The organism is Nonomuraea soli (assembly GCF_013761175.1).
GTDB classification, from domain to species: domain Bacteria; phylum Actinomycetota; class Actinomycetes; order Streptosporangiales; family Streptosporangiaceae; genus Nonomuraea; species Nonomuraea soli.
This window is the reverse complement of sequence record NZ_JACDUR010000003.1, coordinates 765,417-879,279: the sequence shown is the minus strand read 5'-3', so window position 1 is coordinate 879,279 and position 113,863 is coordinate 765,417. Positions and strand designations below refer to the sequence as shown.

At 70.4% G+C, this 113,863-nt stretch carries 100 protein-coding genes and 1 tRNA gene (2 of these 101 only partly in view); 35 read left to right on the top strand and 66 right to left on the bottom strand.

The genetic code is table 11. From position 1 onward, the window contains the following. The 3 genes from HNR30_RS17040 to HNR30_RS17030 form a co-directional block, all read right to left on the bottom strand. Positions 1-594 carry the start of a chaplin family protein gene (locus HNR30_RS17040; protein ID WP_181610814.1) on the bottom strand. 1,353 nt of this gene lie to the left of the window's left edge, so 594 of the gene's 1,947 nt are visible here — the first part of the coding sequence; its start codon is at positions 592-594; its stop codon lies beyond the left edge, outside the window. Between the two features lie 228 nt (positions 595-822). Beyond that, complete coding sequence (locus HNR30_RS17035; protein ID WP_181610813.1) at positions 823-1,275, bottom strand: hypothetical protein; 453 nt, start codon at positions 1,273-1,275, stop codon at positions 823-825. 203 nt (positions 1,276-1,478) lie between these two features. Beyond that, a complete protein-coding gene (locus HNR30_RS17030; protein WP_246378629.1) occupies positions 1,479-2,744 on the bottom strand; it encodes a M20/M25/M40 family metallo-hydrolase in 1,266 nt (421 codons plus the stop codon). Between the two features lie 122 nt (positions 2,745-2,866). Between HNR30_RS17030 and HNR30_RS17025 the strand changes: the two genes are divergently transcribed. Continuing rightward, positions 2,867-2,951 (top strand) — tRNA-Leu (locus HNR30_RS17025). Positions 2,952-3,388: 437 nt separating this feature from the next. Further along, a complete protein-coding gene (locus HNR30_RS17020; protein WP_181610811.1) occupies positions 3,389-4,498 on the top strand; it encodes a DUF2267 domain-containing protein in 1,110 nt (369 codons plus the stop codon). A gap of 873 nt (positions 4,499-5,371) precedes the next feature. On the opposite strand, the gene HNR30_RS50795 is transcribed toward HNR30_RS17020, so the two are convergent. The 7 genes from HNR30_RS50795 to HNR30_RS16985 form a co-directional block, all read right to left on the bottom strand. Further along, positions 5,372-5,803, bottom strand: a complete 432-nt coding sequence (locus HNR30_RS50795; protein ID WP_181611139.1) for a glutaminase — start codon at positions 5,801-5,803, stop codon at positions 5,372-5,374. 15 nt (positions 5,804-5,818) lie between these two features. Next, positions 5,819-7,213, bottom strand: a complete 1,395-nt coding sequence (gad, locus tag HNR30_RS17010; protein ID WP_181610810.1) for a glutamate decarboxylase — start codon at positions 7,211-7,213, stop codon at positions 5,819-5,821. A 102-nt stretch (positions 7,214-7,315) separates the two neighbouring features. Beyond that, positions 7,316-8,710 carry a lectin gene (locus HNR30_RS47800; RefSeq protein ID WP_181610809.1) on the bottom strand — a complete coding sequence of 465 codons (1,395 nt, stop codon included), beginning with the start codon at positions 8,708-8,710 and terminating at the stop codon, positions 7,316-7,318. Continuing rightward, positions 8,659-9,624, bottom strand: a complete 966-nt coding sequence (locus HNR30_RS17000; protein WP_181610808.1) for an ROK family protein — start codon at positions 9,622-9,624, stop codon at positions 8,659-8,661. Before HNR30_RS17000 ends, HNR30_RS47800 begins: the two co-directional genes overlap by 52 nt. Beyond that, entirely contained in the window at positions 9,621-10,445 is an 825-nt protein-coding gene (locus HNR30_RS16995; protein ID WP_181610807.1) for a carbohydrate ABC transporter permease, read from the bottom strand. Before HNR30_RS16995 ends, HNR30_RS17000 begins: the two co-directional genes overlap by 4 nt. Further along, positions 10,442-11,380, bottom strand: a complete 939-nt coding sequence (locus tag HNR30_RS16990) for a carbohydrate ABC transporter permease (protein ID WP_220133615.1) — start codon at positions 11,378-11,380, stop codon at positions 10,442-10,444. The genes HNR30_RS16995 and HNR30_RS16990 overlap by 4 nt, the downstream gene beginning before the upstream one ends. Continuing rightward, a complete protein-coding gene (locus HNR30_RS16985; RefSeq protein WP_181610806.1) occupies positions 11,370-12,689 on the bottom strand; it encodes an extracellular solute-binding protein in 1,320 nt (439 codons plus the stop codon). Before HNR30_RS16985 ends, HNR30_RS16990 begins: the two co-directional genes overlap by 11 nt. A gap of 343 nt (positions 12,690-13,032) precedes the next feature. On the opposite strand from HNR30_RS16985, the gene HNR30_RS16980 reads away from it, so the two are divergent. From HNR30_RS16980 to HNR30_RS16940, 9 genes are all read left to right on the top strand, one after another. Then, positions 13,033-14,049, top strand: a complete 1,017-nt coding sequence (locus tag HNR30_RS16980; protein ID WP_181610805.1) for a LacI family DNA-binding transcriptional regulator — start codon at positions 13,033-13,035, stop codon at positions 14,047-14,049. 84 nt (positions 14,050-14,133) lie between these two features. After that, positions 14,134-14,997, top strand: a complete 864-nt coding sequence (locus HNR30_RS16975) for an aldo/keto reductase (RefSeq protein ID WP_181610804.1) — start codon at positions 14,134-14,136, stop codon at positions 14,995-14,997. A gap of 131 nt (positions 14,998-15,128) precedes the next feature. Then, positions 15,129-15,611 (top strand): Asp23/Gls24 family envelope stress response protein, encoded by a 483-nt coding sequence (locus HNR30_RS16970; protein ID WP_246378627.1) that lies wholly within the window; start codon positions 15,129-15,131, stop codon positions 15,609-15,611. After that, positions 15,608-15,874: an Asp23/Gls24 family envelope stress response protein gene (locus tag HNR30_RS16965; RefSeq protein WP_181610803.1), complete on the top strand. Its 267-nt coding sequence runs from the start codon at positions 15,608-15,610 to the stop codon at positions 15,872-15,874. Before HNR30_RS16970 ends, HNR30_RS16965 begins: the two co-directional genes overlap by 4 nt. A 9-nt stretch (positions 15,875-15,883) precedes the next feature. Continuing rightward, the gene (locus tag HNR30_RS16960) at positions 15,884-16,072 is read left to right on the top strand and encodes a hypothetical protein (RefSeq protein ID WP_181610802.1); all 189 of its coding nucleotides are present in this window, start codon (positions 15,884-15,886) and stop codon (positions 16,070-16,072) included. After that, complete coding sequence (locus HNR30_RS16955; RefSeq protein ID WP_181610801.1) at positions 16,069-16,446, top strand: Asp23/Gls24 family envelope stress response protein; 378 nt, start codon at positions 16,069-16,071, stop codon at positions 16,444-16,446. Before HNR30_RS16960 ends, HNR30_RS16955 begins: the two co-directional genes overlap by 4 nt. A 5-nt stretch (positions 16,447-16,451) precedes the next feature. After that, on the top strand, positions 16,452-17,003 hold the full coding sequence (locus tag HNR30_RS50150; RefSeq protein WP_181610800.1) for a DUF6286 domain-containing protein: 552 nt from the start codon (positions 16,452-16,454) through the stop codon (positions 17,001-17,003). Then, positions 17,000-17,578, top strand: coding sequence for an alkaline shock response membrane anchor protein AmaP (gene amaP, locus HNR30_RS16945; protein ID WP_181610799.1), 579 nt, complete (start codon positions 17,000-17,002; stop codon positions 17,576-17,578). Before HNR30_RS50150 ends, amaP begins: the two co-directional genes overlap by 4 nt. A gap of 82 nt (positions 17,579-17,660) precedes the next feature. Continuing rightward, positions 17,661-18,344, top strand: a complete 684-nt coding sequence (locus HNR30_RS16940; RefSeq protein ID WP_181610798.1) for a DUF981 family protein — start codon at positions 17,661-17,663, stop codon at positions 18,342-18,344. Between the two features lie 132 nt (positions 18,345-18,476). Here the strand turns inward: HNR30_RS16940 and HNR30_RS16935 are convergent, their stop codons facing one another. Next, on the bottom strand, positions 18,477-19,733 hold the full coding sequence (locus tag HNR30_RS16935) for an MFS transporter (protein WP_181610797.1): 1,257 nt from the start codon (positions 19,731-19,733) through the stop codon (positions 18,477-18,479). Between the two features lie 116 nt (positions 19,734-19,849). On the opposite strand from HNR30_RS16935, the gene HNR30_RS16930 reads away from it, so the two are divergent. Continuing rightward, positions 19,850-22,552: a tetratricopeptide repeat protein gene (locus HNR30_RS16930; RefSeq protein WP_181610796.1), complete on the top strand. Its 2,703-nt coding sequence runs from the start codon at positions 19,850-19,852 to the stop codon at positions 22,550-22,552. A gap of 111 nt (positions 22,553-22,663) precedes the next feature. On the opposite strand, the gene HNR30_RS16925 is transcribed toward HNR30_RS16930, so the two are convergent. From HNR30_RS16925 to HNR30_RS16915, 3 genes are read right to left on the bottom strand one after another with little or no spacing between them, the layout of a single operon-like run. Beyond that, complete coding sequence (locus HNR30_RS16925) at positions 22,664-23,290, bottom strand: dihydrofolate reductase family protein (RefSeq protein ID WP_181610795.1); 627 nt, start codon at positions 23,288-23,290, stop codon at positions 22,664-22,666. After that, complete coding sequence (locus HNR30_RS16920; RefSeq protein WP_181610794.1) at positions 23,287-23,763, bottom strand: SRPBCC domain-containing protein; 477 nt, start codon at positions 23,761-23,763, stop codon at positions 23,287-23,289. The genes HNR30_RS16925 and HNR30_RS16920 overlap by 4 nt, the downstream gene beginning before the upstream one ends. Then, complete coding sequence (locus HNR30_RS16915) at positions 23,760-24,095, bottom strand: ArsR/SmtB family transcription factor (RefSeq protein ID WP_181610793.1); 336 nt, start codon at positions 24,093-24,095, stop codon at positions 23,760-23,762. Before HNR30_RS16915 ends, HNR30_RS16920 begins: the two co-directional genes overlap by 4 nt. A 161-nt stretch (positions 24,096-24,256) precedes the next feature. Here HNR30_RS16915 and HNR30_RS16910 point away from each other — a divergent pair, with 161 nt between their 5' ends. The 5 genes from HNR30_RS16910 (at position 24,257) to HNR30_RS16890 (ending at position 28,650) form a co-directional block, all read left to right on the top strand. Further along, positions 24,257-24,682: a hypothetical protein gene (locus HNR30_RS16910; RefSeq protein ID WP_181610792.1), complete on the top strand. Its 426-nt coding sequence runs from the start codon at positions 24,257-24,259 to the stop codon at positions 24,680-24,682. A 9-nt stretch (positions 24,683-24,691) separates the two neighbouring features. Then, complete coding sequence (locus HNR30_RS16905) at positions 24,692-25,072, top strand: DUF5655 domain-containing protein (protein WP_181610791.1); 381 nt, start codon at positions 24,692-24,694, stop codon at positions 25,070-25,072. Positions 25,073-25,147: 75 nt separating this feature from the next. Continuing rightward, positions 25,148-25,939 carry a GNAT family N-acetyltransferase gene (locus tag HNR30_RS16900; RefSeq protein WP_181610790.1) on the top strand — a complete coding sequence of 264 codons (792 nt, stop codon included), beginning with the start codon at positions 25,148-25,150 and terminating at the stop codon, positions 25,937-25,939. Next, positions 25,936-27,033 carry an o-succinylbenzoate synthase gene (menC, locus tag HNR30_RS16895; RefSeq protein ID WP_181610789.1) on the top strand — a complete coding sequence of 366 codons (1,098 nt, stop codon included), beginning with the start codon at positions 25,936-25,938 and terminating at the stop codon, positions 27,031-27,033. The genes HNR30_RS16900 and menC overlap by 4 nt, the downstream gene beginning before the upstream one ends. A 21-nt stretch (positions 27,034-27,054) precedes the next feature. Beyond that, positions 27,055-28,650: a PucR family transcriptional regulator gene (locus HNR30_RS16890; protein WP_181610788.1), complete on the top strand. Its 1,596-nt coding sequence runs from the start codon at positions 27,055-27,057 to the stop codon at positions 28,648-28,650. Here the strand turns inward: HNR30_RS16890 and HNR30_RS16885 are convergent. The 11 genes from HNR30_RS16885 to HNR30_RS16835 form a co-directional block, all read right to left on the bottom strand. Then, the gene (locus tag HNR30_RS16885; RefSeq protein ID WP_181610787.1) at positions 28,625-30,580 is read right to left on the bottom strand and encodes a prolyl oligopeptidase family serine peptidase; all 1,956 of its coding nucleotides are present in this window, start codon (positions 30,578-30,580) and stop codon (positions 28,625-28,627) included. The genes HNR30_RS16890 and HNR30_RS16885 overlap by 26 nt on opposite strands. Then, positions 30,577-31,557 carry an erythromycin esterase family protein gene (locus HNR30_RS16880; protein WP_181610786.1) on the bottom strand — a complete coding sequence of 327 codons (981 nt, stop codon included), beginning with the start codon at positions 31,555-31,557 and terminating at the stop codon, positions 30,577-30,579. Before HNR30_RS16880 ends, HNR30_RS16885 begins: the two co-directional genes overlap by 4 nt. Then, positions 31,539-33,353, bottom strand: coding sequence for an ABC transporter substrate-binding protein (locus tag HNR30_RS16875; RefSeq protein ID WP_181610785.1), 1,815 nt, complete (start codon positions 33,351-33,353; stop codon positions 31,539-31,541). The genes HNR30_RS16880 and HNR30_RS16875 overlap by 19 nt, the downstream gene beginning before the upstream one ends. A 4-nt stretch (positions 33,354-33,357) precedes the next feature. After that, positions 33,358-34,176, bottom strand: coding sequence for an ABC transporter permease (locus HNR30_RS16870; RefSeq protein WP_181610784.1), 819 nt, complete (start codon positions 34,174-34,176; stop codon positions 33,358-33,360). Continuing rightward, complete coding sequence (locus tag HNR30_RS16865) at positions 34,173-35,123, bottom strand: ABC transporter permease (protein ID WP_181610783.1); 951 nt, start codon at positions 35,121-35,123, stop codon at positions 34,173-34,175. Before HNR30_RS16865 ends, HNR30_RS16870 begins: the two co-directional genes overlap by 4 nt. Next, a complete protein-coding gene (locus tag HNR30_RS16860; RefSeq protein WP_181611136.1) occupies positions 35,116-37,008 on the bottom strand; it encodes a dipeptide ABC transporter ATP-binding protein in 1,893 nt (630 codons plus the stop codon). The genes HNR30_RS16865 and HNR30_RS16860 overlap by 8 nt, the downstream gene beginning before the upstream one ends. A gap of 60 nt (positions 37,009-37,068) precedes the next feature. After that, positions 37,069-38,343 (bottom strand): serine hydrolase domain-containing protein, encoded by a 1,275-nt coding sequence (locus HNR30_RS16855; protein ID WP_220133613.1) that lies wholly within the window; start codon positions 38,341-38,343, stop codon positions 37,069-37,071. A gap of 125 nt (positions 38,344-38,468) precedes the next feature. Continuing rightward, a complete protein-coding gene (locus HNR30_RS16850; protein ID WP_181610781.1) occupies positions 38,469-38,660 on the bottom strand; it encodes a ferredoxin in 192 nt (63 codons plus the stop codon). Positions 38,661-38,663: 3 nt separating this feature from the next. After that, positions 38,664-39,872: a cytochrome P450 gene (locus tag HNR30_RS16845; RefSeq protein WP_181610780.1), complete on the bottom strand. Its 1,209-nt coding sequence runs from the start codon at positions 39,870-39,872 to the stop codon at positions 38,664-38,666. Positions 39,873-39,904: 32 nt separating this feature from the next. Then, positions 39,905-40,309 carry a hypothetical protein gene (locus tag HNR30_RS16840; protein WP_181610779.1) on the bottom strand — a complete coding sequence of 135 codons (405 nt, stop codon included), beginning with the start codon at positions 40,307-40,309 and terminating at the stop codon, positions 39,905-39,907. A 127-nt stretch (positions 40,310-40,436) separates the two neighbouring features. Further along, positions 40,437-43,589, bottom strand: a complete 3,153-nt coding sequence (locus tag HNR30_RS16835; protein ID WP_220133612.1) for an AfsR/SARP family transcriptional regulator — start codon at positions 43,587-43,589, stop codon at positions 40,437-40,439. 176 nt (positions 43,590-43,765) lie between these two features. Here HNR30_RS16835 and HNR30_RS16830 point away from each other — a divergent pair, with 176 nt between their 5' ends. The 3 genes from HNR30_RS16830 to HNR30_RS16820 all read left to right on the top strand — a co-directional run bounded on the left by HNR30_RS16830 (position 43,766) and on the right by HNR30_RS16820 (position 46,439). Continuing rightward, entirely contained in the window at positions 43,766-44,248 is a 483-nt protein-coding gene (locus tag HNR30_RS16830) for a GNAT family N-acetyltransferase (RefSeq protein ID WP_181610778.1), read from the top strand. Between the two features lie 121 nt (positions 44,249-44,369). Next, positions 44,370-45,380: an alpha/beta hydrolase gene (locus tag HNR30_RS16825; protein WP_181610777.1), complete on the top strand. Its 1,011-nt coding sequence runs from the start codon at positions 44,370-44,372 to the stop codon at positions 45,378-45,380. Between the two features lie 36 nt (positions 45,381-45,416). Beyond that, positions 45,417-46,439 carry a helix-turn-helix domain-containing protein gene (locus tag HNR30_RS16820; protein ID WP_181610776.1) on the top strand — a complete coding sequence of 341 codons (1,023 nt, stop codon included), beginning with the start codon at positions 45,417-45,419 and terminating at the stop codon, positions 46,437-46,439. Between the two features lie 52 nt (positions 46,440-46,491). Here the strand turns inward: HNR30_RS16820 and HNR30_RS16815 are convergent, their stop codons facing one another. The 13 genes from HNR30_RS16815 to HNR30_RS16755 all read right to left on the bottom strand — a co-directional run bounded on the left by HNR30_RS16815 (position 46,492) and on the right by HNR30_RS16755 (position 67,631). After that, positions 46,492-51,537: a DUF5979 domain-containing protein gene (locus tag HNR30_RS16815; protein ID WP_220133611.1), complete on the bottom strand. Its 5,046-nt coding sequence runs from the start codon at positions 51,535-51,537 to the stop codon at positions 46,492-46,494. A 165-nt stretch (positions 51,538-51,702) separates the two neighbouring features. Further along, on the bottom strand, positions 51,703-52,692 hold the full coding sequence (locus tag HNR30_RS16810) for a DUF389 domain-containing protein (protein ID WP_181610775.1): 990 nt from the start codon (positions 52,690-52,692) through the stop codon (positions 51,703-51,705). Next, positions 52,689-54,488 (bottom strand): alkyl/aryl-sulfatase, encoded by a 1,800-nt coding sequence (locus HNR30_RS16805; protein ID WP_181610774.1) that lies wholly within the window; start codon positions 54,486-54,488, stop codon positions 52,689-52,691. Before HNR30_RS16805 ends, HNR30_RS16810 begins: the two co-directional genes overlap by 4 nt. A gap of 83 nt (positions 54,489-54,571) precedes the next feature. Beyond that, positions 54,572-55,660, bottom strand: coding sequence for a GDSL-type esterase/lipase family protein (locus HNR30_RS16800; RefSeq protein ID WP_181610773.1), 1,089 nt, complete (start codon positions 55,658-55,660; stop codon positions 54,572-54,574). A gap of 117 nt (positions 55,661-55,777) precedes the next feature. Continuing rightward, a complete protein-coding gene (locus tag HNR30_RS16795) occupies positions 55,778-56,131 on the bottom strand; it encodes an SHOCT domain-containing protein (protein WP_181610772.1) in 354 nt (117 codons plus the stop codon). Then, positions 56,128-56,577 (bottom strand): DUF6325 family protein, encoded by a 450-nt coding sequence (locus HNR30_RS16790; RefSeq protein ID WP_181610771.1) that lies wholly within the window; start codon positions 56,575-56,577, stop codon positions 56,128-56,130. The genes HNR30_RS16795 and HNR30_RS16790 overlap by 4 nt, the downstream gene beginning before the upstream one ends. A 30-nt stretch (positions 56,578-56,607) precedes the next feature. Continuing rightward, the gene (locus tag HNR30_RS16785) at positions 56,608-57,003 is read right to left on the bottom strand and encodes an SHOCT domain-containing protein (RefSeq protein WP_181610770.1); all 396 of its coding nucleotides are present in this window, start codon (positions 57,001-57,003) and stop codon (positions 56,608-56,610) included. Between the two features lie 142 nt (positions 57,004-57,145). Continuing rightward, positions 57,146-59,110 (bottom strand): DUF7927 domain-containing protein, encoded by a 1,965-nt coding sequence (locus tag HNR30_RS16780; RefSeq protein WP_181610769.1) that lies wholly within the window; start codon positions 59,108-59,110, stop codon positions 57,146-57,148. A gap of 104 nt (positions 59,111-59,214) precedes the next feature. Beyond that, a complete protein-coding gene (locus HNR30_RS16775) occupies positions 59,215-60,141 on the bottom strand; it encodes a DUF7927 domain-containing protein (protein ID WP_181610768.1) in 927 nt (308 codons plus the stop codon). Positions 60,142-60,248: 107 nt separating this feature from the next. Next, a complete protein-coding gene (locus tag HNR30_RS16770; protein ID WP_181610767.1) occupies positions 60,249-63,245 on the bottom strand; it encodes a DUF7927 domain-containing protein in 2,997 nt (998 codons plus the stop codon). A 171-nt stretch (positions 63,246-63,416) separates the two neighbouring features. Continuing rightward, on the bottom strand, positions 63,417-64,670 hold the full coding sequence (locus HNR30_RS16765; RefSeq protein ID WP_181610766.1) for a hypothetical protein: 1,254 nt from the start codon (positions 64,668-64,670) through the stop codon (positions 63,417-63,419). A gap of 25 nt (positions 64,671-64,695) precedes the next feature. Then, positions 64,696-65,589 carry a YhjD/YihY/BrkB family envelope integrity protein gene (locus HNR30_RS16760; RefSeq protein ID WP_181610765.1) on the bottom strand — a complete coding sequence of 298 codons (894 nt, stop codon included), beginning with the start codon at positions 65,587-65,589 and terminating at the stop codon, positions 64,696-64,698. After that, a complete protein-coding gene (locus HNR30_RS16755; protein WP_181610764.1) occupies positions 65,586-67,631 on the bottom strand; it encodes a prealbumin-like fold domain-containing protein in 2,046 nt (681 codons plus the stop codon). Before HNR30_RS16755 ends, HNR30_RS16760 begins: the two co-directional genes overlap by 4 nt. Positions 67,632-67,878: 247 nt before the next feature. On the opposite strand from HNR30_RS16755, the gene HNR30_RS16750 reads away from it, so the two are divergent. Then, positions 67,879-69,414 (top strand): long-chain-fatty-acid--CoA ligase, encoded by a 1,536-nt coding sequence (locus HNR30_RS16750; protein WP_181610763.1) that lies wholly within the window; start codon positions 67,879-67,881, stop codon positions 69,412-69,414. On the opposite strand, the gene HNR30_RS50145 is transcribed toward HNR30_RS16750, so the two are convergent. Beyond that, a complete protein-coding gene (locus tag HNR30_RS50145) occupies positions 69,411-70,208 on the bottom strand; it encodes a helix-turn-helix transcriptional regulator (protein WP_220133610.1) in 798 nt (265 codons plus the stop codon). The two genes, HNR30_RS16750 and HNR30_RS50145, sit on opposite strands and share 4 nt — an antisense overlap. Positions 70,209-70,297: 89 nt before the next feature. On the opposite strand from HNR30_RS50145, the gene HNR30_RS16740 reads away from it, so the two are divergent. After that, positions 70,298-71,500, top strand: coding sequence for a PP2C family protein-serine/threonine phosphatase (locus HNR30_RS16740; RefSeq protein ID WP_220133609.1), 1,203 nt, complete (start codon positions 70,298-70,300; stop codon positions 71,498-71,500). A gap of 62 nt (positions 71,501-71,562) precedes the next feature. On the opposite strand, the gene HNR30_RS16735 is transcribed toward HNR30_RS16740, so the two are convergent. The 5 genes from HNR30_RS16735 to HNR30_RS16715 form a co-directional block, all read right to left on the bottom strand. Continuing rightward, complete coding sequence (locus HNR30_RS16735; RefSeq protein ID WP_181610761.1) at positions 71,563-73,383, bottom strand: pectate lyase-like domain-containing protein; 1,821 nt, start codon at positions 73,381-73,383, stop codon at positions 71,563-71,565. Positions 73,384-73,457: 74 nt separating this feature from the next. Continuing rightward, positions 73,458-74,087: a CE1759 family FMN reductase gene (locus HNR30_RS16730; protein WP_181610760.1), complete on the bottom strand. Its 630-nt coding sequence runs from the start codon at positions 74,085-74,087 to the stop codon at positions 73,458-73,460. Further along, on the bottom strand, positions 74,053-74,499 hold the full coding sequence (locus tag HNR30_RS16725; RefSeq protein WP_181610759.1) for a MarR family winged helix-turn-helix transcriptional regulator: 447 nt from the start codon (positions 74,497-74,499) through the stop codon (positions 74,053-74,055). The genes HNR30_RS16730 and HNR30_RS16725 overlap by 35 nt, the downstream gene beginning before the upstream one ends. Then, positions 74,496-75,653: an LLM class flavin-dependent oxidoreductase gene (locus HNR30_RS16720; protein ID WP_181610758.1), complete on the bottom strand. Its 1,158-nt coding sequence runs from the start codon at positions 75,651-75,653 to the stop codon at positions 74,496-74,498. The genes HNR30_RS16725 and HNR30_RS16720 overlap by 4 nt, the downstream gene beginning before the upstream one ends. An 85-nt stretch (positions 75,654-75,738) precedes the next feature. Beyond that, complete coding sequence (locus HNR30_RS16715; protein ID WP_181610757.1) at positions 75,739-76,905, bottom strand: cysteine--tRNA ligase; 1,167 nt, start codon at positions 76,903-76,905, stop codon at positions 75,739-75,741. Between the two features lie 116 nt (positions 76,906-77,021). On the opposite strand from HNR30_RS16715, the gene HNR30_RS16710 reads away from it, so the two are divergent. Continuing rightward, on the top strand, positions 77,022-77,537 hold the full coding sequence (locus HNR30_RS16710) for a hypothetical protein (RefSeq protein WP_181610756.1): 516 nt from the start codon (positions 77,022-77,024) through the stop codon (positions 77,535-77,537). On the opposite strand, the gene HNR30_RS16705 is transcribed toward HNR30_RS16710, so the two are convergent. Genes HNR30_RS16705 through HNR30_RS16695 form a run of 3 tightly spaced genes read right to left on the bottom strand, consistent with a single transcriptional unit; the run spans position 77,462 to position 80,075 of the window. After that, a complete protein-coding gene (locus HNR30_RS16705) occupies positions 77,462-77,848 on the bottom strand; it encodes a pyridoxamine 5'-phosphate oxidase family protein (RefSeq protein ID WP_181610755.1) in 387 nt (128 codons plus the stop codon). The genes HNR30_RS16710 and HNR30_RS16705 overlap by 76 nt on opposite strands. Next, complete coding sequence (gene def / locus HNR30_RS16700; RefSeq protein WP_181610754.1) at positions 77,845-78,375, bottom strand: peptide deformylase; 531 nt, start codon at positions 78,373-78,375, stop codon at positions 77,845-77,847. Before def ends, HNR30_RS16705 begins: the two co-directional genes overlap by 4 nt. A 56-nt stretch (positions 78,376-78,431) precedes the next feature. Beyond that, on the bottom strand, positions 78,432-80,075 hold the full coding sequence (locus HNR30_RS16695; protein ID WP_181610753.1) for an ABC-F family ATP-binding cassette domain-containing protein: 1,644 nt from the start codon (positions 80,073-80,075) through the stop codon (positions 78,432-78,434). 306 nt (positions 80,076-80,381) lie between these two features. On the opposite strand from HNR30_RS16695, the gene HNR30_RS16690 reads away from it, so the two are divergent. Further along, positions 80,382-81,923 carry an MDR family MFS transporter gene (locus HNR30_RS16690; RefSeq protein ID WP_181610752.1) on the top strand — a complete coding sequence of 514 codons (1,542 nt, stop codon included), beginning with the start codon at positions 80,382-80,384 and terminating at the stop codon, positions 81,921-81,923. A 113-nt stretch (positions 81,924-82,036) separates the two neighbouring features. On the opposite strand, the gene HNR30_RS16685 is transcribed toward HNR30_RS16690, so the two are convergent. Beyond that, on the bottom strand, positions 82,037-82,852 hold the full coding sequence (locus HNR30_RS16685; RefSeq protein ID WP_181610751.1) for an SAM-dependent methyltransferase: 816 nt from the start codon (positions 82,850-82,852) through the stop codon (positions 82,037-82,039). 163 nt (positions 82,853-83,015) lie between these two features. Between HNR30_RS16685 and HNR30_RS16680 the strand changes: the two genes are divergently transcribed. Then, positions 83,016-84,944 carry an APC family permease gene (locus HNR30_RS16680; protein ID WP_181610750.1) on the top strand — a complete coding sequence of 643 codons (1,929 nt, stop codon included), beginning with the start codon at positions 83,016-83,018 and terminating at the stop codon, positions 84,942-84,944. A 39-nt stretch (positions 84,945-84,983) separates the two neighbouring features. Here the strand turns inward: HNR30_RS16680 and HNR30_RS16675 are convergent, their stop codons facing one another. From HNR30_RS16675 to HNR30_RS16665, 3 genes are all read right to left on the bottom strand, one after another. Beyond that, complete coding sequence (locus tag HNR30_RS16675) at positions 84,984-85,949, bottom strand: sporulation protein (RefSeq protein ID WP_220133608.1); 966 nt, start codon at positions 85,947-85,949, stop codon at positions 84,984-84,986. A 32-nt stretch (positions 85,950-85,981) separates the two neighbouring features. Further along, entirely contained in the window at positions 85,982-87,295 is a 1,314-nt protein-coding gene (locus tag HNR30_RS47785; RefSeq protein WP_181610749.1) for a cellulose binding domain-containing protein, read from the bottom strand. 109 nt (positions 87,296-87,404) lie between these two features. Next, the gene (locus HNR30_RS16665) at positions 87,405-87,695 is read right to left on the bottom strand and encodes a hypothetical protein (RefSeq protein ID WP_181610748.1); all 291 of its coding nucleotides are present in this window, start codon (positions 87,693-87,695) and stop codon (positions 87,405-87,407) included. A gap of 98 nt (positions 87,696-87,793) precedes the next feature. Here HNR30_RS16665 and HNR30_RS16660 point away from each other — a divergent pair, with 98 nt between their 5' ends. After that, positions 87,794-90,601 (top strand): AfsR/SARP family transcriptional regulator, encoded by a 2,808-nt coding sequence (locus HNR30_RS16660; protein ID WP_220133607.1) that lies wholly within the window; start codon positions 87,794-87,796, stop codon positions 90,599-90,601. Here the strand turns inward: HNR30_RS16660 and HNR30_RS16655 are convergent. The 4 genes from HNR30_RS16655 to HNR30_RS16640 all read right to left on the bottom strand — a co-directional run bounded on the left by HNR30_RS16655 (position 90,598) and on the right by HNR30_RS16640 (position 94,055). Next, complete coding sequence (locus HNR30_RS16655; RefSeq protein WP_181610747.1) at positions 90,598-91,752, bottom strand: NAD(P)/FAD-dependent oxidoreductase; 1,155 nt, start codon at positions 91,750-91,752, stop codon at positions 90,598-90,600. The genes HNR30_RS16660 and HNR30_RS16655 overlap by 4 nt on opposite strands. An 80-nt stretch (positions 91,753-91,832) precedes the next feature. After that, a complete protein-coding gene (locus HNR30_RS16650) occupies positions 91,833-92,678 on the bottom strand; it encodes an NAD-dependent epimerase/dehydratase family protein (protein WP_181610746.1) in 846 nt (281 codons plus the stop codon). Positions 92,679-92,698: 20 nt separating this feature from the next. Beyond that, complete coding sequence (locus HNR30_RS16645) at positions 92,699-93,250, bottom strand: hypothetical protein (RefSeq protein WP_181610745.1); 552 nt, start codon at positions 93,248-93,250, stop codon at positions 92,699-92,701. Between the two features lie 70 nt (positions 93,251-93,320). Continuing rightward, positions 93,321-94,055 carry a helix-turn-helix transcriptional regulator gene (locus HNR30_RS16640; protein WP_312894453.1) on the bottom strand — a complete coding sequence of 245 codons (735 nt, stop codon included), beginning with the start codon at positions 94,053-94,055 and terminating at the stop codon, positions 93,321-93,323. A 36-nt stretch (positions 94,056-94,091) separates the two neighbouring features. Between HNR30_RS16640 and HNR30_RS16635 the strand changes: the two genes are divergently transcribed. Next, on the top strand, positions 94,092-97,079 hold the full coding sequence (locus HNR30_RS16635; protein ID WP_181610744.1) for an AfsR/SARP family transcriptional regulator: 2,988 nt from the start codon (positions 94,092-94,094) through the stop codon (positions 97,077-97,079). A 3-nt stretch (positions 97,080-97,082) separates the two neighbouring features. Here the strand turns inward: HNR30_RS16635 and HNR30_RS16630 are convergent, their stop codons facing one another. Then, on the bottom strand, positions 97,083-97,916 hold the full coding sequence (locus tag HNR30_RS16630) for an ABC transporter permease (RefSeq protein WP_181610743.1): 834 nt from the start codon (positions 97,914-97,916) through the stop codon (positions 97,083-97,085). Further along, on the bottom strand, positions 97,913-98,860 hold the full coding sequence (locus HNR30_RS16625) for an ATP-binding cassette domain-containing protein (protein ID WP_181610742.1): 948 nt from the start codon (positions 98,858-98,860) through the stop codon (positions 97,913-97,915). Before HNR30_RS16625 ends, HNR30_RS16630 begins: the two co-directional genes overlap by 4 nt. A gap of 166 nt (positions 98,861-99,026) precedes the next feature. Here HNR30_RS16625 and HNR30_RS16620 point away from each other — a divergent pair, with 166 nt between their 5' ends. Next, a complete protein-coding gene (locus HNR30_RS16620) occupies positions 99,027-100,595 on the top strand; it encodes an ABC-F family ATP-binding cassette domain-containing protein (RefSeq protein WP_181610741.1) in 1,569 nt (522 codons plus the stop codon). Here the strand turns inward: HNR30_RS16620 and HNR30_RS16615 are convergent. Together HNR30_RS16615 and HNR30_RS16610 are read right to left on the bottom strand one after the other, a co-directional pair. After that, positions 100,568-101,563 (bottom strand): M56 family metallopeptidase, encoded by a 996-nt coding sequence (locus tag HNR30_RS16615; protein ID WP_181610740.1) that lies wholly within the window; start codon positions 101,561-101,563, stop codon positions 100,568-100,570. The genes HNR30_RS16620 and HNR30_RS16615 overlap by 28 nt on opposite strands. After that, entirely contained in the window at positions 101,560-101,925 is a 366-nt protein-coding gene (locus HNR30_RS16610; protein ID WP_181610739.1) for a BlaI/MecI/CopY family transcriptional regulator, read from the bottom strand. Before HNR30_RS16610 ends, HNR30_RS16615 begins: the two co-directional genes overlap by 4 nt. Positions 101,926-101,974: 49 nt before the next feature. On the opposite strand from HNR30_RS16610, the gene HNR30_RS16605 reads away from it, so the two are divergent. From HNR30_RS16605 to HNR30_RS16590, 4 genes are all read left to right on the top strand, one after another. Continuing rightward, the gene (locus tag HNR30_RS16605) at positions 101,975-102,670 is read left to right on the top strand and encodes a DsbA family protein (protein WP_220133605.1); all 696 of its coding nucleotides are present in this window, start codon (positions 101,975-101,977) and stop codon (positions 102,668-102,670) included. Then, positions 102,651-103,208, top strand: coding sequence for a vitamin K epoxide reductase family protein (locus tag HNR30_RS16600; RefSeq protein WP_181610738.1), 558 nt, complete (start codon positions 102,651-102,653; stop codon positions 103,206-103,208). The genes HNR30_RS16605 and HNR30_RS16600 overlap by 20 nt, the downstream gene beginning before the upstream one ends. 137 nt (positions 103,209-103,345) lie before the next feature. After that, positions 103,346-104,503 (top strand): glycosyltransferase, encoded by a 1,158-nt coding sequence (locus HNR30_RS16595; RefSeq protein ID WP_181610737.1) that lies wholly within the window; start codon positions 103,346-103,348, stop codon positions 104,501-104,503. A 138-nt stretch (positions 104,504-104,641) separates the two neighbouring features. After that, a complete protein-coding gene (locus HNR30_RS16590; RefSeq protein ID WP_281389651.1) occupies positions 104,642-105,502 on the top strand; it encodes a glycosyltransferase family 2 protein in 861 nt (286 codons plus the stop codon). Between the two features lie 22 nt (positions 105,503-105,524). On the opposite strand, the gene HNR30_RS16585 is transcribed toward HNR30_RS16590, so the two are convergent. From HNR30_RS16585 to HNR30_RS16570, 4 genes are all read right to left on the bottom strand, one after another. Beyond that, on the bottom strand, positions 105,525-105,917 hold the full coding sequence (locus HNR30_RS16585; protein ID WP_181610735.1) for an arsenate reductase/protein-tyrosine-phosphatase family protein: 393 nt from the start codon (positions 105,915-105,917) through the stop codon (positions 105,525-105,527). Further along, on the bottom strand, positions 105,914-106,492 hold the full coding sequence (locus tag HNR30_RS16580; RefSeq protein ID WP_181610734.1) for a TOPRIM nucleotidyl transferase/hydrolase domain-containing protein: 579 nt from the start codon (positions 106,490-106,492) through the stop codon (positions 105,914-105,916). The genes HNR30_RS16585 and HNR30_RS16580 overlap by 4 nt, the downstream gene beginning before the upstream one ends. A 47-nt stretch (positions 106,493-106,539) precedes the next feature. Further along, positions 106,540-107,526 (bottom strand): agmatine deiminase family protein, encoded by a 987-nt coding sequence (locus HNR30_RS16575; protein ID WP_220133604.1) that lies wholly within the window; start codon positions 107,524-107,526, stop codon positions 106,540-106,542. 333 nt (positions 107,527-107,859) lie between these two features. Then, positions 107,860-108,603: an SDR family oxidoreductase gene (locus HNR30_RS16570; RefSeq protein ID WP_181610733.1), complete on the bottom strand. Its 744-nt coding sequence runs from the start codon at positions 108,601-108,603 to the stop codon at positions 107,860-107,862. Positions 108,604-108,684: 81 nt separating this feature from the next. Between HNR30_RS16570 and HNR30_RS16565 the strand changes: the two genes are divergently transcribed. Next, complete coding sequence (locus HNR30_RS16565; RefSeq protein WP_246378625.1) at positions 108,685-109,290, top strand: TetR/AcrR family transcriptional regulator; 606 nt, start codon at positions 108,685-108,687, stop codon at positions 109,288-109,290. 95 nt (positions 109,291-109,385) lie between these two features. Here HNR30_RS16565 and HNR30_RS16560 read toward each other — a convergent pair whose 3' ends face one another. From HNR30_RS16560 to HNR30_RS16550, 3 genes are read right to left on the bottom strand one after another with little or no spacing between them, the layout of a single operon-like run. After that, positions 109,386-110,702, bottom strand: coding sequence for an ABC transporter substrate-binding protein (locus HNR30_RS16560; RefSeq protein WP_181610731.1), 1,317 nt, complete (start codon positions 110,700-110,702; stop codon positions 109,386-109,388). Between the two features lie 3 nt (positions 110,703-110,705). Beyond that, complete coding sequence (locus HNR30_RS16555) at positions 110,706-111,563, bottom strand: carbohydrate ABC transporter permease (RefSeq protein WP_181610730.1); 858 nt, start codon at positions 111,561-111,563, stop codon at positions 110,706-110,708. Continuing rightward, complete coding sequence (locus HNR30_RS16550; RefSeq protein WP_181610729.1) at positions 111,560-112,450, bottom strand: carbohydrate ABC transporter permease; 891 nt, start codon at positions 112,448-112,450, stop codon at positions 111,560-111,562. Before HNR30_RS16550 ends, HNR30_RS16555 begins: the two co-directional genes overlap by 4 nt. 115 nt (positions 112,451-112,565) lie before the next feature. On the opposite strand from HNR30_RS16550, the gene HNR30_RS16545 reads away from it, so the two are divergent. Next, positions 112,566-113,465 carry a carbohydrate kinase family protein gene (locus tag HNR30_RS16545; protein WP_181610728.1) on the top strand — a complete coding sequence of 300 codons (900 nt, stop codon included), beginning with the start codon at positions 112,566-112,568 and terminating at the stop codon, positions 113,463-113,465. After that, positions 113,462-113,863, top strand: the 5' end (the start) of a protein-coding gene (locus HNR30_RS16540; RefSeq protein ID WP_181610727.1) for an alpha-glucosidase/alpha-galactosidase. It continues 867 nt past the right edge of the window; the window shows 402 of its 1,269 coding nt (coding positions 1-402); it begins with the start codon at positions 113,462-113,464; its stop codon lies off the right edge, out of view. Before HNR30_RS16545 ends, HNR30_RS16540 begins: the two co-directional genes overlap by 4 nt.

The window sequence follows — 113,863 nt, the reverse complement described above, 5'->3', positions numbered from 1 at the left end:
GCCCGAGGTGGTGTTGCCGCCGGCGCCGAAGCCGTTGTTCTTGACGGACGAGCCGCCCTTGCAGCCCGCGGTCGCGTCGCCGAAGATGGCCAGCGCGTTACCGCAGGCGTTGATCGGAGCGCTGATCGGCGCGGTGATCTGGTTGCCGCCGAGGAGGCTGCTGTCGCCGGAGGTCTTGTTGCCGCCCGCTCCGCCCTTGCCCGAGGTCTTGACCTCGGCGCCGCCCTTGCAGCCGGCGTCGGAGTTGCCGAACAGCGAGACCGCGTTGCCACAGGCGTTGACCGGCGCGCTGATCGGCGCGTTGACCTGGTTGCCGCCCAGGACGCTGCTGTTGCCGGAGGTCTTGTTGGCGATCCCGCCGGGACCGGAGTTCTCGACCGAGGCGCCGCCCTGCGAGGAGGCGGTCGACTCGCCGGCGACGCCGACGGCGTTGCCGCTGATGTCGATCGGCAGGGAGATGGGGAGGTTGACCTGGTTGCCGCCACCCACGGAGGAGTTACCGGAGGTGTCGGCGACAGCGGTACCGCTGCCGAACGACATGACCGCTGCGGCGAGAAGAGCCGCCGGGGCCGATGCCTTCGCCCACGTACGCATGATGAATGCTCCTAGTGGTTCTTGGGGGGATTACCTGACTGGTCGCGGGCAGGCCGAGGTCATGCTTCCTGTCCAGAAGCACAGCGGTGACCCATGGGCTTGTCGCGAACCGAGATGACTGACATGACGGACGGGAGGGCCTGCAGACGGCCACGCTCCGCTTGTCCGGGAAGGCGCTCAGAAGGCGCTCTGGTGGGAGGCACGCGTGGAAGGCGCGCTCAGGGTGTGTCAGTCAGGTGAGAAAGAAGGGTCGTCCGCCGCTGTGCGGACGACGGGGGGAAGCACGCACGCCAGGGGGGCGCGCTGTGCGAGCAGCCGCGGGTCGGAAGCGGACCTCGCGACGTCCCCCATGCCAGGCCCGAAGGGGCCACTGCCGCCGCCGTTGGGCACGAGTCCGTTGGGACCGTGCGAGTCACCGGCGGTGGAAGGAACTGGGGTGCCGGGCTTCGACTGGCTGGTGAGCCCGTCGACGTTGAGCCCGGCCATGGCCTCGGCATTCACCGAGGAGCTGTCAGCCGCGGGGAAGATGTCCATCGCGGACGCGGTGACGGCCTGTGTTGTCTCGGCGGTGGCGGGAGACGCTCCGAAGAGCATGGCGAGCAGCCAACCGGCGATCATCAGACCGCCTACCGTGAGCGCTCGCACCAGGATCCGACGGGCGCCGGCCGCGAACCGCGCCATCCGGCCATCCCTGGCGGACCTGGTGTCGGCAGCCACGGGCACGCAGGGAGCAGCCGGGGACTGGGTCCCCTTCTGCTGCTCCGCAGTGCGTGCCACGTGACCTCCCGAGATCCAGAACCGGCCCCATTACTGGGGCCGGTCCTTGGACTCACCCCTCAACGATCCGTAACCGTAGCAGCACCCAACGTAGGCGCAAGTGTTTTTCAGCAGAGATCCAGGAACCGGTCAAGAACCCGGGTCCCAAAGTGGAGCGAATCCACCGGCACTCGCTCGTCCACCCCATGAAACATCCCGGCGAAGTCCAGGTCGGCCGGCAGCCGCAGCGGCGCGAAGCCGTACCCCTTGATGCCCAGCGAGCTGAACGCCTTCAGGTCCGTCCCGCCACTCAGCGTGTACGGCACGGCGGTCCCCTCCGGGTCCTCCTGGACGAGAGCGTCGGCCATCGCCCTGACGATCGGCGTGTCGAAGCCGAACTCCAGAGCCGTCTGGTGCTGGATGAACTCCCTGGAGACGTCCGGGCCGAGCAGTTCGTCGATCGTGGCGAAGAACTCCTCCTCGAACCCGGGCAGGAACCTGCCGTCGATCACCGCCTCGGCCGTCTGCGGGATGACGTTGGCCTTGTAGCCGCCGGTGAGCATCGTCGGGTTCGCCGTGTTGCGCAGCACCGCGCCGATCATCTTCTGCAGCGCGCCGAGCTGGTCGAGGTTGGTGTGGTCCAGCTCGATCGCCCGGAAGAAGGCCTCCATCGTCGGCGTCAGCCGCGTCGGCCATTCGTACCGCCCGATGCGCGCCACCGCCTCCGCGATCGCGGTCACCGCGTTGTCGTCGTTGAGCATGCTCCCGTGCCCGGCCCTGCCCCTGGCCGTCAGCCGCATCCAGGCCATGCCCTTCTCGGCCGCCTCGATCAGGTAGAACCGCCGCCCGCCCGCCGTGACGCTGAACCCGCCGACCTCGCCGATGGCCTCCGTGACGCCCTCGAAGACCTCGGGATGCTTGTCGACGAGGAACTTCGCCCCGTAGTCGCCACCCGCCTCCTCGTCGGCCGTGAACACCAGCACGACGTCGCGAGCCGGCCTCCTGCCCTCCCTGAGGCGCGCCCTGACCGTGGCCAGGATCATCGCGTCCATGTCCTTCATGTCGACCGCGCCACGACCCCAGACGCAGTCGTCCTGGATCTCCCCGGACAGCGGATGCACCCGCCAGTCGCCCGCGTCGAACGGGACCACGTCGAGGTGCCCGTGAAGCAGCAGCGCATCGGCCCTGTTCGCATCCGTGCCCTCGATGCGCGCCACGAGGCTGGCTCTTTTCGTGTCGCTTTCCAGGATCGTGCTCTGGAGGCCCACCTCCGAGAGCTTCTCGGCGACGTACTCGGCCGCAGCCCTCTCACCTGGGCCTGCGTTGTCTCCGGCGTTCCTGGAGTCGATTCTGATCAGGTCTCGGCACAGGTCCACGACCTCGTTTTCTGGCATTCCCGGCTCCTTCCGTCTACCGCCCATCCTGCCGTCGTGGAATCTCGGTATGACTCACCCCCGAGAGTTTGCTAACCTTGGCATCGCCGACGCGGGATGACGGTCCCGCGTGCAGGCACCAAGTCCGGGTGGCGGAATAGGCAGACGCGCTAGCTTGAGGTGCTAGTGCCCGTTAAGGGCATGGGGGTTCAAGTCCCCCCTCGGACACACACTCTGGTACATGTTGGGCCTCGCCTCGACTACGACCTTCCTCTCTGAGGGGTGGTAGACGAGGTAGAGGCCCAGTTTGTTGTAGAGGTCGTTCCTGGTGGCGGTGTCAGCCCTCTCCAGAACACCAATCGCGTTGCTCAACTGCGGGACCATCTCCCTTTCTGTGGTCTCTTGCCTTCTCGTGATCGTCGCGATGCGACCATCGGCCTTCATGCGCTCCGCGCGGGAGCCGGCCATCCAGCGGCCGATCTCGTGAGGGTCTCCCCCGGCATCCAGGGTTGAGCGGTAGCTCTTCATCCTGCGGTCGCAGTCGTCGATCGCCTTCCACGCGGCCTCGGCCATGAGGATCATGATCACCCGATACACGATGCATGCGCCGCGCGACTGTGGGTATTCGGTCCGGGGAGCCACCCGGCTACCGGCGAGGAGCGCCCATGGCCGTCAGTGAGCAGCACCGGCCAGAGATCATCGTCGGACTCGTGGCGACCCCGCCGGATTATCCAGCGCAGGTGGTCGCGCGGCTCGCCGTCGAACTGGCCGACCAGCTAGCCGAGCAGGTGGACCCGCACGTGCGGTGGACCATCCGGGCAGGCTGGGGTGAAGTGGCTCCGCGCCGCGATGGCGGCGTTGAGGCGCTGCTCGACGATCTCGCTCGCCGACGCGCCGACGCCCGGTGGGACGTCGCGATCTGCCTGACCGACTTGCCGCTGCATACCGAGCGGGTGCCGCTGGTCGCCCGGATGTCCGCCAGGCGCCGCGCCGCGGCGGTGTCCCTGCCCGCGCTGGGGCTGCGCCAGCTGCGAGCGCTTCGCGCCGCCATCCCAGGTCTCGTGGGCCGACTGCTCACTGACACGTCAGACATGCGGGTACAGCCGGTCGGCCGTGCGCCGGCCGAACTGGCCGGCCGGGTCGCCGCCATTCACCGAGTGATCGGCGAGGCCGACGTCGGGGAACTGGGCTACCTCGCCTCGCGGCTGGTCGGCCGGGTGCGGCTGCTGACCGGGATGGTCCGGGCCAACCGTCCGGGGCGCGCCCTGCTGGGCCTGTCCAAACTCCTGGTCGGGGCCTTCGCCACGGCCGCGTTCGCGCTCACCACCAACACCATCTGGGAGATGGGTGATGCCCTCGGCGGGCTCCGCCTCGCCGTGATCATGCTTCTTGGGCTGACCGCGCTGGTGACCTGGTTGATCATCGCGCACGACCTGTGGGAGAAACCGGACCGGGAGACACCAGCTGAGCTGGCCCGGCTGTTCAACCTGGGCACGGTCCTCACCCTCACCCTGGCCGCCGCGGTGTCCTATCTGGTGCTGTTCGCCGGAACGACGCTCGCCGCGGCGCTGCTGATCGACACCTCCGTGCTGGAACAGACCCTGGAGCGGCCGGTCGATCTCACCGACTATCTGACCCTGGCCTGGATCATCAGCTCGCTGGCCACTGTCGGGGGCACGATCGGTTCCGGGCTGGAGGACGAGGAGACGGTGCGGGCCGCAGCTTACGGCTACCATCCCGAACCCGGCGGCTGGCGGGACGAGCGGGACGCGTGATTCCCGCCTTGGGCCAGGGCTTGTCCGCACTGCCGGGCGGGCACCGCGGGCCAGCGCCGCCGAAGATGTGAGATCACCTCTGGATCCAGGCAGGACATTGCATCCTCAGTCGTCGGACGCCGGGCGTCCCTCACCCGCGGATGTTGAGCGATCGTCGACCGGCGGAGCAGGTGCTGGTGCCGTGAACGGCACGGGCCGGCCGGGCAGCAGCAGAGGCCCGTTATGCGTGCCGGTGAGCATCCATTCGGTCATCGCGGGATTGGCGCAGTACACCGTGTGCCAGACCCGTCATGCGCAGGTCCGGACACCCTTGGCGTAGAGCGATGCGATCTGGTCGTGTCCTTCCGCAGGGCACTCAAGGGTCACCCAGGACCCCTCTGGCGATGCGGACGCGTCATCCTCCCTGTCGATTCCCGGTCTTGGTGAACCATTCGTGCACAAGGCGTACCGCCATGGCGCCCTCCCCGACCGCGGACGCGACCCGTTTGATCGACCCGCTGCGAACGTCTCCCACGGCGAACACGCCCGGCCGCCCCGTCTCCAGGGGGAGGGCCTCCCCGTGCCACGAGCCGTTGTCCGTGATGACGAAGCCCCGGTCGTCCAGCGCGACGGCACCCGCCGTGGAACATGATCTCGATGCTCGGCGTCCGGCCGATCGCGTCGACGAGGTAGCGGGACATGCTCTCGCTGAGATCTGCGCCGCGGACGAGCATGCGCACCGACGAGGCGTACCTGGCCAGGTAGAGTGCAGCCTGGCCCGCGGAGTTGCCGCCGCCGACGATGACCACCGGCGCCTGCCGGCACATGCGCAGCTCGAACGGCGTCGCCGCGTAGTAGACGCCACAGCCTTCGTACTCCTCCAGGTAGGCGAAGTCACCCGCCCCGCCGTAGGTGCCGCAGGTCAGCATGATGGCGTCGATCCTGCGGGGATCGTCCTCGCTGATCAGGCGGGTGCCGGCGGCCCTGACGCCGTGGTGGGCGAGCAGCCGGCGCCCGGTTGCGGTTGCCGGTCCTGGCCTCCGAACGGGCGGTCACGCCGTCTTCGTGCGGTTGCGGGTTGCCGGTCTCCTCGCGCAACAGGACCCGGATCCCCTCGTGGGCGGCGCCGGTCTGGGTCAGCAGGTGGTCGGTGACCACGATGGCGCCCGGATCGCTGAACGGATTGCGCGGGATGTCCTTCCCCAGCTCCAGCAGCTTCAGGTCGTTGAACGGCTCCCGCCGTACTCTCTTCCAGAGCGAGCCGTCGTCGCGACGGCGAAGCCGAACTGGTGCGGGGCGACGGCGGCCATCCCCCCGCTGGAACAGCTCGTCAGAAGTCCATCAGTGGTGGAAACCGATCCGCGACACGTCGTCGGGCAGGACGGCGGGTGTGCCGGCGGTCAGCCTGTGCAGGGCGCGGTGGATGTCGTCGGCCAGCAGCGAGATCTCGTCCCTGCCGATGCCGTGCCGGATGAGGATGCGCTGGATGACGGTCTCCTGACGGTTGGCCGGCAGCGGGTAGGACGGTACCTGCCATCCGCGCATGCGCAGCTGGTCGGTCAGGTCGTAGAGCGTGAAGCCCGCGTTCTCCGGGTCCTTGAGCTTGTAGGAGATGGCGGGCAGCGCGCCGCGCCCGTCGTAGAGCAGCTCGAACGGGCCCATGGAGGCGATCTGCTCGCCCAGGTACCGGGCCGTGGCAGCGCAGGCCTCGTACACCTCGCGGTAGCCCTGCTTGCCCAGCCGCTGGAACAGGTAGTACTGCGCGATGACCTCCCCGCCGGGGCGGGAGAAGTTCAGCGCGAACGTCGGCATGTCCCCGCCGAGGTAGTTCACCCGGAAGATCAGCTCTTCGGGCAGCAGCTCCGGTTCGCGCCACACCACCCAGCCGACGCCGAGCGGGGCCATGCCGTACTTGTGGCCGGAGGCGTTGATCGAGGCGACGCGCTCCACCCGGAAGTCCCACACCAGCTCCGGGTAGAGGAACGGGGCGATGAAGCCGCCGCTGGCGGCGTCGACGTGGATCGGGATGTCGAGTCCGGTCTCGGCCTGGATGCGGTCCAGCTCGGCCGACAGCTCCTTCACCGGCTCGAAGTCGCAGGTGAAGGTGACGCCGAGGATGGCGACGACGCCGATGGTGTTCTCGTCGACGTAATCGGCGAGCTGGTGCGGCCGCAGCCCGGTCGCTCCGGGTTCGAGAGGAACCTGCCGGATCTCGACGTCGAAGTAGCGGGCGAACTTGTCCCAGCAGATCTGCACGGGACCGGCCACGATGTTCGGCTTGTCGGCGGGCTTGCCCTCGGCGAGGCGCTTGTGCCGCCAGCGCCACTTCAGCGCCAGCCCGCCGAGCATCGCGGCCTCGCTGGAGCCGGTGGTCGAGCAGCCCATCGCCGTGGCGCCCGCCGGGGCGTTCCACAGATCGGCCAGGATGTTGACGCACCGGGATTCGATCTCGGCCGTCTGCGGATACTCATCCTTGTCGATCATGTTCTTGTCGAGGCACTCGTTCATGAGCCTGTGCACCTGATCCTCCGACCAGGTGGTGCAGAAGGTCGCCAGGTTCTGCGAGGCGTTGCCGTCCAGGAGCAGCTCGTTGTGGAGCAGCTGGTAGACGGCTTCCGGCCGGGAGGCGTTCTCCGGCATCCGGTTCTTGGCGGCCACGCTTGTCGCGACGGTGCCGGCGAAGAGATCCGTGGTGTCGTCGACCTGCTTGTGGTCAGTGGCCTTGTGCAGTGCCATGAGCTCCCCGTCCTGCGCCTGGGCAATCCCGACCGTCGGAGGTCTCCCCTATCGCGGCTCAAGATAGGGACGCGGCACCTCACAAATCCGCAAAAGGAGGCGCTAGGCGGGCAGGGTCCAGCGTTGCCAGGCGTTGGCGTTGCAGTCCCAGATCTGCAGCCGCGTGCCGTTGGCGGTGTTGCCGCCCGGCACGTCCAGGCAGCGCCCCGACTGCGGGTTGCGCAGCTGGCCCGCCGTGGTGGCCGACCACTGCTGGGCGCCGCTGCCGTTGCAGTCCCAGATCTGCACCGGTGTGCCGTTGGCGGTGCCCTGGCCGGTCACGTCCAGGCACTTGCCCAGCGCTCGGACGGTGCCGTCGGTGCCGACGCTCCAGCGTTGCGCGCCGGTGCCGTTGCAGTCGTAGAGCTGCACCGCGGTGCCGTTGGCCGTGGCGGACCCGGCGACGTCGACGCATTTGCCGCCCGCACCGGTGATCTGCCCCGTTCTGGGCTGGGCGGAGAGGGTGACCTCGTCCTGGTTGAGGACGCGGGGATGGAAGTAGGCGTTCTGGATCTCGGCGTTGGTGTTGCTGCCGCGCAGCTGCTCGGACCAGATCATGAAATAGCTCCATCGGGTCTGGCTGTCGAGCAGGCTCGCGTTGGGGACCTTGCCCATCTCGGCCAGCGCGATCGGCTTGGAGCCCGCGATGCTCTGCATCTGCTGGTAGTCACCCTGGCTGGGGTGCGACTTGTACCAGACGTCCAGCGACACGACGTCGACGTAGGACGCGCCCGGGTAGTAGGCCGCCCAGTTGCCGGCGGGGTTGTCCTGCACGTTCCAGACCCAGATGAGGTTGGTCAGGCCCTTGCTCATCAGGTGGTCGCGGGTGATCTGGTAGAGGCGGGCGCCGCCGTTGGGTCCCGGGCGGTTGCCCCACCAGTTCCACGACTCGTTCATCTCGTGCAGCGGGCGGAACAGCACCGGCACGCCCGCGTCCTTGAGCTGCTGGAGGTAGGGGACGACTTCGTCCAGCCGCCGTTTCCACGCGGTGTTGAGCGCCGTGCCGTTCGTGATGATCTGGTTGAACTGGTCGTTGGAGATGCCGGTCTTCACACCGCCCTCGAACTGGCAGGTGCCGGGGCCGGTGGGTGTGCACACGTGCCAGGTCAGCGCCACGAGCGAGCCGTTGGCCCATTCGAGCTTGGCCTGGTCGACGACGCGCTGGCGGTTGGCGACGTCCTCGGGGCGGAACATCAGGTCGCCGCCCCACAGGCCGGGGTACTGGCCGGTGATGTCCCTGACCTGCTGGGTGTACTGGCCCGGCAGGTCGGCGGGCTCCTTGTTGTGCTGGCCGGAGACGATGTTCCTGCCGGTGATGGAGGTCAGGTAGGTGATGACGTCCTGGCGGGAGGCCGCCGGGAAGGCCCGCGCCGCGGGGGCGGCGACGGTGGTCAGGCCCGCGGTGGTCAGCAGTGCGAGCAGGATGGTGGCGAGTCGGCGGGACGGGGGGTGTAACACGCTGCTCCTCCTGGGGCTGTGATGAGGCTCAGGGCCTCGGGGTGCGCGTAGGCCAGGGCGGCGGCGCCGTACAGGCCGGCTTCCCGCCCCTGGGTGGTCAGGCCGACCCGCACCCGCTGGGCGAAGGCGAACCCGGAGCGGGCCGTGATGGCCTGGCGAAGTGGATCGAGCAACAGGTGTCCGGCGGCGGCGACGCCGCCGCCGATGACGACCTCGTCGAGGTCGAGCAGGGTCGCCGTGGTGTGGATCCCTCGGGCGAGGGCTTGCGCGGCGCGCCGGAACGCGCCGAGTGCGACGGGTGCGCCCTTTCCGGCGTCGGTCGCGAGCTCGCGTGCGTCGTGACCGGTCCAGCCGTTGGCCCGCGCCCAGCGGACCATGCTCGGGCCGCTCGCCACCGTCTCCAGGCAGCCGGTCGCTCCGCATGGGCACGGCTCGCCCGCCGGGTCGACGACGATGTGACCGATGTGCCCGGCGTTGCCGGTCGGTCCCGTGTACGGCCGGCCGTCGAGGATCAGCCCGCCGCCGATGCCGGTGGAGACGACCACGTCCAGCAGGCTCCGGGAGCCCGCGTCGCGGCCGCCCTTCCACCACTCGCCGAGCGCCATGCACTGCGCGTCGCCCGCCAACGCCACGGGCAGGCCGGGCAGCAGGCCGGCGACCATGTCGGTGAGCGGGAAGCCGCGCCAGGCCGGGATGTTGACCGGGCTGACCGTACCGGCCTCGATCGGCCCGGCAGAGCCGATGCCGACCGCGACCACTCCAGGCTCGGCGATGTCGGCGATCAGCCCGCCCAGAGTCGCGGTCGGGTCGGGCCCGACGGGCCGTTCCGCACGGCTGAGCATGGCGCCACGGGGATCGACGAGAGCGGCGGCGAACTTCGTGCCGCCGATGTCGATGGCCAGAACCGTCGTCATTTGAGTGCCCCCGAGGTGAAGCCCCGGTAGATGAAGCGCTGAAGCAGCAAGAAGACGATCAGCGAGGGGACGATCACCAGCACGGTGCCGGCCGAGATCACTTCCCAGTGCGCGCCGTACGGGCCCTTGAAGCGGAACAGGGAGGTGGAGATCGTGCCGAGGTCACGCGAGGGCATGTAGAGGAAGGGGATGTAGAAGTCGTTGTAGATCACGACGCCCTTGACGATCACCACGGTGGCGATGGCGGGCTTGAGCAGCGGAAGGATGATGCGGCGGTAGACAGTGAACGAATTGGCGCCGTCCAGGCGCGCCGACTCGTCCAGCGAGGTCGGGATGCTCCGCATGAACTGGATGAAGATGTAGATCGACACGATGTCCGTGCCCATGTAGAGCAGGATCGGCGCCCACCGGGTGTTGAAGGCGCCCATGCCCTCGATGATCTGGAAGGTCGCCACCTGGGTGGTGATGCCGGGCACCAGCGCCGCGACCAGGAATCCCGCCAGCACCAGCTTCTTCAGCCGGAACTGGAAACGGTCGATCGCGTAGGCCGTCATGGAGCCGATGACGACGGTCGCCAGGACGGAGAAGAACAGGATGAACGTCGTGTTCCCCAGCGCCGGCAACATCTTGCCGTCGACGAAGGCGGTGGCGAAGTTGTCGAAGTTGAACCAGTCGCCCGGCATCGACAACGGCCCGCCGGTCGCCATTTCCCGTTCGGTCCGCAGCGAGGTCAGCAGGATCGTGACGAGCGGAACGATCACGACGGCGGTGGCCAGCACCAGCGACAGGTACTTCAGGAAGACGGCCAGAGCTCTTCTCATGACATCTCCACCCGCTCATCGGGGACCAGGACGCGCTGCAGCCAGGTCACCAGCAGCACCAGGCCGAGCAGCACGATGGCCGCTGCGGAGGCCAGGCCGACCTTGTCGAACTGGAAGGCCAGCTTCAGCGTCTGGATTACGAAGGTGGTGCTGTTGTTGGAGCCGCCGGTCATGATCAGCGGGATCTCGAAGACCGACAACGAACCGGACACGGCCAGGATCGTGGTGATGCTGATGATCGGCTTGAGGGCGGGCAGGGTGATGTGCCGGAACTGCTGCCACGTGGTGGCTCCGTCAAGCGCGGCGGCCTCGTACAGGTGGGTCGGGATGGCCTGGATGGCTCCGAAGAACAGCACGAAGTTGACGCCGAGGAAACGCCAGACCGAGACCCCTGCCAGCGAGGTGTTGACCAGGTCTGGGTCGCCCAGCCACAACTTCGGCGTGGCGCCGAACAGGCCGAGGACCGTGTCGAGCGTCCCGCCGGGCTGGAAGAAGTAGAGGAAGACGAATCCGATCGCCACCCCGTTGATCAGATAGGGGAAGAACAGGATGCCCTTGAAGAAGGTGCGGAAGCGCACGCCGGCGCCGAGGATCGCGGCGAAGTAGAGGGCGAGCACGATCTGTACGACCGCGCCGGCCAGGTAGAACAGGCTGACGAAGAAGACCTGGAAGAGCTTGGGGCGCGTGAACAGCTCGGTGTAGTTGTCCAGGCCCACGAACTGGCTGGTCTTCGACAGGCCGTCCCAGTCGGTGAAGCTGTAGGAGACGAGGTTGGCCACCGGCACGTAGGTGAAGACGACCAGCAGCACCAGCGGCGCGGCCAGATACAGCCAGTGCGTGTATCTCCAGGACCGCCGGACGCGGCGGTGGCGTGTGGGTGGCTGCGGCGGGCCGTCGTGGAGCCGGCCCGCCACCACCGTCCGGTTACTCGCCAACGGTCGCCCTGGCCTCGGCCCACCTCTTGTTCAGGTCGGCGAAGATGCCGTTCAGGTCGCCCTTGGCCGCGCCGCGCGCCACGTCGACGATGTTCTGCCGGTAGTCGGGCGAGCCCAGGCCGATCTCCGACGCCTTGTCGATCGTGTCGACCTGCTCGGCGCGCTTGTCGTCCATGCGGACGAAGGTCACCCCGGCCTCCTCGAACGGGGTCAGGCTCGACGGCAGGGCGGCGCCCTTGACCGACGAGATCGACAACGCGGCCTGGGCGTCGCCCGACTTGGTGATGAACCACTCGATCCAGGCCTTGGCGGCAGGCTTGTTCTTGGAGTGCACGTTGACGGCGTACTGGTAGTCGGGGCGCACCGACGTGCAGAACCGGCCGCCGGTCTGGCTCGGGAAGGGCATGTAGGCGATGTCGTCGGGGTTCTGGCCCGCCTTGGTCGCCGCCTCCTTCATCTGCACGACCGCCCAGGAGCCCAGCGCCATCGTGGCGATCTTGCCGTTGGCGATGAGGTTCTTGGACTCCTCCCAGTTCGTCGTGTTCGGGTCGTCCTCGGTGAGCTTGTTCGCCACCACGTCGAACAGCAGCTTGTCGGCGACGTGCAGCGGCTGGCCGGGAGCCCACGGGTTGTCGGTGTCGGCGAGCTTGTCGCCCGCGGTCGCGTCGCAGCCGATCGAGCCCAGCGCGTGGCCCCACATCGTCAGCGGCCACATGTCCTTGTAGTTGGTGTAGTACGGCGTGGCGTCGGTCTTGTCCTTGATCGCCTGGAGGCCGGCGAGGAACTCCTCCGGCGTCTTCGGCCACTCCTTGACGCCCGCCTTCTCCCAGACGGCCTTGTTGTAGACGAAGCCCTGGGCCGTGCCGATGTTGGCGATGCCGTAGACCTGGCCGTCGACGGTGGCCCGGTCGGTGAAGTCGTACTTCTTCGACAGCTCCTCGGCCGGGCCGAGCGGCTCGAAGAAGGTGGGGTACTGGCTGACCTTCACGGTGTTGGGGATCGACAGGACGTCTCCGTACTCCTCGGAGCTCATCCGGATCTTGACCTCGCCCTCGTAGTCGGTCAGTCCCTCGAACTTGACCTGGACGTTGGGGTAGATCTTGTTGAACTCCGCGGCGTACTTGTCGGCCTGCCCGCTCTCCACCTGGTCGGTGCGGTTGGTCAGCACCGTGATGGTGCCGGTGATCTGGTTGGGGGCTGTCTGCGCGGTTGGTGCGGCCCCCGTCGCCGCTGGTTGGTTCTGCCCGCCGCAACCCGCGACGGCCACCAAGCATGCGGCCAGTACGGCGGTCGCCACGCGATGAGCCACGGCTCCTCCTGTTGATGCTCCTTAACCGGGAAAGTGATGTGACCATACGATCGCTACGACAACGATGTCAATGAATCGCCAGAAACATGGATTTAACCTGCTGAAACAGGTGATCACGGCCCATGATTTAACGGTTCATCTCAACCCTGTTCCAGGGGAGAAAGAGACAGCGAGAGCCAGCCGTTCGGCGGCGGCGACGGCACTGGCGCACACGCCCGGTGGCGGAGAGCACGTGTCCTAGCTTAACCGAGCAAGCCCGACGGTAAGCCGGTGACATCAAGCTGTCAACACGCACTCCGCCAGGGTGGATTAGGATCCACTTATCGGTTAAGTAAGGAGTTCGATGAAGCGGCCGACCATTGCGGACATCGCTCAGCGTGCAGGTGTGTCGAAGGTGGCGGTTTCTTACGCGCTCAACGGGCGGCCCGGAGTGTCGGCCTCCACCCGGTCCGCCATCATCGCGATCGCCGAGGAGATCGGCTGGCGGCCCAACAACGCCGCCCGTGCCCTCAACAGCGCGCAGGCTCGCTGTTTCGGGCTGGCCCTGTGCCGCCCGGCCCGGACCCTGGGCATGGAGCCCTTCTTCATGGAGCTGATCAGCGGCATCGAAGGCGAGCTGGCCGCGCGCGGCTACTCCCTGATGCTCCAGGTGGTCGGCGATCACGGCGCCGAGATCGAGGTCTACCGCCGCTGGTGGGGCGAGGGCCGCATCGACGGCGTGTTCGTGGTCGACCTGCGGTTCAACGACCAGCGGGTGCTCGCGCTCGAAGAGATGCGCATGCCCGCCGTGGTGATCGGGCATCCGTCGGAATCCCGCTCCCTGGCGTCGATCTGGTCCGACGACGGCGAGGCCACGCGCGAGACCGTCGACTACCTGATCGCGTTGGGACACCGGCGCATCGCCCGGGTGGCCGGGCTGCCGAAACTCGTGCACACGGCGCACCGCGACGCCGCCTTCCGCGAGGCGTGCGGCACGCTCGTCGAGCACACGATCGTCCACACCGACTACTCAGGAGAAGAGGGTGCTCACGCCACCCGCCGGCTCCTCAGCTCCGGCTCCAGTCCCACGGCGATCATCTATGACAACGACATCATGGCCGTGGCGGGACTGTCGGTCGCGCAGGAGATGTCCGTCGCCGTCCCCCGCGAACTGTCCATCGTGGCCTGGGACGACTCCCCGCTGTCCCAGGTGGTGCACCCGCCGCTGACCGCGCTGAGCCGCGACATCCCCGCCTACGGCGCACATGCGGCCCAGCGGCTGCTGGCACTCACCGCGGGCGAGCACGTTCCGGCGTTCGAGGATCAGACGGCGCGTCTGACGCCCCGCGGAAGCACGGCGGCGCACCGCCAGGGTTCCTGAGCCGTTGACCCGCCTCGCCTTCACCCTCTCCGGGCCGGTGCGGTAAGCACGCTCCCCGTTCAACAGGCGTGCCATGCTGGATCCATGCGGACTAGGCGAATCGGCGAAACCATGGTCGGCGCGATCGGGCTGGGCGCCATGCAGCTCGACGACCCCGCCGCGAACACGGAGCGGGCCGAGGCGACCATGCGGGCGGCGCTGGACGCCGGGGTGACGCTGATCGACACCGCGATCGCGTACGGCCCGGCCGACCGGGGCGCCGACATCATGGGCTCCAACGAGCAACTGGTGGCGGCGCTGCTGGATCGGCTCGGCGTCAGGGACGAGGTGCTGGTCGCGACCAAGGGCGGGCACACCCGCGACACCGGCGGCGGCTGGGGGCTCGACAGTTCCGCCGCAGGTCTGCGCAGAGCCGTCGACGCGAGCCTGAAGAACCTCGGCGTGGATCAGATCGACCTCTACCAGCACCACCGGCCCGACCCGAAGGTCGACTACGCCGAGGTGATGGGGACGCTCAAGGAGATCCACGACGCGGGCAAGGCTCGCATGATCGGGTTGTCGAACGCCGACCCGGGCCAGATCAGGCTGGCGCGGAGCATCCTCGGCGAGGCCCTGGTCAGCGTTCAGAACGAGTTCTCGCCCCGGTTCCGTTCGAGCGAGCCCGAGCTGCTGCTCTGCGATGAGCTGGGACTGGCGTTCCTGCCCTGGAGCCCCCTCGGCGGGGCTCGTCAGGCGGCCGGGCTGGGCGGGCGGCACACCGCGTTCGAGGAGGTGGCCGCCGAGGTGGGGGTCAGCCCGCAGCGGGTGTGCCTGGCCTGGATGCTCGCCAAGTCGCCGGTGGTCATCCCGATCCCGGGCGCCAGCCGGCCTGAATCGATCACCGATTCCGCCGCCGCGGCAGAACTGCAGCTCAGCGCAGATCAGCTGGCGCGGCTCGACGTCGCCTGACCGGAAGCCTCGTCGAGGGGGCGCGCTTTCCCATTAAGCGACCCATATCTTTCTAAAACTGCATATAAAGGGCGATTTGTCGCATTGGTTCGGGCATCTGAGCTAGCACACCCACAAAGTGGAGGCTTCTCATGACCGACACGACCGACACGATGGCCACCAAGGCCGACCAGGCGTCCAGCGCCGTCCCGCGGGCACGGGCCAGGGACGGCGAGGGGCTCGTCACCGGCAAGGGCACGACCAGCATCGAGGACGCCGTCGTGGCCAAGATCGTCGGCTTGGCGGCGCGCGAGGTCGCGGGCGTGTACGACATGGGCGGCGGCACCGCCCGGGCGCTCAACGCCGTCCGTGGCATGGTCGGCGCCGACAAGAACGTCACCCAGGGCGTGTCCGTCGAGGTCGGGGAAAAGCAGGCCGCCATCGACATCGACCTGGTCATCGAGTACGGCACCGCCATACCCGACCTCGCCGCCGCCGTACGCCAGAACGTGATCGGCGCCGTCGAGCGTATGTGCGGGCTCGAGGTGACCGAGGTCAACATCAAGGTCGACGACGTCCGCCTGCCTTCCGACGACACCGGCGACGAGCCCGAGCCGGAGCCCAGGGTCCAGTGACGGAGGCCAGGGCCATCGCCGAGCGGGTCCTGGCCTGTCCCGGTGTGGCAGGCCTGTCGGGCGGGCCGTTCGGCACCGTGGCCACCTATCTGCCCGGAGAGCGGCTCACCGGCGTCGCCGTACGCAACCACGGGGTCGACATCGCCATCGTGGCCCGCTTCGGCGACCCGTTGCCGGCCATCGCCGACGAGATCCGGTTGCTCGTCGGCGACCTGGCGGACGGCCGCCCGGTGAACGTCACCATCGACGACCTCGACATCTAGGAGGCTCCCATGAACTCGTTCCCAACCCTGCCGCTCATCGGCATGGCGACCGGCATCATCCTCGGTCTGGCCGGCGCGTTCGGAGGGCTCGGCGCCTTCCTGCTCGTGCTCGTGCTGGGCGCGGTCGGATTCTTCGTCGGCCGCATCGCCGAGGGCGGAGAGGTGGACCTGTCGTCGCTGATGGCGAGGCGGCGATGACCACTCTCGCAGTCGCTCCAGCCCAGGTCAGAGGACGCACAGACGTCAGTGACCGGGTGGTGTCGAAGCTCGCCCGCCAGGTGGCGGGCGAGGTGGCCGGGGTGAGCGTGGTGAGCCAGGCGGGTGGGCTGCCCTGGGGCGGCTCCTCCGGCGGCTCGGTCGAGGGCGAGCTCGCCACGATCCGGCTGACGGTGGCGATCACCTACCCCGCCCCGATCCGCGCGACCACCGAGCGGCTGCGACAGCACGTCGCGGACCGCATCACCGAGCTGACCGGGCTCGGCGTGTCCCGGATCGACCTGAAGGTGGCGAGCCTGACGGTGACCTCTCCAGAGTCGGGGCCGCCCAAGGCTGGGCCGGGGGCGATCTCATGAGTGCCGTGAGCGAGCGCACCGCGCGCAACGCCTTCCGCCCGCGCCGCACGGTGCCCGCCATCATCGTCGCGCTCCTGCTCACCGCCCTGGGGATCGTGGTCGCCATCGAGGTGATCTCGTCCCTGCTGGGCCGGCCCGCGCGGCTGGTCAACTACGACGGCGTGTACGGCTGGGCCACCACGACGCCGTGGTCCGACCCGATGGTGCTGATCGCCTTCGGGCTCGTGGCCCTGCTCGGCCTGGTACTCCTGGTGACCGCCCTGCGGCCGGGACAACCGCGCCTGATGCCGGTCCGCACCGACGATCCCGATCTGGTCATCGGCATTCCGCCCAAGAGCTTCACCCGCGCCCTGGCCCACGCAGCGCAGGAGGTGGCCGGAGTCCATGCGGCGACCGCCTCGGTGCGCGGCAACACGGTCACCGTCACCGCCCGCACCTCCGGCTGGAACGACGCGGCGTTGTCGGAGACGGTACGGCAGGCCGTCCAGGCCCGGGTCGCCGCGCTCCGTCCGGTGGAGCCCTACCGGGTGACGGTCACCACCAAGGAGGAGAAGTGACAGGCAAGACGCGCCGCGGCAACCGGTGGGGCCTGGCCCTCGTCGGCCTGCTGCTGATGGTGCTCGGCGGGCTGGGACTGGCTCGCGGCCTGCGGGCGATGCCGCAGGACTGGGCGCCCGCCGACACGCCGCTCATCAACGAGCCGGTGCGCGCCGCCTTCTCCCACCCGTGGGTGTGGGCGCTGGTCGCGGCGGCGGCCATCGTGCTGGCGGTGCTCTGTGTGCGCTGGCTCCTGGTCCAGACCCGCCGCGAGACGGTGCGGACGCTCCGGATGGAGTCGCCCGGCGGGACGACCGAGGTCGCCGCGTCAAGCGTGACCCAGGCGGCCGCCGCCGAGCTGGCCGCCAGTCCGCTGGTCCTGAACGCCAGCGCCGACCTGGCGGGCGACGCCGAGCATCCCGAGGTACGGCTGCGCGTGGTGGCCGACGAGCGGGCGCCGATCGGCGAGGTGATCGACCGGCTGGCCACGGTGGCCATCCCGCACATGCGCACCGCGTTGGAGGCCGAGCACCTGCCGGCCGTGGCCACGGTCAGCCTCGCCCCCGCCCCGCCTCCGGAACGCGTCGTCCTTTGACCGGAGGACGTACAAGTCAAGATTCTTCCTAGCATCAGCGTCATAGCTGGTCACAGCCGCCGAACTGCACCACCTTGGTCGCATGAAGATCGACTGGACCCAGATGCCCACGTACAACACGATCATGGCGGTCGCAGCGGGCATCGGGCTGCTCCTCATGGTCGCGCTGGGACGTGACCTGCTGCGGGGCCGCACCGACGGGCTCACGGGATACGCGCTGGCCTTCGGCGTGCTCGGCACCGTCCTGACCACGACCGGACTGCACATGACGCTCACCTGGCCGCTGGCCGGGCAGGGCTTCCCGTTCGACAACATCATCTTCGGCGAGCCGTCGCTGGCCTTCGGCGTGATGCTCCTGGCCGCCGCGCTCTACCTGTGGAAGCGCGGGCTCGACCTGCGCGAGAGCGCCGATCTGGCCGAGCACGTCGTCGCCGTCGCCCGGCCCGTGTCGTGGTTCGCGGCGGCGATGGGGCTGGCGTGCTTCGGCATAGCCGCCGCCGGCTGGACCTACACCCTCTTCGCGGCGCCGCCGCAGGAGCCCATCTCCGGGCTGCTCGCGGACTACCCGCTGGTGGAGGCCACCTTCATCTCCGGGCTGTACGTCCTGGTGGGCGTCGGCGCGGTGCTCCTGCCCTTCGCGCTGGTACGGCGGGGCGGCCTGGCCAAGATCATCGCATGGTGCTGGGGGCTGGCGGGGCTGGCCTTCACGCTCTTCGGGGCGCTCAACTACTTCACCCACATCGGCCTGATCGTGAACACCATGTAGGCCCCCGGGGCCGCGGCAGTCTGCGCAGTCAGCGGTCGGGGATGACAAATCTCATCCCCGACCGCATCGCTCTCCGGCCGCGGCTAATGCCAGTCGCTGTCGCGCAAGTGGTTGTCGCGCCCGTACTCACGATCACGCATGCCGATCCCTCCCCCCTGACATCTCGACGGCGGAAGGCGGCGGCTCTCCGTCCGCCGCCCGTCCAATGCGGCACATCGCGCCGATCACCAGCGCCCCGGCCGACCCCGCCGCGGCGCACACGCCTATCGCCGCCGAGGCCGGCACCACCTCGGCCAGGCCTCCGGCCGCCGCGATGCCGAGCCCTTGCGCGGTCTGCAGGCCCGCGGCGGCGAACCCGATCGCGCGGGCCCGCATCCCGTCGGGCACGAGCTGCGTGAACTCGACCTGGGCCATAACCACGTAGCTGGCCAGCAGTCCCGACAGCGCCCACATGGCGAGCGTCACGGGCAGGCCGGGCCCGGTCACCGTCGCGATCAGCGGCAAGCCGGACGCGACCGCCAGCGGGACCGTCAGCCGCCGCCTGAGCACCGCCCCGAACTTGGCCACGATCACCGCGCCGACGGCACCGCCGACCACGTCCGCGGCCATCAGTGACCCGACCGCGGCCTCACCGGCCCCGATCTGGGCGGCGTACGGCGCGGCCAGCGCCTCGGGGACGACGTAGCAGCCGAACAACCACACCAGCGCGGCCAGCCCGAACAGCCGCCGGTCCCCGGTGACGTAGCGGATTCCGGCCAGGGCGAACCCTCCGGCCGGTCGGCCGAGGTCATCGGGTTGCGGCCGGTGGGCGCGGATGCCCCAGCGCAGCATCGCCGCGGAGGCCGCGAACGTGGCCGCGTTGATCGCCAGGGCCAGGTGCGGGCTGCCGGAGGCGCCGATCACCACGCCGCCGAGCGTGAACCCGGCGATCTGCGCGATGCCGTCCGTGGCGGTCATGATGCTCACCCCCACCGGGAACCGTTCGCCGGGCAGCACCCTGGGCATGGTGGCCGTGCGGGCGGCCGAGAACAGCGGCTGCGGACAGGTCACGGCGAACACCAGGGCGGCGAGTACCGGCAGGGGCAGCGAGGGGATGGCCATGAGCGCCATCAGGGCCGCCCGCGCCACGTCGACGGTCACCATGACCGCCCGGCGCGAGTACCGGTCGGCGAGCCCGGCCAGCAGCGGCGCGGTGAGCAGTGGCGGCAGCAGCGTCATGGCGTACACCAGGGCCGTCAGCGCCGCCGACGAGGTCCGGTCGAAGACCAGCAGCGCCAGCGCCACGCGCGCGAACTGGTCGCCGACGCGTGACTGCACCTGCGCGATCCACAACACCCTGAACTCGCCGACGGCGAGCACGTCGCGGAACCTCGCTGTGCGCTCTGTCATGGGACTCCCTGGGGCGGCGGATGGTGGTGGCCATTGAACTGAGCCGCCGCGTTGCCGGGAACCAAGCGTTGGAATACCTTGGAATCCGCCCCCATCCCCGTGGAGTCCGCGTTTCCGTGACCGATGCGCCCGGTTCCGACCTCGTGAGCAGTCTCGCCACATGGCTGGCGGCGCACCTGGCGGCCACCGGCCTGGGCCTGGAAGCCGCCGCCCGCGACCTCGGCGTCAGCGAGGTGACCGTGCGCTCCTGGCTGGCCGGGCGCAGGGCGGACGAGGAGGCCGGCGAGTTCGCGCACCTCGACACGCCCGCCAAGCTCGGGGCCTGGCTGCGAGAGCGCATCGCCGCCGCCGGTTGCTCGGTACGGCAGATCGCCGACGACACCGACGGGGTGAGCATGAGCACGATCTACTACTGGTTACGCGGCGACCACCTGCCCCGGCCCCCGGTCGAGGACGAACCCGACCGGTTCGACCTGCTGCTCAGCAATCCCCGACTGGGGCTGCACCTGCGCCAGCGGCTCCAGCTCGACCACATCCGCCGCCGGCTGACCGGAACCGCCCTGGATCGCAGGGAGCCCGACCGCGACTGGCCGGCCAGGGCCCTGCCGGCCGGCAACCGCTCCTTCACCGGCCGGGGCGCCGAGCTCAGGCGGCTCGACCGGCTCCTGCGCGACCACGCCCGGGGCCGGTCCGCCGTCATCGCCGCGCTCACCGGACCCGGCGGCGTCGGCAAGACGGCCCTGGCCGTGCACTGGGCCCGCACCCGGCACGTCCAGACGACGTTCACCGACGGATGCCTGTACCTGAACCTGAACGGCTACGCCGACACCGCGCCCACCCGTCCGGCGGAGGCGATGACCAGGACGCTCGTCCAGCTCGGCGTCCAGCCGCGTGACCTCCCCGACGACCACGAGGCGCTCGCGGCGCTCTACCAGCAGACCCTGGCCGCCAGGCGGCTCCTGCTCGTCCTTGACAACACCCACGACGAGGCCCAGGCCCGTCCGCTGCTGCCGACCGGCTCGGCCTGCCTGACCATCGTCACCAGCCGCCACCGGCTGCCGGGGCTGGCGGCCACCCACCCCGGCATCGACCAGCTGGAGCTGGCGAATCTCACCATCGCGGAAGCCGCCTCGCTGCTGCGCCGTCTCCTGGGACGGCTCGCCACCAGGGACGCCGGCGAGGACGACCTCGCCGCGCTCGCCGCCGCGTGCGGCCGGCTGCCGCTGGCCCTTCACATCGCCGCGGCCGGCTACCTGACGCATCACCACCCGCGGCACACGTCGGTCGCCGCCTACACCCGGTCGCTGACCGAGGACCCGCTGCGGCGCCTTGCCACCTCTCCGGCCGATCCCGCCACCACGGTGGCGGTCGCCATGGACCACTCCTACCGGCACCTGACCGGCGAGGCCGCCCGTGCCTACCGGCTGCTGGGTCTCCACCCCGGCCCCGATTTCACCGCCGCCGTCACCGCGAGCCTCACGGCCCGCCCGCTCGCGCGGGCGCGGGCGCTGCTGCTGGAGCTGGCCCAGGCCAACCTGCTGACCGGCACCGGCACCGGCACCGGCACCGCCACCGCCACCGGCCGCCACGCCTTCCACGACCTCGTCCGCGACCACGCGGCCGCGCGCTGCGCCGACACCGACCCCGACGAGGAGCGCCGCGCCGCCGTCGACCGGATCCTCGACCACTACCTCCGCACCGCGCACGGCGCGGCGCTGCTGCTGAACCCTTACTGGGAGCCGACGGGGTCGGCCGAGACAGAGGCGCGGACAGGGACGGAGTCAGAGGCCGAGGCAGGGGCAAAGGCCAAGGCGGGGGCAGAGGCGGGGGCAGGGGTCGGAGTCGAGTCAGAGGCCGAGGCAGGGGCGGCGCGTGAGGTCTTCGCCGACCACGGGCAGGCGGCGGCCTGGTTCGCGGACGAGCACCCCGTGCTCCTGGCCGCCATCGAACTGGCCGGCGACACCGGACGAGACGCCCACGCCTGGCGGCTGGCGTGGAGCATGACCGAGTACCTGGACCGGCTCGGGCTCTGGCACGAACTGGCCGCCGCAGGGTCGGCCGCGTCGGCCGCCGCCGAACGGCTCGGCGACGACACCGCGCGCTATCTCACGCACCGGATCCTCGCCCGCGCCACGATGCGGCTCGGCCGTCTCGACGACAGCGATGCGCATCTGCGTCACGTCCTCGACCTGGCGACCCGGCTCCGCGGCGAGCGCGGGCAGGCCCACGCCCACCTGAAACTCGCCGACCTGCGCGAGCTCCAGGGCCGTTTCGCCGAGGCCCTCGAACACGCCGGCCGAGCCAACGACCTGTGGCAGGCGGCCGGGTACGGGCTCGGGCAGGCCAGGGCGCTCAACGCGATCGGCCGCTACCAGGCGCTCCTCGGGGACTACGACCGGGCGCTCGCGCTCAGCCGTAGGTCCCTGGAATTGTGCGAGACCCTCGGATTCGGGTACGGCGAGGCGAGCGTGTGGGGCACCTTCGGCTACATCCGCGGGCGGCTCGGCCAGCATGACGAGGCGATCGCCGCCCACCGGCGCGCGCTGGGGCTGTACCGCGAGCTCGGCGACCGGTACGAGATGGCCGAGTCGCTCGGCTTCCTCGGCGATCTGCACCAGGCCGCGGGCGACCTCGCCGCCGCCCGCGAAGCCTGGCACGAGGCGCTGGCGATCTTCACCGACCTCGACCATCCCGACGCCGGCCCGATCAGGGCCAAGCTCGGCGCTCTCCCCGGAGATGGCGGATCGCACGCCGTACACCCGCGGCCCGCCGATCGCCCCCGCGAGATCACCGGCGAGACCACGCAGCGCCACGATTAGACCCCGCGTCATGATCCGGTGGGTAGGAGCGGTTGGAATCCGGTGCAATCACGGCGACGGACCTGCCCCGGCGCGCAGCGGACCGCTAGACGAACACGGCGAAGCCGATCGCTAGACGAACGCGGCGACGCCTTCGTACTCGCCGCGCGGCGCCTGTCCCGTGACCTCGTATTCGAGCAACAGCAACCCGCTCGGCGTGGTCTCCTGCCCGATCACCCGCAGCCCTGACGTGGCGCCCGGTCCGGACAGCAGGCGCCGGCCGGCGTGGAGCACGGTGGGGGCGACCACGAGGCGCAGCGTGTCGACCAGGCCGGCGGCGAGCAGCGAGTCGCCGAGGCGGGCGCTGCCGTGGATCTGGATCTCGCGCCCGGGCCGCGATCTGAGCTCGGCGACCGTCTCGGCCGGGTCGCCGCTGAGCACGGTCGTGGGGTTCCAGTCGCCCTCGCTCAGGGTGTTCGTCACGACGTACTTCGGCAGGGAGTTCATGCGCTCGGCGAACGGATCGGCGGGGTCGGTGATCTTCGGCCAGTCTCGCGCGAACGCCTCGTACGTGCGCCGCCCGAGCAGCAGTCCGTCGGCGAGATCGAGCCAGCCCGAGACCCGCCGCACGAAGGCCGCGTCGATGTACGGCACCAGCCAGCCGCCCTGGGTGAAGCCGTCGCTGGTGTCCTCGTCGGCCGAGCCGGGCCCCTGGCAGACCCCGTCGAGCGTGACGAACTCGGTGAGAGTGATCTTCATGACCTGTCCCCGCCTTCCACGAGTGCGGCGAGCTGGCCCGCGACGGTGCCCCACCCGTCGGCGAAGCCGAGCTTCTCGTGGCGGGCGCGGGATTCGGGGTCGCCGTGCCGTACGAGCACGCGGTAGTCGGTGCCGTCCGGGTGATCGCTCATGGTGATGGTGGCCGTCATCGAGACCGGGTCGGGAGCCGCGGGACGCCAGGTGCTGTCGACGGCGTTGGTGAACACGATCCGCTCGAGCTCGTCGACGGCGAGGAAACACGCGTCCATGTGCGGGACGAACGTGGTCCCCTCCTCGCTGAACCGTGTCACGAACGCCCCGCCGGGCCGCAGCTCCAGGTGGTCCACCAGGCAGAGGGCCGGCGCGGGTGTCCACCACTTGGCGAGCCGCGAGGGGTCGGTCCAGGCACGCCAGACGGTTGCGCGCGGGGCGCGGATGACGCGCTGGAGCGCCAGGTCGAGATCGGGATTCACGGCTCGTTCCTTTCATCGGTGACGAACTCTTCGAGGCGGTCCGTGCGCTCCTCCCAGATGCGGCGCTGGTCGGCGAGCCAGTCGTCGACGAGGCTGAGCCGCTCGCGGTTGAGGACGCAGGTGCGCACCCGCCCGTGCTTGACCGTGCGGATGAGCCCGCTCGATTCGAGCGTGCGCACGTGCTTCATGAACGACGGGAGGGTCATCGGGAACTCGCGGGCGAGGTCGCCGACGCTGGTGGGCGCGTGGCCGAGCCGCCGGACGACGGCCCGGCGGGTCGGATCGGCGAGGGCGACGAACACGTCGTCCAGCTGGGCCGAATACTGTGCCATAAGGCTAAGTATCAACGATTCCCAACAGTTAGCGCAAGGGCTAACTATTGGCCGCCGGTTCGTATCAGCGGGCGTGTCAGCCCGGCGACAGCCCGCTGTCAGTTCGGCGCGCGATTGTTGACCCATCGAGAAGCGCACCACCGAACACAGGAGCTCACACCATGTCTGTCACCCTCACCGCCCAGGACAAGCTCACCCTCCGCTCGGCCGCCTACGGCGCCGTCGCCCTGCTGGCCGCCGCCGACGTGGCCGGCGCTCCCCACAAGGCCGCCACCGCCGGCTCCCTGTCCCTGTACGCCGCGACCGGGCCGATCGGGCACGTGCTCGCCGAGAAGAAGCCGGGCGTCCGCATCGAGGGCAAGACCGCGGCGGCCATGGCCGACCACGTGCTGCCCGCCCTGTCCGCCTCCGTCGCCCTGCTCAAGCAGCAGGACCCGGCCGCCGCCGACGACTTCCGCCACACCGTCCTGGTCGCCGTCGACTCCGCCGCCCGGGCCCACAAGGGTGAGCCCAGCCCCACCGCCGCCGTGATGGCCGGCAAGATCGCCGCCGCGCTGGACGCCGATTCTGTCGGTGGTGGCCGCTAGGTTCCGACCATGGAGCAGAGGATCTGGACGGTCGACGACCACCTCGCCGGGAAGCCCGACGCCTCCGTTGACCTCTACCACCGCCTTGTGCGCCTGGTGGAGGCCTGCGGCCCCTTCACCTACGCGGTGGCCAAGTCGGCGATCACCTTCAAGGGCTCCCGGCGAGGGTTCGCCGGCGCCAAGCTCGACGCGCGCGGGCTCCGCGGCTACTTCGACCTGCAGCGGGCGGTCGAGGACCCGCGCGTCACCAACGTGAGCCCCTACACCAAACGCCTCTACGTCCACGCGTTCCGCGTCTCCGACCCGGCCGAGCTCGACGAGACCTTCGCCGGGTGGATCCGCGAGGCCTACGACGTGGGCCAGGGGCGTCACCTCTCCAACGACTCCTAGTTGTCCGAGCGGACGGAACCAACCACCCCCGTTTCGTCCGGCTCGACCAGCTGACCCACGCCACCTGCTGAAACCATGACCGGCGTGATCGAAGACATCCGCCTCCTCGACAGCGTCAGCGACCTGGAAGCCGTGCGACGCCTGTACGAACAGATCTGGCGGACGGGGGCGAGCAACCCGCCGGTGACCGCCGACTTCCTGCGCGCGCTCGCGAAGGCGGGCGGCTACGTCAGCGGCGCCTTCGACGGGGGCGAGCTGGTCGGGGCGTGCTTCGGCTTCTTCGCACCGCCCGCCTGCGAGGCGCTGCACAGCCACATCGCCGGAGTGGCGTCGCGGGCGCGGGGACGCAGCGTGGGCTTCGCGCTGAAGCTGCACCAGCGCGAGTGGGCGCTGGCGCGCGGCGCGGGCGAGATCTGGTGGACCTTCGACCCGCTGGTCCGCCGCAACGCCTACTTCAACCTGGCCAAGCTGGCGGCCGAGCCGACGGAGTACCTTCCCGACTTCTACGGCCCGATGGACGACGACATCAACCGGGACGACCCCACCGACCGGCTGTTCGTGCGATGGCGGCTCGAATCGCACGACGTGGAGGCCGCGTGTGCGGGCAAGATCCGTCACACCGGCGCCGGGCCGGTTCCCGCCCTGCTGGCGACGGGACACCACGGCGGCCCCGAGGAGCGTCGCACCACCGCGCGCACGGTGAAGGTCGCCGTCCCCGCCGACATCGAGACCATGCGCGAGCACACCCCCGACCTCGCCGCCGACTGGCGCACGGCCCTCCGGGACGTGCTCGGCGGCCTTCTCGCCGACGGCGGCAGGATCACCGGATTCGACCGCAACGGCTGGTACACCGTGGAGCGAGCATGAAGATCACCGCAGTCGAGGTCCGCACCGTCCGCATGCCGCTGGTCACCCCCTTCCGCACCAGCTTCGGCACCGAGACCGTGCGCGAGGCCGTACTTCTGCGTGCCGTCACCGACGAGGCCGAGGGCTGGGGCGAATGCGGCGCGGGCACCGCGCCCCTCTACTCCTCGGAGTACACCCACGCCGCCGCCGACGTCCTGGCACGCCACCTGATCCCGGCGATCAGGCATGTGCGCAGCGCGCACCACGTCGCCCCGGCGCTCGCGGAGTTCAAGGGCCACCGCACGGCCAAGGCCGCCCTGGAGATGGCGATCCTCGACGCCGACCTGCGCGCCCACGGCCAGCCGCTGAGCCACGCCCTCGGCGCGACGAGGACCGAGGTCCCGTGCGGCGTCTCGGTGGGCATCACGAACACCGTCCCCGAGCTCCTCGACACGGTCGGCGGCTACCTGGAGGCGGGCTACAGGCGCATCAAGCTGAAGATCGAACCCGGCTGGGACATCGAGCCGGTCAGGGCCGTGCGCGAGCGTTTCGGTGACATCCCGCTCCAGGTCGACGCGAACGCGTCCTACAGCCCGCACCACGCGGGCCACCTGGCCGGTCTCGACGCCTTCGACCTGCTGCTCCTGGAGCAGCCCCTGGCCGAGGACGACCTGCCGGGCCACGCCGAACTCGCCAGGCGGCTGAGGACCCCGATCTGCCTCGACGAGTCCATCGTCGACGCCAGGGCCGCCGCCGCCGCGATCACGATGAAGGCCTGCCAGATCGTCAACATCAAGCCGGGACGCGTCGGCGGGTATCTGGAGGCCAGGCGCATCCACGACGTGTGCGCGGCCCACGGCGTGCCCGTCTGGTGCGGCGGCATGCTGGAGACCGGCCTGGGCCGGGCGGCGAACGTCGCGCTCGCGGCGCTGCCGAACTTCCTCCTGCCCGGCGACACCTCGGCCTCCGACCGGTACTTCCACACCGACATCACGCCGCCGTTCGAGCTCGCCGACGGCCACCTGGCCGTGCCGACCGGCCCGGGGCTGGGCGTCTCCCCCGTTCCCGAGCTGCTCGACGAGGTGACGGTCTCGACGACCTGGGTGGCCGTATAGCCCAACTACCATGAAGTCGACATGCGGAAAGCACCCTTGACCCACCTGCTGGAGGAGCTCGGCTCGACCATCCTCGACGTGGTCTGCGGCGACGTGAGACCGGCCGAGATCGGCGGCGTGGTGATCTACGACCCGCTCGACGAGCCCGAGTTGCCCGGCGACGCCCTGGTTCTCGGGGTGGGTCTGCACGGTGACCTCGCCGACGTGGTCGCCCGGCTCGGCAGGAAGGGCGCCGTGGGCCTGGTGGTCAGGGCGCCGGTCGAACCCGACGAGGACCTCGTCGCGGCGGCGAAGGAGTCGGGCGTCGTCGTCCTGGCCTTCGCCCGCGGCGCGTCGTGGAACGACCTGACCGGCATGCTCCGCACGCTGACCGGCGCCGGTGATCCGTACGACACGGGTGGCCGGACCCGCGCGGGTGATCTGTTCGCCGTGGCCAACGCCATCGCGGCCCTGCTCGACGCGCCCGTCACCATCGAGGATCGCCATTCGCGGCTGCTGGCCTTCTCCGGGCGCCAGGACGAGGCGGACCCCTCGCGGGTCCAGACGATCCTGGGCCGCCAGGTCCCTCCGCATTTCACCCGCATCCTGGAGGAGCGCGGGGTGTTCCAGGCGATCTACCGCAGCGATCGGCCGGTGTTCGTGGCGCCGCTGCCCGAGACGGGCGAGCTGCCGAGGGCCGCGATCGCCGTGCGTGCCGGCGACGAGATCCTCGGCACGATCTGGGTCGTCGTGCCGGAACCTCTGAGCGAGGAGCGCGGCCAGGCGCTCCACGAGGCCTCCAAACTCGTCGCGATGCACATGGTGTGGCAGCGTGCCGACGCCGACAGCGAACGCCGGCTGCGCGCCGACCTGCTGGCGACCGCGCTGGAGAGCGGTCCTGAAGGCCGCGAGGCCGTGCGGCGGCTCGGGCTGAAGGACGAGCCCACGGTGGTCCTCGCCCTCACCGTCGCGCCGTCGGCGACCGAGACGCCCGCCCAGGTGGGCGCCGAGCGCAAGCGTCTGGCCGACGCCTTCGCGATGCACCTCACCGCGATCCACCCGCGCGCCGTCGCCGCGCTGATCGGTGACGTGGCGTACGGCATCCTGCCGCTGGCCCGCGATGACGCGGAGGAGCGCGCCACCCTGATCGCGACGGAGTTCCTGGGCCGGGTCGGTTCCCGCCTGCGCCCGCTGATCGGCGTCGGCCGGCCGGCCAGGGACAGCTCCGCCCTGGCCAGGTCGCGCTCCGGCGCGGAGCAGGCCCTGCGGGTCCTGCGTGCCGGGGTGCTCGACCAGCAGGTGGCCCTGCTCGACGACGTCCATGTGGAGGCGCTGCTGCTGGAGCTGGCCGACCTGGTCCCGCGGGCCGACCTGCCGAGCGGAGCGATCGCCAGGATCGTGGCCTACGACAGGGAACACCAGGCCAGCCTGGTCGAGACGCTGCGCGCGTGGCTCGACGCCTTCGGCGACGTGGCGGTCGCCGCCGCGGCCATGTACGTGCACCCGAACACGTTCCGCTACCGGCTCCGGCGGGCCGCCGAGGTCGGCAGGATCGACCTCGCCGACCCGGCCGCCCGGCTGGCGGCCATGCTGCAGCTGCGCCTGATGTCGATCAGATCCGCAGGCCAAGACTCCTGATCAGGAACGCCAGCCACTCGGTGTCCTGCTCCACCGCGACGTCGTGGCCGGTCGCCGCACCGTGCCCGGCGTTCTCGAAGACGTGCACGAGGATCGGGGCCTCGCCCTCCTGCGCGGCCTGCAGGCGGGCGGCGAACTTGCGCGCGTGCCAGGGACGGCACCGCGGGTCGGTGGCGCCCGCCTGCAGGTAGACCGCGGGGAAGACGCCGGGGCGGATCAGCTCGTAGGGCGACAACCGCAGGAAACGCCGCACATCCTCGGGATCGTCCGGGTCTCCCCAGGCCTTCCTGATGACGAAGTCCAGGTACGGGTCGCGGGTGCCGCCGATCAGGTCGAGCAGGGGCGCGCGCGGCAGGACGGCACGCCACAGGTCGGGGCGGGTGGTGGCGGCGACGCCGCACATCAGGCCGCCGTCGGACCCGCCGGTCAGGGCGAGCCGGTCGGGAGCGGCCAGACCGGTGGCGATCAGGTGCTCGGCGACCGCGACGAGGTCGGCGTCGCGCACGTGCTTGCGTTCGCGGTGCGCGGCCAGCCACCAGTCGCGGCCGAACTCGCCGCCTCCGCGCGGGTAGGCCTGGACCAGGGTGCCGCCCGCGGCGACGAAGGCGGCCAGATCAGGCTGGTAGGCGGGCAGCAGGGGCACGTTGGCGGCGCCGTACGCGGACACCAGCACGGGGGCGCCGGTCGAACCGCCCGAGACCACGTGGTACGGCACGGCCACGCCGTCGGGGGCGATCGCCCTGCCCTCCCCGATCGTGGCGTCGAGGGTCACCGAGGGGGCGGCGAGCGTTTCGAGGTCGCCGCCTGGCCGGTGGCTGTACACCCCCCACGAGCTGGTCAGCGTCGAGAACGCGAAGACGAAGCAGGGCGCCGGGTTGCCCACGGCCAGCCCGGTCAGCGGGAAGAACGGCGCGGACAGCGCCCCGCGTGCGGGCAGCGGCACCTCACCGACCATCGTCCCCGCCCGGTCGAGGATCCGCACCCGGGCGAAGACCTGGTCGAACTCGCTCAGATACAGCCGATCCCCCACGGGCGTGAGCGAGCGGAGCACCGTGTCGCCTTCCGGGACGAGCTCGGTCCAGTCGTCGGGATCGTCGAGCGCGATCGCGACGACCCTCCCGCGCGGGGCGCCGACGTCCGTCACGGCGAGATAGTGGTCGCCGACGATGTGGCCGGCGATAGTGCCCGGGCAGTCGGTGATGAACGGCCGCCACTCCTGCCCCGGCCGCCTGACCGCGACGGGGATCGGGCTGCCCACCCGGTGACTGGCGACCTCCCATGACGTGCTCGCCTGGATGAGGGTGTACTCCTTCGATGTTCCCACCGGCACCGGCTCCAGCGCGGTGCCCGTCCCCAGCCTGTGGACGAACACCGCCTGCTGGAACTCCTCCGGCGAGCCGGTGAGCGCGAAGAAGTAGAACCCGCTGCTGTCGGGCAGCCACGACACCCCGCCCGCCCAGGCGCTGTGCAGGACCTGCACGGGACCGTCGAGCGGGCGCCCGCTGCCGACCTCGACGAGCCGGATCGTGTTGTGCTCGCTGCCGTCGTCGCAGATCCCCGCGGCCAGGACCTGACCGTCGGGCGAGGGAGCCAGCCACGACAACACGCCTTCGTCCAGCGAGAGGACCTCACGTCCTTCCCCGTACGGCAGGCGGGAGGCGACGACGCCCGAGCCGGAGGCGCGGAACCAGAGCCCAGCCGCATACCGGGGCAGAGCGGGCCGGGACCCGGCGTCGTAGGCCAGGACGAGGTCACGGACGGCATCCACGTCGACGCCGTCGAAGATCACGGAGGTGGCCAGCGCGGCCTGCTCCCGCTGCCACGCCCGTACCTCCGGCGTCTCCTCCTCCAGCCATCGGTACGGATCGGGTACCGCGATCCCGGCGACGTCCTCGACGACGCCGACGGTCCTGGCGGGCGGGTAGTTCATCGGTACTCCTCGAACTCGGCGCGCAGCCTTTCGTACGCGCCGGGGATCAGTGTGGCCCGCTCCAGATGCACGACCGCGTCGTACTCCTGTCCCGCCTCGGGCGGCACGCCGGGCTCGCGCTCCTCCAGCAGGACATCGCAGTCGAAGGGGCGCGGCGAGCGCTCCACGAAACGGATCACCGGGCCGGAGCCGTACGTCAGGCCGACGACGGCGAGCCGGTCGCCCAGGGCGCGATGCAGCAGCTCGCCCATCATCGGCCTGCCCTCGAACGGCGTGCGCCGCACGTGCACGTTGTGGGCGCTGACCACCACTCGCTCCTCACGTTCCAGGACCCAGCGCACGGTGTCGGCCATGAAGACCTCCCGAGGGTACGGCTCCCCGTCGGGGACCGGCCGCAGCTCCTGGAGGAAGGCGCGCAGCGAGGCGGCCGCCTGCCGTACGACCGGGTCCGGATCGGCGAGCGCCCGTTCCGCCAGCGCCCGCAGGCCCGACAGCAGCCGGTCGCGGTCAGGGCCGGGAAGGGCCGCGAAGCGGACAGCCGCCTCGGTCCTGCCGCCGAGGTCGCTCAGGCGCACCAGCTCCGGGTCCACGCCCGGCATGCGATCGGTGACGACCCGCACGGCAGGGCCGGGCGAGGTGGAGGAACCGGGCAGGTCCATCCCGTAGAAGCCGACCCCGGCCGAGCGCATCCACGCGAGCTGCCGCCGCATGGCGTCGTTCTCACCGAACCGGTAGGTGATGCCGTCGCGGGAGACGTCGGTGACGTCGCCGGGGCCGCCCCGGACCCAGGCGTCGACCGCCAGGCCCTCGGCGAACCCGGATTCCATCACGAAGGCCGTGAACCCGTGCTCCTCTGCCAGATAGCGCAGGATCCGGTCCTTCAGCTCGTAGAACTCGGTGATGTTGTGCGCGCTCTCGCCCAGGGCCACGACCCTGACCGCGGGCGAGAGCTCGGTGATCAGCTGTGGAAATACCATTGTTCCGGCGAGTAGAGGAAGCTGAGCAGCGCCCTGAACGACGCGTCGGGTCCCGAGAGCGTGTTCTTCCAGACCACCAGCGTGTGCGGGGTCGGGAAGAAGAGCACGGGAAGGTCGGTGGCGAGCGCGGTGACCTCCGCCGACAGCGCCTTCTCGTCGGCGCCGAACGTCGAGGCCTCGATCAGCTTGTCGGCGTCGGCGCTGGCGTAGGAACCCAGGTTGAAGCTGCCCTCGGTGTTGAACACCGTGTTGCCGCTGGGATATCCGGCCGCGAGGTAGAGCGGGCCGTAGTCCTGCATCGCCCACTCGTTCGCCTTGGCGGGGGCGAAGGAGTTGCCGTAGTTGGCGTACATGTAGTTGAGCGACTTGGTCACGAGCTTGACCTCGATGCCCAGCTTCTTGGCCGCCGACACGAACGCGACGTCACGGGCGCCGACGTACTCAGGGGTGTTGGCCGAGGCGATGGTGAAGCTGATCTTCTGCCCCTGCTCGATCCCGACGCCGCACAGGCTGGGCTGCTCGCAGGTGGTGGCGCCGTCGGGCACGACCTTCCAGCCGTGGTCGGTGAGCAGCTTCTGCGCGGCCGCAGGGTCGTACGGGTAGGGCGGATTGTCGCCGAAGGCCGGCGGGTAAGGCGAGCCGCTGCCCGCCGTGCTGTAGTTGACCGACCCTGCGCCGTTGTAGATGCCCCGGCCGGCCACGTACCCCTTCTGGTCGATCAGCCGCTGCAGCGCCTGCCGGATGTACGGCTGGGCGATGACCTTGTCGAACCCGTCGACCGTGTGCTTGAAGTTGATGGTCAGCGAGTCGAACCGGGCAGGCGCGGGCCCGCCGTAGACGTTGTAGCCCTTGGCCTTGAGCGCCTCGATCTGGGAGATGAAGCTGGAGTCGAGCGTGCCGACGGTCAGGTTGCCGGCCTTGAACTGGTTGAGCACCGCCGAGGCCGAGGTGAACGCCTTGAAGTCGACCTGGTCGAGCCGCTTCTCGCCCGGCCCGCTGTAGGAGGTGTTGGGGACGAGCGAGAAGGAGCCCGTCGTCGGGTCGAAGCTCTTGAGCTTGTACGGCCCGTTGACCACCTGCCAGAGCGGGTTGGTGGCGAAGGTCGACTGGTCGCTCGACTCCCCGGTGAGGTAGTCGTAGATCGCCCCGGCGTTCTTGGGCTGGGTGAAGTCCAGGTGGGGCCCGCCGTCGCGGGCGATGTTCCACTCGGCCGACGGCATGACGTACAGCAGCGTCAGCATCGACATCAGGTACGACGGGTTGTAGGCGGTCTCCAGCCGGAGCGTGAGCGTGTCGGGCGCGCTCGCCGTGGCGGTGAGCCCGTCGGGGAACTGGCCCGGGGTGTAGAAGCTCCAGTTGGCGGGACTCTTGGCCAGCGCCGCCTTGAGCAGGGCGACGGAGAAGACCACGTCGTCGGCGGTGACCGGCTTGCCGGTCGACCACTGGTAGTCCTTCATCTTGATCGTCACGGTCTTGCGGTCGGCGCTGTAGGTGGGCGGCTCGGCCAGGCTCAGCGCGGCGTCGGCGACCTGGTCGCCCTCGCCGCTCGGCCGGTAGAGCGAGCGCCACAGCTGCCCGCGGGCGATCACGGTGCCGTTGGCCGCGGCCGGTGGATAGGGGTAGATGTAGTTCGGGCTGAGCCCGGGCGTCAGCGCCACGACGGCGGTGCCGCCGTCCTTGGGGGTGCCGGTCTGCTTCGGCGGCTCTTTCGCGATGTCCTTCGCCGGTGCGCCGCCGCCGGCGCACGCCGAGGCGGCGAGCAGGGCGACGAGCGCGAGCGAGAGTCGTCCACGCATGGTGCTAACTCCTGACTGAGGTGGGTCGCCCGATCGCGTCCCTGAGCGCGTCCGCGAGCAGGTTGAGGGCGAGGACGGTGAGGATGATGCAGCCGCCGACGGGATAGACCAGCCACCAGTAGTCGGCGGAGATGTAGGTGACGCCGCTGGCGAGCTGGCTGCCCCAGTCGGCGGCCGGGTAGGTCAGGCCGAAGCCCAGGAAGCCCAGCGCGGAGACGACCAGGATCGCGTCAGCCACCTGGAAGGTGACGTTGACGATGATCACGCCGAGGGCGTTGGGGATGAGGTGGGTGAGGATGACCCTGCTCCTGGAGGCGCCCATCACCTTGGCGGCCAGCACGAACTCCCTGACCCTCAGCGTCAGCACCTCCCCGCGCACCAGCCGCGCCGAGAGCAGCCACGAGAAGCAGCCGATGACCAGGGCCAGCGTGACCGCGTTCGCGTGGAAGCGCGCCGAGAGGATCAGGACGAAGAACAGGAAGGGGATCGACAGCATGACGTCGACCAGCCGCATGAGGAAGGCGTCGACCACGCCACCGGCCAGGCCGGCGACGGCTCCGTAGATCGTGCCGATCGTGGTGGCGAACAGCGCGGCCAGCAGGCCGATCTGCAGCGACACCTGTCCGCCCGCCATCAGCCGGCCGAGCACGTCGAACCCGTTGGTGTCGGTGCCCAGCGGGAAGCCGGGACCCGGTGGCAGGGCCGCGTTGACCAGGTCCACGTCGGTCTGGTTGGTCGGGTACACCAGCGGGCCCAGAAAGCAGAACCCGGCGATGAGCACCAGGAGCACGCCCCCGGCGAGCGCGAGCGGATGCCGCCTCATTTTCTCAGCTCGATTCGGCGGTCGGCGGCGGCGACCAGGAGGTCGGCGACGAAGTTGCCGGCCACGGTGAGGACGCCGCCGATGAGGGTGTAGGCGAGCAGCACGGGATAGTCCTCGCGGTGCAGGCTGTTCAGGAAGAGCAGGCCGAGGCCCGGGTAGTTGAAGAGGGACTCGACGATCAGGTTGCCCGCCAGCAACGTGGGGACGAGCGTGCCGACGAGGGTGATCAGCGGCAGGCAGGCGTTGCGGAGCAGGTGGCGGAGCAGGATCAGCCGCTCCGGCAGGCCCTTGGCCCGCGCGACCCGGATGTAGTCCTGGCCGAGCTGGTCGAGGGCGGACGAGCGCTGGTACTGCGCGAAGACCGTGATGCTCCCGGCGGCCAGCGTGGTCACGGGCAGCGCCATGGCCCATGGGTCGGTGAAGACCACCCAGGGCGAGTGCGACTGGGAGGCCTCGGCGGGGAACAGGCCGAGCGCCTGGCTGAAGATCGCGATCAGCAGGAGCCCGAGCAGGAACGACGGCGTGGCGTACAGCACGTACGACACGGCCGTGGTGGCCCGGTCGACGAGGCTGTTGCGCCTGACCGCCTGCAGGATGCCGAGCGGGATCGCGACCGCCAGCGCCACGACCAGCCCGGCCAGCGACAACATCGCGCTGCGGCCGGCGTACTGGGCGAGCAGGGTCGCGACGTCCTCGTTCAGCTTGTAGGACCGGCCGAGGTCGAGGCGCAGCAACTGGCCCAGGTAGGCGAGGTACTGCGTGATCACCGAGCGGTCGAAGCCGTGCTCCCTGTTGAACGCGGCGACCGCCTCGGGCGAGGCACGCTGGCCCAGCACCACCCGGCCGGGGCTCTCCGACACCAGGTGCAGCATGAAGAAGACGGCCGCGGAGATCCCGAGCAGGACGAACGCCGAGACCACCAGGCGGCGCAGCACGTACCTAGCCATTGCGGCCCCCCTGGAGCGGGTAGTGACAGGCCACCCGGTGGGTGCCGCCGAGCGACGTCATGGGCGGCTCGACCCGCGCGCAGGTCTCCGTCGCCAGGGCGCAGCGGGTGCGGAACCTGCAACCGCTGGGCGGGTCGATGGAGCTGGGCAGCTCGCCGCGCACCCGCGTCCCGCTCTTCTCGCCCTCGGGAACGGCCGCGAGCAGGCCGGCCGTGTAGGGGTGGGCGGTGGAGCCGTACACCTCGTCCGTGGTGCCGCTCTCCACGAGCTTGCCGAGGTACATGACGCCGACCCGGTCGGCGAGGTAGCGCACGACCGCGAGGTCGTGCGAGATGACCACGCTGCTCAGGCCGCGTTCGAGCTGGATGCGGCGCATCAGGTTGAGCACCTGGGAGCGGATGGAGACGTCGAGCGCGCTGACCGGCTCGTCGGCGATCAGGACCTTCGGGTCGAGGGCGAGCGCGCGGGCCAGGCCGACCCGCTGGCGCTGGCCGCCGGACAGCTCGTACGGGTAGCGGTCGAGGACGCCTTCGGGCAGGCCCACGTCGCCGAGCAGCCGTCTCACGCGCTCGTCGCGGTCGCCGATGCCCTGGATGACGAGGGGTTCGCGCAGGATACGGCCGATGCGCATCCGCGGGTCGAGCGCGGCGCCGGAGTCCTGGAACATCATCTGTACGGCGGGCCGCGGCCGGGTGACCTTCTCGCCCTCGAAGAGGATCTCGCCGCTGTCGGCCCTGTCGAGGCCCACGAGCATCCTGCCCAGGCTCGACTTGCCGCAGCCCGACTCTCCCACCAGGCCGAACGTCTCGCCCGCCGCCACCTCGAAGCTGACGCCCGAGACGGCCTTGACGGTGCGGCGCCCCGCAGGATGCTCGCGGACCAGGCCGTCGACCTTGAGCAGGGTGTCGCCGCTCTTCCCTCGGGCGATCCGCTCCCGCGTCACCGTTCGCGCCGGTCCGCCGGCCGGGTGCCAGCAGGCGTAGGTGCCGGTGAACGGCGGTTGCTCCTGGCGGCACCGGTCCGTGGCCGCCTCGCACCGGGGTGCGAAGGGGCATCCGGGCTCGGGCCGGGTCAGGTCGGGCGGTGAGCCGGGGATGCTGAACAGCGCCTCGTGCCTGTCGTGCGCGAGCGTCGGGATGGACGACAGCAGGGCCCGGGTGTAGCGGTGCCGGGTGTGGCCGAAGAGCGTCGCGGTGGGCGCCGACTCGGCCACGCGCCCGCCGTACATCACTCCGACACGATCCGCTCGCTGGGAGATCACCCCCATGTCATGCGTGATGAGGATCATCGACATGCCGCGTGCGGATCTGAGCTCGTCGAGCAGGTCCAGGATCTCGGCCTGGATGGTCACGTCGAGAGCGGTGGTGGGCTCGTCGGCGATGACGATCTCGGGCTCGCAGACCAGCGCCATCGCGATCATCACGCGCTGGCGCTGGCCGCCGGAGAGCTGGTGGGGGTAGCCGTCGCGCTTGATGCCGACCTGGGTGAGCATCTGCTCCGCGCGCTCGCGGGCGGCTCGCCTGGAGGCGGCGCGGTGCAGGCGGACGGGTTCCGCGACCTGCTCGACGATCTTCTTGGTCGGGTTCAGCGAGGTCAGCGAGTCCTGGAAGATCATCGCGATGTCGTTGCCCCGGTAGTGCCTGGGGTTCATCGCGAGCAGGTCCCGGCCGGTGAAGTCGATCGTCCCGCCGGTCACCCGGCCGCCGGCCGGCAGCATGCCCATGATCGCGAGCCCGGTCATGGACTTGCCGGAACCGGTCTCGCCGACGATCCCCAGGGTCTCGCCGCGGCCCAGCTCCAGGCTGACGTTCGACACAGGCCGGACGACCCGGTCACCATGCCGGATTTCTACCGACAGATCCCTGATTGACAGGGTTTTCTGCACATCCACGCGACGATAGTGGAGTTTTGGCTGGTAGCGGTGTTCGTCCGGCCTGGCGAATGTTCAGGGAGCGATTCGTCCGGCCGAACGAACATCGGCGCGGCCGGTGTGCAGGAAGCGGGCCCGGCCGGTGCCGTCGTCGCCCACGAAGGCCACCGGACCACGGCCGGGCTCGGCGGGGATCAGCGCATCGCCCCGCCAGGCGAGCAGTTCCGTCCGGTAGGGCTCCTCGTCGAGCTCCGCCGTGATGCCCAGAGGCACGTACTCCAGCCACAACCGGCCCTGGCCGTCGGCGCTCACCGTGGTCCTGCTCGTGCTCGACACGTACGTGCCGGCACAACGGGCGGCGTCCACGGGGCGCGCCGGATCGGGTACGGGCTCCTCCGGCAGCTCCATCAGGCGGCCGGCGATCTCCTTCATCAGGGGGCGCGGGGAGCCGCCGTTGGTGAGGATCGCCACGGCCAGGTCGCGGGCCGGGTCGACGCGCAGGATCGCCGACTGGCCGATGGTGTTGCCGTCATGGCCGAAGACCAGGCCGCCCGGCAGGTCGTAGAGCTCCCAGCCCAGGCCCCACGCCGTGCCCCAGCCGATGTCCGGCAGGGTGACCTGTGGCTGAAGCATGGCCTGGAACCGGTCGTCCGCCAGGTGCGCGCGGGCGAAGGCCAGCAGGTCGCGCGCGGTCATCGCCAGCATCGACCCGGCGGGGGCGTTCGAGCGCGCCATCGCCCAGACCGTGGTGGGGGTCCCGCCGCCGAGATGGCCCACGGCGGTGCGGTGGAGGATCGCCTCGTACGGATCGCCTGCCGCGTGCGTCATGCCCAGCGGGGTGAACAGGTGGTCGCGCATGCACGCGTCGAACGGCCTGCCCCGCACGACCTCGACGATCCGCCCCAGCACGCAGAAGCCCGCGTTGTTGTAGGAGAACATCTCGCCCGGCTCGAAGATCTGCGGCACCTCGCCGAGGAGGCCGACGTAGGCGGCCAGGCAGTCGTCACCCTTGCCGGTGTCGGTGAAGACGTCGCCCTCGAACCCCGCGACGTGGCACATCAGCTGGCGGACCGTCGCCGGTCTGAAACCGGGCAGGTAGGTGCGCACCTGGGCGTCGAGGTCGACCTTCCCCTCGTGAACCAGCTGCATGACCAGGGTCGCGGTGAGCACCTTGGTGATCGAGCCGATCTGGAACAGCGAATCGACCGTCGCCTCGACCCCCGTGGCGGTGTTCAGCACGCCCGCCGCGGCCTCGGCCACCTCGCCGCCGACGTCGACCGCCACCGCCGCACCCGGCACACCGTTCTCGGCCAGCAGCTCCGGCAGCAGGCCCCTGATCTCATCCAGCACCCGGCCCAGCGTAGGCAGGGCGAGGATCATCGCGTTCGTCCGCTCCGACCACCGAGAGGTTCCCGGTTCGTCGGATCGGCCAGGTCAGAAGGCCGCGCCCCCGGTCGGGGGGCGCGGCCTTCTCGTCACGGGGTCGCTTTGATCGCCGAGGCCGGGCACCGGTCCACCGCCCGGCGGACCGCGTCCCACAACTCGGCCGGAGGCTCGGGCCGCAGCACGATCGAGGTGCCGTCGTCGTCCTGGTCGAAGACCTCTTCCGAGGAGTACACGCACATGCCGGAGCCGATGCAGCGCTCGGTGTCCACGGTGACCTTCATGGCTCAAGCATCCCAGGTCACGGGCAGGCTCTTCACGCCGTAGATGTCGGCCATCTCGGGCCGCACGGCGACCTCCTCGGCAGGTACGGCCAGGCGGAGCGTCGGGAACCGCCTGAACAGCGCGGGAAGGGCGACCCGCAGCTCGACGCGGGCGAGCTGCTGGCCCAGGCACTGGTGGATGCCGTGACCGAAGGCCAGGTGCCCGCCGTCCTGGCGGTCGAGGTCGAGCACGTGGGGGTTCGGGAAGCGCTCGGGGTCGCGGTTGGCGGTGTTCATCGACAGGATCACCATCGTGCCCGCCTTGATCGTCTGGCCGCCCACCTCGACGTCCTCCAGCGCGCTGCGCATGAAGGTCTTGGCGACGCTGAGGTAGCGCAGCAGCTCCTCGATGGCCCGGTCGGCGAGCTCAGGCTCCGAGCGCAGCGCGGCCAGCTGCTCCGGGTTCTGCAGCAGCGCGAAGGTGCCCAGCCCGATCATGTTCGCGGTGGTGTCGAACCCGGCCGCGAGCAGGATCAGGGCCATGCCCCGCAGCTCCTCGTCGGTCAGGTCGCTGTCGGTGAGGTCGCTGAGCACGTCGTCCGTGGGGCTGGCGCGCTTGGCCGCGACCAGCTCGGCCAGGTACTCCTGGGTCGCGGTGTAGGCCGCGATCAGCTCCTCGTCGCTGGTCTCCCCGCCGAGGAACTTGTCGATGTTCTCCTGGAACCGGCCCCGGTCCTCGTACGGCACGCCCAGCAGCTCGCAGATGACGATCGCGGGAATGGGCTTGGCGAACGCGGTCACCAGGTCCGTGGAGGGTCCTGCCTTCTCCATGGCGTCGAGGTGCTCGGCGGTGACCTGCTCGATGCGCTCGGTCAGGAGCCGCATGCGCCGCACGGTGAACTTGCCCACCAGCGGCTTGCGATAGCGGCTGTGCTGCGGATCGTCCATGAGCAGGAACTCGCCGGGCGGCGCCGGCGGCACCTCGTAGCCGGAGTAGTCGATGGTCGGGTGGTGGCTCATGAACTCCTTGCGCGAACTGAACCGCGGGTCGGCCATGACCTGCCTGATCAGGTCGAAGCCGGTGATCACCCAGCCCTGGTGCCCGTCGGCGAAGGTGAAGCGGCTGAGCGGACTCTGCTCGCGTGCCTCGATCAGCTCCTTGGGCGGGTCGAACGGGCAGCCGGGCCGACGTTCCGTCGGCATGGCCGCGAGGGTGTGGACGGATTCACTCATGAGCACTCCCGATGTGGAGAAGGTGGTGGTTCTCAGGCGTCGAGGGCGGCGGTGATCTTACGGGTCATCTCCGCCAGCGACGGGCTGGGCTCGCCCTGGTGGGTACCGGCGGCCGAGCCGATGGCGACCAGCACGGTGCTGCGGAAGTTGTCGGCCTCGGCCTGGTCCTGCCGCTTGAGCAGCGCCATGGAGGCGGTCAGCGCCGGCAGCACCTGGTCGGCCAGCTCGGCCGTCGTCTTGCCGTTCAGCTCCCTGGCCTTGGGCGCCTTGGCCAGCACGTGGCCGATCGGGCCGGTCGCGGAGGTCAGGGCGAGGGAGCCGCGGGTGGCGACCTTGTGGGCCGATTCGGCGATGCCGGCGGCCGACATCAGCGAAACGGCGCCCCAGGCGGCGACACGAAGGGTGAGCTGGTCCTGGTCGGTGAAGGTGACAGACATGATGGGCACTCCTCGTCAGCGGGTCTTGATGGGCTCAACTCTGGCCCGTCCCTCTGATACGGGACTGACAGGCCGCTGATACGGCCTCACATGCCCCTGCCAGGCGCGCCGCCGTCACGGCGGTCGTTCACGAGGCGAGCGTCTGCTCCGCCAGCTCCCGCCAGTCGGTCTCCCGCCCGCCACGGGTCGCCTCGGTGAAGAGGTCCTCGCCGAGGCGATCGCGCGTCTCCTTCACGAGCCGCGTGCCGTCGGGCTGCGAACGGTCGGCCGTGCCGCGCACGACGTCGCTCGCCGCGAGCAGCCGCGCCGCCCGTTCCGGGTCGCCCTGGCACAGCGCGAGATCCGCCACCCCGATCAGCACCTCGGCGATCAGCGGCGTGTAGCCGGCCTCGACGATCGTGGTGAACGCCTCGGTCCGGTACACGCGGGCCTTGTCCAGGTCGTCGGTCAGGTAGGCGGCCAGGTCCATGGTCTTGGCGTGGATCATCGGCGACAGTTCCTCGCTCACCAGCATCGCCCGCACACTCGCCAGGTGCAGGTTCGCCTCGTCGAGTTCGCCGCGCCAGCGCGCCAGCTGGGCCTTCGTCAGCGCCAGCTCGGCCAGGGCGTCAGGCCACGTGATGCCGTCGGCCGCTCGCTCCGCCTCCGCGATCGCGGCCTGGCCGGCCCCTTCGTCGCCGAGCAGCCAGTGCAGCTGGGCCTGCCTGGTCCACAGGTTGAGCGTCTCCTCCCGGGCGCCCAGCTCGTTCACCGCTTTGGCCGCCTCTTGGAGGTGCTCGCAGGCGCGCGCGAACTCCCCGCGCATGGCGAGCCGTTCGGCCAGGAACGACAGCGCCAGCGAGGTGCCCAGCCGCTCGCCCAGCGCGCGGAACTCGGCCAGGGCGATCTCGGTGTCGGTGTCGACGTCGGTCTCGTCACCGCCGAGCGTGAGCCTGAACCGGGCACGGGTGATCCTGGCCTGGGCTCGCACCCACGGGTTCTCGTCGGCGATGAGCGGGTCCAGCGCGGTCTCGAACTCCGCCGGATCCTGCACCAGGCGCTCCCACAGCGCGACGAACCTGAGCATCGGGTGCGGGGCCACGCTGTGCCGCGTGAGCCGGTGCGCCTCGTGGATCCACTCCTCCGCCTGGTACTGGTCGCGGCCGATCCCCGAGGTCAGGAACATCGTCACCACGGTGCAGGCAAGCGCCCGCACGTCGTCGGGGACCTCGCCGGGCATCGAGGCCGCCGCGACGCTCAGCTCGGCGCCCTCGACCCGGTGTCCGCTGAGGAACCAGTACCAGCCCGCGCCCCCGACGAGCCGCATGGCCTCCTGGGCCCACCCGTCGGCGATCGCCCCTCGCAGGGCGGCGTTGATGTTGTCGTGCTCGGCCTCGAGCGTGGCCAGCCATTCGAGCTGCTCGGCTCCGCGCAGGTGGGTGTCGGCCTCCTCGGCCAGCTCGCTGAGGTAGTCGAGCTGCGCCCGCCGCGCCTGCTCGACCTCGCCGGCCTCGGCGAGCCGCTGCACGGCGTACTCCCTGATGGTGCCGAGCATCCGGTAGCGCGGCGTGTCCTCACCGGTGGCCACCAGCAGCGACTTCTCGATGAGGGCCGTGAGCACGTCGAGCACCGGTTCCCCGGCGAACGTCTCGCCACCGCACACCCGCTCGGCGCCCTCCAGGCCCGCGCCGCCGGCGAACACCGACAGCCGCCGCAGCACGCCGCGCTCGGCCTCGCTCAGCAGGTCCCAGCTCCAGTCGACGACCGCGCGCAACGTCTTGTGCCGTGGCAGTGCCGTACGGCTGCCGCCCGTCAGCAGGCTGAAGCGGTCGTCGAGGCGGCGGCCCAGCTGGTCGAGCGACATCGTGCGCAGCCGCGCGGCGGCCAGCTCGATCGCCAGCGGGATCCCGTCGAGCGCGCGGCAGATGCGCGCCATGGCCGCCATCGTGCGCGCGTCGGAGCCGATGTCCTTGCGCACCAGCTCGGCACGGTCACGCAGCAGCCGTACGGCAGGCGAGTCGCCGACCTCGGCGGGGCCTGCGCCCTCCGAGGGCAGCGCGAGCGGCTCGACCTGCCACAACACCTCGCCCGTGATCCCGAGCGGCTCCCTGCTCGTGGCCAGGATGCGCAGCCTGCGGCACTCGCCCAGGAGCCGGTCGGCGAAGGCCGCCGCGGACTCGATCACGTGCTCGCAGTTGTCGAGGATCAGCAGGATCGCGCGTTCTCTGAGCGCGGTGACGAGCCGGTCCATCGGCTCGCCTGCCCGCGGGCCGCCGAGCACTGCCTGGTCGCGCAGGCCGATCGCGGTGAGTGCCGCCTGCGCCAGGTCGCCGCCCTCGCGCACCGAGGCGAGCTCGACCAGCCAGGCGCCGTCGGGCAGCTCGGCGAGCATGGTGCGGGCGGTCTCCGTGGCCAGCCGGGTCTTGCCGGAGCCGCCCGGCCCCGTCAGGGTGACCAGCCGGTGCCTGACGGCCAGGTCGGCGACCTCGGCGATGTCGTCGCCCTTGCCGACGAAACTGGTGAGCTCGGCGCGCAGGTTCGTCCTGACGGTCTCGGTACGCGTGCCCAGCTCGCCCCGCAGCAGCGCGGTGTGCAGGGCGGACAGCTCGGCCGACGGGTCGGCGCCCAGCTCGTCGGCCAGGCGCTCGCGGGTGCGCTGGTAGACGGTCAGCGCTTCGTTCCCGCGTCCCGCCTCGGCCAGGGCACGCATCAGGGCGGCGACGAACCCTTCGCGCAGCGGATACGACGCGACGAGCTCGGTCAGCTCGGAGACCAGGTCGGCGGCGCGGCCCAGCCGGATGTCGGCGTCGATGCGATCGCCGAGCGCGGTGATGTGCAGCTCGTCCAGGCGGGCGACGACGGCGTCGAAGACCTCGCTGTCCTGCAGCGCGATGTCGGCCAGCGCCGCCCCCCGCCACAGGGCCAGGGCCGAGCGCAGCAGGTCGGCCTTGTCGGCGGGCTCGGCGGAACGGGCCTGGGCGACCAGCCGCTCGAACCGCTGCACATCCACGGCGTCGGGCGGGACGGCCAGGCGGTAACCGCCCGCGTCGGCCTCGATCACGCCGTCGGGCAGCACCCTGCGCAGCCTGGACACCAGCGCCTGCAGGGCGTTGACCTCGTCGGCGGGCGGTCGTTCGCCCCAGATCCAGTCGACCAGCCTGCCGCGGGAGATGATGCGGCCGGGTTCGAGGGCCAGCGCGGCCAGGAGCGCGCGCAACCGGACCCCGGGGACGTCGACCACGGTCCCGTTGTCGTTCTTGACCTCGAAGGGTCCGAGCAATCCGACTCGCACATCAGACATTGTGCCGAAGTGTAGCCACGGGCGCGTAAAGCGGCGGCCTCCGGGTTATCGTGGAGGCATGGAGTGCTTCGCCGCTTGCCGCAGCCGCAGCTGAGGGCCGGCTCGCGCCTGTATCAGGCCGTGAGCGGGCCGACTGACGCCCATCATCACGCCCTCAGTTCGAAAGGCGCACTTCCATGCTCATCCGTCCCTTCGCCGCGTCCGATCTGGCGCGGCTCATCGACCTGACCATCGAGACCTTCGGCCCCTTCTACGAGGAACACTTCCGGCCGCTGGTGGGCGAGGTCGTCTTCGCCAACCAGCACGGCGACTGGCGCGGCGACTACCGCACCCAGGTCGCCGAGCTCCACGACCCAGACCAGCACAAGCACGTCGCGGTCGCCGTCGACGGCGACGTGATCGCCGCCTACGTGGCGTGGAGCGCCGACCCCGCACGCAAGAACGGGGCCGTCTCGCACCTGGCCGTCTCGGCCGAATACCGCCGTCACCAGCTGGGCACCGCGCTGTGCGAGCACGCGTTCGCCGAGATGCGGGCGCTCGGGGCCGAGGTCGTGGAGATCGGCACCGGTGGCGATCCCTTCCACGCGCCCGCCAGGGCGCTCTACGAGAAGCTCGGGTGCACGCTGCTGCCGATCGCCGTCTACTACAAGACGCTCTGATCGTCGGCTGAGCTCCCGGCCGCCAAATGGCGGGAAGCGCCACGCGACTTCCCGCCAGCTGCGGGTTACCGCCTGCGACCTGGTCGCGCATGGTGAGGATAATCGTCAAGAGGGAGAAACCATGGACGACCAGACCCCGTTCGGCGAACTCACCGTCCGCCCGCCGTACGACCCCGAGCTCGTGCCCGTCGAGCAGGCGCTCCGTGAGCTGCTGCCCAACCTCACGGCGGAGAGCCTGACGGCGCGGCGGCAGCCGGACCTGAACGGCGAGGTAGCCGAGCAGCTCGTGGGATTCGAGCAGGTCGACCTGACCGCCGGCGGTGCCGTACGGGTCGAGGAACGGCAGGTGCCAGGTCCCGACGGCGCGCCCGACATCACCCTGCTGATCCTCAGCCCGGTCGACGACCGGGGTCCGAAGGCGGGCATCTACCACATCCACGGCGGCGGCATGGTCACCGGCGAGCGCCGGCTGGGCATGCACATGTACCTGCCGTACGTCGCCGAGGGGCACGCCGTGGCCGTGTCGGTGGAATACCGGCTGGCGCCCGAGCACCCCGATCCCGCGCCCGTCGAGGACTGCTACGCCGGGCTGGTGTGGACCGCCAAGAACGCCGCGGAGCTCGGCATCGACCCCGGCCGCCTGCTCATCGCGGGAGAGAGCGCGGGCGGCGGGCTCGCGGCGGGCACGGCGCTGCTCGCCCGCGACCGCGACTTCCCCGCCCTCACCCACCAGATCCTCGTCTGCCCCATGCTCGACGACCGCTTCGAGACCCACTCCAGCCGCATGCTCGAAGGCGAGGGCATCTGGGACCGCACCAGCAACCTGTTCGGCTGGACGGCGCTGCTCGGCGAGCGGCGTGGCGGGCCCGACGTCTCCCCGTACGCCGCCCCCGCCCGCGCGACGAACCTGGCCGGGCTCCCCCGCACCTACATCGACGCCGGCTCGGTCGAGAGCTTCCGCGACGAGGTCCTGATCTACGCGCGCCGGCTCTCGGAGGCCGGAGTCAACGTCGACCTGCACATGTGGGGCGGCGGCTTCCACGGCTTCGACATGATCGCCGCGCACGCCGCGATCTCCCGCGCCTCCACGGCGGTGCGCGACGAGTTCATCCGGCGGGCGCTGGAACACTGAGCCCAACGGGCGGCCGGCAACCTGGGAGGGGTCCGCGTGCGCGATCTCATCGGCAAGCTCGAAGCCGTCGGAGACGAGACGGCCGGGGCGCTGCGCGTCATCGCCCACTTCGACAGCCTGGTCGAGCAGCGTGCCCCCGTGGCCGCCGTGATCCGCGCGGCCGCCGTGCTGGCGGGATGCCCCGCCGGCTACCACGACGCAGGGCGGAGCCTGACCCGCCGGTACGACCCGCAGGGGCGCTCCATGGCCGCCGACGCTCCCCGCTCCTGGCCGCGGGTGGCCGTGCCCGGCAGGGCCGGGTGCTGCCTGTGGCTGGAGCGGGAGGGCGAGCATCGGCCGCTCGACGCGCTGATCCTGGAGCGGGCGGCGCTGGCGGTGCACGCGCTGACCGGGGAGCGCACGCATCGCTCGATCGGGGAGGCGGTCAAGATCGCCTGTGATCCCGACGCGTCGGAGGCCGAGCGCCGCGACGCCATAACCCGGCTGGGGATCACGGGACCGATCACCGTGGTGGTCGGCGGAGTGGGGGACGCGTCGGCCGAAGGGCTGCTCTCGCCGCACACCGCGCTCGTCGACGAGCACGTCGTGACGCTCGTGGCCGGGGCGCCGGTGTTCCCGTCCGGACTGCGGGCGGGGACGGCGGTGGCGGCCGACCCCGCGCGGCTGCCCGCGGCCCTCGACCACGCCCGGCTGGCGCTGCGGCTGACCGACCGGCTCTCGGGGCCGGGGGCGTCGCTGGTGCACTACGACGACCTCGGCGCCCTGGCCGTGGTCGTCGAGCGGATCACCCCGGACGAGGCCGGAGCGCTCGACGACGTGCGGCGGCTCGACCAGGCCAGGACCACCAGGCCGTGGGCCATCGACACCCTGCAGGCCGTGCTCGACCACAACAGCCTCAGGCAGGCCGCCGCGGTCCTGCACCTGCACCACTCGACGCTTCAGGAACGGCTGACCTCGCTGGCCGCCCAGCTCGGCTACAGCCTCACGCAGCCGGGCGGCCGCCAGAGGGCCGCGGTCGCGGTCCTGCTCTGGCGGATCGCGCACTGCGCCGACGCCTGACGATCATTCGGGCGCGGTCCGGATACCGTGACCGCGCCCGATCGCCTCACGGTCAGCCCTGCGCCGCCCGGCTGCCGCGAGTGCGCGCGATCATCAGGCCGATCCCCCCGGCGAGGGCCAGCGCGACCCCCAGGACGCCGAGGATGGTCCACATCCCGGACCCCGTGAACGGCAGCTCGTCACCGGCCGGCGACGAACCGCCGTCGCCGCCGCCGGGCGGCGTCTCGTCGAAGGTGTTGGTCACGTCGACCGACGCCGAGCCGTCCACCACGACCTCGCCGTCGTCACCGCCGTCGGAGGCCGCGTACGTGACCGTGGCCCCGGAGGGCGCGTCCTGCTCGGTCACCGTGCACACGGCGCCGTCGGGCACGGAGACCTCGCGCGACTCGCCGTCGCTCAGCTCGAAGGAGCTGTCCTCAGGGGCCAGCGCGACCTCGCCCTGATCCGTCGTGCAGACCATCGAGAAGCGGTACGGCCCGGCGGACCCGCCCTTGACGTGCTTGGTGACCACGACGTCCGCCGCCGGGAAGGTGTTGGTGGCCGTGATGGTCACCGGCTCCCCCTCACCATCGGCCGTCACCACGACCGCGGTTTCACGTGAATCGTGGTCCACGACCGACGCGGCGGCTCCTCCGGTGTCGACCTCCTCGGCCCAGCAGCTCGTGTTGACCGGCAGCGGCCTGATGACGACGGGCTCGCCCGCACTGACCTGGTAGGTCTTGCTCAGCACCAGATCGGTTGGCTCCCCGGCGGCGTTCGGCAGGGCGCACGACACCTTGATCCCGAACACGCGGTCGCCCACGTAGTTCGCGGCGTCGCCGTCGAGCGCCTTGACCAGCCGCAGCTCGCCGAACGCGAAGGTGTTGGTGATCCTCGCCGTCTGCACGGACGGCCGGCCGATGCCGGGCTCGATGGTGATCTCGATCGGGTCGTTCTGCGGGTGGTCGCTCTGCCCGCCCCGCGCGGACTCCTCGTACACCTCGCAGTCGGCACCGGCGGGAATGCCCTCGATGGTGACCGGCTTGTCGACCGTGACCCGGTAGGTCTTGTCGATCACGGTCTGGTCAGGCCTGCCGTCCGGGTGAATGACGCAGGTGACGTGGAACGGGAACGGCACCTTCTTCAGCAGCTCGTTGATCTGGTCCGGCGCCCTGTCGATGCGCTTGACCAGCCTGAGGTCCCCGTAGGCGAGGGCGACGCCCACCCTGATGGGCTCGTTGGGCTGCAGCACGCGCGGCGTGCCGAGCTTGGTGAACGGCGCGACCGGCCAGGCCAGGCGCGAGCCGTCGGGGCGGTCGGTGACCTCGTTGTGGGCGAAGGAGTTCCACGCGATCGTCGGGTCGCCGTTCTCGGTGACGTCGAGCGGGGTGTCCATGGCCCAGGTGAGATCCACCTTCGCGCCCGGCGCCAGGGCCGGGTCGAAGGTGAGCTCGGCGCGGAATCCCCGCGCCGCCGCGCTGAACGGGTCGTCCCAGACGTCACTCGGGCACTGGTCGGCGCTGGAGCCGGCGCCGCCCATGTTCAGGTCGTCGGTGCACAGGGGCTCGTCGTTCTCGTAGGCGAGCTCCATCGTGCCGGCCCCGTCCAGAGCGGGCACGGTGGCCAGCGTGGGCCGCTTGTCCCAGGCGGTGCCGCGCGACTGGTCGAGGATGACGCCCTTGTCACCCATGATCGGGAAACGGTCGACGATCCGCATGGCCGTACCCGATTCTGTCCCGGCGTTCTGGATGCGCGCCAGGTAGTGGTAGCGGTCGCCCGGGTTGACCAGCGCGATGCACGGGGTGGCCGTGTAGGTGCGGCCCGAGGAGTCGGTGGTCGACAGGCACGAGGAGTCGCCGACGGGGACGACCTCCTTGGTCCGGGTGTTGTACCAGCCCAGCGACGCGTTGCCCGACACCCACTTGCGGGCGGCGAAGGCGGCCCCCGACCTGGCGGTCAGCGTCGCCTGGGCCACGCAGTACAGGCCGGTCCCGAAGTCGCCGTCGGTCTGCGAGTCGCCCGCGCACTCCATGTCCTCGTCGGAGGAGGTCGCGCCGACGGTGTTGGTCACGACCTGCCCGGCCGTGATGCCGGCCTCCAGCCTGACGTGGATCTCGATGGTGAACGTCGCACCGGGCGCGAGCACCCAGTCGCCCGGGAACTCCCACGTCAGCCCGGACACCCGGCCGCCGCTCGTGGTCTCGCTGAACTCGGGCGTGGGTACGGCGGGCGTCCCGCTGGGCACCGACTCATTGATGATCTTGTACGGCTGGCCGTTGTCACCCTGGAAGCTGTCGACGAACTGGATGCCGGGCGGCAGCGAGTCCTTGACGACCAGGTCGGGGATGTTGGCGGTCCCCGTGTTGGAGACCTTCAGGTAGAACGGCGCGTCCTCGCCCGGCGCGAGAACGGTGTTCGGGGTCTTGCTGACGTCAAGGATCGGGTCGCCCTTGACCAGGTCGAGCGTCGCGGTGACCGGGTCGATGTCCTTCGGCATGCCCGGGTCCTCGACCTTGGTGATGAACTGCCCGCTCGCGGTGTCCTCGAGGTGGCTGGGCACCGGCTCGCCGCTGCTGCGCAGCGACGGGCGCGGGCTCACGTCGAGCACCAGGATGCCGTCACAGCCGCTGCCGGCGCACGGGACGATGGTGAAGCCGTCGTTGGCGGTGCTGGTCGAGGAGTAGGTGACGCGGATGCCGGTGACGTCGCCCGCGCTCACCCCGGCCGGCAGGGCGGCCGAGCTCGACGGGGTGCCGTTGACCCAGGCGCCGCCCACGTAGGCGTCGATCTGGACCCTGTCGGCGCCCTTGGGCATCTGGTTCGACTTGATCGAGACCAGGTCGACGGCGTCGAAGAAGTCGCTGTCCTGGTCGATGATCTTCAGGTACTGAGCCGACATGTTGCCGGTGTTGCGGATCGTCAGGGTGAGGTCGGCGTGCTGGCGCGGCAGGCCCGGCACGTATTCGGGCAGCTCGCCGGGGCTGATCGACTTGTTCAGCGACGCGCCGTCCGAGGCGGGACCGGTGTTCATGTTCGGACCGCAGACCGGGCCGGTCGGCACGTAGTCGCCGCCGGCGTCGATGGAGTAGCAGTTGGTGAACGTCACGCCGTTCTCGGTGCCGGGGCGGCGCTCGGCGACGATGTTGATCGTGAACGTGCTCTGCGGCGGCATGTCGCCGTCGTAGACGCCGCGTACGCCCGTCGCCCGCTCCAGCAGGGCCGCGTCGGAGGCGTCGTAGGGCACCCACGCGTTCGCGGTCGGGTCCCACACCTCGATGGTGACCGGCGCGCTCGACGGCGAGACCGACACCGAGTCGATCATCAGCACGTCCCACGGGCTGGCGGTGCTGGGCGAACCGTCCGGATTGGCCGGCGGGTCGGTGACGATCGGGTCGATCAGCGGCTTGTTGCCGTTGTTGGTGACCGTCAGGGTCATCGGGATCGGCTGGCCGGGCGGCACATCCGTCTGGTCGGCGGACTTGGTGCCGGTGCCCGAGGTGTTCGGATCCTCGACGGGCAGGTTCTGGCAGGCGGTGCCGGAGGCCGTACCGCTGCCGTCGGTGCGGCCGGCGTCGCCCTTGTAGCCGGCGCAGTCGTCGACGCCGTCGGCCACGTCCTGCTCGGTGACGTCGTCGGTGAGGGTGCCGTGCAGGTCGAGACCGGCGCTGGCGCCCTCGGCGATGGTCGGGTTGCCGTCCTCGTCGACGCCCGTGTAGGTGACCTCGACCTTGGTGACCGTGGTGCCCGCCTTGGCGACGTCGATGGTCTGGTTCTCGGTGTAGGTGTCGGTGGTGCTGGTGCCGTCGGCGTAGGTGACGGTGACCGACGCCGTGGTGGCGCCTTCGGGGAAGCGCAGCCGGATCGACTCCACGTCGACCTTGTCGAACTCGCTGGTGGCGGTCTCGTCAGGCTCGACGATCGTGATGCTCTTCACCGGGAAGGGCGACTTGTTCGTCACGTCGATCATGGCGCTGACCGGCGAGTTCTCGCCGAGCACCGCGTGCTCTCCGGTCTCCTGGGAGAAGTCGCCGTCGGTGTCGGGGAAGAACTTCTTGGAGCCTTCGAGGACGAGGATGTCGGGCAGGATGTCGTAGGTGTCGCAGGCCTGGGCTCCTGTGACCGTCCCGTCGGTCTCCTCCTCGGCGGCGGGCGTCGCGCAGTTGTTGACGACGATCTTGTCCGTGGGCCTCAGCGGCGAGCCGTCGGAGCGCTTGGTGTCGCGCAGCTCCAGGCCGATCTCGACGGTGCCGCCGTCGGGGTCGTTCGGCAGCGGGTCGCCGCTGCTGCTGGTGAAGACGACCTCGACACCGACCACGTCGGCGGGGTCCACCCCTGCGGGTAGCGGCAGCTCTCCGGGCGACGAGATGGGGTCGCCGGTGACCGTGCTGCCGTCCGCCAGGGTGACAGTCAACACGGCCCGGTCGGCTCCGGCCGGGAAGGCCGTCACGGTGGCGCCGGTGAAGTCGAAGTACTCGAAGGTCTCCGCACTGTCGTCGGAGACCGACAGCTCGGTGACCTCGGCCGACGAGGAGGAGTTGTTGCGCACGTTCAGCGTGATCGTGGACTCCTCGCCGCTGCCCGCGACCGCCGATCCGTCCGTCCAGTCCTTGGTCACCACCGGCGTGACGACCCGGGGGATGGTGATGGTGATCTCGGTGGTGGAGTCGTCCGGGTCGGCGTTGTCGGCGTCGACCGTCGCGGTGTTGGGGACGACGGTGCCGTCCTCGAAGTCGGTGTCGGCCGGGACCCGCATGCCGATCTCGATCGTGCCCGCCTGGCCGGCGCGCAGCCCCGTCTCGTCGTCGGGGTTCTGCAGGTCCTGCTTGTAGACGACCGTCAGCAGCCGGGTCGACTCGTCGTAGGTGACGTCGCGGGTGGTGGTGCTCTGCGGCAGGCTCGTCACGTCCAGCCCCGCGGGCAGCGTGTCGGTGACGGTGAAGTTCACGCAGTCCACGGTCAGGCCGGAGCACTGGCCGTTGAGGGTGTAGATGAACTCGTCACCGGGCTCCAGCGGGCCGCCGGCGTCGTTGGTCTTGGTGACGCTGACCGAGCTCATCGGGTCGTCGGCCGCGATCGCGGGCGTCGTGGCCACGAGGCCGAGCACTGCCGTACCCGCCACAAGCAGGTCGGAAAGGGTACGTTGCCGTCGGCGCACGGATGATCGCCTCGCTTAGGTCTGGACTCCGCGATGATCACCAAACGTAAAATCGCGGCCGAGTCCACCTCAGCCGGGCGCACCGCTGCGAAGACGATCCATAACCGGGCGTGACGGAACATTGGCGGCTCATTGGCCTCTGACGACGACCACGCTTCCCTGGGTGGTCTGGACGATGATCGGGAAGCTGTCGGGCACCACGCTCCGCAGGCGGGCGAGCAGGGTCGCGACGGGCGGCAGGTCACCGGGAGCGCGCACGCCGATGGTGAAGGTCGTCGCGTGCAGGTCCACCCCGGTGACGGCGGCGCCAGGCGTGTCGGCGAGCCAGGCCGACGCCTCCTGCCTCACCCTGCTCTCCCACGACGAGGTCAGGTAGTTGGCCACCGTGCTCAGCACCAGCGCGCCGACGACGATCACGCCGAGCCCGCCCAGCGCCCAGGCGGCGCGCCTTCGGGAGACTTCGGCCGAAGGCGGCGTGATGTAGCCGAGCGCCGCGAAGACGAACATCCCGGCGAGCACCAGCGCGAGCATGTTCGACAGGAACAGCACCAGCGCGCCGAAGGCCAGCAGCGGCGCGCCGTTGCCCAGGCAGACGCCGACCACGACGAGCGGCGGCACGAGCGAGATCGCGATCGCCACGCCCGGCATGACCGCGCCGACGTCGCGCCTGGCCAGCGCCACCGCGCCGGCCAGTCCCGTCGCCATCGCCGCCACCAGATCCACCAGGCCGGGCGAGGTCCGGCCGGAGATCTGACTGTTCGACAGCAGCTCGTAGGAGTTCGGCACGACAACGGAGGCCAGCAGCCCGATCCCGACGACCGCGCTCGCACCGCCCAGCACGAACAGGGCAGCGCCCGACCTGGAGCGTTTGACCAGGCCGAGCGCGGTTCCCATGATGGGCGTGGACAGCGGCGCGATGATCATCGCGCCGATGACCGTGGCGGTGGAGTCGCCGATGACCCCGCAGGCGGCGATGACCGCCGAGAGGATCAACATGATCCAGAACGCCGAGTAGCGTGACGTCCGGTCGCCCTCACGCAGGTCGAGATCGGCGCTGAGCTCCTCCAGCGTCCGTCGCTGCGCCTCCGGGACCAGCCGGTCCCTGACCTTGGTGATCATGGCGTGACGATGTCGAAGTCACGGTCGCCGTCGTCGAGCACGTCCAGCAACGTTCGAAGCGCCCGCCGGTCGCCCTCGGACTCGACACCGTCCAGGTTGCCCGTGGCCACCATGGCGAGCAGCTGCGGCTTGGTCAGGGTCAGCGTGAGGTCGGCGGGCGTGCCGTCGTAGTCGCGGGTCTGCACCAGCACCCCGTTGGCGAGGCTGAGCCTGATCTCCTTGCCCAGGTCGGTGAACTTCCAGTCGATCGTCGAACGCAGATCCCAGGCGCGCGGGCCGTTGACGCGGATCGACAGGGAATCGAAGATCTGCTCCAGGCTCAGGGCACTGACGACGTCGGGGCTGGCACTGTCGATGCTGGCGTCGGCCTTGTCGCCGCGCAGCTCCGCCGCGCCCTGCAGGTAGAAGTTACGCCACGGGCCGTTCTCGCAGCCGTGGCCGAGCGTGTCGTACACCTGGGCGAGCAACTCGCGCGCGCCGGTGTTGCCCGGCTCGGCGAAGACGACGTAGTTGAGCACCTGCGCCGCCCAGCGCGGGTCGTCCTCGGTCCGCGCCTTGTCCATGACGGTCGCCGCGCCGCCCATGTACTCCACGAGCTTCTTCGACGACTGCTCCGGCGGCAGCTCCCACAGGTGGGCCGGGTTGCCGTCGAACCAGCCCATGTAACGCTGGTAGACAGCCTTGATGTTGTGCGACACCGAGCCGTAGTAGCCGCGGGCGTGCCAGGCGTGCTCCAACGCGGGCGGCAGCTCGATCAGCTCGGCGATCTCGATACCCGTGTAGCCCTGGTTGAGCAGGCGCAACGTCTGGTCGTGCAGATAGGAGTAGAGGTCGCGCTGCTGCGACAGGAAGGCGGTCAGCTCCGCCGTACCCCAGGTCGGCCAGTGGTGCGAGGCGAACAGCACGTCGGAGTCCGCCGAGTACAGCTCGATGGCCTCGGTCAGGTAGCGGGCCCACACGCGCGGGTCGCGGACCAGGGCGCCGCGCAGGGTCAGGATGTTGTGCAGGGTGTGGGTGGCGTTCTCGGCCATGCACAGGGCGCGGCGCTCGGGGAGGTGGAAGTTCATCTCCGCGGGCGCCTCGGTGCCGGGAGTCAGCTGGAAGACGATGCGGACACCGTCGATCACCTCCTCCTGGCCCGTCTCGGTGATGTGCAGGTTCGGCTCGATCAGCGAGATCGTCCCCGTGGAGGTCGTCTGGCCCAGGCCCGCGCCGATCTGCCCGGCCGGGCCCTTGACCAGCTCGGCGCCGTACATGTAGATCGCCCGCCGGCTCATGGCGGTGCCCGCGTAGACGTTCTCGGCCACCGCGTGCTCCAGGAAGCCGGACGGGGCGATGATCGGGATGTCGGCGCCGTCCGGCACCACGCCGCGCACGCCGCCGAAGTGGTCGGCGTGGGAATGGGTGTAGATCACCGCGGTCACCGGTCGCTCGCCGCGGTGCTCCCGGTAGAGCGCGAGCGCCGCCACCGCCGGTTCGACCGACAGCAGCGGATCGACGACGATGACGCCCTGCTCACCCTCGATGAAGGTGACGTTCGACAGGTCGAAGCCGCGCACCTGGTAGATGCCCTCGGCCACCTCGTACAGGCCGTGCCTGGCGTTCAGCTGCGACTGCCGCCACAGGCTCGGGTTGGCGGTCTCGGGGCACTCGCCGTCGAGGAAGGCGTAGGCCGCGAGGTCCCACACGACGCGGCCGGACGCGTCCTTGATCTTCGTTTCCGCGGCTGTGGCGATGTAGCCCCGGTCGGCGTTGTCGAAATCGGTCGAATCCTCGAACGAGGGCAGGTTCACCATGTCCTGTCGCTTCCCGGACCTCGATCACGACAGCACAAAGAATGATCAAACGTCTCGCAGGAGGGGTGGAGGGGTTTGAGCATTCACCGGGTGGCGCGCCGTCGCCTGACCAGGAAGGCGACCACGCCGGCGAGGGCGAGGGCCCCGAGCACGGCGACCGGCCACCTGGCGGCACCGGTGACGGCGGAGGGCTGGTCGTCATGCACGGCACCGGGCGACACGGCACGGCGACCGACAGGCGGAGCACCGGTGGAGGGACCGGTGGAGGCTCCAGCCGAGGACCCGGCCGACGCTGCAGTCGACGCCGCCATCGACGCCGCCATCGAGGCCGCGATCGAGGCGGAGAGGACGCCCGGGGGCCTGCTGGGCGCCTTGCCTTCTGGCCGGTCGTCCACGCGGCCGATCGGCTCGGTGGCGGCCTCGGCGGCGAGCTGGGCGGCGGGCTGGGCGACGGCTTCAGCGACAGGCCGGGCGACGGCCTGGCCGACGGGCTGGGCGACGGCCTCGGCCGCGGGCTGGGCTGCAGGCTGGACGGCGGCCTGGGCGGCGGCCTCGGCGGCAGGCCGGGCCACGGGCTGGGCGGCGGCGTCGGTGGCGGGGTGGGGGTGTTGTTTGGGGATCACGATGACCTCCGGGAACGGGCGCGGGTACGGCGTGCCGATGCTGAAGCGCCGGGCCAGCGCGTCGGCGAAGGCGGCGGCGATCCTGAGCTGGCCGTTCGCGTTGGGGTGCGTCCCGTCCCGCGTGTGATCGGACGCCACGAACTCCAGGTCCGTCGGCACCGTGAACACCGGCGAGTCCTTCGTCCGCGACTCGTTGACCGCCCGCTCCAGACGTACGTTGAACTCGGCCACCCGCTCCCCGAACTCCCGGTCCTCCGCGACCCGCTGGGTGGGCAGCACGCGCCCGATGAGGATGCGTACGCGCGGGTTGTCCAGGCGGGCGTTGGCGATGAAGCGGCGCAGGTCGACCTCACCCTGTTCGGGACTGTCTCCCTGCCAGACAGGGCCGTTGACGCCGGGCAGGACGAGCAGGTGGTCGGGTGTCCGGGAGGTGACGTCGACGCTCACCCCGCTGGCCGTGAGGTGCTGCCGCAGGTGGTCGCCCCAGGTCCGGTCGCCGTGGCTGGTGGAGTCTCCCACGATCATGAGCTTGACGACGTCGACGAGCATGGCGTCCCCCTATTTCGCGACATTGGGGGAGCAAATGATCGATTCCCGGCCACAGGCCGGCGCAAACAGCGACGAGCTCCGGGCGGAAGCCCGGAGCTCGTCGCCGTGAGTCCTCGCTCAGGAGGCCAGGATCCTGGCCTTCTCGCGGGCGAACTCCTCCTCCGTCAGCAGTCCGTCGGCCTTCAGCTGGCCGAGGTCCTTGAGCTGCTGCAGCCGGTCCGGCGCGGCGGGCGCTTGCTGAGCGGGCTGCGGAGCGGCCTGGTACTGCTGCTGCTGGGCCTGGACCTCCGACGCGATGCGCGCGTCCATCTCCTGCTGCTGCTGGTAGGCCATGGCCTGCTGCTCGGAGGCGCGCCTCTCCGACCTGCGCTGCATGCCACCCGACACCGCCGTCGCAGTGCCGGTGATGACGGCCGTGCGCGCCATGGTGCCCAGAAGCCCGGGACGCCCCATTCTCCGACGCATGATCATGCCCGCTCCCCTTCCCTGACGGCCTCCAGCGCATCGGCGACGACCTGCCGTGGGATGCGCTGCAGCATGGCCACCTCGCCCTTGGACGAGCTCAGTGCGGAGACCAGCTTGGCCGCCCAGGTGTTCTCCCACACCACCACGACGGCGGCCGTGCCCGGCTCCAGTTGCTCGCCGATGAGCGTGAGATCCTCGTCGCTGAGCAGGTCGAGCTCCTCGTCGGCGAGCCCGGCGAAGCGCCCTGCGACCTCGGAGTCGTCCGCCTCGATCGTCGTCACTCCCCCGTCGTCGCCCTTGCGCACGAAGCTCAGGTCGATGACCCGGACGGTCCCGTTCTCCTGCAGCTCGTGGACCGCCGCGGCCGCCGTACCGTCGAACCGGTCGCCGCCGAACGTGATCACCGCCACGTCGACGGGTCCCACGGACTCGGCCTCGAGGATCGATGTCATTGCCTCACCCTTCGTCTCGTCACCGCCCGGTCAGGCGAGGATCTTGGCCTTGGCCTGCTCGTACTCGGTGTCGGAGATGGTGCCGCGCTGCTTGAGTCCGGCGAGCTTCTCCAGCTGCTCGGGAACGCCCGCGCCCTCGGCCGGGCCGGCGTTCTGGCGGATGTAGGCCTTGAAGGCCTGCTCCTGGTCGGCCGCCCGCTTCATCTGGCGCTCGTTCATCGACCTGCCGCGAGCGATGAGGTAGATGAGGACGCCGAGATACGGCAGCAGCACGACGAGCAGGGTCCAGCCCGCCTTGCCCCAGCCGCCGAGGTCGTCGCTGGAGAAGATGTCCATGACGATGCGGAACAGCAGGAACAGCCAGACGACCCAGACGAAGAACCACATCATGGTCCAGAAGAGATTGAGAAGCGGGTAATCGTCCATCGGAATCTCCATTCTCGGGGTTTTGACCTCGAATTCCCCAATCCCCGCTTTCTGGGATCTCCCATGTGGGCAAAATCTCGTCCCTTTCCCCGAATAGGCATGCAAAAAGGGGCGGGTACGGCATGCCGTACCCGCCCCTTTCTCAGATCCGCCGTGCCAGGCCGCCCACGAGGATCAGCAGCAGCCCCAGCACCGCCAGCGGCATGCCGGGGAAGCCGGTGAAGGGCAGCTCCTGCCGTACCAGCACGTCACCACCGGGGTTCGAGGGGTTCCCCGGCTTGTCCGGGGGTGGCGGCACCTCCGTCCGCGTACGGCACGCCGTGTCTTCGCTGCCCTTGGCGCAGTTGCTGTCCTTGCCCACGACCACGTTCGCGAGCACCCCGTCGCCCCTGGCCGGGTCGTCGACGGTCACCGAGTAGGTCACCGTCACCTCTCCCCCGCCCGGCACCGTGCCCTTCCACGACAGGACCGGCTCCGCGTAGGTCGCCCCGCCCGTGGCGTCGCCGTTGTACGAGGCGTCGTCGAGCACCCTGGTCAGGTCGTCGGTGAACGAGGCGGCGAACTCGTTGGGCGAGGTGCTGGTGACCTTGATGGTGTAGGTCACCGTGTCCTTGCTCACCTTCGCCTTCTTGACGATCTTCACCTCCGCGGGGAGCACCTCCATGCGGTAGTCCTCGACCTCGCCCGGTCCCCCGAAGCCGGTGGGCCTGACGTCGAAGTCGGCGCGGCGGGCGCTGGACGACTCGCCGAACAGGCGGAGCCGCATGAACGTCTCGCCGGGCTCGCCGTACGTGGCCCCGGACCAGTTCAGATCCACCTCCGGATCGCCGGACGGCACCGTGACCCGGGCCAGCTCGCTGGGATCGAAGGCGAAGTCACGGTCGAAGTCGATCCAGCCCGCCAGCACGGCGTCATGGCCGGTGGCGTTGTGCACCTTGACGGCGGTGAGACTGAAGCCGCTCTCGCCGAGGTAGAGGTCGGGCAGGGTCGTGGTGCCGTCGTCACCCTGGTCGCCCGCCGCGTCCTCGTGGTCCTCGCCGTCGGTCTCGGACTCGATCGTGGCGCCGATGCGAAGGTCGTCGACGATCAGAGCGTGGGCGCCGTTCTTGCTGCGCTCGGTCGGATAGTCGTCGGGCGCGTCGCCCCAGTCGTAGAGCGGTGCGGGAAGGTGCTCGTCGCAGTCGGGATCCGTGGAGCCGCGCGGGCAGTTGGTGCCGGGGCCGTTGGAGACCACGGCGTTGTCGAACCTGCCGTCGCCCAGGTCGGGGTCGTCGATGGTGATCGAGTAGGTGATCGTGACCGGGGCGTTCAGCGCCACGTCGCCCGTCCAGGTCAGGTTCGGCTCCGTGTAGCCGACCCTGCCGGTGGTGGCGGAGCCGTCCCGGTTGTAGGCGCCGTCGTCGAGGACCTTGCTCAGGTCATCGACGAGGTCGGCGCCCTGGTACTCAGCGGTGCCGACGTTGGTGACGGTGATCGTGTAGTTCACCGTGCCGCCGGGGCGGGGGCGCTTCGGCTCACCCTTCTTGACGATCTTCAGCAGGGGGATCCGCACCGGCGGCGGGCTGCAGTCCGGGTCGCCGGATCCGGGCGCGCAGTTGGAGCCGCGCGGTCCGGTGACCGCGTTGGCGAGCTTGAGGTCACCCTTCGGCGGGTCGTCGACGGTGACCGAGTAGACGACGACGGCCTCGCCGCCGACCGCCAGGCCGCCCGACCACCTCAGCGTCGGCTTCGCGAACTCGGCGGCGCCGCCCTTGGTGTCGAGGCCACGGAAGGTGGCGTCGTCGAGCACTCCGGACAGGTCGTCGGTGACGGACTTGCCGGTGAGCGGCACCGTGCCGGTGTTGGTGATCGTCAACGTGTAGGTGACCCTCTCGCCGGGCTTGGCGACGGTCTTGTCGACGGCTTTGACGATCTTCATGCTTTCGATGCCGACCGTCGTGACGCAGTCGGGATCGGCCGACCCCTCCGGACAGCCGCCTTCCTCCGAGACGACCGCGTTGCCGAGTTGCTTGGGCACGGGGTCGTCAGCCGCCTGCACCCTGCCCGACGTGGCCAAGCTCAGCACGACCGCTGTGAGCACGGCAGCCGCCACCCGCGCCTTTGTCATGTGAAATCCCCTCCTGCCAGCACACCTACCGGTTACGGGGCCCCGGCCCGTCCACGCCATGGCAGCGCCTGCCCAACCTTGGGCATGGGCCGGGGCCGCTTTGGTCACTTGACGGTGACCGAATAGGTGATGGTCGCGACCTGGCCCTTGACCAGGTCGCCGCTCCAGGTCACGGTCGGCTCCGTGTACGAGACGTTGCCCGTGTTCGCGTCCTGGTCGCCGTTGAAGGTGGCGTCGTCGAGCACGTCCGCGAGGTTGTCGGTGAACGTCGCCCCCGTGTAGGTCGCCTCACCGGTGTTGGTGACGGTGATCTTGTACGTCACCTTGTCGCCCTTGATGGCGGTGGTCGGCTCGACGGTCTTCCTGACCTTGATCGCGGCGATCGGGGTGCTGGTCGTGCACCTGGGGTCTGTCGAACCCGGCGGGCAGTTGGAGCTGGGCGGGCCGGACACGACGTTGCCCAGCTTGTTGTCGCCGCCGGTGGCAGGCGGGCCGTTGACCTTGACCGTGTAGGTGACGGTGACCGTGGCGGCCGGGGCGATCTCGCCGCTCCATGTCAGCGTCGGCGCGGTGAACGTCACCTCGCCGCCCGACGTGGAGGCGCCCTCGTAGGTGGCGTCGTCGAGCACGCCGGACAGGTCGTCGGTGACGCTCTCGCCGTCGATCACCACCGTGCCGGTGTTCTTGATCGTGAGCGTGTAGGTGACGGTGTCACCCGGCTTGGCCGAGGTCTTGTCGGCCTTCTTCTCGACCTCCATGCTCTTCACCCCGACCGTGGTGGTGCAGTCGGGGTCGGCGGAGCCCGGCGGGCAGCCGCCCTCGGGGGAGGTCACGGTGTTGTTGAGCTCCTTGGGGACGGGCGGGTCGTCGGCCGTCCGCACCACGGGCTTGGCCACCACGGGCTTGGCCACCACGGGCTTGGCCACCTCGGCGTGTGCGGCCGAGGTGGCCGTCGCCACCGTGCCCGAGGCCAGGACGACCACCGCCGATGCCCCGGCCAGCCGCGCGAGCGCGGTCCAGGTCAATGTCATGCTGTGCCCCCACTATCTGGTGAAACAGGCTTCGTGTCACCAGATAACGTGAGCGGGCCAATTCATCGGCGGATTTCGGACTCAGGACACCGGCAAGGTTTGTTCTCTTATTTGATGGTGACCGAATAGGTGATGGTCACCACCTGTCCAGGGGCGAGGTTCCCCGACCAGTTCACCTTCGGGGCCGTGTAATCGGCTTCCCCTGAGCTGGCCGCGACGTCGTCACCGTAGACGGCGTCGTCGAGCACGTCCGTCAGGTCGTCGCTGAAGCTCGCCTCCGTGTACGGCACGGCGCCGTTGGTCACCGTGATCGTGTAGGTGACCCTCTCCCCCTTGATGGCCGTCGCAGGGGAAGCCACCTTCCGGATCTTGAAGGTGGCGATGGGCACCGTCACCGAGCAGCCCGGCTCGGCTCCCGTGGCGCAGTTGCCGCCAGGGGTCGTGGTGGTGACGCCGTTGACCAGATGCAGGTCGCCAGAGCTCGGCGTCTTGACGGTGACCGAGTAGGTGACCGTCACCGTGGCCCCGACGGGCAGCGGCCCCGTCCAGGTCAGGGCCGGCGCCGTATAGGTGACCCTCCCCTCCGTGGCCTTGGCGTCGTTTCCGTAGGCGGAGTCGTCGAGCACTCCGGACAGGTCGTCGCTGAAGGTCGCCTCCTTGTAGGCGGCCTGGCCGGTGTTGACCACGGTGACCTTGAAGGTGACCTTCTGGCCCTGCTTGGCAGGGCTCGGCTCGGCCGTCTTGGTGATCTTCAGCGCGGCCGGGACGATCGTCACCGGATAGTCCTCGACCTCGCCGTTGACGGCCTCACCCTTCGGGTGCTCCACGTCGGCGCTCAGGCCCAGGCGGAAGCGGGCGTAGGAACCTCCCGGACTGACGTCGGCCGGGACGGTCCAGGTCAGCGTGACACTGGTCGCGCCGTCGGCCACCGGGGCGCCGGCCCGCTCTCCGGCGTCGAACGTGCCGTTGCGGTTGAAGTCGATCCAACCGGCCAGTTCGCGGCTGCCCCCGGTGGTGTTCTTGACCGTCGCGGTCACGCTGTAGGTGCTGCCAGGCGACTGGGGCAACAGCGGGAACGAGGCGATGCCGTCATCGAGGGTGTCGTTGGCGGCGTCGAGCGGGTCGACCGTGTCGGCGTCCTGCTCGGCGGTGACCCCTGTGCCCAGGAGCAGGTTGCGAGCCGGGTCGAGGCGGTGACTGGCGCCGTCGTCCGACCTGAACGTGCCGTAGGAGTCGGGTGCGTCTCCGAAGTCGCGGGCGATCAGGCAGGCGCCGCCGTCGTTGGCGGTCGTCGGCTGCGACCTGCCCACGATCTTGGAGCCTCCGAACTGCGCGACCCCGCCGCTGACCGCGGTCAGGTCGACCTGGAAGACCCGGCCGGTGTCGTTGCTGGCCAGATAGAGGTTGCCGAAGTTGTCCATGAAGGTCGCGCCCGCCGCGTCACCGGCGTTCCAGCCCGTGATGGTGGCGACGACGTCGACCTTGCCGGTGGCGGGGTCGATGCGGACCAGTCGCGGCGTGGCGGTCTGGTTGATCGCGTAGAGCATGCCGTCGAGCGGGTGGAAGCTGAAGTCGGAGATGACGATCGAGGTGCTCAGGGCAGGGCTGACGCCCAGCCGCGCGCCGAAGGACGCGCTGTTCGGGTCGACGTCGATCATGTAGATGCCGTGGGTGCCCGCTCCGGCGGAGCGCACGTACAGGATCCGGCCGTCCGACGACACGTCACCGCTGTTGTAGGACCCCGCGGGCAGGGCCGGCGTGATGTTGACGTTCTGCACCGGCGTGGTGCCCGAGGCCTCCGGGTCGATGACGGCCAGGTCGTTGGCCGCCGCGGTCACCTCGGTGTTGCTCACGATGCCGTACAGCCTGCCGTCGAAACGGTTGTAGCCGAAGCCGTTGTACACACGCTGCCCCGGCCCGCTGATCTTGGTCTGGGTGCCGCTGGTCAGGCTGAAGTCGTACAGGCTCGATTCCGTCCCCTGCATCAGGTAGGCGACGTCGGAGCAGAAGTCGAGACTGCGCTGGGTGAAGGTGACCGTCGACTCGCCCGGCGGGTTGACGCCCTTCTCCGTGGTGTTGTCCGGGCCGTTGGTGTAGGTGCCGGCGGGGGCGGTGACGTACACCGTCGCCGTGCAGGAGGTCTGACCGGCGTTCAGATCACCGGTCACGGCGATCGAGCCGCCTCCAGCCGCCGCGGTCACCGAGCCGCCCGCGCAGGTCGTGGTCGCGGCCGGCTGCACGACCTTCATGCCCGCGGGCAGCGTGTCGGTGAACGACCAGTCGTTCTTGGCCAGCAGGTCCTTGGTGTTGGTGACCGTGAACGTGAGCGCGACGGTCGATCCCGCCGTGGTGGTGTCAGGGCTGAAGGCCTTGTCCAGTTGCGGGGTCACGTCGAGGATCTCGATGTTGTCGATGGCGCCGTCGTTGCCCGTGCCGCTGGTGTTGGTGTTGTTCATTCTGAGCTTGAACGACGCCGGGCCGTACAGCAGCGCGCCCGAGAGGTAGGAGCCGGCGCGAATCGTCAGCTTGGCGGTGGAGCCCGGCTGCGTGACGGTGTAGTTCGTGCCGCCGGCGGCCGTGCACGCGTTGATCGCGCTGCCCAGGTTGGTCGCCGTGGTCCCGTCGACCGCCTGGAACTGGAGGGTGGGCGCGCTCACCGAGCAGTTGGTGGCCGCGGCTTCCACGCCGAAGGTGAGGAACCGGTCGCCTCCCTGCGGGTTCGTGACCGCTTGGACCGTCTCCAGCTGGACCCGGTTGTTGGGATCACCCCAGGTGAACGCGGCCAGAGCGCTGTTCGTCGCCGGATCCGCCGCGCCGGCGTGCTGCCCGAGCGCGTAGGGAAGCGTGCGGAGCTGGCCCAGGAACGCGCACGTGTTCGTCGCGGCGTTGTTGTAGTTCAGGATGAACCCGTTGCACTCCGACTCCTTGAGCCAGTCACCCCCCGCCGTGTAGGTGGCGCCGCTCACGTGGGTGTAGGCGTTGAGCATCGCCATCTTGGTCGGATCTGCCCGGTTCTCGAAGTCCTCCATGAACAGGACGGTCCCGTCCTGCGGCACCCCGGGCGTACCGGGGGTGGCCTTCGCCTGCGCGTGGGCCGGAACCACGACGGTCAGGGCAACCGCGAGCGCAACATTTCCTTTGAGAAGCCTCTTTAGAGAATCGCCAAGCATAATCCCCTCCTACCGGACGGGATATGGGCGAGAAGGACGACACCACCCCCCATTAAGGGATTTTGGGAACCGGCCGACTTTGATGGACCCACGCGGCCCCGACGCTCAGGTGGTCCTCGGCGGCAGACCAAGAAACTCGATGACCAGCAGCGCGAGCAGGAGGCACGCGGTGATGCCGATCACCACCAGGCCACTCGGGTGCTCCCACCACACGAACACGGCGCCCGCCACGACGCAGGCCGCGAGCTGCAGCCCCCGCCGGTAGCGCCACACCCATGAGCCGGTCCTGCCCAGGTCCAGGTCGCCGCGGAGCCTGGTGAGGCCCTTCCTGACGCCTGACCTGGTGGCCACGGCCTTGGGCGAGGGCCCGGTGAAGAACGCGGCCAGCGCCAGCACCAGCCCGACCACGAGCACTGTACGCAGGCCCGTGATGAGGAAGCGGGTGACGATCTCGAAGATCGCGTCAGCGGCCGCCCTGTCGAGGCCGGCGCCGGTCACCATGTTCAGGAACTGCTTCTGGCCGATCGTCAGACCCGCCAGCAGCACCAGCATGCTGGCGACCAGTCCGACGCCGGCCCCGATCAGCGCCCTGCGCCTGCTTCTGGCGACGTAGACACCCAGGGCGATCAGGACCAGGGCCAGCAGCGGCAGCGCCCACTTGAGTGTCGTGAGCAGCGTGTACCAGTTCTGGTAACGCTGCAGGTCCTGGGCCTCGAACAGGGTGATGGTCGGGTGCAGGTCATCGGGGATCATGCTGGCGAAGCCGACCCCGTTGGCGACCAGGGCCTGCTCGACCCTGCCGATCAGGGGGCCGAGATCCAGGCTGATGGTGTCACCGCTGACCTTCACGCTCTGGGTGCCCTCGCCGGACAGCACGCCGACCAGCTGGTTGTGGGCGACCTTGGTGACGCTCGCCCAGATCTCGGGGAAGGCGTCGCTCTGCACCACCTTCTGGACGGCGTTGTGCACGAACGTCGTCACGCCCGAGGTCAGTGGCCCGGCCAGGGCCTCCAGCCGGCCGGCCAGCTTCGGCGGCAGGCTGAGCGCTCCCAGCGCCTCGTCCACCAGCTGCTCCACCGGCACCTTGGCCATGATCGCGTTGGTGGTGCGGTTGACCACGGCGTTCTGCACGGCCGGGTCGGAGGCCAGCGGGGCGACGTTCTCGACGAACCGGTCAGTGCTGGAGATCTCGTTCGCGGTCCACACCGCGACCGCCGACACCGGCATCAGGATGCAGCCGAGCGTGATCAGCACCACCGACGTCAGGCCGCGCCACCATCCGGAGCGCCGCTCGGACTGGAGCCGTTCCACTTCGGCGCGCAGCCGGATCAGCTCGTCGTGCTCCGGATTCTCGCTCATACCCGGATATGTGTCCCGACCTGGATCAAGGATCGCCCGGCAAGTGGTCAACGATCTTCTTCTTGGTGTCCCGCCGCCAGCCGTCGACCGGCTCGACGCCCCTGACCAGCCGCCCGATCCTCCCGTCCGACTGCGCGGCCAGCGCCCCCAGCACCGCCGAGCCCACCAGCGCCCCGCAGACGACCGCGAGCCACGACTCCAGGGCGAACACCACGCCGATCAGCCCGTACCTGCGCTCGTTGTTGTCGAGCACGATCGGCATGTAGATCGCCGACACCACGCTGAGCACGATCATGGACACCATCGACAGCAGAGCCGTGGGCAACAACGCCCGCCACCGCACCCTGCCGCCCAGCAGCAGGTACGGTGTCCACCACCACAGCAGCACACCCCACAACAGCGAGACCAGCGACTCCAGCGGCGTGCCCCTCATCAGCCTGCTCGACAGGAAGATGATCTCCATGTAGCCCAGGAACCCGAGCAGCCACACGGCGCCGCGCCAGCTGCCCCTCAGCCCGAGCGCGCCGATCTGCCATGAGCGCTCGTAGAGACGTTGCAGGGCCCTGGTGAAGCTGGTCGCGGAGATGAGGGCGACGATCACGCTGATGACGGTGATCGCGCCGTGGCCGCTGTCCTGCGTGCCGTACAACAGGTCCTTGATCGTCCCTGCGGCCTCGCCCTCCAGGCCCAGGCGCTCCTTCATCGTCTGGATGATGCCCCTGGCCGCGTCCGGCGTGATCACTGTGATGATGAGCAGCAGCGGGAAGACCGACAGGAACAGCTGGGCGGCCAGGACGAAGGCGCTCTCGGTCGGCCTGACGTGCGCGAGCCGTACGAGAAGACGGCTCAGCGGCCCGGTGCGCAGCCGCCGCACGAGCGCGGCCAGCGCGGCCCGGGCCGGTGAGCCGTCCTTGGTCACTTGAGCTTCGCCTTGGTGACGTAGGTGTTGATCAGGCGGACGGTGACCTGTTCTCCCGCGTTCACCGCCACCTCGGCCGACCGGCCCGCGCGTCGTTCTCCCCCGTCCACGCGGACGAACGTGCGCACCTTGATCGGTCCTGAGGCGCCGTCGGCCGTCTCACGGACGACGCATCGGGTGGGTCCCTGCAGCCTGAGCGGCTCGGGCATGCGCACGAGGCCGGTGTGCGCGGCCCTCAGGAGCGCCGTCTGCCCGTTGTCGCACCTCACCGTGATCTTCACCGGTCCGGTGCGCAGGCCGCGCGGATCGCGTACGAGCTTCTCGACCATGAGGGTGCCGCCGTCGAGCTCGTTGGTGAAGCGGCAGGTGTGGTCGGGCGAGTCGGCGGTGAGCTCGATCCTGGCCGTGGCCCCGGCCACCGGGAAACTCCGGCCGTCGCACACGATGCTGATGAGCTCCCAGTCGCCCGAAGTGCCGTCGGTGTTCAGTTCGCTGACGAAATACGTGCCGGGACGCAGATGATCGCGGGTCGCCGAGTCGGGGTTGGAGCCTGGAGCCGTGGTGGTCTCCTCCTGGAAGGGGCCGAGCTTGCGTCGCTCGATCACCGTCTTGGGGTCCAGCGAGCGGATGACGAACTCGGTGGTCGTGTACCCGTCGCGCGTCAGCTTCTCGATGGTGATGCTGCCCTCGGGGTGAAAGCGGTTGGTGATCGTGCAGTTGACCGGCCTGGCGTCGAGGGTGACGTGGAAGCGCGGTTGCGTGCTGCGGCCGATCAGACGTCCGCGCGTCGCCCTCGCGTCGACGTCGACACACTCCATGCCGACGGCCGTCCAGTAGCCGTGGGCCGTGGGCGGCGGGAGCGTCTCGGTGACGACGTAGTCGCCCGCCTCGGCCTCGGTGACCTCACCTGCCTCGACCGGGACGCCTTCCTCGGCGGTCTCCACCGCGCCGAGGTCGGTCACGGTGCTGTCGGGACGCTCGACGGTGATCGGGAACGGCCCGCCGACGCCGTCCAGGGTGCGCTTGTACACGGTGATGCCGGTGTCGAAGACGCGCCTGTTGACATAGGTGCAGGTGACGGTGTCGCCGGCCGCCAGGGTGATGCTCGCCTTGGCGCCGGTGACGTCACTGGTGCTGGTGCCGTCCGCCGACACACAGGTGAGCGAGTCGAGAGTCCAGCCGGGTACCGGGTCCTCCTCGAACTCCCACGGGTCGTCGCCCGGCAGGGTCTCGGCGCGATTGAAGGTGATGTCGCCAGGATCGCCCGGCGTCGCGTCGATCTGGAAACCGCCGCCCGGGTTGTAGGACACGTTGCCGTGCAGGCCGACGGTGTGCTCGTCGGAGCCGCCGCCGACGATCTCCTTGCGAACCACGATGGTGCCCGCCTGGGGCGGCGGGGTGACCGCGTAGTAGTAGCAGAACACGTGCGTACGGCCGGACGGGAAGGCGACCTGCTCGACGTTGTCGCCGTTGAGGTTGTCGACCGAGCAGCGCAGGGCGCCGAAGCCGTACGCGCCCTTGCCGAAGACGCCGTTCAGCAGCGGGTCATCGACGTAGCCGCCCTGCACCCACAGCCGGTTGCCGGCCAGGAGTTGCCTCTGGGTGTCGTCGAGCGTCACGGTGACCGCTCCGGCGACGGACCTGCCGGTGGGCAGGCCCTTGTCGTCGAGCCAAGCCGTGGAAGGCTTGGTGGGCGGGACCTGCCCGGCCGGGCCGCTGACCAGGCTCAGCAGGTCGAGCTGGCCGTTGACGCCGTTGCCCCAGGTGAAGCGCCAGCCGACCAGGGGGCTGCAGTTGGGGTCGTTGGGGTCCTCGATGGCCGGGTCGATCGGCTGGCCGCTGGTGTAGACGCTGTCCTTGCCGAGGTCGCGCAGGGATTCCTGGATGTTGTTGCGCGCCAGGTTGGCCATGATGTCGCTGTACTCCGGGCACTGGCGGGCGACGAAGGTCACCTTCAGCGGATCCGTGGCGGCCGTCGCGGGCGGGGCGATCAAGGAGATCAGCGCGGCGGACACGACGGTCGCCAAGATCGGTAGACGCATGATCGGGACGGTTCCCCGTAACGATCATCCGGATACCCCGCTTTAATCGACGTTTGCCCAGCTCGACCTGGCCATCGGCGACGCGGCCCGCGGCGAGCCGGTCATCTCGTAGGTCAGACCCCGTCGACCAGCTTCACGCGTGCCCCCTCCAAGGAATCAGTGCGGTGAGCGTAGACGACACGTTCGTACAAGCCCTGGCGCGATCGGCTCGGCATCCTGGGGGACGGTTCCGAGGAAGGGGTCCCCCGTGCTCAATCTGTCGATCGTCCTGGAAGACAGCGCCCGCCACGTTCCCGACCGCACCGCGCTGGTCTTCGGCGACCTGCGCCTGCCGTACTCGATGGTCGACACCGTCGCCAACCAGGTCGCCAACCTGCTGGTGGCGCGGGGCGTCGGCAAGGGCGACAAGGTCGCCCTGATGTGCCCGAACGTGCCCTACTTCCCCTTCGTCTACTTCGGCATCCTCAAGGCCGGGGCGACCGTGGTCCCGCTCAACGTGCTGCTGCAGCCGCGCGAGATCGCCTACCACCTCGACGACAGCGACGCCAAGGCGCTGTTCTGCTTCGAGGGCACCGCCGAGCTGCCGATGGGCGCGCGGGGGCGGGAGGCGTTCGACGCCACCGGCGGGTGCGAGCTGTTCCTGGTCCTGCCCGCCACGCCGCTGGCCACCGAGTCGGAGCACGGCGAGTCGTTCTGGGCGGCGATCGACGGCATGTCGGGCGACTTCGAGACGGTGCAGACCGCCCCCGACGACACCGCGGCCATCCTCTACACCTCCGGCACCACGGGACAGCCCAAGGGCGCCGAGTTGTCGCACGTCAACCTGCTGATCAACACCATGGTCAGCGACCAGATGTTCCCCGCCGACCCCGCCGGCGACGTGTCGCTGGCCGTGCTGCCGCTCTTCCACTCCTTCGGCCAGATCTCCGTCATGAGCGTGACCATGCGCCGCCGCGGCACCCTGGTGCTCATGCCGCGCTTCGACCCGGGCGAGGCGCTGGCGCTCATGCGCAAGGAGAAGGTGACCATGTTCGCCGGGGTGCCCACGATGTACTGGGGCATGCTGAGCAAGATCCACGCGGACGGCGACGAGGTGCCCACGACCCTGAAGGTGGCGGTGTCGGGGGCCGCCGCCTGCCCAGTCGAGGTGATCAAGGACTTCGAGACCACGTTCGGGGTGGCGATCCTGGAGGGCTACGGCCTGTCGGAGACCTCGCCCGCGGCCAGCTTCAACCAGCTCAGCCGCCCCACCAAGCCCGGCACGATCGGCTTCCCGATCTGGGGCGTGGAGATGAAGCTGGTCGACGACGACTGGAACACCATCCTGGGCGAGGGACCCGGCGAGATCGCCGTGCGCGGCCACAACATCATGAAGGGCTACTACGGGCGGCCCAAGGAGACCGAGGAGGTCCTGCGCGACGGGTGGTTCCGCACCGGCGACATCGCCACCCGCGACGAGGACGGCTACTACGCCATCTTCGACCGAAGCAAGGACATGATCATCCGGGGCGGCTTCAACATCTATCCGCGCGAGCTGGAGGAGGTGCTGATCACGCACCCGGCGGTGTCGCTCGTGGCGGTCGTGGGCGTGCCGAACGACTCGCACGGCGAGGAGGTCAAGGCCTACGTGATCCCGGCGCCGGGGGCGACGGTGAGCGAGGACGAGCTCGTCGCCTGGTGCAAGGAGAACATGGCGGCCTACAAGTACCCGCGCATCGTCGAGTTCCGCGACACGCTGCCGATGACCGCGACCGGGAAGATCCTCAAGCGCGAGCTGCGTTAGGGCACCCAGTCGATGGCCGCCGCGAGCTCCGACGGCGTGTTGCCGAAGGACTCGCGGAATGCCCTGGTGAAGTGCGGGCTGTCGGTGAAGCCCGCACTGTGGGCCGCCGCCGTCAGCGTCTGGCCCGCGGCCACCAGGCCGATGGCCCGCTGCAGGCGCAGCCACCGCACGTACGGCCGCAGCGGGATGCCCACGTGCGCGCTGAACAGGTGCGCCAGCCAGCTCGGCGACAGGTGCACGGCCTCGGCCACCTGTCCCAGCCGCACCGGACCGCGCCGCAGGAAACCGGGGATCACCTCGATGGCGGCGTCGACGGCCGGGTGGCGGGGGACGTCGGCGGCGCCGTCGTGACCCGTCCACGTCTCCAGCAGCCGCAGTGCCCGCACCGCCTCCGCCGATCGTGCGTGACCGGCCGGGGGCCGGGCGAACATGAGGGGCCGCCGCACTCCCGCCGGGTGTTCGATGCCGGTCTCCTCCGGCGGCGACCAGGTCGCGGCCCGGGCTCCCGCCTGCGCCCAGGCGAGCAGGGCACGGCCGGGAGCGCTGCGTGGGTCCACGAGCACCAGCAGGGCCTCACGGGCTCCGTCGACGATCGTGTGCGGGGCGCCGGGAGGCACGACGGCGATCGTGGAGGTCAGCCGCCCGCCCTCGGCGTCGGCCATGGTGAAGGGCTCCGTGGCGGCCAGCAACTGGACCGCGTGGTGGGCGTGCAGGTCGTTGCTCCCGACGGACCCGCCGAGCAGCAGGAGACCGGGGCGCAGTAAGCACCAGCCGCGCCAGTGATGCGACGTCACACCGTCCATTGTGGGCGCGCGACGACGGGGTGGCCGCATGCGTGAGCCCAGATGTGAGACCTGGCGGCTCTCGGGTAGAGGGTTACCTCATGGCGGACAGGAGCGGTCTGGAGCGCATGCTGACCGGGCTGCTGCAAGCCAGTCACCTGGCAACGCTGGACGACCTGCCGGCGCTGGTGACCGACCATGCCGTTCTCGCCGGCTTCGACCGGGTGGTGATCTATCTCGCCGACCTGCAGCAGAACCTGCTGAAGCCGATGGCCTCCGGCGACCAGCCGCTGCGCATCGACGCCACGCTCGCCGGGCGGGCCTTCCAGGAGGTCAGGACCCTGTCGCAGAAGGACGAGGACGGCCGGCTGCTGTGGTGGCAACCGCTGCTCGACGGCACCGAGCGGATCGGCGTGGTGCAGCTGCTCGGCCCGAACGCCGAGCGCGACGGCAGGCACCTGGCCTCCCTGCTGGCGTTGTTGCTGGTCAGCCAGCGCGCCCACAGCGACACCTATCCGCGTCTGGTGCGCACGCACGCCATGAACGTCGCGGCCGAGATGCAGTGGCGGCTCATCCCCCCGCTGACCTGCGCCACGCCGCGGGTGACGGTCGGGGCGGTGATGGAACCCGCCTACGAGATCGGCGGAGACACCTACGACTACGCCTTCCACGGCGACACCCTGCACCTGGCGGTCTTCGACGCCATGGGCCACGACGTGTCGGCCGGGCTCACCGCCAACCTGGCCATGGCCGCCTGCCGCAACCACCGCCGCCAGGACATGGACCTGGCGAGCAACAGCGCCGCCATCGAACGGGTGCTCATCGAGGAGTTCGGCAGGGCCAACCGCTACGTAACGGCGATCATGGCCGACCTGGATCTGAGTACGGGCCTGCTGACCTGGATCAACCGCGGCCACCCGCCGCCGGTGCTCATCCGCGGCGGCAGGTGGAGCACCACTCTGGGGTGCCCGCCCGCGCATCCGATGGGCCTCGACGCGGGCCTGCCCGTGACCGTCTGCCGTGAGCAGCTGGAGCCGGGCGACCGGCTGCTGCTCTACACCGACGGCATCACGGAGGCGGGCGCGGCGAACGGCCGGGAGTTCGGGCTGACCCGCTTCGTGGACTTCATCATCCGCCACCACACCGGCAACCTGCCAGTCCCTGAGACCCTGCGGCGGCTGGTCGCCAACATCCTCGCCTACCACGGCGACAAGCTTCACGACGACGCCACGGTGCTGCTCACGGAGTGGCGCGGAGTGGCCCACGAGCCGCTGGCACGGCAGGCGTTCGGCGAGGTGGGCTGAGCGCCGTGCCGGGCGCCCAGCCCGCCTTCCGCTGCCGTGCCGGGCGCCCAGCCCGCCTTCCGCTACTGGGCCGCCGGATAGTCCACGATGTAGACCGGCACGCCGATCTTCGTGGTGTCGGCCGCCTCTCCGACGCCGTTCACGACGTGGTCGATGATCCCGGCGCTGAGGTTGACGGTCATGATGTGGTGCAGCTTGATGCCGGGCCGCTGCGGCACCTCGAAACCGTTCTCCGTGTGGATCTCCGGGTTGTTCTGGTTGAACACGTAGACGCCGCCGCCGTAGAGCGTGTGCGTCCTGACGCGGTCGCCGACCTTGTAGCCGGCCCAGCCCTCGACGTCGCCGTTCATCCAGTCGGCCTGCGTGGGCGGGTCGTAGGGCAGCTCGTTCTGGTAGAGGATCGTCGTGCCCGCCTCGCCGTTCCATACGGTGTTGTACTGCTGGAAGTGCTCGACGAACAGCCCGGTGGCGGTCACGCGGTCGCCGTTGATGACGGCGCCGTTGCGTCCGTGGTTGGTGTTCCACCGCTGGGTGTCGGTGAAGCCTTCGACGCCGTGGTCGGCGCGCCACACCCAGGCGTGGTCGATGAGGACGTTGTCGCTGTTGACCTCGAGCGCGGTGTCGGTCTTGCCGATGTGCGGACCGCCCACGCGGAAGTACACGTCGGACAGGGTCGTGGGGTTGTCTGGCTGGCTCCACCGCAGACCGTGCCGGTCGCCGACCTTCAGCAGGACGCGCGACTTGTCCAGGCCGGCGTCGACCGTCACGCCCGCGACGACCACGCCGGGCACGTCGGCGACGTCGAGCGGGGTGGCTCCCCTGACCGCGGTGAGGGTGGCGTGCCCGAGGCCGAGCACGACGGTGTTGGGCCTGATGACCCTGATGCTCCTGGCGACGTCGTACACGCCGGGGGTGAGCAGCAGGTGCTTGCCCAGGGCCAGGTGCAGGTTGATGACGTGCACGGAGTCGCCGGGCTTGGCGACGTAGAAGTCGGACAGCGGGATCGTCCTGCCGGGCGTCATGCCCGCGCCCCACGTGATGCCTCGGGTGTCGCGGCGGGCGGAGGGCACGCGGACCTGGTACTTTCCGCGCGGGTCGACGAACAGGTACGGCTTCTCGCGGCTGATCGGGGTGGTGTCGATCGTCGTGTACGGCGGGGCGGGGAAGGCCGAGTCGTCGGGGGCGCCGACGACGCCGGAGAAGACCTGGTTCCACACGCCGTTCGACCATCCGGCGACCTCGCTGTCGCGGGTGAGCCACTGCTGCTGCGAGCCGTTGACCACGGAGGGCAGCTTGGAGTCGGCAATGAAGCCGCCGCTGGCGTACTGCGGCCCGGCGGTGCAGTAGTCCATCAGCGACAGGGTGCCGCCGCTGACGTTGAGCCTGCGCATGGAGACGGCCTGCGAGACGGCCCAGAAGTTGGCCGACGAGCGGCAGCCGTCCTGGCCCGCGGCGTTGATGTTGATCGAGAGGTTCGACAGGGTGCGCCAGAAGTTGACCAGCGCCAGGCAGTTGCCGGTGCCGCCGTCGGCCAGGCAGCGGTTGTAGACCTCGACCTTGCCGTTGATGACGACGTCGGTGGGCGAGGCGCCGAGGCCCGCGACCTCGGTGTAGTAGCCGACCTTGATCTGCAGGGGCTGCTCGGCGGTGCCGTAGGTGCCCGGTTTGAACAGGTAGGCGTGGCGCTTGGTGCCCATCTCGTCGTTGACCTGGGCGGCGTGCGCCGCGTCGAGGGTCGCCTGGATGTCGGCGACCGGCATCGACGGGTCGAAGACGGTGACGTTGGGGCCCAGATCGGCCGTGGGAGCCGCCTGGGCGGGCATGGCCACGGCCGCGGTGGCGAGGAGGGTGATCGCGATCACGAAGGATAACGCGCGAGGCATAGGGGGGTCCTTTCGACCGTGAGAGAGAGCGCTCTCTCACGTGTGCCTGTTGTAACCCGTGAACCCCCCGTAATTCAAGAGCCTCCCGCGGCCAGCCTCATCAGGTCGGAGTCCAGGTCGATCGCGAAATCGTTGCTGTCCTCGTGGTTGTAGCTCCGCCACTCCACCTTGCTCGCGAAATCGCTCTCCATGAGCAGCAACAGTTCGAGCGCCGCCCGCTCGATCCGCTTGTTCAGCGCCGGGTCGCTCCAGTCCTCCGGCGCGGCGAACAGGGAGGTGGGTGCGACCATCGAGCGCAGGTAGCCGAACAGGGAGCGCATCTGGTCGTCGACCACCAGCCCGTGCCGTGCCGTACCGGCGGTGGCGGCGAGCACGATCGGCTTGGCGATCAGCAGGTCGTTCTCCAGCACCTGGAAGAACGAGGTGAACAGCCCGCTGGCGCCCGCCTTGAACACCGGGGTGGCGGCGATGACGCCGTCGGCCTCGCGCAGCGCGGCGATCGCCTTCTCCAGCTTCGGCCCGACCATCGGGGAGATCAGCGCGGTGGTGACCTCGGTGGCCAGCTCGCGCAGGTCGATCACGCGGACGCGCACCTCGCCGCCGCGCTGTCCGGCCAGCTCCGCGACCTTCTGCGCGGTCCTGTCGGCCAGCATCCGCGTCGAGGAGGGGTCACTCGTTCCCGCCGTGACGACTACCAGTTCCATGATTGCTCAGCTTCCATGTCAGTTCGCCCAGGAGGCGGATCTCTTCGGGGGTCAGCGCGGCGTTGACCGCGCGGGCTACGGACCGGGCGTGACGGCCGCCGATGCGGCGTTGTGTCTCCCGCCCGGCCTCGGTCAGCGACACGCGCACCCCTCTGCCATCGAGGGGGTCGGCGCACCGCGCGATCAGGCCGCGCTCCACGAGCCGCTCGACCAGCCGCGACAACGCGGGCTGGCTGAGCAGCACGTGCTTGTGCAGGTCGCCGACGCGCGTCGGCTCCGGGCACTTCGACAGCGTGTAGAGCACGTCGTACTCGCGCATCGACAGGCCGTCCCAGATGTCCTCGGCCGCGAACTCCTTCATCAGCGTGGAGTAGGCCGACATCAGCCCCTCCCAGGAGCCGTTTGCCGTCATTGCGAGTCCTGGTACGGCGAGCCTCCGGTGACGTTGTCGCCGCGGTTGGCGTTGGGGCGCGGCTGGCGCGGCGCCTGGTCGCCGTACTTGGCCTTGACGCGGGCGGCGTGGGTGGGAGCCTCGGCCGCCTCCGGGTCGCGCCTGGCCTCCAGCTCCTTGCGCAGCACCGGCACGACCTCCTCGCCGAGCAGGTCGAGCTGGTTGAGCACCGTCTTCAGCGGCAGGCCGGCGTGGTCGATGAGGAACATCTGGCGCTGGTAGTCGCCGAAGTGCTCGCGGAAGGTCAGCGTCTTGTCGATGACCTCCTGGGGGCTGCCGACGGTCAGCGGGGTGGACTCCATGAAGTCCTCCATCGAGGGGCCGTGGCCGTACACGGGCGCCTCGTTGAAGTAGGGGCGGAACTCCTTGATCGCGTCCTGCGACCTGCGGGCGATGTAGGCCTGGCCGCCGAGGCCGACGATGGCCTGCTTCTCCGTGCCGTGGCCGTGGTGGGCGTAGCGCTGACGGTAGAAGTTGATCAGCCGCATGAAGTGCTCCTTCGGCCAGAAGATGTGGTTGGCGAAGAAGCCGTCGCCGTAGAAGGCGGCCTGCTCGGCGATCTCGGGGGTGCGGATCGAGCCGTGCCACACGAAAGGCGGGACGTCGTCGAGCGGACGCGGCGTCGAGGTGAAACCCTGCAGCGCGGTGCGGAAGCGGCCCTCCCAGTCGACGACGTCCTCACGCCACAGCCGGTGCAGCAGGTTGTAGTTCTCCAGCGCCAGCGGCAGGCCCTGGCGGATGTCCTGGCCGAACCACGGGTAGACGGGGGCGGTGTTGCCGCGTCCCATCATCAGGTCCATGCGGCCCTTCGACAGGTGCTGCAACATCGCGTACTCCTCGGCGATGCGCACCGGGTCGTTGGTCGTGATCAACGTGGTGGCCGTCGACACGATCAGGCGCTCGGTGGTCGCCGCGATGTGCGACAGCAGCGTGGTGGGCGAGGAGGAGAAGAAGGGCGGGTTGTGGTGCTCGCCGATGGCGAAGACGTCGAGGCCGACCTCTTCGGCCTTCTGGGCGATCCGCACGACGGCGTCGATGCGCTCGGCCTCGCTCGGGGTGTGGCCCGACACGGGGTCGCGGGTGATGTCACTGACCGAGAAGACTCCGAATTGCATGACTATCCTCACTCTTCGTATAACTTCATGCGTTTGCATCTACCTGAACCGAAGCCTCCGGCGAGATATTCCACCGGTGGCGCGATCAGCCGTCGATGCTCCAGCGGGGACCCTCGGGGGTGTCCTCCACTCGCACTCCGCCCTCGACGAGCGCCTCACGCAGCAGGTCGGCCTGGCCGTAGGCGCCCTCGCACCGCAACTTCTCCCGTACGGCCAGCAGCGGCGGCACGAGCCTGGCCAGCGCCTGACCGGCGGTGTGCGTCCCGAGCGCCGCGATGAGCCTGCGCAGCACCTCCCTGGCCTGCTCGGGGCCGCCGTCGTCCTGCTCGGTGTCGGCCGACCACCCGGCGATGTCCTCCTCCAGGCGAAGCAGCGCCCGGGTCGCCGCGGAGACGTCGTCGGAGCCGAGCGCGGAGGCGAACGACCGCTCGCTCGCCTCGACGAGCTCCGACAGGGTCTCCTGCGGGGCGGCCCGCGGCACGGGCGCGGGTTCGCCGAGCCGCGCCTCGCCGCGCAGCAGCACCCGCAGCTCGTCGAGCGTGGCTCCCGATCCGGCGGGCAGCACGCTCTGCCCCTCCCGCGTGCGCACGGTGACGCCGCCGCGCCCCGCCACCCGCACCCGCTCGTCGACGAGGTCGATCAGCAGCGCGGTGTGCTCGTCGATGCCCAGGACCCCCGTCCCGGCCGGCAACTCTCGCTCCATGCGGGACAGGCGGCGCTCGCCCAGGTAGCAGAAGCGGGTGTCGTGGGTGCCGCCCTCGGCGTTGTCGTAGTGCGGGATCACCACGGCGTCCAGGCCGATCACGGCGAGCAGGTCGAGCCCTTCGCGCCAGTGCGGCTCCGCTCCCACCTTGTAGATCTCGTAGACCGGGACGGTCGCGGCTCCTGCCGTACAGGCCGCCGCGGAGGCGAACACGGTCACCCCCCTCGCCGCCCGGATCCTGGCGCGCAGGTCGGCCGGGACCGAGCTCCCCGACCACCGGTCCAACGCGTAGGTGGGGCTTCCGGGACCGCAGAACACCCAGTCGGCGCCGGTCACGACGCCGTTGACCTCGACCTCCACGCCCACGCTTCTGGCGAAGTACTGACGGGCGCGGTTGGAGATGTCGGCGGCGTTCTCCTGGAAGGCGTAGGGGGTGTCGAGCAGCACCGCCCGCGGCTTCGGGCCCAGCTCGCCGATCACGCCCCGGTGGATCTCGACCATGGTCGGGCTGGTCTCCCCCGAGCCCATCAACACCAGTGCCCCGTGCATCGTGTCCTCCTCATGTGCCTGCCGTACCAGCCACGCACGGGACACGCGCTGCCGCAACTCGCCATTTGCTTGGCAGATGCTCCTGCATAATGGTCGCAAGTACTGGGAGGAGCGCCGTGATCTCCGTTGAGGTGCTGATGTTGCTGGCCGACCACGAGGGGGTGTGGTCGTACCGCCGGGTCACCGGCGCGCCCACGCCCGGCGAAGGGCCCGACGCGGCCGCCCGGCGGATCAGCGGAGTGCGTGCCGACGATCCCGCGTGCGTCGTCCACTCGACGAGCTGGCGCCACCTGCCCGAGCACGACGAGATCGTGCTCACCTACGCGGTGTGCCCCGACCCGGATCCGCAGGCCGACAGGATCGTCCTCGACGACCCGGCCATCGCCAGGGGCGAGGCCCCCGCCAGGCCCTCCCCGGCGCTGATCGGGGAGTCGCACGTCGTCGCGCACGCCATCCAGCATCTGGCCTTCCTGGGTGCCACCGACCCGGTCGTGCAGGGCGCGCTGGAGCAGTGGCCCGCCATCGCGATGGCGCTCACGGCCGGGTCGGCGCCCGATCAGACGTTGCCGAGCACCCGCGTGACCATGATCTCCAGCACCACCCGCTCCGGGTTGGGCCGCGGCGGCCGGTAGCGGTCGGTGTAACGCCGCTCCGCGTCGGCCACCTGCTCCGGCTCCCGGCGCACCACCGCCTCGCCTTCGAGCGTGGACCAGCGCCTGCCGTCGACCTGGCACAACGCCACCTTCGTCGCGCCCTGCGCGACCAGCACGGCCTTGCGCGACCCGCCCGACGTGATCACCCGGGCGATGCCCGTCTCGGGATCGAGCGTCGCCCCGACAGGCACCACGTGCGGGGTGCCGTCGGGGCGGACCGTGGTGAGCGTGCACAGGTGCCGCTCACGCCAGAACTGCGCGAAACCGTCGCCCAGGCCTGCCAGGTTCACGTGGCCGCCCCGGCGCGGCGCTCCTCGAACTCGCGCAGGACCTGCTTGCGCGCGGCCTTGGAGAGCCGGTCGATGTAGAGCATGCCGTCGAGGTGGTCGGTCTCGTGCTGCAGGCACCGGGCCAGCACGCCGGTGCCGTGCACGGTCACCGGAGCGCCCGTCACGTCGAACCCGTGACACGTCGCCAGGTCAGGACGGCCGACCACCGCCCTCGGGCCGGGGATCGACAGGCAGCCCTCGTCGTCGGGGTCGAGGTTGCGCTCCTGGCCCTCGGGCAGCACCAGCGTCGGGTTGACGATCACGCCCTTCTGGAAGACGTCGTCGCCGTCCGGGCAGTCGTAGACGAACACCCGCAGGTCCACGCCGATCTGGTTGGCCGCGAGGCCGACGCCGTTGGCGGCGTACATGCTGGCGAACATGTCGTCGACCAGCGCGGCCAGTTCGTCGTCGAACCGCTCGACCGGCCGGCACGGGGAGTGCAGCACCGGGGTGCCGACGATGGTGATGGGTCGTGCCGTGCCGCTCACGTGGGTTACCGCCTCGGTCGTGTGGTGTTGACGGCCAAGTGTTTCATTCCCCGCCGTCACCGGCGGCTGCGGACCTCCCCCGACAACTCCAGCCTCGGCCAGCCCGCCACGTCGCGCTGCAGCTGGCGGTCGTGGGTGGCCACGACCACGGCCGCTCCCGTGATCTGGAGCGCCTCGGTGAGCTCGTCGACCAGGGCGATGGACAGGTGGTTGGTGGGCTCGTCGAGCAGCAGCGCGTGCGGTCTGGCCGCCAGCGCGCAGGCCAGGTCGAGCCGCCGCTGCTGGCCCATCGACAGCTCGCCGACCCGCTTGCCGGCCTCGTGCGACGACAGCAGCCCCAGGGAGGCCAGGCCGACGCTCTCCGCGTCGTCGAGCAGCCCCGCCGTCACCAGGTCGGCCAGGTGCTCGGCGAACACGTCGCGTGCCCGCCGGTGCAGCGGGCGTGACGACTCCTGCTGGAGCAGGTGCACGCGTGCCCTGCGGGCCCGGTGCACCGTGCCGGTGGCAGGCGCCAGCTGTCCCGCCAGCACCGCCAGCAGCGTCGACTTGCCCGCGCCGTTGGCTCCCGTGACGACCAGCCGGTCGCCGGAGTCCAGCGTGAGGTCCACCGGGTACGGCAGGCGCCCGTCCACGGTGACGTCCTCGGCACGCAGGAGCGTCACCCCGTTCGGCGCCGAGAGCTCGGGCATGTGGAACCGTTGCGGCGGCGTCGGCGCGGTGATGCGGTGCTCGTCCAGCTGGTCCTGGCGGCGGTGCACCGCCCTGGCCAGCGAACCCGCCCGGGTGGCGCGCTGGTGCCTGCCCGTGCCCTTGTCGGGACGCCAGCCGCTGACCAGGCGGTTCTGCGCCTTGGACAGGTCGTCGGCCAGCCTGGCGCGCTCGGCCTGCTGCTGGGCGTAGTCGGCCTCCCAGCGCTGCAGCTCGGCCTCGCGGCCCTCGCGGTAGCCGGCGTAGCCGCCTCCGTGGACCTGGGGCGTGCCGTCCCTGGTCGGGTCGAGGTCGAGGACGGTGTCCACGACGTCGGACAGCAGGGCACGGTCGTGGCTCACCACGACGATGCCGCCCGGGTAGGCCCGCAGCCGGTCGGTCAGGAAGCCGAGCGATTCGCGGTCGAGGTGGTTGGTCGGCTCGTCGAGCAGCAGGAAGTCGTGCCCGGCCGCCAGCAGCACGGCGAGCCGTACGCGGTATCGCTGGCCCACGGACAGTCCTGACAGCGGGCGGCTCCGGTCGGTGACGGCGCCGAGGCCCTCCAGGGCCATGTCGACGCGCCGGTCGGCGTCCCAGCCGTCCAGGAGCTGCACCAGGTCGAGCGCCTGGCTGTACTCCTCGTCGGCGCCGGGACGGCCGTCGGCGAGCGCGGCCGTCGCCTCGTCGAGCCGCTCCATCGCGGCGCGGGTGGCGGCGAGCTGCTCGTCGACGACGTCGCCGATGGTGCGCTCGTCGTGGTCGGGCATCTCCTGGGTGGCCAGCGCCAGCGTGCCGACCAGCTGCACGGTGCCCTGGTCGGGAGCCAGCTCGCCGGCGAGGACGTGGAGCAGCGTGGACTTGCCGCGCCCGTTCTCGCCGACGACGCCCCAGCGGGAGCGGGGTGTCACCGTCATGCCGACGCCGGTCAGCACGGGGCGGTCGCCGCGTTGCAGGTGGATGTCGGCGCAGGTCAGTTGTGCCCGTTCGCGGGCAGGAAAGGTCGGGGTGACCATGGATTCTTCCTCCGGGCATGCGCCGGCCTGTCAGGCATGCATGCCGTGAGTCGATGTGGAGCGCACGGAAGGCGCGTCAGGACATCGGAGCGGGGCCGCGGGCCCGGAGGAATCAGAGGAAGAACAACTGGTGCATGTCTCCAGCCTATCAAGATCACTGCATGGGCTCGCAAATGGTTTTTTCGCAGGTTGTGAGCCACGCCACAAAAGCCCTCCCGCCTGTGAAATCAGATGACATTTCAGATCTCGTCCCCGAATCTGGAAGATGAGCGATGAGTTTTGTCGGTGGCGTCAGTCACTCTTGGCATGACGACGACTTCTTACGAGACCGAGAGCTGGGAGACCAGCAGGGTCCGCGCCAATCCCAACCACTCTGATCGGAGTGCCGTGTCTATTTCACAGGTGGATTCGCCTGCCAAGCTCGAGCCAGAGAAGGCCACGGGCCGTACACCCGCCGTGGTCCGGCTGCTGGTGCTGGCCACGTTCGTGGTCATCCTCAACGAGACCATCCTCATCAACGCGATCCCGCGGTTGATGAGTGCGCTGAGCATCACCGAGCAGACCGCGCAGTGGCTCTCGACCGCTTTCATGTTGACCATGGCCGCCGTGATCCCGATCACGGGTTGGTTCTTGCAGCGGGTGACCACCCGCACCGCCTATGCGACCGCGATGGGTCTGTTCTTGGCCGGCACCGCCCTGGCCGCCGTGTCGCCGACGTTCGAGGTGCTCCTGGGGGCCCGCATCGTGCAGGCGTCCGGCACCGCTGTGATGATGCCGCTGCTGATGACCACCTTGATGCAGGTCGTGCCCGAGCGTGACCGTGGCCGGGTGATGGGCAATGTGACCCTGGCCATCTCGGTCGCGCCCGCCATGGGCCCTGCCGTGTCGGGTTTGATCCTCCAGGTGGGCTCGTGGCGCATGCTGTTCGTGGTGGTGCTCCCGATCGCCGCTCTGATCGCCTGGGGCGGCCTGCGTAAGCTCAAGAACGTCAGCGAGACCAAGGCCAGCACCATCGACTGGTTCAGCGTCGTGACGGCTGCGGCCGGTTTCGGCGGTCTCGTCTACGGCCTGAGCCGCTTCGAGGGCAACAACCTCGGCCTCGCCGTGGGCATCACCGCCGCGGGCCTGATCACCATCGCGATCTTCGTGCTGCGCCAGATGTCGCTCCAGAAGCGCGACATCCCGCTGCTCGACCTGCGCACCCTGCGTTTCCGCACCTACACCGTCTCGCTGATCCTCATGTCGGTCGCCTTCATGGCGATGCTCGGCTCGATGATCCTGCTGCCGCTCTACCTCCAGAATCTCCGCGGGCTCGACGAGCTGCAGAGCGGACTGCTGGTGATGCCCGGCGGCCTGGCGATGGGTCTGCTCGGACCGACCGTCGGCCGGATGTTCGACAAGTTCGGCGGGCGGGTGCTGGTCATCCCCGGCGCGATCGGCATCTCGCTCTCGCTGGCCGGCTTCACCCAGATCTCGATGACCATGCCCTTCTGGCAGCTCCTCGGGCTCCACGCCCTGCTGATGATCAGCCTGGCGGCGCTCTTCACCCCCGTGTTCACGCTGGGCCTGGGCGCCGTGCCGCCGCACCTCTACTCTCACGGCAGCTCGATCCTGAGCACGTTGCAGCAGGTCGCCGCCGCTTTCGGCACCGCGCTGGTGGTCACGGTGATGAGCGCTCGCTCCGATGCGCTGGAGGCCACCGGGGTCACGGCGACGATCGCCCAGCTCGACGGCATGCGGCTGGCGTTCATCATCGGGGCGGTGCTGTCGATCGCCGTGGTGATCACGGCCCTGCTCCTGCCCGCCCGCGCCGACAATGCCGGTGAATTCGGGGGCCACGGGCACTGACGGACAGGCACGACAGCAAAGGCCGAGGCGCGTACGCCTCGGCCTTTCGCGTGCGGGTCAGGGATCGCGCCGGACGACGGCTGGATCAGGGATCGCGCCGGACGACGCTTGGGTCAGGGGTCGCGGCGGGCGACGCCGCCGACGATGGTCCAGCCCGCCGGGGGGAGCTCGCCCACCGGCTGCTCGGGCCGCCAGGCGCGCACGTCCACCAGACCCGGCTCCAGCAGCTCGAACCCGTCGAAGAACCGGGTGATCTCCGCCCGCGTGCGCGGCGTCAGCATCGCCCCCGCCATCCGGAACCCCTGCTGCGCCACCGCTTTCACCTCGGGCGGCGACTCGTCGGCCGTGTGGGAGATGACCAGGTGGCTGCCGGGAGCGAGCTTGTCCCCCAGCCGCCGCACGATGCCGTGCGCGTCCTCCTCGTCGGAGACGAAGTGCAGCACCGCCACCATGAGCACGGCGATCGGCTGCCTGAGGTCGAGGAAGGCGTTGACGCGCGGGGCCTCGAGGATCCGCCCCGGCTTGCGCACGTCTCCCTGGAAGGTCATGACGTTGCCCGTGCCGTCCCGCTCCAGCAGCGCCTGGCTGTGGCGGATCACGGTGGGGTCGAGGTCGACGTAGACGACGCGGGCGTCGGGGTTGGCCGCCTGGGCGACCTCGTGCACGTTGCGCTGCGTCGGCAGCCCTGAGCCGATGTCGAGGAACTGCGTGATGCCGGCCTCGCCGGCCAGGTGGGTGACCACCCTGCCGAGGAAGGCGCGGTTGGCCAGGGCCGTGTTCCTGGCGGCGGGGTTGGACTGGAGCATTTTGTCCGCGGCCGCTCGATCGGCGGGGTAATTGTCCCGCCCGCCCAGGATGTAGTCGTAGATTCGGGCGCCATTGGGGGTCCAGGTGTCGATGCCGCCGGGCGTCGATTCCCTTTCGCGCATACTCGACCCTTTCTGCACGAATTGCTCCGTCAGCATAACTCCGAGTGCGAGCAGTGCACATCTATACCGGTCTTGACGCATCCTTGATGCCTCCCGCACCCGCCACCCCTGCGCCTCGTCAGTAGCGTGCCTAGCTGTTACCCGACCGACGTGGAGGTGCCGGATGGCCGGCCTGGATCATCCCGTCTCGACGCCGGAGCCGGCGTTGAGGCGCTGGCTCCTGAAGGGGCTGCAACGCCCCGAGGGGCTGGTGGGCGGATCCGCCGAGGAGCAGCCGCCCGACCATCAGCACTCCTGGTGGCAGGTCATGTGCCTGACGGGCGTCGACTACTTCTCCACGCTCGGCTACCAGCCGGGCATCGCCGCGCTGGCGGCAGGGGCGCTGAGCCCGATCGCCACGCTCGTCCTGGTCGCGCTGACCCTCTTCGGCGCGCTGCCGACCTACCGGGCCGTCGCCGAGCAGAGCCCGCACGGGCTCGGCTCGCTGTCGATGCTGGAGCGCCTGCTCCCCGGGTGGCGGGGCAAGCTGCTCGTGCTGTTCCTGCTCGGGTTCGTGGCGACCGCCTTCATCGTCACCATCACGCTGTCGGCCGCCGACGCGACCGCGCACATCCTGCACAACCCGTTCGTGCCGCACTTCATGGCGACCTGGCAGGTGCCGGTCACGCTGGTGCTGATCGCCGCGCTGGGCGGCGTCTTCCTGGCGGGCTTCAGCGAGGCGATCTCCATCGCGGTCGTCCTGGTCGCCGTCTACCTGGCGCTCAACGTCGTCGTCGTGGGGGTCGCGCTCCAGCACGTCCTGGTGGCGCCGGACCTGGTCTCCAGCTGGCAGGACAGCCTGACGGCCGACTACTCCAGCCCGATCGCGATGGTCGCCGTCGCGTTGTACGTGATGCCGAAACTCGCCCTCGGCCTGTCGGGCTTCGAGACGGGCGTGGCGGTGATGCCGCTGGTCAAGGGCACGCTCCCGGAACGTGTCAAGGGCGCGCGCAAGCTGCTGACGACCGCGGCGCTCATCATGAGCGTCTTCCTGATCAGCTCCAGCTTCGCCACCACCGTGCTGATCCCGGCGGAGGAGTTCGCCGAGGGCGGCTCGGCCAACGGCCGGGCCCTGGCCTATCTCGCCCATCTCTACCTGGGCGACTGGTTCGGCACCGCCTACGACCTGTCGACGATCGCGATCCTGTGGTTCGCCGGCGCGTCGGCGCTGGCAGGACTGCTCAACATCGTCCCGCGCTACCTGCCCAGGTACGGCATGGCGCCCGACTGGACCCGCGCCGCCCGCCCGATGGTGCTCGTGTTCACCGTCATCGCCTTCGTCATCACCCTGGTCTTCGGCGCCGAGGTCGAGGCGCAGGGCGGCGCGTACGCCACCGGCGTGCTGGCGCTGATCCTCTCGGCCGCCGTCGCCGTCACGCTCTCGGCCTGGACCAGGCGCATGATCAAGGCGGCGCTCTTCTTCGGCGCCGTCTCGCTGATCTTCGCCTACGCCACCGTGGCCAACATCATCGAGCGCCCCGACGGCCTGGTGATCGCGCTGCTGTTCGTCCTGGCGATCGTGGTCATCTCGCTGGTCTCGCGTGCCACCCGCTCGACCGAGCTCCGTGTCACCCGCATCAGCCTGGACGAGACGGCCAGGCGTTTCATCAACGAGGCGGGCGAGATCTACCTGGTGGCCAACGAGCCGCACAGCCGCGACGCCAAGGAGTACGTCGACAAGGCACGCGAGGCCTGGGAGCTGCATCGCCTGCGTACCAAGGAGGGCCTGCTGTTCCTGGAGGTCACCGTGCCTGACGCCTCGGAGTTCGCCGGCGAGCTGCGGGTCACCGGCGAGGAGCGCCACGGCTTCCGCATCCTGACGATGCAGAGCACCACGGTGGCCAACGCCGTCGCCGCGCTGCTGCTGCACCTGCGCGACCTGACGGGCAAGACCCCGCACGTCTACTTCCACTGGGCCGCCGAGGGCAATCCGATCGGCGCGCTGCTGCGTTATCTCGTCTTCGGCGGGGGTGACATCCCGCCGCTGACCCGGGAGGTCCTGCGCCAGGCCGAACCCGACCCGGCCCGCAGGCCCGTGGTGCACGTCGGCTGAGCCTCCTGGCCAGGGACGGGCCCTGGCCAGGAAGGGCGGCTACCAGTCGCCGCCGTCGTCCTCGAAGATCTCCTCGACCGCCTCGGCGGCCATCATGCCGCCGACCAGGCCCACCGCTCCGGCGGCGGCCACGGTGCCGAGGCCGGGGCCGTGGTGACCGTGGTGACCGTGGTGATGCGCCTCGTGACCGTGCGCCGCGAAGCCGTACTGCGACAGGCCCGAGAGCCAGCGCCCGATCTCACTGGCCCAGTCGAGCTGCAGCGCCTGCTCGTGGCTGAGGTCGAAGCGCCCGATGGCGTCGCCTCCGCCGTACCGGCCGGCGCGCTTGTCGGCCTCCAGGACCACCACCAGCCTGCCGGCGTCGGCGACGAAGGTCAGCTCGACCTCGTTGACCGTGCCGGCGTACTGCGGCGAGGGGTAGAACTCGATCTCCTGGTAGAAGGGCAGCTGCTGCTGCACCCCGTGGATGCGGCCCACCTCCAGGTCGGCCGACTTGAAGGCGAAGCCGAGCTGCCCGAAGGCCTGCAGGACCCGCTCCTGCGACGGCAGCGGCGCCACCGCGAACGGGTCGAGGTCGCCCTTGTCGACCGCCTTGGCGATGGCCAGCTCGGTGCGCACCCCGAGCGCCATCCCCTTCAGCGGCTGGCCGCCGACCTCGCTGACCGGCAGTTCGTACGGCAGGCCGAGCTGGAAGGGCAGCACCCGCTCCTCGCCCTTGCGCAGCGTGAACGGCCCTGAGACCTCCGAGCGGAAGAACTCGTCGAGCCCGCCGATCTCACCGCCGTCGTGCTCGAGCTCCACCCGGGCGACCAGGCCCAGCGTGATGTGCTCGATCTCGGCGTCGAAGTCGCCGCCCTTGAGTTTGACCTCGCCGGACAGCAGCCCACCCGGCTGGACGCGGCGCGTGGACAGCACCGTGTCCACGCTGGGTCCGCCGACGCCGAGGGCACCGAGCATGCGCTTGAAGATCACGTTTTCCTCTTCCGAATCGAGTGTGCTGAGCATCAAACGATCATTGAGGGGTGGGGGTTCCCAGCTTAGGCCGCGCAGGCGTACCCCGTGGGCAACTGGCTGTTGCCGCCGGGACGCGAGGCCTGGAAGCCGAAGGAGGTGCTCTGGCCGGGCGCCACGGTGCCGTTGTAGGCGAGGTTCCTGGCGGTCACGGTCTGGCCGCTGACGGTGACGGCGGCGTTCCAGTAGCCGGTGACGGCGTGGCCGGCGGGCAGGGTGAAGGTCACCGTCCAGCCGTTCAGCGTGCTCGTGCCGGAGTTGGCGACGGTGACGGGCTGCACGACGTAGCCGGTGCCCCACTGCGTCTGGACGGTCGCCGCGGCCGTGCAGCCGCCGCCCGTTCCGCCCGGCTGGGTGGTGAAGGCGCCGAGGCCGGAGGGTTGCGACAGGTTGCCCGCTCCGTCCCGGGCGCGCACGTAGGCCTGGTAGGCGGTGGCGGGCGTGAGCCCGGTGAGCGTGAGCGAGGGGGTGGTGGTGCTGCCGAGCAGCTGGTCGGTGCCGCCCAGCTCGCGGTAGACGTCGTAGCCCGCCAGCCCTGAGCCGCCGGAGTCCGTCGACGGCGTCCAGGTCAGGGTCGCTCCCGTAGAGGAGAGGCTGCTTGCCATCGGGCTCCCGGGCGTGGTCGGCGGCGTGGTGTCGGTGGTGCCGCCGCCCAGGGCCGCGGTGAGCGCGGGGTACCAGCGGTCGGAGATCTTCTGGTCGCCCGCGGCGTTGGGGTGCACGCCGTCGTAGGTGTCGGCGCTCGTGCTGAAGCCGGTCCACTGGTCGACCACGGTGATCGGCGACTGCGCGGTGGTGTTGGCCGCGGCCCAGGCCGGGACGGCGGCGTTGAAGTTCACGGCCCTCTGGGCGCAGTCGGAGCACTGCGACGGGTTCATCGGGATGATCTTGGCGACCAGGATCTTCATGCTCGGGTTGCTCGCGCGCATCTGGCCCACGAGCGTGGTGAACGCGCCGAGGATCGTCGCCGGCGGGATGTTGCTCCAGACGTCGTTGGTGCCCAGGTGCATCATCACGATGTCGGGGGTGGTGGCGGCCAGCCACGGGACCAGCTGGTTCTGGGCGGCGATGTTGGTCGCGAGGTATCCTCCGTGGCCCTCGTTGTCGCCGTCGTGGGCGACTCCGCATCCCTGGGCGGGCAGGGTGCCCACGAAGTCGATGTTCGTGTGGCCGGTGCTCTGCAGCCGGTTCCACAGCAGCGCCCTCCAGCAGCCGGGAGAGCCGGTGATCGAGTCTCCCAGCGGCATGATCCGCACGGGCGCCGCGTGGGCGGGCGTGGCGTACAGGAGGGTTGCGAGGATGGCCGACAGGAGGGGCAGGACGAGCGCGCGCGTTCGCATGGGGCCATGGTCGAGTCTGCCCGCCCGCCCTGCCCAGGGTGCGCGCCTCCCGGCGGGCGGGCCTGGGCGGCACCCTCGGAGAACACGGCCGGCGATCATGTAACTTTCATCAGCGCTCGTCGACGACCTGGCCGTTCTGGGCGGTGGCGTCCCTGGTGAGCGCCATGGTCAGCGGCGCCTCCGCGAAAGAGGGCAGGGCGGCGAAGGCGGCGCCCATCTGCGCGCCGTCCTCCCAGTGCCAGGTGTCGCGGTAGGTGCCGTCGTCGAGCTTGATGAGCTGGGCGAAGGCCAGGCCGGGGTGGGACTCGCGGATCGTGCCGATGAGCGAGGCCCGGCGGGCCAGGAACTCCTGCAGGTCGGCGGCGTCGACGGAGTAGGTGTGCGTGCGGATGACAGACATGGTCGTTCCTCTTTCCTTCGAGGTCACGGTTGGTGTGAGATCAGACTGTCTGCCCGAATTGATAGATTCACGATGCTTCAACGATGGGAGGACGATCCGTGGAGATCCGCTTTTCGCTCCTGGGTCCGGTGCAGGTCACCGTGGACGGCGAACCGGTGCCGGGCGTCGCTCCCAGGCACCGGGCGGTGCTCGCCTACCTGCTGATCAACGCCGGCCGGGTGATCAGCATGGAGAAGCTGATCGACGCGATGTGGGGCTACGACCAGCCCGACACCGCCAGATCCCAGATCCACGCGGCGATCACCGCGCTGCGCAGGGCCTTCCGCGGGGTCGACCTCATCGTGACGCGCTCGGGCGGCTACGTCGCCCAGCCCGAACCCGGCCAGCTCGACGTCCAGGTCTTCACCGACCTGGTCGCCGAGGGCCGCTTCCGCGAGGCGCTGGCGTTGTGGACCGGCGAGGCGCTGGCCGACGTGAGCGCCAGCTACGCCCAGGGCGCGCGGGCGCTGCTCGACGACCGGCGGCTGACCGCGATCGAGCGGCTCATGGACGCCGAGCTCGCCGCGGGACGCCATCGCGAGGTGCTCGACGAGCTGGCCGACCACGTCGCCGCCAACCCGCTGCGCGAACGGCTCGTCGGCCACCTGGCGCTGGCCCTGCACCGATCGGGACGGCAGGCCGACGCCCTGGCCGCCGCCCGCTCCTACCGTACGGCCCTGGCCGACGAGCAGGGGCTCGACCCCGGCCACGCCTTCGCCGAGCTGGAGCAGGCGGTCCTGGCCGACGACCCCAAGCTCAAGCTCGCGGCCCCCGCGGAGGCGCCCGCGCCCCCGGCCAAGGAGCGCACCCGCTCCAGCTTCCTGCCCTACGACATCCCCGACTTCGCCGGGCGCGCCGCCGAGCTCGACCGGCTGGTCGCGGCCGACCAGCACCCGATCGTCACCATCGACGGCATGGCGGGCATCGGCAAGACGACGCTGGCCGTACGGGCGGCTCACAGCCTGGCCGAACGTTTCCCCGACGGCCAGCTCTTCATCGACCTGCGCGCGCACACGGCGGGCCAGGAGCCCCTGCCCGCCGCGGCCGCCCTGGAGGCGCTGCTGCGCCAGCTCGGCCTGACCGACATCCCGACGACCGAGTCCGAGCGCAGCGCCCTGTGGCGGACCGAGCTGGCGCAGCGCCGCATCATCGCCGTCATCGACAACGCCACCGACGACGAGCACGTGCGCCCGCTGCTCCCCGGCGTGTCGAGCAGCCTCCTGCTGATCACCAGCCGCCGCCGCCTGGTCGGGCTCGACGGGGCGCACGCGCTCTCGGTCGACGTGCTGCCCGACGACGACGCGGGCGCGCTCTTCCAGGGGATCGTGGGCGAGCGGGCGGCGGCCGAGCCCGAGGCCGTGCGCGAGGTGCTGGAGCTGTGCGGCTACCTGCCGCTGGCGATCAGGATCTGCGCGGCCCGCCTGCAGCACCGCCCCCGCTGGACGGTCTCCTACCTGGCCGGGCGCCTGAACGACGAGCGCAGGCGGCTCACCGAGCTGTCGATGTCGGACCGGAGCGTGGCGGCGGCCTTCACCGTCTCCTACGAGCAGCTCGACGACGCCGAGCAGCGCATGTTCCGGCTGCTCGGGGGGGCGCCGGGCCGTGACATCGAGCCGCACGCGGCCGCCGCGCTGGCGGACATCTCCGTCTTCGACGCCGAGGACCTGCTGGAGAACCTCCTCGACGCGCACATGCTCCTGCAGCGCGAGCCGGGCCGCTACACGCTGCACGACCTGCTGCGCGAGCACGCCCGCGACCTGGCCAAGCAGGAAGGCGACCACGGCGACGGCGACGCGCTCATGCGGCTGCTGGTGCACTACCTGCACCGCTCGCGCTCGGCGGTCAAGCAGCTGTTCCCGCACAGCGTGCCCGACCGGCCGCACATGCCGCCCGTGCTCACCCCGTTCGAGCCGATCGCCGACGGGGTCGAGGCGATCGACTGGCTCGACGCCGAACGTTCCAACATCGTCGCGACGGTGATCCACGGACCCAAGGTGTGCATCAGCCACCTCGCGGTCGCCATGAGCCCCTACCTGGATCGCCAGGCCCACCACGACGACGCCCTGACCCTGCACACGGTCGCGCTGGAGAGGGCCCGCGCCCTGGGCGAGCGCGCGATGCCGCCGGGGCGCGCCCTGTCCGACCTGTCGTGGACCTACTGGCGCCGCGGCGACTACGAGCAGTCGGAGAGCTTCGCCCACGAGGCGCTGGCCGCCTGCGACGACCCCAACGAGAGGTCGCTGGCGCTCAACGCCCTGGGCAACGTGGCCTGGCGCCGCCGCGAGAGCGCCACGGCGGAGAAGCACCTGAAGGAGGCCCTCGACCTGACCCGTATCGCCGGCGACTGGTCGCGTGAGGGTTTCGTGCTGGGCGACCTCGGCATGATCCTCGACCAGATGGGCCGCCCCGCCGAGGCGCAGCGCCACCTGGACCTGGCACTCGCGCTGCACCGCAAGGAGCGCAACGCGGTGGGCGAGGCCAGGGTGCTCAACCAGCTGGGCTCGGTCCTGCGCCACCAGGGCCAGCCGGAGCAGGCGATGGAGCGTCACCGCCGGGCCGGAGAGATCTACCGCGAGGTGGGCAACAGCAGCGACGCCGCCTCGGCCTTCAACGGGCTGGGCGAGGCGGCGCTGGCGCTGGGCGACGCCGCGCGGGCGATCGAGGAGCACGCCAGGGCGCTGCGGGGGGCGACCCGCGACCGGCCGGAGCAGGCCCGCGCGCACGAGGGCCTGGCCCGTGCCCATCTGAGCCTGGGCCAGGAGGATCAGGCTCGCGAGCACGGCCAGGCCGCCCTGCGGTTGTACGAGGAGCTGGGGGTTCCCGAGTCCGACGAGGTGCGCGCGTTCCTCGCCTCGAGCCTCGGCTAGGCCGTGCGGGTGGCGCGGCCCCCGTGCGACCACGCCACCGCTCCGCCGTACTTCTTGAGCAGTCCGTAGGTCTTCCACGGGCTCGAGCTGACGAACTCCTTGTAGGCCACCGCCCACCGCCCGGTGAGGTAGAGGCCGCGCGGGGTGTCGTCGGGCCGGGTGAACTGGATGACGCCGTCGCGCCGTCCGAGGCTGACGGGCTGGTGGATGTAGCCGAACCGGAAGGGCTTGGGCTGCCTGCCGGTCACCTGCCTGGCGACCGCGTCGGCGGCGTGCGCTGCGGTCGGGATCCCGCTCTGGCAGGTGCCGTGGATCACCCCGTACGGCTGGCGGATCGCGGCCGCGTCACCCACCGCGTAGACCTCGGGGTGCGACACCGAGCGGAGCGTCTCGTCGACCACGATCCTGCCGCGGTCGTCGACCGTCAGGCCCGCCTGCGCGGCCATCGGCGACACCCGGGTGCCGGTGGTCCACAGGGTGGCGCCCGTCTCGATCCGCTCGCCGTCGGCCAGCTCGACGGCGTCGGGCAGCACCTTGGCGATCTCGACACCCGTCCTGACCTCGACGCCGAGCCGCTTCAGCCCCGCGTGAAGGTAGGCGCGCGCCTTCTCGCCCATCATCGAGCCGGGCACGTCCCGGCTGAGCAGGACGACCCGCAGGCCGGGGTGGGTCTCGGCGATCTCGGCGGCCGACTCGACGCCGGTCAGGCCGCCGCCTCCGACCACGACGCTGTCCACCGCCGCGAGCCGCTCGGCCAGCCGCCGCGCCTCGGCGGCGGTGTTGAGCGTGTAGGCGTTCTCGTCCACGCCGGGCACCGTCGCGATGTCCGTCACGCTGCCGAGCGCGTAGACCAGGATGTCGTAGGCGACGGTGCGCCCGCCGTCGAGGTGCGCCACGCGGCCGTCCAGGTCGATCCCGGTCACCCGGCCCTGGACGAACGCGATGCCCGTCCCGGCCACCATCTCGGGGATCTGCAGGTTCTTCAGCTCCTGCCCCGCGGCCGTCTGGTGCAGCCGCAGGCGCTCGGTGAAACGGGTCTCGGGGTTGACCAGGGTGATCTGGACATCCTTCCGGCGCAGCCGCCGGGCCGTGGCCATCGCGGCCGTCATGCCGGTGTAGCCCGCTCCCAGGATCACAATCCGCTGTGCCATCGTCCTGTCCCTTCTAGGTGTTTGACCCAGAGGACGTAACGTGTGACGGCGAAAGTGACATGGACTCGTTGTGAGCTGCGTCACACGCGTGGCGACCAGCCCAGTTCGCGTTCCGCCTTGTCTCCCGAGGCCCGCAGGGTGGTGTCGAGCATAAGGGTGCCCAGGTAGGGGACCATGAGGCGGAGTATCCACCCGGGCACCCGCAGCGCCCGCTCGCGCTCACCCCACGTCGCGTGGCGGCGTTCGACGATGTTGTAGGCCTGCCCGCCGCGCCCCCGCTCCAGCGCGGCCACGGTGGCCGCCGCCGCGTCGTCGACGTGGACCCACGGGACCGTCCCGCCGCCGCCGCGCGGTACCGGCGTCGGCCTGCTGCCCGCTGCGGGGTCGAACCAGGTGCCCGGCCCGTGGAAGACGCCGTAGCGCAGGGCGACGCCACCCGCCGCGAGAACCTGCTCCTCGGTCGAGACCAGCCCGTCGACGACGATGTCGCCCGGGTTGCCGTGCTTGACGCCGAACGGGTCGTCCTCGGTGAAGACGCGGGAGCCGTGGTCGGCGTAGCCGTACCCCAGGATCAGCGACTGGGTGACGAACCGGTCCGCGCCGAGCGCCTTGGCGGCCTCCAGCAGGTGGGCAGTGCCCTCCACACGCAGCCGGGTGCTGGGGTCGTCGGGCGTCAGCCTGCGCTTGGGCGCCTTCAGCGCGGTCAGCTCGTGGATGACCGCGTCGGCGCTCATGCCGTCGACGGCTCGCAGGAGCCCGTCACGGTCCATGGCGTCGGCCATGACCGGCCGGGCGCCCAGGTCACGGGCAATCGAGGCCGACCGGTCGTTGCGGGACAGGGCGAGCACCTCGTGCCCGGCGGAGGACAGCAGCCTGGTGAGCGGACGGCCGATGGCGCCGGTGGCGCCCGCGAGCAGAATTCTCATAGTGGACCTGACGAGCGGGCCTACCCGGATGTGACAGCCGTGGGACCAAAGCCGCGCACCGACACGCCCACGGTGGCGGCCAGCATGAACACCCCCGGCAGCACGCCGCTGACAACGGGCACCCAGGCCAGCGCGCCCAGGGCCGCCATGACGAACCCCGCCACGCCCAGGAGGCTCAGCACCACCGTGGGCAGGTACAGGCGCGGCTCCTTCCAGGAGATCGCGATGGGCACGAAGTGCAGGCCGACGACCAGCGCCACCCAGGCCACGTTGACCTCGGTGGGTACGCCCACGGCGCCGAGCACCCTGATGCCGCCGAACAGCAGGATCACCTCGGCGATGACGGCCCACCAGTAGCCCTTGGTGAGCAGGGTGCGCCGCGGTTGCGGGGGCGCCGCTCCCGTGCGCGCCTGCCGTACGGCCAGCAACCACATCGCCAGGACGCTCGCCGCGCCCGCGATCGCGGCGATCCGCAGGATGGTCACCACCGCGGGGTCGAGGGGCTCACCCGCGTTCACGACGACGAAGACAGCGCCGAACACGGCGCCCACCAGCATTCCGTTCATATGCATGACGCCCATTGAAGCCCGGCCCGCTCCTCCGTCGCGCGGGGGCTGGGGCGAGATCCGGGTAGGTCTGGCCCTACCCCGCGACGCCCTTGAGGAAGGCCGCCGCCGCCAGCACCCGCCGGTTGTCGTCGGGGGTGGCGGGGATCTCCAGCTTGGTGAAGATGCTCGCCACGTGCTTGCCGACGGCCGCCTCGGAGATCGACAGCGCGCGGCCGATCGCGCCGTTCGACCGGCCTTCCGCGATGAGGGCCAGCACCTCCAGCTCGCGGGCGCTGAGCCGCTGGACCGGCTTGAGCATCTCGGTGATCTCCGTCGACCTGGCCCAGGTCTGCTCGAACAGGTCGATGAGGGCGGCGAGGATGCCCTGCTGCCGGATGACCAGGGCTCCCGGCGACCCGGCCACGGGGGCCAGGCGCAGGATCGCCACGGTGCGATCGAAGATCAGCATCTGCTGGACCTGCTCGGCGATGACCCGGTGCTCGTCGCCCGCGGCGTGCAGGGTGCGGACGCGGTCCAGCCGTACGGGGTCGCGCAGCAGGCTCCCGTGCACGATCGTGCGCATCTTCATGCCGCGGCGCAGCGCGTCGAGCACCTGTCCCCGGTTGGTCCGCTCGACCCGGCCCTGGTGCGTGGGACCACCCGCGTGCATGGCGCGCAGTTCCTGCGCTGTCTGCGCCAGGTCCACGGCGAGTTTCCCGACGGCCTGGTTGTCGGAGACCAGCTGGACCTCGCGGTGGATCGTGGTGATGCCGCGCAGCTCCTCCAGCATCCCCTCAAGGCGTCTGGCCAGGTCGTCCTCATACTCCACCTCAAGAAGTATGCCCCATTATGCGAGGCTTTCCCGGTGCAGTTCTCCCTTCTTGGCCCGGTTCAGGCTCTCTCGGACGACGCCACCCCGATCGACATCGGCGGGGCCCGGCTGCGCATGCTGCTGGCCCGGCTGGTCCTGGAGGCCGGCCGTCCCGTGTCCGCGGAATCGCTGATCGACGACCTGTGGGGCGAGCAGGCCCCGGCCGGAGCCGCCAGCGCGCTGCAGGGCCTGGTCTCCCGGCTGCGCAGGGCCCTGGGCGGCGCGGGCGCCGTCGAACTGGTCGCGGGCGGCTACCGGGTGCTGGGCGAGAGCGACGTGCGGCGGTTCGAGGAACTGGCCGCGCGCGGGCGGCGCGACCTGGCCGCCGGCCGGCCGCAGGAAGCGGCCGGCGCGCTGGCCCAGGCGCTCGGGTTGTGGCGCGGGCCGGCCCTGGCCGACATCCAGGAGGCACCCTTCGCGGGACCCGTCGCCACCCGGCTCGCCGACCTGCGCGCGGCCGCCCTGGAGGACAGCTTCGACGCCGAGGTCAGGCTGGGCAGGCACACGGAGGTGCTGCCCGACCTGAACGCCGCCGCCATCGAGCACCCGCTGAGCGAACGCCTGGCCGAGCTGCGCATGCGCGCCCTGGCGGCGGCGGGACGGCAGTCCGACGCCCTCACCGCCTATGCCGAGATCCGCGACCGGCTGGGCGATGAGCTGGGCGTCGACCCCTCGCCCGCCCTCCAGGAGGTCCACCTGGCCCTGCTGCGCGGCGAGCTGGAACGGCCCGTCGCCCAGGCCCAGGCGGCGCCCAGCAGGCTGCCCGCCAGGCTCACCAGCTTCGTCGGCCGCGAACGCGAGCTCGGGCAGCTGGCCGGGCTCCTGAGCTCGTCGCGCCTGGTGACCGTGGTCGGCCCCGGCGGAGCGGGCAAGACCAGGCTGTCGCTGGAGGCGGCGAGCCGTCACCCCGCCCACGAGCGCGGCCGCGTGTGGTTCGTCGGCCTGGCCGGCGTCGGCGCGCCCGGCCAGCTGGGCGACACCGTGCTGAGCGCGCTCAGCACGCTGGACGAGGGCGGCGCCACCGGCGGCACCCATGCCGACCGCATCGCCCAGCTGCTCGACGTCGGCGAGGCCGTCCTGGTCCTGGACAACTGCGAGCACCTGGTCGAGGCCGCGGCCGAACTGGCCGAGCAGCTCCTGTCCAGGCGTCCGGACCTGCGCATCCTGGCCACCAGCCGGGAACCGCTGGCGATCATCGGCGAGGCGCTCTGCCACCTGGGCCCGCTGGAGCTGCCGAGCACGCCCGCCGAGGCGGCGCAGTCGGCGGCCGTCCGCCTCTTCGTGGAGCGCGCCGCCGGGGTGCGGCCCGACTTCACGCTGGACGCGGCGACCGTCGAACCGGTGGTGGAGATCTGCTGGCGGCTCGACGGGCTGCCGCTGGCCCTGGAGCTGGCCGCGGCCAAACTGCGCGCCATGAACGTGGGACAGATCGCCCGCCGCCTCGACGACCGCTTCCGCCTGCTGACCTCGGGCAGCCGCACCGCGCTGCCCCGGCAGCGCACCCTGCTCGCGGTGGTCGAATGGAGCTGGGACCTGCTCGACGACCTCGAGCAGCTGCTCGCGCGCAGGCTCTCGGCCTTCCCCGGCGGCGCGACCCTGGAGAGCCTCGAAGCCGTCTGCGCCGACGAGGAGCTCCCCGCCGACGACGTGCTCTACGTGGCCGGCTCGCTGGTGGAGAAGTCGCTGGTCATGCACGACGGCGAGCGTTATCGCATGCTGGAGACGGTCAGGGCCTTCTGCGCCACCAAGCGCACCGAGGATCTGACGGCCCGTTTCCACGATCATTTCCTGGCCCTCGCGGAGGAGTACGAGCCGCTGCTGCGCACCGGCGAGCAGCTGCGGGCGATCTCCTTCTTCGAGACGGAGTACGACAACCTGATCCACGCACTGCGAACGACGCCGAGCGCGCGCTTCGTCGGCGCGATGTTCTGGTACTGGGGCCTGCGCGGGCTGAGCAGCCAGTTCGAGAGCTTCCTGGAGTACGGGCACGTCCTGCCGTCGCAGGTGCGCGAGGCCTTCGGCGTGGTCGGGGCCAGGGCGGGCCTCGACTCGGCCGGCGCGCGGGAGTTCCACCCCGCGCGGCCGCTGATGCGCATGGCCGAGCTCGCTCTGTCGGACGAGCACGCCGACCTGGAGCAGGCGCTGCGGTCGAAGGACCCGTGGGTGCGGGCCAGCGCGTACTGGGAGCAGGACTTCGTCCTGGCCGAGCAGGGCGTGCTCCGCAGCGGGCTGGAGGCGCTGCGCGGCTTCGAGGAGGCCGGCGACCGATGGGGGCTGGTGATGAGCCTGCTGCCGGTGGCGCGCAACCATTCGCTCAAGGCGGAGTACGGCCCGGCGCTCGCGCTGCTCGAACGGGCGGTGATGCTCAGCACCGAGCTGGGCACCGAGGACTATCTGTACCTGTGCCGGGCGAGGCTGGCCAGGGAGCGCAGGCGCAGCGGCGACCTGGAAGGGGCACTGCGCGACATCCAGTCCGCCTACCGTCAGGCCACCGAGCGCGGCCACCGGCGGCTGGAGGTCAACATCCTGGTCGGCCTGGCCAACGTCCAGCGGCTGTCGGGCGAGCTGGACCTGGCCAACCAGACCCTGGACCGGCTGGAGTCGCTGCCCACGGAGCTGACCGGCGACCTGATCGTGAGCACCCGGCTGGAGAACCGGCTGGCCGAGGGGGAGGCGGAGGAGGCCAGACGGCTGCTGCCGCTCGCGGTCGCCCCGCAGATCGAGGGCGGTTACAGCAACGGGCTGGCCTGGGCGGCCGAGCTGCAGGCCGGGGTGCTGGCCCTGGAGGGCAGGCCGGAGGAGGCGGCCGAGTCGCTGGGGATGAGCGCGGCCATCCGCGGCGCCTTCGACTACGGCGAGCCGGAGCTGACCGGGCTGCTGGGTCGGCTGGCGGGATTCGAGGAGGCGTTCAGGCGCGGCACCGAGATGCCCCGGCAGACGGCGATAGACCGGCTGACGGTGTCAGCCGGTTCCATCGTCTGAGGGTCATCCGTTGTTCCTCCGGTAGGCCCGCATGGCCAGGGGGAAGAAGACCACGATCATGCCGGCCATCCAGGCCAGCGAACCGAGCGCCGGTCCCGCGACGTCGCCGCCGTTGAGCAGGCCGCGCGACACGTCGGCCACCAGGCTGACCGGGTTGACGCTCGACCAGGCCTGCAGCCAGCCGGGCATAGTCTGGGTGGGCACGAACACGTTGCTGGCGAAGGTCAGCGGCAGCACCACGATGGTCATCAGGCCCTGCACGGTGGTGGGGGTCTTGACCAGCATGCCGAGGAAGACCGACATCCAGGCGAAGCTGAGCGCGAAGCCGACCAGGAAGGCGACGGCGGCCAGGGCGGCGATCGGGTTGGTGTCGATGCGGTAGCCCATGATGTAGGCCAGGATCAGCAGCGTCGCCAGGCAGATCACGTAGCGCACCACGTCCGCCAGCACGGCGCCGACGAGCGGCACCGACCGGCCGATCGGCATGCTGCGGAAACGGTCGAACACCCCGGTGCTCGCGTCGGTGGTGAGCGAGACGCCGATGCCGATGCTGGCCTGGAAGACCGCCATCACCATGACGCCGGGGACGATCATCTGGATGTAGCCGTCGGTGTCACCGCCGGCGATCGCGCCTCCGAAGAGGTAGACGAACATCAGCAGGGAGATGACGGGCGTCAGGACCACGTCCACCACGGAGATGGGCGACCTGACGAACTTGGTGACGTTGCGGCCCGCCAGGGCCAGGCTGTGCCGTACTCCCTGGACGAGACCGAGGCGGAGCGGCGCGGTCGGCAGGTGGTGGGAGGTCACGGGGGTGTCGATCGTCTGGGTGCTCATGCCACTTTCCTCTCGGTGACGTTGGTCAGCGCCAGGAAGACTTCGTCGAGGCTGGGCAGGCGCAGGCCCAGTTCGTCGGCGGCGATGGCGGCCCCGTCCAGGCGGCGGACCAGCGCGGAGACCAGCAGCTGGTCGGCCGCGGGGACGCTGAGGACTCCGGTGTTCTCGTCGCGCTGCGGCGTGTGGCCCGTCAGCTCGGCGAGGATCCCCGCCACGGCGTCGATGTCGCTCGGGAGCGTGGGGCGCACCTGGAGGATCTGGCCGCCGATGCGGCGCTTGAGCTCTCCGGGGCGGCCCTCGGCCACCACCCTGCCCTTGTCGATCACGGTGATGCGGTCGGCCAGCTGGTCGGCCTCCTCCAGGTACTGCGTGGTCAGCAGGACCGTGGCGCCGCCGGCGACCAGGTCGCGCACCACCTGCCACAGTTCGTTGCGGGTGTGCGGGTCCAGGCCGGTGGTCGGCTCGTCCAGGTAGAGCACCTTGGGGCTGCCCACCAGGCTGGCCGCCAGGTCCAGGCGGCGCCGCATGCCTCCCGAGAAGGTGGCGATCGGGCGGGTGGCCGCCTCGGTCAGCTCGAACCTCTCCAGCAGCTCCCCGGCGCGGGCCTTGGCCTGCCGCTTCGTCAGGTTCAGCAACCGCCCCAGCAGGATCAGGTTCTCGGTGCCCGTCAGCGTCTCGTCCACCGAGGCGTACTGGCCGGTGAGGCCGATCAGCCGGCGGACCCGCACCGGGTCCTTCACCACGTCGTGCCCGTAGACGGTCGCGCGGCCCGCGTCGGGCCGCAGCAGTGTGCCCAGGATCCTGACCATCGTGGTCTTGCCCGCGCCGTTCGGCCCCAGGACCCCGATCACCTTGCCGGCGGGGACCTCCAGGTCGACCCCGGCCAGCGCTGTCATGTCGCCGTACCTCTTGACCAGCCCTTCGGCTGTGATCGCGTTCGTCATGTCCCTTACTGTGGCGGGGGCCGCTGACAGCAGGCAGATATCGAGCTGACAGCCGCCGGCAGCGCCACGTAAGCTGGCTGACATGTCTACGCCCCTGATGTCTTAACCCAGGTCACCCGCCTTCGCGCCAGACCTGTGCCCCTAAGACCTCACGGAGCGTCACATTATGATCACCGTTCGCGGTGCCGGCATTCGCGCCGGCGCCCGCCTCCTCCTTTCCGGCCTCGACTTCCACGTCTCCCCGGGTGACCGCATCGGCCTCGTGGGCCGCAACGGAGCGGGCAAGACCACCCTCATGGCCACCCTCGCCGGCCTGCTGCAGCCCGCCGAGGGCAGCGTCGTGGCCACCTCCGACGTCGGCTACCTGCCGCAGGATCCCAAGGCCGCCGACCCTGCCCAGTCCGTCACCGACCGCATCCTGTCGGCCCGCGGCATGGACACGGCCGTCCGCGCCCTGCGGCGGGCCGAGCGCGACATGGACATGGGCGCCTACGTCCGCGCGGAGGCCGCCTTCCAGGCCGCCGGCGGGTACGCGGCCGAGGCCGAGGCCGCCCGCGTCGCCGACGGTGTCGGCCTGCCCGCGCACGCCCTCGACCAGCCGGTCGGCACCCTCTCGGGCGGCCAGCGGCGCCGGGTCGAGCTGGCCCGCATCCTGTTCGGCGGCCACGGCACGCTGCTGCTCGACGAGCCCACGAACCATCTCGACGCCGACTCCGTGTCGTGGCTGAAGTCGTTCCTCAAAGGCCACCAGGGCGGGCTCATCGTCATCAGCCACGACGTCTCGCTGCTCGGTGACGTGGTCAACCGCGTCTTCCACCTCGACCCGTCGCGGGCCGCCATCGACATCCACAACACCGGATGGAGCACCTATCTGGAGCAGCGCGACGCCGACGAACGCCGCCGCACCAGGGAACGCGTCAACGCCGAGCGGAAGGCGGCCTCGCTGCACGCCCAGGCAGGCAAGATGCGCGCCAGGGTGTCGACCGCGACGCGGGCGCGCGACATGGCCCGCCGCGCCGACCGCATGCTCGCCTCGGTCGAGCCCGCGCGCCGCACGCAGAAGGTCGCCCGCGTGCGGCTGCCCGACCCGGCTCCCTGCGGCCGCATGCCACTCGGCGCGATCAGCCTGCACAAGTCGTACGGCTCGCGCCAGGTGTTGTCGGGCGTCGACCTCGCGGTCGACCGCGGCAGCCGCCTGGTCATCCTCGGGCTCAACGGCGCGGGCAAGACCACCCTGCTCAGGCTGCTGGCCGGCCACGAACAGCCCGACAGCGGGCGCGTCGTGCACGGCCACGGCCTGCGCCTGGGCTACTTCGCCCAGGAGCACGAGACCCTCGACCCTGCCCACACCGTACGGCAGAGCCTGGCGGCCGGTGCTCCCCACCTGACCGACGCCGAGGTGCGCAGCGTGCTCGGCGCGTTCCTGTTCAGCGGTGACGACGCCGACAAGCCGGTGAGGGTGTTGTCGGGCGGCGAGAAGACCCGGCTGGCCCTGGCCGGCCTGGTGCACTCGGCGGCGAACGTGCTGCTGCTCGACGAGCCGACCAACAACCTCGACCCGGCCTCGCGCGACGAGGTCCTGGGCGCCATCGGCTCCTATCCGGGGGCGATGGTGATGGTCACGCACGACGAGGGCGCGGTCGACGCGTTGCGTCCCGACCGGGTGCTGATGTTGCCCGACGGGTTCGAGGACCTGTGGAACGACGACTATCGGGAGCTGGTGGCGCTCGACTGAGCCAGCACGGGCCGCTGAACGTGGGGCGGGGGGCAGCCGACGACGACGATCGTGCGCTGCCCCTCGCAGTCGAGCACCCGGGCGCTGCACAGGATCGGCGCCACGGCGACGGCGACCGGGCCGCTGGTCAGCAGGACCGAGGCGGTGTAGGCGGCGAGGGGGATCAGGCGCGAGCCCTTGCCCAGGCCGGTGAGCAGGCGCTCCACCCGCTGTACGACCACCCCGTCGGCGAAGCCCATGCCGGGACTGGCCGCGGGGCTGATCATCTGGACGATCGCGCCGGCGAGCACCCGGTCGCCATGGGGGCGGCGGGCGTGGTCGTCGGCGAGCATCTCCAGGAGGGCCTCCACCGCCTCGCGGGCCGGCTTCAGGCGGGGGAAGGCCAGGCCGATCGCGACGAACGGCAGCCTGAGCAGGTCGTGGCGGCCGCGGGCGTGGGCACGCTCGTGGGCGAGCACCGCGGCCAGTTCCTGCTCGGTGAGCAGGTCGATGGTGCCGCGGCTGAGCACGACCCGGCCGGAGACGCAGTAGGCGACGGGCGCGTCGTCGGGCAGGACGTAGGCGTCGTGGTCGGCGGAGTGAACGGCCAGCAGGTCGATGAGGGTGCGCTGGCGGCGGCGCTCGGCCAGGGTGCGGGCGGTGACCCGGCCGGTGTGCCAGAGCAGCCAGGCCAGCAGGCCGGCCGACCAGGTCAGGGCGGCGACGTGGAGCGGGCCGAGCCCGGTCAGGCCCTGGCCGTCGAGGAGCTGGTGGGTGAGGGCGTGCATGCCGTGCGGGAAGGCGGCGGCCAGCGGGGCGACGGCGGCGATGAGGCCCAGGCTGATCGCGCCCACCCCGGCGGAGACGCCGACGGCCAGCCACAGCGCGAGGGCCGCGCGGGGGTGCTGGTGGGGCCAGGCCGCGGTGGCCAGGCGGCGGGAGAAGAGGGCGGGCAGCACGCCGAGTGCCGCGACGACGAACCAGATCACGGTGAGGCCTTCCCGTCGTCACGTCGTTCTTCCAGGGCGGCGCGCAGGGCCGCGGCGACCTCGGGCGACACCGTGCCGACGAAGCGGTTGACCGCCGCGCTGACGTTGCCCGCCTCGTCGAGGGCGGCGCGCATGGTCTCGGCGACGAAGGAGTCCTTGCCGCCGGTGGCCAGGTAGCGGTGGGCGCGCCCGGCCTGCTCGCGAGTGACCAGTCCCTTGTGCGTGAGCCGTACGAGGACGGTCAGCACGGTGGTCACGGCGGGCTGCGAGGGCAGCCGGTCGGCGATCTCCTGGGCGAGCAACCCCGCGGGGTGCTCCCAGAGGACCTCCATGATCGAACGTTCGAGATTGCCGAGCCTCACTTCTACAGCATATAGAAGAAGTCCTTCTACATGGTGTAGAAGTAAGGGCATGAAGCAGACCCGGCACGACAAGATCACCGCCATGCGCGCCGAGGAACACCAGCGGGCGGCACGCAAGCGGAACGTCACCGTGACCACGGCGGTGATCGGGGTGTTCGTGGTCGTCCTGGCCGCGTTCTTCCTGATCAACCGGCCGGGCGAGGGTCCAAGCGGCCCCCAACTCGTGCGCGCCGACAGCCACCGGCTGCAGACGGCCGCCGACGGCAAGGTCACGCTGGTGGAGTTCCTCGACTTCGAGTGCGAGGGCTGCCGTGCCTACTTCCCGGTCGTCGAGGAGCTGCGCAAGGCGTACACCGGCAAGGTCACCTTCATCGCCCGCTACTTCCCGATCTCCAGCCACTACAACGCCGAGCGTGCCGCCAGAGCCGTCGAGGCCGCCGCCCAGCAGGGCAAGTTCGAGGGCATGTACAAGCTCATGTACGAGCGGCAGACCGACTGGGCCGAGCAGCGGGTGCCCGCCGACCACGTCTTCCGCGGCTACGCCGAGCAGCTCAAGCTCGACGTGGCGGCCTGGGAGAAGGCCTACCGGGACCCCGCCACCCTGGCCAGGGTGAAGCAGGACGCCGACGACGGGCTCGCGCTCGGCGTGGAGGGCACCCCCACGTTCTTCCTCAACGGCCAGAAGATCCAGCCCCGATCCGCGGAAGAGTTCAAGGCCGCCATCGATGCCGCACTCAACGCCTGAGCCCTACCCCCGCCTCCTGCCGCGCCTGCTGCTGATCGGCGGGCTGGCCGGCCTGCTCGCCTCCTTCGTGCTGACGGTCGAGAAGATCGCCCTGCTGAAGGACCCGACGTACACACCCACGTGCAGCATCAACCCGGTGCTGTCGTGCGGCTCGATCATGCGCACCTGGCAGGCCGAACTGTTCGGCTTCCCCAACCCGCTGCTGGGCGTCGCCGGCTTCGCCGTCGTGACCACGGCCGGCGCGGCCCTGCTCGCGGGAGCACGCCCCTCACGCTGGTTCTGGTACGGCCTGCAGGCCGGGGCCACCGCCGGGCTGATCTTCGTGCACTGGCTGATCTACCAGAGCCTCTACGTCATCGGCGCCCTGTGCCCCTACTGCATGGTGGTCTGGGCGGTCACCGTGCCGATCTTCTGGTACGTCACGCTCCGCAACACCCGGCCCATGGTCTACCACACGGTCCCGCTCGCCGGGTGGTTCCTCCTGATCGTCACGCTGATCGCGATCCGCTTCTGGCCGTACTGGAGCGGGCTGCTCTGAGAAAGGCGGCGATCATCGTCACGAGACCGAGCATGCCCTTCGGCTGCCCGATCGCTGGTTGCTCTTAACCCATGAAATGATCAAAGTGCGGCGGCGAGGCGTGATAACGGAGCAGGACGTCACAGATAGTGATGGACATGAGGATCCGTGTGCTGCGTGTGATCTCCCGCATGACCGTGGGCGGACCGGCCCAGCAGGTCACGGCCCTCATGCGTCATCTCGACCCCGAAATCTACGAGCAACGGCTCTACACCGGCTTCGTCGCCCCGGGCGAGGCCGACCACCTGGAGTTGTGCGCGCCCGACGTCGACGCCACCAGGATCGAGCAGCTCGGCAGGCGCGCAGGACCCATGGACGACCTGTCCGCCTACCGCGACCTCAAGCAGGCCGTCGAGGAGTTCAGGCCCGACATCGTGCACACCCACGCCACCAAGGCCGGGCTCATCGGGCGCCTGGCCGCCGGGCGCGTGCCGTACCGGGTGCACAGCTTCCACGACCACTTCCCGCACGGCCACGTGCCACCGGTGAAGATCAGGGCCATGATCCAGGCGGAACGCGCCCTGGCGGGCCGGACCGCGCGCCTGGTCACCGTCAGCGAGCGGATGCGCCACGAGCTGCTGGCCGCCGGCATCGGCGCGCGCGAGCAGTACAGCGTGGTGCCGCCCGGCCTCGACCCGCCCCAGCCCGCCACCGACCGCGCCGTCGCCCGCCGCCTGCTCGGACTGCCACCCGACGTACCCGTCGTGGCCTACGTCGGCGGGGTGACCAGGATCCGCAGGCCCGACCGGTTCGCGGCCACCGCCAGGATCATCCGCCGCACCCTGCCCTCCACCCACTTCGTCGTCTGCGGCGACGGCGACCAGATCGGCGTCCTGCGCCGTGCCCTCCCCCACGACCTGCACCTCCTCGGCTGGCGCGCCGACGCGCACCTGGTGTTCAGCGCCGCCGACCTGGTGCTGATGACCTCCGACAACGCGAGCACGCCCGCCGCGCTCATCGAGGCGGGACAGTACGGCGTGCCCGTCGTCTCCACCCGCGTCGGCAGCATCGCCGAGGTGATCATCGACGGCGAGACCGGCCTGCTCGGCAGGCGCGACCCCGCCGACCTGGCCGCACGCGCGATCCGGGTCCTCACCGACGAACTGCTCGGCAAACGGCTCGGCCGCCGCGCCAAGCAGCACACCGCGACCCGGTTCTGCCGCACGAACCTGGTCGAGAGCATCGATCGGCTGTACTTGGGGCTGACAGGAGAGATCCACGAGGACCACCGGCGGCCCGCGCTTCGCCTCCGGTGAGACCGGGGCGACGGCTTCGAGCCGATCGGCTGGAGCACGGGTGGCCACCCGTACGGCGTCCGCCGCTGACCTGGCTTTATAGGCTACCCTTCCGATCGGCGACCTCACGGAGAGTGATCGCAGACGGGGGCTCCTGGCATGTTGATCAGCGTCGTGACGCCCACCTTGGATCGTGCGTCCGTGCTGCCCCTGATGCACGCCAACCTGCTGGGGCAGGGGGTGGAGCTGGAATGGATCATCGTCGACGACGGGTCCGTCGACGAGACCAGCGACCTGGTGTCGTGGCTGGCGTGGCAGTCGGCGTTCGGCGTGCGATACCTGCGGCAGCCGCACGAAGGGCGGCACGTGGCGATCAACCGGGGCGTCGACGTGGCGCGGGGTGAGCTGATCGCGCTGCTGGACGCGGGCGACCTGGTGGCGGAAGGAGCCCTGGAGCGGCTGCTCGGGCACTGGCCCGGGGGGCCGCGCTACGCGGGGGTGCTGGGTTCGTCCACGGGGGGCGGCGCCGCTGCACCCCGCCCCTTCCCCGCCGCCGCTGCCACCCGTCCCTTCCCCGTCGCCGAGGCCACCTGGCACGAGCTCACCTACCGCCACCGCTGGACCGAACCCACCTGGGGGCTCGTCCGCACCGACCTCATGCGCGCCCACCCCTACCCGCGCGTGCGCGGCTACGTGCCCGACAGCGTGGTCTGGCGGCGCATCACCCACCCCTACCTGCTGGTCGACGAGCCCGTCCTGCTCTCCCGGCCGGCCGAGCACACCCCGTTCGCCGAACTGGCCACCGGCCTGGCCCGGTCGCACGGCCTCGCCCTCACGCACGACCTGCGCTGGCTGCGGCGGCGCCCCCTGTGGTTCCTGCGCTCCGCCGTACACCTGCGCCGTGCCGTACTCCACCTCGGTAAGGAGTCGATGCCCGCACTTCCCCGGACGGGCAGGGCGCTCGTCGGGCTCTCACGGCCGCTGGCCTGGGCGCTTTACAGACGCGACCGCAAGCGCTGAGGGCTCGCCGGATTCGTCCCGCCTACGGGCGCGATCGCAGACGATGAAGGGCCCGCTCGATCTGGCGGGCGGTGTCGCGATACACATCCAGGCCCCGGCCGTACGGGTCGGCGATGTCGGCGTCCACCAGCAGCGTCTCGATCCTGCCCGCCGCCTCAGGGAGCAGCCGCCTGGCCCAGTCCCGATGCGCGGCGGTCATGGTGAACACCCACTCCGCCTCACGCAACAAGGCCGCATCGAGCCGCCGGGACACGAACCCCTCCGGATCGCCACCGAGCTCCCTGACCACCTGCGCGGCGTGAGGCGTCATCGCCGTCCCGGGCGTCGCGTGCGTGCCCGCGCTCGTCGAACCGGGAAACAGCCGCTCCGCCATCGGAGAGCGGCACGTGTTGCCCGAGCAGACGAAGAGGATCATGTCCTGACCAGGCCGTCCAGGTGCTCCATGAGCAGATCGAGAGGTCTCGGCATGCGGTCGAGCTCCATCGCCTCGACGAGCAGCGAGGAGTAGCGGATCTTGCGCCCGCTGCCCGACCCCATGAAGCGGCGCAGCTGGTCGTGGGTGGGGTTGCCGCGCCACGCGGGCTGCTTCTGCAGCGTGCGGAACGACCCGAGGTCGCCCTCGGCGTCGACCACCTGCTCGACGCCGTCGGTGCCGAGGGCGCGGATCAGCTCGTCCTCCAGGTCGGCGACGCACACGAAGAAGCCGAGCGCCTCCATGTCGCTCCGCGACAGGTCGGAGCCCAGGCCGCAACGCTCGAGAGCGCTCCTGTAGTCGCCCTCCTCCCCCACATCGCACAGTCCGGCCACCCGCAGACCGCGACCCGCCGGGCCGTACATGCCCAGGTAGGTCCTGATGTTGGTGGCGCCGCCCATGGGCGTGACGGCGATGCCTTCCGCGGCCAGGTCCCGGCCGTGCCGCCCGGCCAGCGCCTCGACGGCCGCCTTGTCGCTGAGGCCCTCGACCAGGACGACGGTATGCGTGTCACTCACGAGTTCAGCCTGACATCGGGAGGGTGTGGGGTTCATCCCGTTTTCGGTCACACGACCTTGGGGAGTTGCTGGGTGGCGCAGTGGATGCCACCGCCTCCCTCGGCCAGGGAGACGATCGGCACCTGGACGACCTCTCGGCCCGGATGCAGCTCCCGGACGATGGCGGCGCCGTTTCTGTCGGCCCGCTTGTCGCCGAAGCTGGGAAAGATGACCCCGCCGTTGCACAGGTAGTAGTTCACATAGCTGCTCAAGAAGCCTTCGCCGACGTCGCCGAGATTGGTCGCCTCGGGCAGTGCGACGATTTCCAGCCGCCTGCCCCTGGCGTCGACCGTCCGGCTCAGGACACCGCGAGCCTGCTCGTAGGCGGCCTTCCAGACATCATGGGGCCCGCCTTCCGGAGGCGTGCTCATGACGACCACTCCCGGCTCGGAGAACCTCGCCAGAGCGTCGATGTGATAGTCGGTGATGTCGTGGCCCTTGACGCCTTTTACCCAGATCACCTTGTTGACGCCGAAGAGGCCCTTCAGCGCTTGCTCGATGTCGTCACGGGATTTGCCGGGATTGCGATTGGCGTTGACCCACGAACTCTCGGTCGCCATCAGCGTGCCCTCGCCGTCGATCTCGATCGAACCGCCCTCACCGACGATCGGTGCCTCGATGCGCGGGACGTGCTTGAAGCCCAGGATCTCCTCGGCGACCCTGCTGTCCTTACGATGGGCCTGCTTGCCACCCCAGCCGTTGAAGTTCAGGTCGACCCCGGCGATCCCCTGTGCCCCGAGGACGAACGTCGGGCCTGTGTCTCGCACCCACAGGTCCTCGACGGGAATCGGAATGACCTCCACCTCCGCGCCACAGGCTCGCTGGGCCGCCTCGACGTCCTGTTCGCCGGCCAGCATCGTCACTGGTTCGAAGCCGGCGACGGCCTGGGCGATCGACGCGATGTCGTCGCGGACGTAGGAGGTGTCCCTCCCCCAGATCTGCCGGGTGGGCCAGGCCATGAAGGTCAGCTGATGCGGCGTGCCCTCCTCGGGCATGCGCCACTCGTCGGCGGCTGACGGCTCCGTAGACGTCGGATCGGCGTTGGTGCTCTTCCCGTCGCCGTCACACGCGGCGAGGGCTCCCGCGACAGCGGTGCCGAGCGCTGCTCGAAGGGTCTGTCGTCGGGACATACGAATGATGCGCTCCTGATGAAGGTCCGGTCAGGATCGAGAGTAGAGACGGACCAGACCTGGCCGCGAGTTGATCTGCTGGCGTGTCGGCATCGCATTGCCGCATTTCAGCGGGTGGGTCGGGAGCGGCGGGAGACGCCGCCCTGAGCCTCACGGCGGCGCCGCATACAAGCCTCTCGGGCCGCGCGCGGCGTGACGTCAGAGACCGGCGCCGCCGGTCGCGTCGATCACCCTTCCGGTCACCCACCGCGCATCGTCCGAAGCCAGGAAGCCCACGATGTCGGCGATGTCGTCGGGCTGCCCGACCCTGCCGAGCGCTGCCAGGGACGCGGCGTGCGCCTCGGCTTGCGGGTTGTCCCGGAGCCAGTCGGCGTTGACGTCCGTGTCCACGATGCCGGGAGCCACGGAGTTCGCCGTGATCCCGCGTCCGCCGAGGGACTTGGCGAGGTTCAGGGTGAAGGTGTCCAGGGCGCCCTTGGTCGATCCGTAGGCGATGGCGTCCGGCATCGCCAGCCTGGCGGCGCCGCTGGAGATGTTGATGATCCGCCCGCCGTCGCGCAGGCGGCGCAGGCCTTCGGCGACGATGAAGAACGGCGCCCGCACGTTCACCGCGAAGATCTCGTCGAACTGCGCCTCCGTCAGCCGCTGCAGGTCGGCGCTGCGGCCGATGCCCGCGTTGTTCACGATGATGTCGACGACGCCGCCCGTCAGGGGGTGGGCGTCGAAGGCCGACCACAGCGCGGCGGCGTCGCCGTGGGTTCCGAGCGTCGCCTGGATGGCGAAGGCACGATCGTGGCCGATGCGTGCGACGACGTCTTCGGCGGCGTCCTTGTCGCGCGAATAGGTGACCGCCACGGTGACGCCGTCACGGCCGAGCCGCTCGGCGATCGCTCGGCCGATACCCCTGCTGCCCCCGGTGACCAGGGCGATCTTGTTGTCCATTGCTCTCCCCTAATTTTTGATTGATCGCTCAAGAAAAGACTGTAGCACGCTTTATTGAGCGAACGCTCTACAATGTTGGCCATGGACAAGACACGAGGCCGCCCACGGACCTTCGACCGGGAGGCGGCGCTGGGCTCCGCCGTGCTCCTGTTCTGGGAACACGGCTTCGAGGCCACCTCGGTCGGCGACCTGACGCAGGCCATGGGCATCCGCCCGGCCAGCCTGTATGCCGCCTTCGGGGACAAGAAGGCGCTGTTCAAGGAGGCGGTGGAGGCGTACGGCCGGACCGAGGCGGGCGGCTTCCTGGCGCGGGCGATGGAGGAGGAACCGACGGCCTACCAGGTCGTCGCTCGCATGCTGCGCGAGGCGGCGCAGGTCTATCCGGACCCCTCGCACCCGGCGGGATGCCTGACCATCAGCGCGGCCACCAACGTCACCGTGCAGGACGTGGAGATCGGCACTTTCTTGCGGGATCTGCGCAACGCCAACCTTGTCGCGCTGGAGGAGAGGCTGCGAAGGGGGCAGGAGGAGGGGGACCTGCCGGAGGGGGCGGACGTGGGGGCGCTGGCTTCGTTCGTGGCGACGGTCATTCAGGGGATGTCGCAGCAGGCTCGGGACGGGGCGGGGAGTGCGGAGCTGGCCCGGGTGGCCGAGCTGGCGCTGAGCGTGTGGCCGCGGTCCACGTGACCGGGTGAAGGGACCATGCCGTTGCGTTGGCCGGGTTCGATGTCAGGAGAAAGGGAGGCGGCCGCGACCGCCCCACGAGTGTGATCCGTCTCGTGTCATCCCGTTCCGAAGAGGGCGTTGACCTGGGTGTTGGCGGCGGTGAGTGAGGTCTGGGCGTCCTTGTTGCCCAGCCATACCTCCTCGAGTGCGGTGCCGACGATCTCGTTGATCTGGTCGCCGTGGTCGCTGACGGGCAGCAGGTAGGTGCCGTCGGCGTCGTCGGCCTGGTCGACGAAGAGCTTCACGTCGCGGCCCGCGGCCTCGTGGGCCTTGAGTGCCTTGTCCGATGAGGTGGTGACGGCGGGGAAGACCACGGCCGACTCGGCGACGATGTCCTGGCAGGCGGCGGAGCCGAGGAATTTGACCCACTTCCAGGCGGCGTCCTTGTGCTTGGTGCCCGCGTAGATCACGTCGGCGAGGCCGTTGAAGGCGGACTTGCGGCCCTGGGGCCCGGTGGGGAGCGGGGCGAAGGCGAACTTCTGCTCGGTGGAGCCCAGGTAGGTGGTGATCATCCAGGAGCCGGTCATGCCGAGGGCGCCCTTGCCGGAGTTGAGCACGGCGTCGGTGCCCAGCGAGCTGGTCTTGTCGTACGGCGCCGCGTACCCCTTCTCGATGAGGCGCCTGAACCAGGCCACGGTCTCGGCGAGTTCGGGACTGTCGTAGAAGTACTTGGTGCCGAACGGGTTCTTGTCGATGTAGCTGAAGCCGTTGGAGACCGCGAGGTTGCCCCAGCTGTTCTGTCCGAGTGAGCCGTCGTTGAGCTCGGGCACGATGCCGTGGACGTTGACCTTGGTCTTGTCGAACCCGGCTTCGTCGCCGCGCTTGCCGTTCTTGTCGACGGTGAGCCTGGCGATGGCCTTCTCGAAGGTGCCGCCGTCGGCGGGGTTCCAGGTGAGGTTCGTCAGGTCCACTCCGGCCTGATCGGCCAGGGTCTGGTTGTAGATGATCGCCATCGTGTCCCAGTCCTTGGGCAGGCCGTACCTCTTGCCCTCCTTCACCCACGATTCGGCCAGGCCGGGCCGGTAGATCGTCAGGTCGACCTTGTCGGCGTCGACCATGGGCTGCAGGTCCATGAGCTGCCCGTTGGCGACGAACTGCGGGTAGTAGGAGGCCTGCATGGTGATGACGTCGGGTGCTCCTCCGGCGACCATCTGGGTGGTGAGGTTCTGCCAGTACTGGTCCCAGGCGTGCTGGGTGATTTTGATGGAGATATCGGGGTTGGCGGCGGTGAAGGCGTCCGCGCACTTCTGGTAGGCAGGCTGCTGGATGTCGTCCCAGAGCCCGTAGGTCAGGGTCGTCTTCCCCGAGGAGGCGGTCTGGCCGCCCCCGCAGCCCGCCGCGAGCAGCGCAAGCACCAAGAGGGCCCGCTTCATGATTTATCCCTTCATTCCGGAGAACTGGATGGAATCCACCAGGCGGCGGCCGAAGAAGATCACCAGCAGCAGCACGGGGATCACCGACAGCACCGAGCCCGCCATCAGGCCGGTCCAGTCGGGGTGGGTGTTGGGCGACTGCTTCAGGAAGATCCCGAGCGCGGCCGTCAGCACGCGCGTCTCCTCGCCCGGTGCGACCAGCAGCGGCCACAGGTAGTCGTTCCAGGTCCAGACCGCGGTGGTCAGGGCCAGGGTGAACAGCGGCCCCTTGGTCATGGGCAGGACCACCCGCCAGAAGATGGTCCACTTGCTCGCGCCGTCGATCAGCGCCGCCTGCTCGACCTCGTGCGGGAAGCCGAGGAAGAACTGCCGCAGGAAGAAGACGGCGAACGGCGTCATGAGCAGGCTGGGCGCGACCAGTCCCGCCATGGTGTCGAGCAGCCCGAGCTCCTTGACCAGCACGAAGTTGGGCAGCAGCGTGAAGATCGGCGGCACCATGAGCGCGGCCACGAAGAGCCCGAACAGCACGTCGCGGCCGAAGAAGCGCAGCCGGGCGAAGGCGTAGCCGGCCATGGCGCAGAACACGGTCTGGCACACGGTGATCAGGCCGGTGTAAATGATCGAGTTGCGCAGGTAGAGGAAGAAGTCGAGGCTGGCGCCCGATCCTCCGTGGGCCCTGGAGTCCTCGATGCCGAGGACCCTGCCGAAGTTCAGGAGCGTCGGGTTGGCCGGCAGCAGTGAGGCGTTGTCCCCCGCCAGCTCCTTCCCGGGGGTCATGGCGGTCCTGAGCATCCAGTAGAGCGGGAAGAGCGAGATGACGACGGCCGCGATCAGGCAGGCCCAGGCGAGTGCACGTCTCATGACAGGTCCGAGGTGGAGGCGCGCAGCAGGCGCATCTGGATGAAGGTCAGCACACCGAGGATGAGCACGAGCGTCAGCGCCATGGCCGAGGCGTAGCCCATCTGGAAGTTCGTGAAGGCCCGCTGGTAGATGTAGAAGTAGATCACCCGCGTGGCGTTGACGGGCCCGCCGGCCGGGTTGGTGGCGACGGCGACGGTGTCGAAGAGCTGCACCGCCGAGATCAGCGAGACGACCAGGACGAACGCCAGGATCGGCCGCAGCAGGGGCAACGTGACCCCGAAGAACAGCCGCAGCTCTCCCGCGCCGTCGATGGCGCTCGCTTCGTAGATCTGCCTGGGGATCAGCAACATTCCCGCGTACAGCAGCAGGGCGGTGTAGCCGGTGCCGCTCCAGGAGTTGATCAGCGAGACGCTCGGCAGCGCCAGGTCGGGCGAGGTCAGGAAGCCCTGGTTCGGCTGCCCCATCCCGACCAGCAGGTGGTTGACGAAGCCCAGGTTGGCGTCGAGCAGCCACATCCACAGCAGCGCCGTGGTCACTCCTGGCACCAGCCACGGCACCACCAGCAGGGTTCTGATCAGCAGCGACCTGGTCAGCCGGTGCAGCACGGCCGCCAGCAGCAGGCCGACGCCCATCTGCACCGCCACCGACATCAGCACGTACGCCCCGGTGACCTTGAGGGCGTTCCAGAACAGCGGGTCGGCGACCAGCCGCTCGTAGTTGTCGAGGCCGACGAAGCCGGGCTCGGAGAGCATGTTCCAGTCGGTCATCGAGAACCAGGCGCCCCGCGCCGCCGGGTAGAGGTAGAACACCCCGAATCCCACTAACGCGGGCGCGAGGAAGACCAGGGCCAGCCGGCCGTCACCGCGGTTGCGCGTCGTCGCGGTCATGCCCACCTCCGTGTCGAGCGTTGGAGCCAATCTTGGCGACTTTCGAAAACTTGTCAATGCCTCGCAGAAACGAAAGCATTGACAAGACAACGAAGGTCCTGCGACCGTCCAGGGCATGGATTTCGACCTTCTCGTCCTCGGTGACGCCAACCCGGATGTGATCGTGGCAGGCGCGCCCAGAGCTCCCGCGTGGGGCCAGCGCGAGGAGCTCGTGGAGGCCGGACGGCTGGCGCTCGGTGGTTCGGGAGCGATCACCGCGTGCGGCGCCGCCCGGCTGGGCCTGCGCACCGCCTTCGTGGGGCGGGTGGGCGACGACGCGGCGGGCAGGTTCGTCCTGGACGAGCTGGTCAAGTGCGGCGTCGACGTCTCGGGCTGCGTCATCGACCGCGAGGCGGGCACCGCGCTGACCGTGGTGCTGACCGACACCGACAGGACCGACCGCGCGATCCTCACCGCGACCGGCTGCCTCGACCGGCTGACCGTCGACGACATCCCGCGAGACCTGCGCGCGTCGCATGTGCACGTCGCGTCGTTCTTCCTCCAGCCGGCCCTGGCCGCCGGGCTGCCCGGCTACCTGGAGAGCCTCGACGCCACCACCTCCCTCGACACCAACGACGACCCCGCCGGGGAGTGGAAGGGCCTCGACGAGGTGCTCGCCAGGACGACCTACTTCCTGCCGAACGACAGGGAGGCGCTCGCCATCACGGGCGCGGACGACGTCGAGGAAGCCGCCCGCAGGCTCAGGGCCATGGGGACCACGCCGGTGATCAAGTGCGGTGGCCGCGGCGCCCTCGCCTGGACGGACGACGGCCCGGTCAGGGTGCCCGCCGGGGAGACGAAGGTGGTCGACACCGTCGGAGCGGGCGACAGCTTCAACGCGGGCTTCCTCGCCGCCCGGTCCCGTGGCCTCGCCGTACGGCGGAGCCTGCGGGTCGCGGTCGCGGCCGGAAGCCTGTCCACCCGGGCCGCGGGGGGTACGGCGGCGCAGTCAACGTGGGAGGAAGCGTCCTCATGAAGATCGTGTTCGTCGGTGCCGGCAGCGTCGTGTTCACCCAGGGTCTGCTGACCGACCTGGTGGCCTATCCCGAGCTGCGCGGCGCCCACATCGCCCTGCACGACATCGACGCCGAGCGCTTGGAGGTCGCCGAGGCGGTCGCCAGGCGCATCGGGGTGACCGACGTCAGCGCCACGCTCGACCGCAGGAAGGCTCTCGACGGCGCCGACTTCGTGATCAACATGATCCAGGTGGGCGGGCACGCGGCCACGGTCACCGACTTCGAGATCCCGGCCCGCTACGGGCTGCGCCAGACGATCGCCGACACGATCGGCGCGGGCGGCGTCTTCCGCGCGCTGCGCACCTTCCCGGTGCTCGACGCGCTGGCCGCCGACATCGCCGAGCTCTGCCCCGACGCC

Excerpts from the sequence above, each read along its gene's own strand:
- HNR30_RS16890 (WP_181610788.1), top strand. The coding sequence starts at position 27,055 with ATGCGGAAAGCACCCTTGACCCACCTGCTGGAGGAGCTCGGCTCGACC.
- HNR30_RS16880 (WP_181610786.1), bottom strand. The coding sequence starts at position 31,557 with ATGGTATTTCCACAGCTGATCACCGAGCTCTCGCCCGCGGTCAGGGTC.
- HNR30_RS16980 (WP_181610805.1), top strand. The coding sequence starts at position 13,033 with ATGAAGCGGCCGACCATTGCGGACATCGCTCAGCGTGCAGGTGTGTCG.
- HNR30_RS16730 (WP_181610760.1), bottom strand. The coding sequence starts at position 74,087 with ATGGAACTGGTAGTCGTCACGGCGGGAACGAGTGACCCCTCCTCGACG.
- HNR30_RS16735 (WP_181610761.1), bottom strand. The coding sequence starts at position 73,383 with ATGCCTCGCGCGTTATCCTTCGTGATCGCGATCACCCTCCTCGCCACC.
- HNR30_RS16630 (WP_181610743.1), bottom strand. The coding sequence starts at position 97,916 with ATGAGCACCCAGACGATCGACACCCCCGTGACCTCCCACCACCTGCCG.
- HNR30_RS16550 (WP_181610729.1), bottom strand. The coding sequence starts at position 112,450 with ATGACCGCGACGACGCGCAACCGCGGTGACGGCCGGCTGGCCCTGGTC.
- HNR30_RS16825 (WP_181610777.1), top strand. The coding sequence starts at position 44,370 with ATGGACGACCAGACCCCGTTCGGCGAACTCACCGTCCGCCCGCCGTAC.
- HNR30_RS16595 (WP_181610737.1), top strand. The coding sequence starts at position 103,346 with ATGAGGATCCGTGTGCTGCGTGTGATCTCCCGCATGACCGTGGGCGGA.
- HNR30_RS16910 (WP_181610792.1), top strand. The coding sequence starts at position 24,257 with ATGTCTGTCACCCTCACCGCCCAGGACAAGCTCACCCTCCGCTCGGCC.
- HNR30_RS16590 (WP_281389651.1), top strand. The coding sequence starts at position 104,642 with ATGTTGATCAGCGTCGTGACGCCCACCTTGGATCGTGCGTCCGTGCTG.
- HNR30_RS16715 (WP_181610757.1), bottom strand. The coding sequence starts at position 76,905 with ATGCACGGGGCACTGGTGTTGATGGGCTCGGGGGAGACCAGCCCGACC.
- HNR30_RS16675 (WP_220133608.1), bottom strand. The coding sequence starts at position 85,949 with ATGCTCAGCACACTCGATTCGGAAGAGGAAAACGTGATCTTCAAGCGC.
- HNR30_RS16870 (WP_181610784.1), bottom strand. The coding sequence starts at position 34,176 with ATGAGGCGGCATCCGCTCGCGCTCGCCGGGGGCGTGCTCCTGGTGCTC.
- HNR30_RS16865 (WP_181610783.1), bottom strand. The coding sequence starts at position 35,123 with ATGGCTAGGTACGTGCTGCGCCGCCTGGTGGTCTCGGCGTTCGTCCTG.
- HNR30_RS16940 (WP_181610798.1), top strand. The coding sequence starts at position 17,661 with ATGAAGATCGACTGGACCCAGATGCCCACGTACAACACGATCATGGCG.
- HNR30_RS47785 (WP_181610749.1), bottom strand. The coding sequence starts at position 87,295 with ATGCGAACGCGCGCGCTCGTCCTGCCCCTCCTGTCGGCCATCCTCGCA.
- HNR30_RS17020 (WP_181610811.1), top strand. The coding sequence starts at position 3,389 with ATGGCCGTCAGTGAGCAGCACCGGCCAGAGATCATCGTCGGACTCGTG.
- HNR30_RS16650 (WP_181610746.1), bottom strand. The coding sequence starts at position 92,678 with ATGAGAATTCTGCTCGCGGGCGCCACCGGCGCCATCGGCCGTCCGCTC.
- HNR30_RS16625 (WP_181610742.1), bottom strand. The coding sequence starts at position 98,860 with ATGACGAACGCGATCACAGCCGAAGGGCTGGTCAAGAGGTACGGCGAC.
- HNR30_RS16740 (WP_220133609.1), top strand. The coding sequence starts at position 70,298 with ATGGCGGACAGGAGCGGTCTGGAGCGCATGCTGACCGGGCTGCTGCAA.
- gad (WP_181610810.1), bottom strand. The coding sequence starts at position 7,213 with ATGGCACTGCACAAGGCCACTGACCACAAGCAGGTCGACGACACCACG.
- HNR30_RS16655 (WP_181610747.1), bottom strand. The coding sequence starts at position 91,752 with ATGGCACAGCGGATTGTGATCCTGGGAGCGGGCTACACCGGCATGACG.
- HNR30_RS16805 (WP_181610774.1), bottom strand. The coding sequence starts at position 54,488 with ATGGTGAACCTGCCCTCGTTCGAGGATTCGACCGATTTCGACAACGCC.
- HNR30_RS16565 (WP_246378625.1), top strand. The coding sequence starts at position 108,685 with ATGGACAAGACACGAGGCCGCCCACGGACCTTCGACCGGGAGGCGGCG.
- HNR30_RS16915 (WP_181610793.1), bottom strand. The coding sequence starts at position 24,095 with ATGGCACAGTATTCGGCCCAGCTGGACGACGTGTTCGTCGCCCTCGCC.
- HNR30_RS17030 (WP_246378629.1), bottom strand. The coding sequence starts at position 2,744 with ATGCCAGAAAACGAGGTCGTGGACCTGTGCCGAGACCTGATCAGAATC.
- HNR30_RS16605 (WP_220133605.1), top strand. The coding sequence starts at position 101,975 with ATGAAGCAGACCCGGCACGACAAGATCACCGCCATGCGCGCCGAGGAA.
- HNR30_RS16765 (WP_181610766.1), bottom strand. The coding sequence starts at position 64,670 with ATGAGCGAGAATCCGGAGCACGACGAGCTGATCCGGCTGCGCGCCGAA.
- HNR30_RS16955 (WP_181610801.1), top strand. The coding sequence starts at position 16,069 with ATGACCACTCTCGCAGTCGCTCCAGCCCAGGTCAGAGGACGCACAGAC.
- HNR30_RS16775 (WP_181610768.1), bottom strand. The coding sequence starts at position 60,141 with ATGACATTGACCTGGACCGCGCTCGCGCGGCTGGCCGGGGCATCGGCG.
- HNR30_RS16885 (WP_181610787.1), bottom strand. The coding sequence starts at position 30,580 with ATGAACTACCCGCCCGCCAGGACCGTCGGCGTCGTCGAGGACGTCGCC.
- HNR30_RS16720 (WP_181610758.1), bottom strand. The coding sequence starts at position 75,653 with ATGCAATTCGGAGTCTTCTCGGTCAGTGACATCACCCGCGACCCCGTG.
- HNR30_RS16690 (WP_181610752.1), top strand. The coding sequence starts at position 80,382 with ATGACGACGACTTCTTACGAGACCGAGAGCTGGGAGACCAGCAGGGTC.
- HNR30_RS16685 (WP_181610751.1), bottom strand. The coding sequence starts at position 82,852 with ATGCGCGAAAGGGAATCGACGCCCGGCGGCATCGACACCTGGACCCCC.
- HNR30_RS16900 (WP_181610790.1), top strand. The coding sequence starts at position 25,148 with ATGACCGGCGTGATCGAAGACATCCGCCTCCTCGACAGCGTCAGCGAC.
- HNR30_RS16925 (WP_181610795.1), bottom strand. The coding sequence starts at position 23,290 with ATGAAGATCACTCTCACCGAGTTCGTCACGCTCGACGGGGTCTGCCAG.
- HNR30_RS16780 (WP_181610769.1), bottom strand. The coding sequence starts at position 59,110 with ATGACAAAGGCGCGGGTGGCGGCTGCCGTGCTCACAGCGGTCGTGCTG.
- HNR30_RS16845 (WP_181610780.1), bottom strand. The coding sequence starts at position 39,872 with ATGAGTGAATCCGTCCACACCCTCGCGGCCATGCCGACGGAACGTCGG.
- HNR30_RS16665 (WP_181610748.1), bottom strand. The coding sequence starts at position 87,695 with ATGTCTGTCATCCGCACGCACACCTACTCCGTCGACGCCGCCGACCTG.
- HNR30_RS16905 (WP_181610791.1), top strand. The coding sequence starts at position 24,692 with ATGGAGCAGAGGATCTGGACGGTCGACGACCACCTCGCCGGGAAGCCC.
- HNR30_RS16850 (WP_181610781.1), bottom strand. The coding sequence starts at position 38,660 with ATGAAGGTCACCGTGGACACCGAGCGCTGCATCGGCTCCGGCATGTGC.
- HNR30_RS16725 (WP_181610759.1), bottom strand. The coding sequence starts at position 74,499 with ATGACGGCAAACGGCTCCTGGGAGGGGCTGATGTCGGCCTACTCCACG.
- HNR30_RS16960 (WP_181610802.1), top strand. The coding sequence starts at position 15,884 with ATGAACTCGTTCCCAACCCTGCCGCTCATCGGCATGGCGACCGGCATC.
- HNR30_RS16935 (WP_181610797.1), bottom strand. The coding sequence starts at position 19,733 with ATGACAGAGCGCACAGCGAGGTTCCGCGACGTGCTCGCCGTCGGCGAG.
- HNR30_RS16790 (WP_181610771.1), bottom strand. The coding sequence starts at position 56,577 with ATGACATCGATCCTCGAGGCCGAGTCCGTGGGACCCGTCGACGTGGCG.
- HNR30_RS16840 (WP_181610779.1), bottom strand. The coding sequence starts at position 40,309 with ATGTCTGTCACCTTCACCGACCAGGACCAGCTCACCCTTCGTGTCGCC.
- HNR30_RS16995 (WP_181610807.1), bottom strand. The coding sequence starts at position 10,445 with ATGAGAAGAGCTCTGGCCGTCTTCCTGAAGTACCTGTCGCTGGTGCTG.
- HNR30_RS16620 (WP_181610741.1), top strand. The coding sequence starts at position 99,027 with ATGATCACCGTTCGCGGTGCCGGCATTCGCGCCGGCGCCCGCCTCCTC.
- HNR30_RS16680 (WP_181610750.1), top strand. The coding sequence starts at position 83,016 with ATGGCCGGCCTGGATCATCCCGTCTCGACGCCGGAGCCGGCGTTGAGG.
- HNR30_RS16810 (WP_181610775.1), bottom strand. The coding sequence starts at position 52,692 with ATGATCACCAAGGTCAGGGACCGGCTGGTCCCGGAGGCGCAGCGACGG.
- HNR30_RS16555 (WP_181610730.1), bottom strand. The coding sequence starts at position 111,563 with ATGAGACGTGCACTCGCCTGGGCCTGCCTGATCGCGGCCGTCGTCATC.
- HNR30_RS16970 (WP_246378627.1), top strand. The coding sequence starts at position 15,129 with ATGACCGACACGACCGACACGATGGCCACCAAGGCCGACCAGGCGTCC.
- HNR30_RS16755 (WP_181610764.1), bottom strand. The coding sequence starts at position 67,631 with ATGCGTCTACCGATCTTGGCGACCGTCGTGTCCGCCGCGCTGATCTCC.
- HNR30_RS16835 (WP_220133612.1), bottom strand. The coding sequence starts at position 43,589 with ATGTCTGATGTGCGAGTCGGATTGCTCGGACCCTTCGAGGTCAAGAAC.
- HNR30_RS17035 (WP_181610813.1), bottom strand. The coding sequence starts at position 1,275 with ATGGCGCGGTTCGCGGCCGGCGCCCGTCGGATCCTGGTGCGAGCGCTC.
- HNR30_RS16695 (WP_181610753.1), bottom strand. The coding sequence starts at position 80,075 with ATGGTCACCCCGACCTTTCCTGCCCGCGAACGGGCACAACTGACCTGC.
- HNR30_RS16785 (WP_181610770.1), bottom strand. The coding sequence starts at position 57,003 with ATGGACGATTACCCGCTTCTCAATCTCTTCTGGACCATGATGTGGTTC.
- HNR30_RS16545 (WP_181610728.1), top strand. The coding sequence starts at position 112,566 with ATGGATTTCGACCTTCTCGTCCTCGGTGACGCCAACCCGGATGTGATC.
- HNR30_RS16830 (WP_181610778.1), top strand. The coding sequence starts at position 43,766 with ATGCTCATCCGTCCCTTCGCCGCGTCCGATCTGGCGCGGCTCATCGAC.
- HNR30_RS16795 (WP_181610772.1), bottom strand. The coding sequence starts at position 56,131 with ATGATCATGCGTCGGAGAATGGGGCGTCCCGGGCTTCTGGGCACCATG.
- HNR30_RS17000 (WP_181610808.1), bottom strand. The coding sequence starts at position 9,624 with ATGACGACGGTTCTGGCCATCGACATCGGCGGCACGAAGTTCGCCGCC.
- HNR30_RS16570 (WP_181610733.1), bottom strand. The coding sequence starts at position 108,603 with ATGGACAACAAGATCGCCCTGGTCACCGGGGGCAGCAGGGGTATCGGC.
- HNR30_RS16645 (WP_181610745.1), bottom strand. The coding sequence starts at position 93,250 with ATGCATATGAACGGAATGCTGGTGGGCGCCGTGTTCGGCGCTGTCTTC.
- HNR30_RS16575 (WP_220133604.1), bottom strand. The coding sequence starts at position 107,526 with ATGCCCGAGGAGGGCACGCCGCATCAGCTGACCTTCATGGCCTGGCCC.
- HNR30_RS16975 (WP_181610804.1), top strand. The coding sequence starts at position 14,134 with ATGCGGACTAGGCGAATCGGCGAAACCATGGTCGGCGCGATCGGGCTG.
- HNR30_RS16800 (WP_181610773.1), bottom strand. The coding sequence starts at position 55,660 with ATGCTCGTCGACGTCGTCAAGCTCATGATCGTGGGAGACTCCACCAGC.
- HNR30_RS16585 (WP_181610735.1), bottom strand. The coding sequence starts at position 105,917 with ATGATCCTCTTCGTCTGCTCGGGCAACACGTGCCGCTCTCCGATGGCG.
- menC (WP_181610789.1), top strand. The coding sequence starts at position 25,936 with ATGAAGATCACCGCAGTCGAGGTCCGCACCGTCCGCATGCCGCTGGTC.
- HNR30_RS16600 (WP_181610738.1), top strand. The coding sequence starts at position 102,651 with ATGCCGCACTCAACGCCTGAGCCCTACCCCCGCCTCCTGCCGCGCCTG.
- HNR30_RS16875 (WP_181610785.1), bottom strand. The coding sequence starts at position 33,353 with ATGCGTGGACGACTCTCGCTCGCGCTCGTCGCCCTGCTCGCCGCCTCG.
- HNR30_RS16560 (WP_181610731.1), bottom strand. The coding sequence starts at position 110,702 with ATGAAGCGGGCCCTCTTGGTGCTTGCGCTGCTCGCGGCGGGCTGCGGG.